General features: G+C 71.8%; 106 protein-coding genes and 2 tRNA genes (1 of these 108 cut by a window edge). 49 read left to right on the forward strand and 59 right to left on the reverse strand.

All coding sequences use genetic code 11. The features are described from left to right. A partial coding sequence (locus ACNTMW_RS19020; protein ID WP_426635016.1) for a hypothetical protein occupies positions 1-304 on the forward strand: 304 nt, incomplete at its 5' end. A gap of 5 nt (positions 305-309) precedes the next feature. After that, positions 310-648, forward strand: coding sequence for a hypothetical protein (locus tag ACNTMW_RS19025; protein ID WP_426635017.1), 339 nt, complete (start codon positions 310-312; stop codon positions 646-648). A gap of 147 nt (positions 649-795) precedes the next feature. Here ACNTMW_RS19025 and ACNTMW_RS19030 read toward each other — a convergent pair whose 3' ends face one another. The 4 genes from ACNTMW_RS19030 to ACNTMW_RS19045 are packed head-to-tail and all read right to left on the reverse strand — an operon-like array spanning position 796 to position 4,086. Continuing rightward, positions 796-1,575: an ABC transporter ATP-binding protein gene (locus ACNTMW_RS19030; RefSeq protein ID WP_426635018.1), complete on the reverse strand. Its 780-nt coding sequence runs from the start codon at positions 1,573-1,575 to the stop codon at positions 796-798. A gap of 14 nt (positions 1,576-1,589) precedes the next feature. Next, positions 1,590-2,360 carry an ABC transporter permease gene (locus ACNTMW_RS19035; RefSeq protein ID WP_426635019.1) on the reverse strand — a complete coding sequence of 257 codons (771 nt, stop codon included), beginning with the start codon at positions 2,358-2,360 and terminating at the stop codon, positions 1,590-1,592. Next, entirely contained in the window at positions 2,357-3,103 is a 747-nt protein-coding gene (locus ACNTMW_RS19040; protein ID WP_426635020.1) for an ABC transporter permease, read from the reverse strand. The genes ACNTMW_RS19035 and ACNTMW_RS19040 overlap by 4 nt, the downstream gene beginning before the upstream one ends. A gap of 17 nt (positions 3,104-3,120) precedes the next feature. Beyond that, on the reverse strand, positions 3,121-4,086 hold the full coding sequence (locus ACNTMW_RS19045) for an ABC transporter substrate-binding protein (RefSeq protein WP_426635021.1): 966 nt from the start codon (positions 4,084-4,086) through the stop codon (positions 3,121-3,123). A 315-nt stretch (positions 4,087-4,401) separates the two neighbouring features. On the opposite strand from ACNTMW_RS19045, the gene ACNTMW_RS19050 reads away from it, so the two are divergent. Then, complete coding sequence (locus ACNTMW_RS19050) at positions 4,402-5,268, forward strand: IclR family transcriptional regulator domain-containing protein (RefSeq protein ID WP_426635022.1); 867 nt, start codon at positions 4,402-4,404, stop codon at positions 5,266-5,268. Between the two features lie 116 nt (positions 5,269-5,384). Here the strand turns inward: ACNTMW_RS19050 and ACNTMW_RS19055 are convergent, their stop codons facing one another. The 4 genes from ACNTMW_RS19055 to ACNTMW_RS19070 form a co-directional block, all read right to left on the reverse strand. Then, entirely contained in the window at positions 5,385-6,170 is a 786-nt protein-coding gene (locus ACNTMW_RS19055) for an alpha/beta hydrolase (RefSeq protein WP_426635023.1), read from the reverse strand. Positions 6,171-6,174: 4 nt separating this feature from the next. Further along, positions 6,175-7,578, reverse strand: a complete 1,404-nt coding sequence (locus ACNTMW_RS19060; protein ID WP_426635024.1) for a hemolysin family protein — start codon at positions 7,576-7,578, stop codon at positions 6,175-6,177. A gap of 131 nt (positions 7,579-7,709) precedes the next feature. Beyond that, entirely contained in the window at positions 7,710-8,183 is a 474-nt protein-coding gene (locus tag ACNTMW_RS19065) for a large conductance mechanosensitive channel protein MscL (RefSeq protein ID WP_426635025.1), read from the reverse strand. Positions 8,184-8,635: 452 nt separating this feature from the next. Then, positions 8,636-9,022, reverse strand: a complete 387-nt coding sequence (locus ACNTMW_RS19070; protein ID WP_426635026.1) for a hypothetical protein — start codon at positions 9,020-9,022, stop codon at positions 8,636-8,638. Between the two features lie 98 nt (positions 9,023-9,120). On the opposite strand from ACNTMW_RS19070, the gene ACNTMW_RS19075 reads away from it, so the two are divergent. Then, positions 9,121-9,672, forward strand: coding sequence for a hypothetical protein (locus ACNTMW_RS19075; RefSeq protein WP_426635027.1), 552 nt, complete (start codon positions 9,121-9,123; stop codon positions 9,670-9,672). Positions 9,673-9,712: 40 nt separating this feature from the next. Here the strand turns inward: ACNTMW_RS19075 and ACNTMW_RS19080 are convergent, their stop codons facing one another. Continuing rightward, the gene (locus tag ACNTMW_RS19080; RefSeq protein WP_426635028.1) at positions 9,713-10,069 is read right to left on the reverse strand and encodes a nuclear transport factor 2 family protein; all 357 of its coding nucleotides are present in this window, start codon (positions 10,067-10,069) and stop codon (positions 9,713-9,715) included. 97 nt (positions 10,070-10,166) lie between these two features. On the opposite strand from ACNTMW_RS19080, the gene ACNTMW_RS19085 reads away from it, so the two are divergent. Beyond that, a complete protein-coding gene (locus ACNTMW_RS19085; RefSeq protein WP_426635029.1) occupies positions 10,167-10,745 on the forward strand; it encodes a TetR/AcrR family transcriptional regulator in 579 nt (192 codons plus the stop codon). A gap of 96 nt (positions 10,746-10,841) precedes the next feature. Here the strand turns inward: ACNTMW_RS19085 and leuE are convergent, their stop codons facing one another. From leuE to ACNTMW_RS19125, 8 genes are all read right to left on the reverse strand, one after another. Then, positions 10,842-11,543, reverse strand: coding sequence for a leucine efflux protein LeuE (gene leuE / locus ACNTMW_RS19090; RefSeq protein ID WP_426635030.1), 702 nt, complete (start codon positions 11,541-11,543; stop codon positions 10,842-10,844). A 171-nt stretch (positions 11,544-11,714) separates the two neighbouring features. Next, the gene (locus tag ACNTMW_RS19095; RefSeq protein WP_426635031.1) at positions 11,715-12,647 is read right to left on the reverse strand and encodes a DMT family transporter; all 933 of its coding nucleotides are present in this window, start codon (positions 12,645-12,647) and stop codon (positions 11,715-11,717) included. Positions 12,648-12,872: 225 nt separating this feature from the next. Next, positions 12,873-13,241: a response regulator gene (locus ACNTMW_RS19100; RefSeq protein WP_426635032.1), complete on the reverse strand. Its 369-nt coding sequence runs from the start codon at positions 13,239-13,241 to the stop codon at positions 12,873-12,875. 182 nt (positions 13,242-13,423) lie between these two features. Then, positions 13,424-14,161 carry a hypothetical protein gene (locus ACNTMW_RS19105; protein ID WP_426635033.1) on the reverse strand — a complete coding sequence of 246 codons (738 nt, stop codon included), beginning with the start codon at positions 14,159-14,161 and terminating at the stop codon, positions 13,424-13,426. After that, positions 14,158-15,006: an RNA polymerase sigma factor gene (locus ACNTMW_RS19110; RefSeq protein WP_426635034.1), complete on the reverse strand. Its 849-nt coding sequence runs from the start codon at positions 15,004-15,006 to the stop codon at positions 14,158-14,160. Before ACNTMW_RS19110 ends, ACNTMW_RS19105 begins: the two co-directional genes overlap by 4 nt. Positions 15,007-15,191: 185 nt before the next feature. Continuing rightward, the gene (locus ACNTMW_RS19115) at positions 15,192-15,497 is read right to left on the reverse strand and encodes a hypothetical protein (RefSeq protein WP_426635035.1); all 306 of its coding nucleotides are present in this window, start codon (positions 15,495-15,497) and stop codon (positions 15,192-15,194) included. Positions 15,498-15,678: 181 nt separating this feature from the next. Beyond that, entirely contained in the window at positions 15,679-16,719 is a 1,041-nt protein-coding gene (locus ACNTMW_RS19120) for a PfkB family carbohydrate kinase (RefSeq protein ID WP_426635036.1), read from the reverse strand. Next, on the reverse strand, positions 16,716-17,843 hold the full coding sequence (locus tag ACNTMW_RS19125) for an ADP-ribosylglycohydrolase family protein (RefSeq protein ID WP_426635037.1): 1,128 nt from the start codon (positions 17,841-17,843) through the stop codon (positions 16,716-16,718). Before ACNTMW_RS19125 ends, ACNTMW_RS19120 begins: the two co-directional genes overlap by 4 nt. 141 nt (positions 17,844-17,984) lie before the next feature. Here ACNTMW_RS19125 and ACNTMW_RS19130 point away from each other — a divergent pair, with 141 nt between their 5' ends. Together ACNTMW_RS19130 and ACNTMW_RS19135 are read left to right on the forward strand one after the other, a co-directional pair. After that, positions 17,985-18,908 (forward strand): purine-nucleoside phosphorylase, encoded by a 924-nt coding sequence (locus ACNTMW_RS19130; RefSeq protein ID WP_426635038.1) that lies wholly within the window; start codon positions 17,985-17,987, stop codon positions 18,906-18,908. After that, the gene (locus tag ACNTMW_RS19135; protein ID WP_426635039.1) at positions 18,905-20,398 is read left to right on the forward strand and encodes a purine-cytosine permease family protein; all 1,494 of its coding nucleotides are present in this window, start codon (positions 18,905-18,907) and stop codon (positions 20,396-20,398) included. The genes ACNTMW_RS19130 and ACNTMW_RS19135 overlap by 4 nt, the downstream gene beginning before the upstream one ends. A 499-nt stretch (positions 20,399-20,897) precedes the next feature. On the opposite strand, the gene paaI is transcribed toward ACNTMW_RS19135, so the two are convergent. Next, positions 20,898-21,269, reverse strand: a complete 372-nt coding sequence (gene paaI / locus ACNTMW_RS19140; RefSeq protein ID WP_426635185.1) for a hydroxyphenylacetyl-CoA thioesterase PaaI — start codon at positions 21,267-21,269, stop codon at positions 20,898-20,900. Positions 21,270-22,030: 761 nt separating this feature from the next. Between paaI and ACNTMW_RS19145 the strand changes: the two genes are divergently transcribed. The 6 genes from ACNTMW_RS19145 (at position 22,031) to ACNTMW_RS19170 (ending at position 29,970) form a co-directional block, all read left to right on the forward strand. After that, positions 22,031-22,348: a DUF4253 domain-containing protein gene (locus ACNTMW_RS19145; RefSeq protein WP_426635040.1), complete on the forward strand. Its 318-nt coding sequence runs from the start codon at positions 22,031-22,033 to the stop codon at positions 22,346-22,348. A 62-nt stretch (positions 22,349-22,410) separates the two neighbouring features. Beyond that, positions 22,411-24,447: a prolyl oligopeptidase family serine peptidase gene (locus ACNTMW_RS19150; protein ID WP_426635041.1), complete on the forward strand. Its 2,037-nt coding sequence runs from the start codon at positions 22,411-22,413 to the stop codon at positions 24,445-24,447. 241 nt (positions 24,448-24,688) lie between these two features. Then, complete coding sequence (locus ACNTMW_RS19155; protein WP_426635042.1) at positions 24,689-26,575, forward strand: ABC transporter ATP-binding protein; 1,887 nt, start codon at positions 24,689-24,691, stop codon at positions 26,573-26,575. 109 nt (positions 26,576-26,684) lie between these two features. Beyond that, positions 26,685-27,398 (forward strand): cadmium resistance transporter, encoded by a 714-nt coding sequence (locus ACNTMW_RS19160; protein ID WP_426635043.1) that lies wholly within the window; start codon positions 26,685-26,687, stop codon positions 27,396-27,398. A gap of 79 nt (positions 27,399-27,477) precedes the next feature. After that, positions 27,478-28,767: a saccharopine dehydrogenase family protein gene (locus ACNTMW_RS19165; RefSeq protein ID WP_426635044.1), complete on the forward strand. Its 1,290-nt coding sequence runs from the start codon at positions 27,478-27,480 to the stop codon at positions 28,765-28,767. Between the two features lie 159 nt (positions 28,768-28,926). Next, complete coding sequence (locus ACNTMW_RS19170; RefSeq protein WP_426635045.1) at positions 28,927-29,970, forward strand: phosphatidylinositol-specific phospholipase C domain-containing protein; 1,044 nt, start codon at positions 28,927-28,929, stop codon at positions 29,968-29,970. Between the two features lie 363 nt (positions 29,971-30,333). Here the strand turns inward: ACNTMW_RS19170 and ACNTMW_RS19175 are convergent, their stop codons facing one another. Next, positions 30,334-31,755, reverse strand: coding sequence for an HNH endonuclease signature motif containing protein (locus ACNTMW_RS19175; RefSeq protein ID WP_426635046.1), 1,422 nt, complete (start codon positions 31,753-31,755; stop codon positions 30,334-30,336). A gap of 218 nt (positions 31,756-31,973) precedes the next feature. Here ACNTMW_RS19175 and ACNTMW_RS19180 point away from each other — a divergent pair, with 218 nt between their 5' ends. After that, positions 31,974-32,336: a DUF4440 domain-containing protein gene (locus tag ACNTMW_RS19180; RefSeq protein WP_426635047.1), complete on the forward strand. Its 363-nt coding sequence runs from the start codon at positions 31,974-31,976 to the stop codon at positions 32,334-32,336. A 164-nt stretch (positions 32,337-32,500) separates the two neighbouring features. Continuing rightward, entirely contained in the window at positions 32,501-32,644 is a 144-nt protein-coding gene (locus ACNTMW_RS19185; protein WP_426635048.1) for a hypothetical protein, read from the forward strand. A 35-nt stretch (positions 32,645-32,679) separates the two neighbouring features. Here ACNTMW_RS19185 and ACNTMW_RS19190 read toward each other — a convergent pair whose 3' ends face one another. After that, positions 32,680-33,666, reverse strand: a complete 987-nt coding sequence (locus tag ACNTMW_RS19190; RefSeq protein ID WP_426635049.1) for a phosphotriesterase family protein — start codon at positions 33,664-33,666, stop codon at positions 32,680-32,682. 54 nt (positions 33,667-33,720) lie between these two features. After that, entirely contained in the window at positions 33,721-35,259 is a 1,539-nt protein-coding gene (locus ACNTMW_RS19195; RefSeq protein ID WP_426635050.1) for a long-chain-fatty-acid--CoA ligase, read from the reverse strand. Between the two features lie 343 nt (positions 35,260-35,602). On the opposite strand from ACNTMW_RS19195, the gene ACNTMW_RS19200 reads away from it, so the two are divergent. Continuing rightward, positions 35,603-36,163 carry an STAS domain-containing protein gene (locus ACNTMW_RS19200; protein WP_426635051.1) on the forward strand — a complete coding sequence of 187 codons (561 nt, stop codon included), beginning with the start codon at positions 35,603-35,605 and terminating at the stop codon, positions 36,161-36,163. Here ACNTMW_RS19200 and ACNTMW_RS19205 read toward each other — a convergent pair. Further along, the gene (locus tag ACNTMW_RS19205) at positions 36,137-36,640 is read right to left on the reverse strand and encodes a response regulator (protein ID WP_426635052.1); all 504 of its coding nucleotides are present in this window, start codon (positions 36,638-36,640) and stop codon (positions 36,137-36,139) included. The genes ACNTMW_RS19200 and ACNTMW_RS19205 overlap by 27 nt on opposite strands. A 240-nt stretch (positions 36,641-36,880) precedes the next feature. Between ACNTMW_RS19205 and ACNTMW_RS19210 the strand changes: the two genes are divergently transcribed. Beyond that, positions 36,881-37,351: a hypothetical protein gene (locus ACNTMW_RS19210; protein WP_426635053.1), complete on the forward strand. Its 471-nt coding sequence runs from the start codon at positions 36,881-36,883 to the stop codon at positions 37,349-37,351. Positions 37,352-37,486: 135 nt separating this feature from the next. On the opposite strand, the gene ACNTMW_RS19215 is transcribed toward ACNTMW_RS19210, so the two are convergent. Continuing rightward, positions 37,487-38,419 carry a LysR family transcriptional regulator gene (locus tag ACNTMW_RS19215; protein WP_426635186.1) on the reverse strand — a complete coding sequence of 311 codons (933 nt, stop codon included), beginning with the start codon at positions 38,417-38,419 and terminating at the stop codon, positions 37,487-37,489. 72 nt (positions 38,420-38,491) lie between these two features. On the opposite strand from ACNTMW_RS19215, the gene ACNTMW_RS19220 reads away from it, so the two are divergent. Genes ACNTMW_RS19220 through ACNTMW_RS19230 form a run of 3 tightly spaced genes read left to right on the forward strand, consistent with a single transcriptional unit; the run spans position 38,492 to position 41,872 of the window. After that, positions 38,492-39,190 (forward strand): succinate dehydrogenase cytochrome b subunit, encoded by a 699-nt coding sequence (locus ACNTMW_RS19220; protein WP_426635054.1) that lies wholly within the window; start codon positions 38,492-38,494, stop codon positions 39,188-39,190. Between the two features lies 1 nt (position 39,191). After that, positions 39,192-41,129, forward strand: a complete 1,938-nt coding sequence (locus ACNTMW_RS19225; protein WP_426635055.1) for a fumarate reductase/succinate dehydrogenase flavoprotein subunit — start codon at positions 39,192-39,194, stop codon at positions 41,127-41,129. Beyond that, positions 41,126-41,872 carry a succinate dehydrogenase/fumarate reductase iron-sulfur subunit gene (locus ACNTMW_RS19230; RefSeq protein WP_426635056.1) on the forward strand — a complete coding sequence of 249 codons (747 nt, stop codon included), beginning with the start codon at positions 41,126-41,128 and terminating at the stop codon, positions 41,870-41,872. Before ACNTMW_RS19225 ends, ACNTMW_RS19230 begins: the two co-directional genes overlap by 4 nt. 128 nt (positions 41,873-42,000) lie before the next feature. Here the strand turns inward: ACNTMW_RS19230 and ACNTMW_RS19235 are convergent, their stop codons facing one another. Continuing rightward, positions 42,001-42,207 (reverse strand): hypothetical protein, encoded by a 207-nt coding sequence (locus ACNTMW_RS19235; protein ID WP_426635057.1) that lies wholly within the window; start codon positions 42,205-42,207, stop codon positions 42,001-42,003. Between the two features lie 47 nt (positions 42,208-42,254). Continuing rightward, positions 42,255-43,322, reverse strand: a complete 1,068-nt coding sequence (locus tag ACNTMW_RS19240) for a hypothetical protein (protein WP_426635058.1) — start codon at positions 43,320-43,322, stop codon at positions 42,255-42,257. A 423-nt stretch (positions 43,323-43,745) separates the two neighbouring features. Here ACNTMW_RS19240 and ACNTMW_RS19245 point away from each other — a divergent pair, with 423 nt between their 5' ends. The 3 genes from ACNTMW_RS19245 (at position 43,746) to ACNTMW_RS19255 (ending at position 47,207) form a co-directional block, all read left to right on the forward strand. Further along, on the forward strand, positions 43,746-44,444 hold the full coding sequence (locus ACNTMW_RS19245; protein ID WP_426635059.1) for a response regulator transcription factor: 699 nt from the start codon (positions 43,746-43,748) through the stop codon (positions 44,442-44,444). Beyond that, on the forward strand, positions 44,441-45,787 hold the full coding sequence (locus ACNTMW_RS19250; RefSeq protein WP_426635060.1) for a HAMP domain-containing sensor histidine kinase: 1,347 nt from the start codon (positions 44,441-44,443) through the stop codon (positions 45,785-45,787). The genes ACNTMW_RS19245 and ACNTMW_RS19250 overlap by 4 nt, the downstream gene beginning before the upstream one ends. 157 nt (positions 45,788-45,944) lie before the next feature. Further along, complete coding sequence (locus tag ACNTMW_RS19255) at positions 45,945-47,207, forward strand: D-alanyl-D-alanine carboxypeptidase family protein (RefSeq protein WP_426635061.1); 1,263 nt, start codon at positions 45,945-45,947, stop codon at positions 47,205-47,207. Positions 47,208-47,227: 20 nt separating this feature from the next. On the opposite strand, the gene ACNTMW_RS19260 is transcribed toward ACNTMW_RS19255, so the two are convergent. From ACNTMW_RS19260 to ACNTMW_RS19290, 7 genes are all read right to left on the reverse strand, one after another. Beyond that, positions 47,228-48,472 (reverse strand): DUF1501 domain-containing protein, encoded by a 1,245-nt coding sequence (locus ACNTMW_RS19260; RefSeq protein WP_426635062.1) that lies wholly within the window; start codon positions 48,470-48,472, stop codon positions 47,228-47,230. Positions 48,473-48,483: 11 nt separating this feature from the next. Next, positions 48,484-49,800, reverse strand: a complete 1,317-nt coding sequence (locus tag ACNTMW_RS19265) for a DUF1800 domain-containing protein (protein ID WP_426635063.1) — start codon at positions 49,798-49,800, stop codon at positions 48,484-48,486. 71 nt (positions 49,801-49,871) lie between these two features. After that, complete coding sequence (locus tag ACNTMW_RS19270; protein WP_426635064.1) at positions 49,872-50,471, reverse strand: hypothetical protein; 600 nt, start codon at positions 50,469-50,471, stop codon at positions 49,872-49,874. A 33-nt stretch (positions 50,472-50,504) separates the two neighbouring features. Continuing rightward, positions 50,505-51,437 carry a carbohydrate ABC transporter permease gene (locus ACNTMW_RS19275; protein ID WP_426635187.1) on the reverse strand — a complete coding sequence of 311 codons (933 nt, stop codon included), beginning with the start codon at positions 51,435-51,437 and terminating at the stop codon, positions 50,505-50,507. Positions 51,438-51,529: 92 nt separating this feature from the next. Beyond that, on the reverse strand, positions 51,530-52,438 hold the full coding sequence (locus ACNTMW_RS19280; RefSeq protein ID WP_426635065.1) for a carbohydrate ABC transporter permease: 909 nt from the start codon (positions 52,436-52,438) through the stop codon (positions 51,530-51,532). Between the two features lie 17 nt (positions 52,439-52,455). Continuing rightward, entirely contained in the window at positions 52,456-53,880 is a 1,425-nt protein-coding gene (gene ngcE / locus ACNTMW_RS19285) for an N-acetylglucosamine/diacetylchitobiose ABC transporter substrate-binding protein (RefSeq protein WP_426635066.1), read from the reverse strand. A gap of 68 nt (positions 53,881-53,948) precedes the next feature. Beyond that, entirely contained in the window at positions 53,949-55,772 is a 1,824-nt protein-coding gene (locus tag ACNTMW_RS19290) for a serine hydrolase domain-containing protein (RefSeq protein ID WP_426635067.1), read from the reverse strand. Between the two features lie 127 nt (positions 55,773-55,899). Here ACNTMW_RS19290 and ACNTMW_RS19295 point away from each other — a divergent pair, with 127 nt between their 5' ends. From ACNTMW_RS19295 to murQ, 3 genes are read left to right on the forward strand one after another with little or no spacing between them, the layout of a single operon-like run. After that, on the forward strand, positions 55,900-57,204 hold the full coding sequence (locus tag ACNTMW_RS19295; RefSeq protein WP_426635068.1) for an exo-beta-N-acetylmuramidase NamZ family protein: 1,305 nt from the start codon (positions 55,900-55,902) through the stop codon (positions 57,202-57,204). Positions 57,205-57,236: 32 nt separating this feature from the next. After that, a complete protein-coding gene (locus ACNTMW_RS19300) occupies positions 57,237-58,166 on the forward strand; it encodes a MurR/RpiR family transcriptional regulator (RefSeq protein ID WP_426635069.1) in 930 nt (309 codons plus the stop codon). Positions 58,167-58,183: 17 nt separating this feature from the next. Then, positions 58,184-59,086 (forward strand): N-acetylmuramic acid 6-phosphate etherase, encoded by a 903-nt coding sequence (gene murQ, locus ACNTMW_RS19305; RefSeq protein WP_426635070.1) that lies wholly within the window; start codon positions 58,184-58,186, stop codon positions 59,084-59,086. Positions 59,087-59,221: 135 nt separating this feature from the next. Here the strand turns inward: murQ and ACNTMW_RS19310 are convergent, their stop codons facing one another. The 7 genes from ACNTMW_RS19310 to ACNTMW_RS19340 form a co-directional block, all read right to left on the reverse strand. Further along, positions 59,222-60,181: a VldE C-terminal domain-containing protein gene (locus tag ACNTMW_RS19310; protein ID WP_426635188.1), complete on the reverse strand. Its 960-nt coding sequence runs from the start codon at positions 60,179-60,181 to the stop codon at positions 59,222-59,224. Positions 60,182-60,519: 338 nt separating this feature from the next. Beyond that, the gene (locus tag ACNTMW_RS19315) at positions 60,520-61,866 is read right to left on the reverse strand and encodes an MFS transporter (protein ID WP_426635071.1); all 1,347 of its coding nucleotides are present in this window, start codon (positions 61,864-61,866) and stop codon (positions 60,520-60,522) included. 362 nt (positions 61,867-62,228) lie between these two features. Beyond that, positions 62,229-63,395 carry an RtcB family protein gene (locus ACNTMW_RS19320; RefSeq protein ID WP_426635072.1) on the reverse strand — a complete coding sequence of 389 codons (1,167 nt, stop codon included), beginning with the start codon at positions 63,393-63,395 and terminating at the stop codon, positions 62,229-62,231. Between the two features lie 61 nt (positions 63,396-63,456). Beyond that, positions 63,457-63,540, reverse strand: a tRNA-Tyr gene (locus tag ACNTMW_RS19325). 25 nt (positions 63,541-63,565) lie between these two features. Further along, positions 63,566-63,638 (reverse strand) — tRNA-Arg (locus ACNTMW_RS19330). Between the two features lie 400 nt (positions 63,639-64,038). Further along, on the reverse strand, positions 64,039-64,434 hold the full coding sequence (locus tag ACNTMW_RS19335; protein WP_426635073.1) for an HIT family protein: 396 nt from the start codon (positions 64,432-64,434) through the stop codon (positions 64,039-64,041). 341 nt (positions 64,435-64,775) lie between these two features. Continuing rightward, positions 64,776-65,627: an NAD-dependent protein deacetylase gene (locus ACNTMW_RS19340; protein ID WP_426635189.1), complete on the reverse strand. Its 852-nt coding sequence runs from the start codon at positions 65,625-65,627 to the stop codon at positions 64,776-64,778. 240 nt (positions 65,628-65,867) lie between these two features. Here ACNTMW_RS19340 and ACNTMW_RS19345 point away from each other — a divergent pair, with 240 nt between their 5' ends. After that, positions 65,868-66,656 carry a sulfite exporter TauE/SafE family protein gene (locus tag ACNTMW_RS19345; RefSeq protein ID WP_426635074.1) on the forward strand — a complete coding sequence of 263 codons (789 nt, stop codon included), beginning with the start codon at positions 65,868-65,870 and terminating at the stop codon, positions 66,654-66,656. A 45-nt stretch (positions 66,657-66,701) separates the two neighbouring features. Here the strand turns inward: ACNTMW_RS19345 and ACNTMW_RS19350 are convergent, their stop codons facing one another. Then, on the reverse strand, positions 66,702-66,920 hold the full coding sequence (locus tag ACNTMW_RS19350) for a hypothetical protein (RefSeq protein ID WP_426635075.1): 219 nt from the start codon (positions 66,918-66,920) through the stop codon (positions 66,702-66,704). A 98-nt stretch (positions 66,921-67,018) separates the two neighbouring features. Then, positions 67,019-67,759 (reverse strand): MerR family transcriptional regulator, encoded by a 741-nt coding sequence (locus ACNTMW_RS19355; protein ID WP_426635076.1) that lies wholly within the window; start codon positions 67,757-67,759, stop codon positions 67,019-67,021. A 182-nt stretch (positions 67,760-67,941) separates the two neighbouring features. On the opposite strand from ACNTMW_RS19355, the gene ACNTMW_RS19360 reads away from it, so the two are divergent. The 9 genes from ACNTMW_RS19360 (at position 67,942) to ACNTMW_RS19400 (ending at position 79,782) form a co-directional block, all read left to right on the forward strand. Further along, positions 67,942-69,771, forward strand: coding sequence for an N-acyl-D-amino-acid deacylase family protein (locus ACNTMW_RS19360; protein ID WP_426635077.1), 1,830 nt, complete (start codon positions 67,942-67,944; stop codon positions 69,769-69,771). 55 nt (positions 69,772-69,826) lie between these two features. Next, entirely contained in the window at positions 69,827-70,105 is a 279-nt protein-coding gene (locus tag ACNTMW_RS19365) for a hypothetical protein (RefSeq protein ID WP_426635078.1), read from the forward strand. Between the two features lie 798 nt (positions 70,106-70,903). Beyond that, positions 70,904-71,887 (forward strand): glycosyltransferase family 2 protein, encoded by a 984-nt coding sequence (locus tag ACNTMW_RS19370; protein ID WP_426635079.1) that lies wholly within the window; start codon positions 70,904-70,906, stop codon positions 71,885-71,887. Positions 71,888-71,894: 7 nt separating this feature from the next. After that, positions 71,895-72,872: a glycosyltransferase family 2 protein gene (locus ACNTMW_RS19375; RefSeq protein WP_426635080.1), complete on the forward strand. Its 978-nt coding sequence runs from the start codon at positions 71,895-71,897 to the stop codon at positions 72,870-72,872. Further along, positions 72,869-74,347, forward strand: coding sequence for a glycosyltransferase family 2 protein (locus tag ACNTMW_RS19380; protein ID WP_426635081.1), 1,479 nt, complete (start codon positions 72,869-72,871; stop codon positions 74,345-74,347). The genes ACNTMW_RS19375 and ACNTMW_RS19380 overlap by 4 nt, the downstream gene beginning before the upstream one ends. After that, positions 74,344-76,491, forward strand: a complete 2,148-nt coding sequence (locus tag ACNTMW_RS19385; RefSeq protein ID WP_426635082.1) for a hypothetical protein — start codon at positions 74,344-74,346, stop codon at positions 76,489-76,491. Before ACNTMW_RS19380 ends, ACNTMW_RS19385 begins: the two co-directional genes overlap by 4 nt. After that, a complete protein-coding gene (locus tag ACNTMW_RS19390; protein ID WP_426635083.1) occupies positions 76,488-77,303 on the forward strand; it encodes a DUF1616 domain-containing protein in 816 nt (271 codons plus the stop codon). The genes ACNTMW_RS19385 and ACNTMW_RS19390 overlap by 4 nt, the downstream gene beginning before the upstream one ends. Continuing rightward, positions 77,300-78,850 (forward strand): lipopolysaccharide biosynthesis protein, encoded by a 1,551-nt coding sequence (locus tag ACNTMW_RS19395; protein ID WP_426635084.1) that lies wholly within the window; start codon positions 77,300-77,302, stop codon positions 78,848-78,850. The genes ACNTMW_RS19390 and ACNTMW_RS19395 overlap by 4 nt, the downstream gene beginning before the upstream one ends. Next, positions 78,847-79,782, forward strand: coding sequence for a glycosyltransferase (locus tag ACNTMW_RS19400; RefSeq protein ID WP_426635085.1), 936 nt, complete (start codon positions 78,847-78,849; stop codon positions 79,780-79,782). Before ACNTMW_RS19395 ends, ACNTMW_RS19400 begins: the two co-directional genes overlap by 4 nt. 27 nt (positions 79,783-79,809) lie before the next feature. Here the strand turns inward: ACNTMW_RS19400 and ACNTMW_RS19405 are convergent, their stop codons facing one another. The 3 genes from ACNTMW_RS19405 to ACNTMW_RS19415 are packed head-to-tail and all read right to left on the reverse strand — an operon-like array spanning position 79,810 to position 83,044. After that, positions 79,810-81,138 (reverse strand): hypothetical protein, encoded by a 1,329-nt coding sequence (locus ACNTMW_RS19405; protein ID WP_426635086.1) that lies wholly within the window; start codon positions 81,136-81,138, stop codon positions 79,810-79,812. Continuing rightward, complete coding sequence (locus tag ACNTMW_RS19410; RefSeq protein WP_426635087.1) at positions 81,135-82,184, reverse strand: glycoside hydrolase family 26 protein; 1,050 nt, start codon at positions 82,182-82,184, stop codon at positions 81,135-81,137. The genes ACNTMW_RS19405 and ACNTMW_RS19410 overlap by 4 nt, the downstream gene beginning before the upstream one ends. A 41-nt stretch (positions 82,185-82,225) precedes the next feature. Next, on the reverse strand, positions 82,226-83,044 hold the full coding sequence (locus ACNTMW_RS19415) for a polysaccharide deacetylase family protein (protein ID WP_426635088.1): 819 nt from the start codon (positions 83,042-83,044) through the stop codon (positions 82,226-82,228). 397 nt (positions 83,045-83,441) lie between these two features. Between ACNTMW_RS19415 and dpgA the strand changes: the two genes are divergently transcribed. Both dpgA and dpgB read left to right on the forward strand, forming a co-directional pair. Further along, complete coding sequence (dpgA, locus tag ACNTMW_RS19420) at positions 83,442-84,545, forward strand: 3,5-dihydroxyphenylacetyl-CoA synthase DpgA (RefSeq protein WP_426635089.1); 1,104 nt, start codon at positions 83,442-83,444, stop codon at positions 84,543-84,545. 29 nt (positions 84,546-84,574) lie between these two features. Beyond that, positions 84,575-85,312, forward strand: a complete 738-nt coding sequence (dpgB, locus tag ACNTMW_RS19425; RefSeq protein ID WP_426635090.1) for an enoyl-CoA-hydratase DpgB — start codon at positions 84,575-84,577, stop codon at positions 85,310-85,312. Here the strand turns inward: dpgB and ACNTMW_RS19430 are convergent. Further along, positions 85,302-86,828 carry a cellulase family glycosylhydrolase gene (locus tag ACNTMW_RS19430; protein WP_426635091.1) on the reverse strand — a complete coding sequence of 509 codons (1,527 nt, stop codon included), beginning with the start codon at positions 86,826-86,828 and terminating at the stop codon, positions 85,302-85,304. The genes dpgB and ACNTMW_RS19430 overlap by 11 nt on opposite strands. 118 nt (positions 86,829-86,946) lie before the next feature. Then, positions 86,947-87,738, reverse strand: a complete 792-nt coding sequence (locus tag ACNTMW_RS19435) for a LamG domain-containing protein (protein ID WP_426635092.1) — start codon at positions 87,736-87,738, stop codon at positions 86,947-86,949. A gap of 316 nt (positions 87,739-88,054) precedes the next feature. Between ACNTMW_RS19435 and ACNTMW_RS19440 the strand changes: the two genes are divergently transcribed. Beyond that, positions 88,055-88,825: a hypothetical protein gene (locus ACNTMW_RS19440; RefSeq protein ID WP_426635093.1), complete on the forward strand. Its 771-nt coding sequence runs from the start codon at positions 88,055-88,057 to the stop codon at positions 88,823-88,825. 413 nt (positions 88,826-89,238) lie between these two features. Here the strand turns inward: ACNTMW_RS19440 and ACNTMW_RS19445 are convergent, their stop codons facing one another. Both ACNTMW_RS19445 and ACNTMW_RS19450 read right to left on the reverse strand, forming a co-directional pair. Next, on the reverse strand, positions 89,239-89,574 hold the full coding sequence (locus ACNTMW_RS19445) for a hypothetical protein (RefSeq protein WP_426635094.1): 336 nt from the start codon (positions 89,572-89,574) through the stop codon (positions 89,239-89,241). Between the two features lie 969 nt (positions 89,575-90,543). Beyond that, the gene (locus tag ACNTMW_RS19450) at positions 90,544-91,290 is read right to left on the reverse strand and encodes an alpha/beta hydrolase (RefSeq protein ID WP_426635095.1); all 747 of its coding nucleotides are present in this window, start codon (positions 91,288-91,290) and stop codon (positions 90,544-90,546) included. Between the two features lie 106 nt (positions 91,291-91,396). Between ACNTMW_RS19450 and ACNTMW_RS19455 the strand changes: the two genes are divergently transcribed. The 3 genes from ACNTMW_RS19455 to ACNTMW_RS19465 all read left to right on the forward strand — a co-directional run bounded on the left by ACNTMW_RS19455 (position 91,397) and on the right by ACNTMW_RS19465 (position 93,309). Then, the gene (locus ACNTMW_RS19455) at positions 91,397-91,972 is read left to right on the forward strand and encodes an NUDIX hydrolase (RefSeq protein ID WP_426635096.1); all 576 of its coding nucleotides are present in this window, start codon (positions 91,397-91,399) and stop codon (positions 91,970-91,972) included. Between the two features lie 169 nt (positions 91,973-92,141). Continuing rightward, positions 92,142-92,651 (forward strand): SigE family RNA polymerase sigma factor, encoded by a 510-nt coding sequence (locus tag ACNTMW_RS19460; protein WP_426635098.1) that lies wholly within the window; start codon positions 92,142-92,144, stop codon positions 92,649-92,651. Continuing rightward, the gene (locus ACNTMW_RS19465) at positions 92,632-93,309 is read left to right on the forward strand and encodes a permease-like cell division protein FtsX (protein WP_426635100.1); all 678 of its coding nucleotides are present in this window, start codon (positions 92,632-92,634) and stop codon (positions 93,307-93,309) included. The genes ACNTMW_RS19460 and ACNTMW_RS19465 overlap by 20 nt, the downstream gene beginning before the upstream one ends. On the opposite strand, the gene ACNTMW_RS19470 is transcribed toward ACNTMW_RS19465, so the two are convergent. The 3 genes from ACNTMW_RS19470 to ACNTMW_RS19480 form a co-directional block, all read right to left on the reverse strand. Beyond that, positions 93,284-94,372, reverse strand: a complete 1,089-nt coding sequence (locus ACNTMW_RS19470; protein WP_426635101.1) for a LacI family DNA-binding transcriptional regulator — start codon at positions 94,370-94,372, stop codon at positions 93,284-93,286. The two genes, ACNTMW_RS19465 and ACNTMW_RS19470, sit on opposite strands and share 26 nt — an antisense overlap. Before the next feature lie 41 nt (positions 94,373-94,413). Next, positions 94,414-94,623, reverse strand: coding sequence for a hypothetical protein (locus ACNTMW_RS19475; RefSeq protein WP_426635102.1), 210 nt, complete (start codon positions 94,621-94,623; stop codon positions 94,414-94,416). Positions 94,624-94,901: 278 nt separating this feature from the next. After that, on the reverse strand, positions 94,902-97,094 hold the full coding sequence (locus tag ACNTMW_RS19480; RefSeq protein WP_426635103.1) for an MMPL family transporter: 2,193 nt from the start codon (positions 97,092-97,094) through the stop codon (positions 94,902-94,904). Between the two features lie 689 nt (positions 97,095-97,783). On the opposite strand from ACNTMW_RS19480, the gene ACNTMW_RS19485 reads away from it, so the two are divergent. The 4 genes from ACNTMW_RS19485 (at position 97,784) to ACNTMW_RS19500 (ending at position 101,599) form a co-directional block, all read left to right on the forward strand. Next, positions 97,784-98,380, forward strand: coding sequence for a hypothetical protein (locus ACNTMW_RS19485; RefSeq protein WP_426635104.1), 597 nt, complete (start codon positions 97,784-97,786; stop codon positions 98,378-98,380). 530 nt (positions 98,381-98,910) lie between these two features. Beyond that, complete coding sequence (locus tag ACNTMW_RS19490) at positions 98,911-99,522, forward strand: response regulator transcription factor (protein WP_426635106.1); 612 nt, start codon at positions 98,911-98,913, stop codon at positions 99,520-99,522. 500 nt (positions 99,523-100,022) lie between these two features. Then, the gene (locus ACNTMW_RS19495; protein ID WP_426635190.1) at positions 100,023-101,480 is read left to right on the forward strand and encodes an OFA family MFS transporter; all 1,458 of its coding nucleotides are present in this window, start codon (positions 100,023-100,025) and stop codon (positions 101,478-101,480) included. After that, on the forward strand, positions 101,477-101,599 hold the full coding sequence (locus tag ACNTMW_RS19500) for an MFS transporter small subunit (RefSeq protein WP_426635107.1): 123 nt from the start codon (positions 101,477-101,479) through the stop codon (positions 101,597-101,599). The genes ACNTMW_RS19495 and ACNTMW_RS19500 overlap by 4 nt, the downstream gene beginning before the upstream one ends. Before the next feature lie 102 nt (positions 101,600-101,701). Here ACNTMW_RS19500 and ACNTMW_RS19505 read toward each other — a convergent pair whose 3' ends face one another. Then, positions 101,702-102,397, reverse strand: coding sequence for a GntR family transcriptional regulator (locus ACNTMW_RS19505; RefSeq protein ID WP_426635108.1), 696 nt, complete (start codon positions 102,395-102,397; stop codon positions 101,702-101,704). Positions 102,398-102,885: 488 nt separating this feature from the next. Between ACNTMW_RS19505 and ACNTMW_RS19510 the strand changes: the two genes are divergently transcribed. The 3 genes from ACNTMW_RS19510 (at position 102,886) to ACNTMW_RS19520 (ending at position 106,578) form a co-directional block, all read left to right on the forward strand. Continuing rightward, on the forward strand, positions 102,886-104,208 hold the full coding sequence (locus tag ACNTMW_RS19510) for an MFS transporter (RefSeq protein WP_426635109.1): 1,323 nt from the start codon (positions 102,886-102,888) through the stop codon (positions 104,206-104,208). Between the two features lie 176 nt (positions 104,209-104,384). Next, positions 104,385-105,176, forward strand: coding sequence for a LamB/YcsF family protein (locus tag ACNTMW_RS19515; RefSeq protein WP_426635191.1), 792 nt, complete (start codon positions 104,385-104,387; stop codon positions 105,174-105,176). A gap of 190 nt (positions 105,177-105,366) precedes the next feature. Then, positions 105,367-106,578 (forward strand): amidohydrolase, encoded by a 1,212-nt coding sequence (locus tag ACNTMW_RS19520; protein WP_426635110.1) that lies wholly within the window; start codon positions 105,367-105,369, stop codon positions 106,576-106,578. 79 nt (positions 106,579-106,657) lie between these two features. Here ACNTMW_RS19520 and ACNTMW_RS19525 read toward each other — a convergent pair whose 3' ends face one another. The 7 genes from ACNTMW_RS19525 to ACNTMW_RS19555 all read right to left on the reverse strand — a co-directional run. Beyond that, positions 106,658-107,002, reverse strand: a complete 345-nt coding sequence (locus ACNTMW_RS19525) for a DUF3817 domain-containing protein (RefSeq protein WP_426635111.1) — start codon at positions 107,000-107,002, stop codon at positions 106,658-106,660. A 214-nt stretch (positions 107,003-107,216) separates the two neighbouring features. Beyond that, the gene (locus ACNTMW_RS19530; RefSeq protein ID WP_426635112.1) at positions 107,217-107,885 is read right to left on the reverse strand and encodes a DivIVA domain-containing protein; all 669 of its coding nucleotides are present in this window, start codon (positions 107,883-107,885) and stop codon (positions 107,217-107,219) included. Next, the gene (locus tag ACNTMW_RS19535; protein ID WP_426635113.1) at positions 107,882-109,051 is read right to left on the reverse strand and encodes a globin domain-containing protein; all 1,170 of its coding nucleotides are present in this window, start codon (positions 109,049-109,051) and stop codon (positions 107,882-107,884) included. Before ACNTMW_RS19535 ends, ACNTMW_RS19530 begins: the two co-directional genes overlap by 4 nt. After that, positions 109,051-109,473, reverse strand: coding sequence for a group I truncated hemoglobin (locus tag ACNTMW_RS19540; protein WP_426635114.1), 423 nt, complete (start codon positions 109,471-109,473; stop codon positions 109,051-109,053). The genes ACNTMW_RS19535 and ACNTMW_RS19540 overlap by 1 nt, the downstream gene beginning before the upstream one ends. A gap of 555 nt (positions 109,474-110,028) precedes the next feature. Continuing rightward, positions 110,029-112,434, reverse strand: coding sequence for a transketolase-like TK C-terminal-containing protein (locus ACNTMW_RS19545; protein WP_426635115.1), 2,406 nt, complete (start codon positions 112,432-112,434; stop codon positions 110,029-110,031). 87 nt (positions 112,435-112,521) lie between these two features. Next, positions 112,522-113,565: a 1-aminocyclopropane-1-carboxylate deaminase gene (locus ACNTMW_RS19550; protein WP_426635116.1), complete on the reverse strand. Its 1,044-nt coding sequence runs from the start codon at positions 113,563-113,565 to the stop codon at positions 112,522-112,524. Positions 113,566-113,610: 45 nt separating this feature from the next. Next, positions 113,611-113,734, reverse strand: the 3' portion of a protein-coding gene (locus ACNTMW_RS19555; RefSeq protein ID WP_426635117.1) for a GntR family transcriptional regulator. 521 nt of this gene lie beyond the right edge of the window; the window shows 124 of its 645 coding nt (coding positions 522-645); the start codon falls outside the window, past its right edge; its stop codon occupies positions 113,611-113,613.

The following is a 113,734-nucleotide window of genomic DNA, read 5'->3' on the forward strand; positions in this document are numbered from 1 at the left end:
GGGTCATCGCGTACTCCGTCCTCTGGGTGTTCTTGGTCGTTCACACAGAGACTCACGCGATGACCCTCTTCATGTCTGCGATACGCCGAAGTGGATCAGCTTCTACACCACTCGGTGGGACGCAACCCAGCCGTCGTCCGTCGACGGCTTCTGCCAGCAGTGCGGCCGTACCAACCAGCTCTACCCGTGCCCGCCGTCGCGACTGGCGCTCCAGGGCCTGGCGTACGCCTGCGGCGTGCCGGCCGACGCGGGCGGCTGGGCGGAGTACCTGCGCCGCCGGCACCGGCAGACCGGCCGGTGGTGACACCGATGGGCGTGTACCGGTCGCAGGTCGTCGCGTTCGCGCAGTACGCCGCCGCGCAGGTCGCCTACCACCGCCAGATCCTCGCGCTGCACGAGATCGACGGCACCGGCTGCTGCCGGCAGTGCGGCCGGGTCTGGCCCTGCGACCACACGCGCCATAGCCGACAGATGGTCGGTCACTTCGGACAGTGGGCGCCCGACGACAATGCTGAGCAACCGACGCGTGATCCCGCTCTGGTGCGGCCGTACACCGCCCCGGCCGCCCCCGGCCGCCCCGGCCGGTTGACCGGCGCGGGCTGCCGACCGGCGCTGGCCGCGGCTCCCGGCGCTCCAAGATCCGCATAATGTCGCACGTATTGCTGTTATCTGGCGACCTGAGGCAGCAAAGATTGCGACATTGCGCGGATCTTGGGGGCCGTGCGCGGCGACATTGCGCGGATCTTGGGGGCCGTGCGCGGCGACATTGCGCGGATCTGGGGGCGGCGGGGGCGCTCAGCTCGCGGCGGCGTCCCGCTTCGCCTTCTGGATCTGGGCGTACACGTGGCCGCGTAGCTCCACGAACCGGGGGTCGGACCGGGTGGTGAGCTGGTCGCGCTCGTCGGGCAGGTCGATGACCAGGTCGTCGGCTACCCGGGTCGGCGCCGCGCTGAGCATCAGTACCCGCTGGCCCAGGTAGACCGCCTCGTCGATGTCGTGGGTGACGAACAGCAGCGTGACGCCCAGCCGCTTCCACACCGACCGCACCAGGTCCTCCAGGTCGGCGCGGGTCTGCGCGTCGACGGCGGCGAACGGTTCGTCCATCAGGAGCACGCGGGGCTCGTACGCGATGGCCCGCGCGATCGCCGCCCGCTGCTGCATGCCGCCGGAGAGCTGCCACGGGTACGCGTGGTGCGCGTCGGCGAGCCCGACCGCGGCGAGCGCCTCGGTCACCAGCTCCCGCCGGCGCGCCTTGGTCAGTCCCTTCTGCTTCAGCGGCAGCTCGATGTTGTCGGCCACCCGCAGCCAGGGGAACAGGCTGCGCCCGTACTCCTGGAACACCACGGCCATGCCCGGCGGCGGCCCGGTGACCGGCGTGCCGTCGACGTGTACCGACCCGGAGGTCGGCGTCAGCAGGCCGGCGATGGACCGCAGCAGCGTGGTCTTCCCGCAGCCGGACGGGCCGACCAGGCAGGCGAACTCGCCCTCGGCGAGCGTGAAGGTGAGGTCGCCGACCGCCTCGACCCGGCGGCCGTGACCCTCGTACACCTTCCTGAGGTGCTGGACGTCCAGCATGAGCGTCTCCTTCTTCACAGGCTGTGGGTGGCGCGCTGGCGGTGGTACCAGGCCAGGACGCGCCGCTCGACGAGCCGGAACGTCCACGACAGCACCAGCCCGAGCAGGCCCAGGAGCAGCACGCCGCTCCACATCTCCGGGATCTGGAAGCCGCGCTGGAACTGCACCACCGTGAAGCCCAGGCCGCTGCTGGCCGCGAACATCTCGCTGATGACCATGAGGATGATGCCGATCGACAGTGCCTGCCGCGCGCCGGTCATGATCTGCGGACTCGCCGAGCGCAGCACGAGCTGGCGCAGCCGGGTCGCGCCGGTGATCCGGTACGTCGCGCAGGTGTCCCGCAGCACCGGGTCCACGGCACGCACGCCCTCGACCGTGTTGAGCAGGATCGGCCACACGCAACCCGACACGATGACGAGGATCTTCAGGCTGTTGCCGAAGGTGAACAGCATGATGATCGGTACCAGCACCGGCGGCGGGATGGCGCGCAGGAACTCCAGCAGCGGCTCGATGGCGGCTCGCAGCGCCGGCGACAGTCCGATCAGGACGCCCAGCGCCACCCCGAGGATCAGCGCCAGCGCGTAGCCGGTGACGAGCCGCCCCACGCTGGGCAGGACGTCGTCGACCAGCCGCGGGCCGATCCAGGTGTCGACGAACGCCGCCAGGATCTTCTGCAACGGCGGACGGTAGAAGTCGACGCTGCCGGCGCTGGCGAACCACCAGGCGGCGACGAGCGCGGCGGGCAGGGCGAGCGCCAGTACCGCGCGTTTGACGAGGGCGGTCATGCCGCCACCTCCCCCCGGACGGACGGGTGCCAGGACAGGACCCGTCGCTCGGCGGTACGGGTGAGCAGGTTCGCCGCCACCCCGACCACACCGGTCACCACGACCAGCGCGTACATGTCGGTGACGGCGTTGCCGGACTGGGCCAGGGCGATCTCCTTGCCCAGGCCGGGCGTGCCGATGACGAGCTCGCCGGTGATCGTGAGGACCAGCGCCACCGACGCGGCGAGCCGGAAACCGGTCACCACGTACGGCAGGGCGGTCGGCCACAGCACCGACCGGATCCGGGCCCAGCGCCCGAACCGGTAGCTGCGGGCGGTGTCCCAGGCCACCGGGTCCACGTCGGCGACGCCCTGCATCACCTGCACGAACGCCTGCCAGAACGACGCGTACACGACGAGCAGCAGGGTGCTGGACCGGCCGGTGCCGTACAGCAGCACCGCGAGCGGGATCAGCGCGACCGACGGGATCGGTCGCAGGAACTCCACGGTCGACGCCGTGGCCGCCCGCAGTACCGGTACCGAGCCGATCACGACGCCGGTGACGATCGCGGCGGCCATCGCGATCGCCAACCCGAGCAGCCAGGTGACGACGGTGTCACCGAGCGCCCCCCAGAACGCCGGCCGGGACAGCTGCCCGACCAGCGCCGCCAGGATCTCACTCGTGGGCGGCAGGTACGTCGCCGACACCGGTCCGATTCGCGGCACGGCCTCCAGGAGCAGGGCGAACCCCAGGAGGCCGGTCACGGGAAGGAGACGACGTATCACGGCAGGAGCGTGTCCAACGCCGGCGCCTTGTCCAGCAGCTTGTCGCCGACGGCCAGGTCGGTCAGGGTCTGCACCGAGGCCTTGTTGATCTCCGCCGGGAACGTCGGCAGCGCGATCTTCGCGGCCAGCTCGGGCTTGATGCTCGTGTACGTGGTGATGACCCGACGCACCTCGTCCGGGTTGGCGTCGGCGTAGGCCAGCGACTCCTTCATCGCCTCCTGGAACTTGCCGACGAGGTCCTTCTGGCCGGTGGCCACCTGCTCGGTGGTGAAGTAGCTGGCGATGGTGAGGTTCGGGGCCGCGTCGACGTAGTTGGAGGCGACGAGGCGGGCACCCTGCTCGATCGCGGTGGTCAGGAACGGCTCGACCACCCAGGCGGCGTCGACGCGGCCGGCCTGGAGCGCGGCGGGCATGTCGGGGAAGGCCAACTCGGTGAACTTGATGTCGGCCGGGTTGCCGCCGGCCTTGCGGACCGAGGCACGGACCGTGGTGTCGCCGATGTTCTTGAGGGTGTTGACCGAGACGGTCCTGCCGGAGAGGTCGGCGGCGGTCTTGATCGGGCTGTCGCCCTTCACCACGACGCCGGCGAAGTCCTTGCCGGCCACGCCGGTGGAGGCCACGCCGTTGCTGACCATCTTGACCGGCAGTCCGCGCGACTTGGCGAGCACCAGCGAGGTGATGTTGCTGAAGCCGAACGTGTACTGGCCGCTCATCACGGCGGGCACGATCGCGGCGCCACCCTGGCTGGTCTCCAGGGTGAGGTCGATGCCCCGCTTGCTGAAGAAGCCCTTCTCCTTGCCGAGGTAGATCGGGGCGACATCGACGATGGCGATGACGCCGACCTTGACCTTGGCGGGCTGCCCCGGCGCGGCGGACTGCGGGGCGGGGGAGGAATTGCCGCCGCACGCCGACGTGGCCGCCAAGGCCAGCACGGCGAGCAGGGCGGGGAAGACCTTTCGCATCGGAACTCCATCCCGAGTGGGCGGTCGGACGGGTCGTTCGTATAGCGCACGTTACGTTCGCAGAACGTACGACGTGGCCCTCGTCACGTCAATGTCACACGTCGATTCGTGGCCATTCCGCGACTGGAATCCCTGCAGATACGCGGATAGCGCCCACTGGAGGAACGTTGACCGCATGGTGACGTGGGTCGTACTGTCCGCTAGTAGAACTTTCGTTCTCTAAGCGAACACCGTCGCTACGCGAACCCCGTCTCTACGCGAACACCGTCTCTACGCGAACACCGTCTCTCAGTGAACCCGGCCGGAGTTGATGACATGACCCAGGTGGAGCGTCCGCGTACCCGACGCGACCCGGGTTCCTCCGGCGAGGGGCGAGCCGAGGACACCGAACCCGCGAACGACCGGATCACCCGCGGGCCGGACTTCGTCCAGTCGCTGGAGCGCGGCCTGGCGGTCATCCGGGCGTTCGACGCCGACCATCCCGAGCTGACCCTCAGCGAGGTCGCCGCGGCCACCGCCGTGACCCGGGCCGCGGCCCGCCGCTTCCTGCTCACCCTCGTGGGCCTGGGCTACGTGCGCGCCGACGGCCGCCGGTACTCACTGACCCCCCGCGTGCTCGAACTGGGGTACGCGTACCTGTCGAGCCTGTCGCTGCCCGAGGTGGCCGAGCCGCACCTGGAAGCGCTGGTCGCCGAGGTCAACGAGTCCTCGTCGATCTCGGTCCTGGACGGCGACGACGTCGTGTACGTCGCGCGCATCCCGACCTCACGGATCATGACGGTCGCGATCAACGTCGGCACCCGGTTCCCCGCCTACGCCACGTCGATGGGGCGTGTCCTGCTGGCCGGCCTGCCCGACGACGACCTCGACGCGTACCTGGCGAAGGTCGAGCCCGGCCGGCTGACCTCCCACACGGTCGGCTCCATATCGGCGCTGCGCGCCGAGATCCTGCGCGCCCGCGGCCAGGGGTGGGCCATCGTGGACCAGGAGCTGGAGGAGGGGTTACGCGCGGTCGCGGCGCCGGTACGCGACCGTCGCGGCCGCACCATCGCCGCGATCAACATCTCCGCCTCGGCGGGACGGTGGACGCCGGAGCGTATCCGCCGGGACCTCGTCCCGCCACTCGTGGCCACCGCCGCCCGCATCGAGGCCGACCTGCCGAGCGAGCGACGGCGCGGGTGACGACCCGCCGGACCTGACCGGACCGGGCGGGACCGTCGACGGGTCGAGCGGGCAGACGGGGCGGCGGCTCAGCCACGGATGCGGTCGGCGGCTCAGCCACGGATGCGGTCGGCGGCTCAGCCGCGGATGCGGTCGGCGAGGTCGACGACGGCGCCGACCACGGGCGCGCCGTCGAGCAGCACGGGGTCGTTGTGGTCGGCGCCCTCGACCGCGACCACCCGGAGCGGACCGCCCGCCCGGGTGGCCACCGTCCGGCTCTGCCCGGGCGGCACGACGGAGTCGGCCGTACCGTAGATCACCACCGTCGGCACGGTCACGGCGCCGATCAGGTCGGCCACCGGGTAGCGCTCGCGGAGCAGCGCGCGCACCGGCAGTACCGGGTAGTGGTGCCGGCCGACCGCGGCGAGATCCACGAACGGCGACCGCAGGACCAGCCCGGCCGGCGGATGCGCCACGGCCAGCTCGGTGACGACCGCCGCACCCAGGCTCTCGCCAAGGTAGACGATCCGGTCCGGCGTGAACCCCGCGGAGCCGACCAGGTACTCCCGCGCGGCGCGCACGTCCCGCGCGAGCCCGGACTGCGTCGGGCTTCCCGGGTTGCCGCCGTAGCCCCGGTAGTCGATCAGCAGCACCGTCAGCCCCGCGCCGGCCAGCGCCCGGGCGAGCGGCACCCGACCCAGCCGGCTACCGGCGTTGCCCGGCGCGACCAGGACGGCGACGCCCCGCCCCGGCCCGGCCGGCGCCACCAGCCAGGCGCCCAACCGCAGCCGGTCGGCCGTGTCGAGCAGCACGTCCCGCGCACCGGGAAGGACCGTCGCCGCGTCCGGTACCGGCTGCCGGTCCGGGAAGTAGGTCAACCGCCGCTGCACCCGCCCCAGGAACCCACCGATCGGGGACACCACCGCGCTACCGCTCGCCGGCGTCCGGTGCGGCGGGTGCGCGGTGCAGCCGTACCGCGGTGATGGCGCGCTCCTCGACGGCGGCGACCCGGGCCGTCCAACCGTCGAGATCGACCGCTTCTCCCGACGCGGTGGGGATGTGGCCGAGTCGGTCGAGGACGAGCCCGGCGACGGTGGTGTAGGCGCCGTTGCCGACGTCGGGGAGGACGACGCCGATGTCGGGGAGGTCGTGCAGCGGGAACCCGCCCGGTACCAGCAGGCTTCCGTCGAGCTGGCGGACCACCGACTGGATGTCCTGGTCGGTCTCGTCGTAGATCTCGCCGACGATCTCCTCGAGGACGTCCTCCAGGGTGACGATGCCGTTGGCGGCGCCGTGCTCGTCGACGACGACGGCCAGATGCTGCCGGGCGGCGCGCATCTGCCGCAGCGCGTCGACCACGGCCAGGGTGTCGGGCAGCAGCAGCGGTGGCCGGGCGTCGTCGGCGACCGTACCCGTGGCGCCGTTCCCACCGGTGGTGCTGTTGTCCCCGGTGGCGCCGTTCCCACCGGTGGTGCTGTTGTCCCCGGAGGTGCTGTTGTCCCCGGAGGTGCTGTTGCCCCCGGAGGTGCTGTTGTCGACGAGGTCGCGCAGGTGTACCACGCCGATGGTGTCGTCGAGCTCCACACCGCGTACGACGGGGGCCCGGCTGTGGCCGACGGTGGACAGGACGACCACCGCCTCGGCGGCGGGCATCCCGGCGGGCAGGCTGACCACGTCGCGGCGGGGCACCAGGATCTCCCGGAGGGTACGGTCGGCGATGTCGAAGGCCCCGGAGATGATGGTGCGCTGCTCGGTGCTGAACCCGCGACGCGACGAGACGAGGTCGCGGATCTCCTCGGCGGGTACCTCCTCGCGGGCCGTGTGCGGATCCGCACCGGCCAGCCGGACGAGCAGGTCGGTGGCCTTGGCCAGCAGCCACACCGCCGGACGGGACAGGGTCGACACTCCGTTGAGCAGGGGCGCGGCGAACAGCGCCCAGGACTCGCTGCGCTGCATGGCGATGCGCTTGGGCGCCAGTTCGCCGACGACGAGGGTGAAGAAGGTCAGCACGACGGTGACGACGAGGATGGCCACCGGGCCGGCCGCCGCGCCGAGGAAACCCAGGACCGGTACGAGGGGGCCGGCCAGCGACACCGCGGCGGTCGCCGACGCGAGGAAACCGGCCAGGGTGATGCCGATCTGGATGGTTGCCAGGTAGAGGTTGGGGTCACGGGCCAGGCGGGCGAGCGCCCGGCCCCGTTTGCCGCGGTGCTCCAGCTGGTGCACCTGGCTGTCGCGCAGCGAGATCAGGGCGATCTCGCTGCCGGAGAACAGCGCGTTCAGCAGCACCAGGATCACGACCAGCCCCAGCTGGGCCGCGTAGCCGTCCACGTCCCTCCCCGTCGGTCCGCTGGTCGGACCGCTGATGGCCGTGCTACTGATGGCCGTGCTATTGACAGCCGTGCTACCGGCAGCCGTGCTATTGACAGCCGTGCTGCTGACCTACCGGTCTTCTGGCGAACCTACCGGATGGAAGTGACCGGCTGGTCGCTGCCGCAGTACTTGCACTTGGTGGCGGCGGGCTTCAGATCGTCGGACAGGCACGCCGGGCAGGTCTTGGTGGGCGTGGGAGGCCCGAAGACCGTGATACCCCGGCGGGCCTGGACGCGCCGGTACGGCACGACGATCAGGAAGTACACCACCGCCATGAAGATGATGAAGTAGATGATCGCCGAGATGAAGGCGCCGAGGTCCAGGAACGTCCTGGTGTTGCCCGGACGGCCCAGCTGAACCCCCAGCCCGACGGAGTTGCCCCCCTGTGCGCGGGAGACCAGCGGGTTGACGATGGACGAGGTGAAGGCGTTGACCAGGTTGCTGAACGCCAGCGCGACAACCAGGCCGACGGCGGCGACGATGACGTCACCACGCATGAGGAAGTTCTTGAAGCCCTTGAGCATCGTCCCCTCCAGACGTGCGTACCGGCGACGCCCTGTCACCGGAGTTCCTGTCAGTGGCCGGGAGTCATCAACCGCTGGGCACGTGGACCCTGACGTCCCTGGGTAGCCTGCCGGGCGCCCGGGGTCTCAGCGCGGCGGGCGCCGAACGGGTCGCCTCACCGCCGCCGGTGGAGTGGTCCACCAGTACCGCGTCCGCCAGGTCGGGCGCCTCCTTCATCGCCACGAGGTCGTCGGCGGCGGGCGGCCAGCCGTGGCTGAGGGCGAGGGCTGCCCGGCACCCCGGTTCTTGGAGCAGATCCCGGTGCCGTGCCTGTCGTGATCCGACCCGTGCCCACGGCTACGACGTCCCTCCTCCCTGCCGCGCCGCGTCGAGCGGGGCGTGGCGATGGCGTGTCCGCGACCATGGTGGTCCGGCGCCATACCCGGTTGTACCGTCGCTACGCGTCGTCGGGCCGGCCAATCCGCGCCGAATGTCCGCGACGCGCGGGGAGTCACCCGCTCCCGGCGGGGCCCGGTTCCGGCTGTCCGGCCGGTTCCGGCGCCGATCGGCCCACCGGCCGTTCGGCCTGCACCCGCCGCCAGTGGTACGCGTAGAGCGGGCCGGCGATGAACAGCAACGTGCCGGAGCCGACCAGGCCCAGTACGGACTGCCGCCGCTGCGCGTCGCGGGCCACCTGCTGCCGGTGCCGCTGCTGCTCGGCGGTGAGGCCGGACGGGCTGTCCGGGAGTTCCAGCCCGAGGTACCCGGGTTCGGGGTAGAGCAGTTCGACCGCGTTGCGGACGAGGCCCACCGCGGCGAAGATCGAGATCACCAACGTGATGAGGCAGACCAGGTACAGGTACACGTTGCGCAGCGTCAGCCGATCCTGTCCGGTCATGGGTTGCTCCCTCCGACGGGCCGGTGCCGCCGGACACCGGCGTCGCCGCCATCCTCGCGCCCGCGCGCCGCGCGTGCCAGGCCGTTAGCGTCTACGACGTGGATGTGGAGGGTGTACCCGTGGCCGGTGGACCGGCCGACGGTGAGCAGGTGGCCGCGTCGCTGGCTGCCTGGATCGGCGGCATGACCTTCGTCGACCAGGGGCCGGACCAGGTTACGGCGCTACTGGTCGAGGCGGCGGCCGCGTGGGGGAGGGCGCAGGGTTGGCGGGTGTACCTGCGGGCGCCCAGCGTGCTGCCCCTTCCGCCCCCGTACGAGCACCGCCGGTCGAGCCTGGACGTGGCCTGTGCCCGGCCGACCGGCGCCCCGGTGGTGGTCGAGGTCGACCGCACCGACCGCCGCCGTACCCTCGACAAGCTCCTCGCCGAGGCCGCGGCGGGGCGGATCGCGATCTGGCTGCGGTGGGGTACCGGCCGGTTCGAGCCCCCGCCGGCCCCGGTCCGGATGGTGACCTGCCAGGTCACGCCGCGGCGCGGCCCCGCGGGTGGGGGCCGGTCGTACTCGCTGCTGCGGGAGGTCGACCGGCCGGCCCCGGCGCACACGCCCGTCGAGACCGGCCCCGACGAGCAGGGTGACCTGTTCACCGGCTGACCCCGACGATGTGGCCCTGTGCCTAACCGGCGCGCAACGCCTAACCGGCGCGCAACGCCGCAGTGTCGAACGCGACCAACGACTCCACCACGACACCGTTCCGCATCCGCATGCGATCGACGCCCTGCCACTCGGTGGCGGCACCGCCGACAGTCGCGTGCGCCCGCCAGCTGATGAACAGCAGGTCGTCGCGCTGAGCGTGGCCCGTCACCTCGAGCCTCAGGTCGGGGAAACGGTCGAGGGTTCCGGCCACCCGGTTCACCCAGGCGTCCGCCCCGCGGATCGGCTCCGCCAGCCCCGGCCAGGTCAGCACGATATCCGGGTCGGTCAGGGTGCGGATCTTCTCCGGCGTGGGGCTGGCCCATGCCGCCGTCCACCGTTCGACGAAGCCGTTCATCACCATCTCCTCGGTCAGCCAGTAACGTACTCAGGGTACGTACTTGCGGTACGCAATTTACGTACCCGTAGTATGTGGTGTCAACGGAGGGGGCGTGATGCGGCGTACGCAGGCGGAGCGGACCGAGACGACGACCTCGGGGCTCGTGGAGACGGCGGCCGGGCTGTTCGGCCGCGACGGCTACGCGGCCACCTCCATCGAGGACGTCGCCCGTGCCACCGGAGTCACCAAGGGGGCGGTGTACCACCACTTCGACGGCAAGGCCGGGCTGTTCCGGGCGGTCTTCGTACGGGAGGAGCAGCGGCTCGCGGAACGGCTGGTCGCCGCGGCGGGCGGGGCGACCGACCCGTGGACGGCCGTACGGGCCGGTTGCGCCGCGTTTCTCGACGCCTGTCTCGACCCGGCCGTGCGGCAGATCATCCTGCTGGACGGCCCGGCGGTACTCGGCTGGCAGGAGGTCCGCCGCATCGAGGACGACTACCTCGTCGCGCTGCTGCGCCGGGGACTCGAGCGGGCGGGCGGGGGGAACGTCGAGGCCCGCACCCACCTGCTGGTCGGGGCGCTCTGCGAAGCGGGCCTGCTGCTCGCCCGCGACCCGGGAGCGAAGGCCGCGCTCGGCCGGGAGGTGGGCCTGCTCATCGACGCGTACGCGACGCGCCAGCCGGATGCCGAGTGACCCGGCTGCGCGGCATCGCGGACAGCCTTACACGCACGCGGTCAGCCTCGCGGCACGCGGCCGGTCGGTAGTGGGCCGGGCCCACCGTCGGGGCCGTCAGCCGAGTGACGCGGTCGCCAACTTGACCGCGAAACCGACGAAGATCGCCGCAACCCCGGCGGTCAGGGCGCTGGACAGCGCGCGGCGGCGGCGGAACTGGACCGCCAGGTAGCTGCCGGTGAAGATCAGCGTGGTCAGGTACGCCGCGCTGACCAGTTCCACGATCGCGCCGAGCACCAGGAACGACAGCCAGGCGTGCGGGTACCCGGGCTGGACGAACTGGATGAAGAACGACACGAAGAACAGGATCGCCTTCGGGTTGAGCAGGCTGATTACCAGGGCGCGCCGGAACGGGTCGCGCTCCTCGGTCGCCGGTGCCGTGGTCGCCGGTGCCGTGGTCGCCGGTGCCTCGGTCGCCGGTGCCGTGGTCGCCGGTTGTTCGAGTTCCGGCTCCGGTCGGCGCCACCGCCGCCACGCCCCGCGCAGCATGTTCACGCCGATCCAGCACAGGTACCCGGCACCGGCGTACTTGACGACCGTGAACAGCGCCGGCTCGGCGCGCAGCAGCGAGGCGACCCCGGCGGCGGACAGCGTCATCAGTACCGCGTCGCCGATGAACACCCCGCACGCGCCGGCGTACCCGGTCCGTACCCCTCGCCTGGCCGCCACCGACAGGACGTACATCGAGTTCGGCCCCGGCAGCAGAACGATCGCCACGGTGCCGAGAAGGTACGCCCAGAGGTTGGTGATGCCCAGCATGCGCCCATGATGATCGCTCACCGGTGAACTGACCAGGGTGTCCTTGGCGACACGCCGTAGTCGACAGGGGCGTAGTCGACAGGGGCGTAGTCGACAAAGGTGTAGTAGATAGGGGCCGGAGTCGACTGGGCCGGAGTCGACTGGGCCGGATGGCGCGCCGGAGAACGGGCGCTACGTGGCCGGTGCCGCCGGGCGTGGCTGCCGGCCGGTGTGGACCAGCAGCACGATGGCGGTGAGAATGAGGGCGCCCCCGGCGAGTTGGACCGGCCCGAACGGCTCCGCGAGCAGGAGGGCCGCGAGGGCGACCGTGACGACGGGTTCGAGGGTCGACAGGGTGGCGGCCGTACTGGGGCCGAGCCTCGCCAGCCCGGCGAAGAACGTGACGATGGCCAGGACGGTGCTGACGAGCGCGATGGCGCCGACCGCCGCCCAGCCGCCGGTACCGTGCGGCAGGCGTGGCCCGCCCGCCGCCATCGGCACGGCGAGGACGACCGCCGCGGTGCCGGTGATGACCGCGGTGGACGGTATCGCACCGGCCCGCGCCGTGACCCCGGCACCGGCCACGATGTATGCGGCGTAGATGACCGCGGCCGCCACCCCCAGCAGTACCCCGAGCGCCATCCCGGAGGTCGGTCGGGTGAGCCCGCCGCTACCACCGACGGTCAGCGCGGAGCCGACGAGGGCGAGGACCAGGGCCGCCAGTTTGGTCCGCGTCAGCCGCTCGCGACCGGTGGCAGCAGCGAGCACCGTGACGAACCCCGGGTACAGGTACAGCAGCAGCGACACCAGGCCGGCGGGGGCGAGGGTCAGCGCGGTGAAGAACGTTACCGACTGTCCCACGTACCCGATTCCGCCGAGAGCGGCCAACGCCAGCAGCGTGCGTCCGCGTGGCAGCGGGAGTCCCCGGACCCGGACGACGACCAGCAGGACCGCCGCGGCGAGCGCGAACCGCAGGGTGAGCACGGTGAACACGTTGGCGCCGGAGTCGTACGCGACGCGGGCGAAGATGGCCATCGCGCCGAACGACGCGGCGGACGTCGCGATCAGGGCCGCGCCCACCCACCGCGACCGGTCCGGCGCCGGGTGGACCGCCGCGCTGGCCACTGTTGTCTCTCCGGTCGGTGTCTCTCCGGTCGGTGTCTCCGCGGTCGGGCCGCTCGTCGCCCGGGCCGGTCCATCGGCCGTTCTCTCGTCCGCTGTTGGCACCCCAGGACCCTCTCACGGTCACGAACGGCCGGGCCAGGCCGGCCGCGCACCACTGGTACCAGGCGGGCACCGGTTCCGGGTGGGTACCGGCTCTGGTGGTGCCGGTTTCAGGCGGTACCGGCCTCAGTGGGCGCCGGCGAGTGCGGCCCGGACGTGGCCGACGAGTTCCCCGGGCGAGACCGGTTTGCGCAGCAGGCCGACCACACCCGGTGCGTCCGCGGCGGTGATGGTGGCCGAACCCCCGGTCACCACGATGACCGGGATGTCCGCGACGGTGGGATCGGCCCGTAGGGCGGCGACCAGTTCCAGCCCGGTCATGCCCGCCGGCATGTCGACGTCGGTGAGCACAAGATCCGGCCGCCGGTCCCGGACCTGGGTGAATGCCGACGTGCCGTCCGGGCACGGGATGACGCTGTATCCGCGCCGGGTGAGCGTGCGCGAGTACAGCGCGCGGAGTTCGGGGTTGTCTTCGGCGATCACCACAGAGGACATCGAGGCTCCCGGGTTCGTGCGGCCTTTGAGGGTTTGGGCTGTCTGCAGGATGTGCGGTGGCTGGGGGAGGCCGTGGCCGATGACCCCTCGGAGTGCCGGTCCGCGGTTCATCGGTCCGCAGTTCATCGGCGCGCGGTTCATCGGTCCGCGGTTCATCGGCGCGCGGTTCATCGGCGCGCGGTTCACCTGCTGCGGGTGGGGCTCGGCTGGGCCGCGCTGCCCTCACGCGGCCGTTCGCGGGTCCGTTCCCGGATCCGGTCGCGTGGGTCGTCGCTGAGGCTCGGGGTCGGCGTGGCCAACGCAGCCTGGCAGAACCGGTCGACCAGTTCCCGGCCGCCGGCGGCGGCCAGCAGGCCCGAGAAGGCCGGGGTGTCGAGTGCCTTGCCCCGTTCGGCCTTGTTTCCGGCATGGTAGGCCCGGCACAGGCCGAGCAGCGCCGGCGTCGGCACCTTCGCGGAGGGACTGGCGGAAGCCTGGACGCTCCGGGCCGCCTTCGGGCTGCTGTGGCCGGTGGCCCCGGCCGGCCGGGTGACCGACGGGGAAGCGGCGGCCAGCCCCGCCCTGCCGACCGGAGCTGGAGGTGCGAGCGGGTTGGGCAGCGTGCCGGTACCGGCTGCCAGGGCGACTCCGCCAGCGGTCGTCACCGCGAGGGCGGCGACCACCTTGACGGTGAGCGCCTTCGCCACCGTCGTCCGGACCGAGGAGAACCGCCGGGGGCGGGGGATCGGCGTGCGTCGAGCCGTCCGGAAGGCGTCCAGGGTCGCCTGTTCACCGGCCAACTCGTCCGGGCGGCCGGGTACGGTGGCCGCGGTCAGCAGGGCCTGGAGCGGTGGATGGCTGTCGCGTAGGCCCATCGGCTCACCGGCGAGCAGATGCTCCGCGGTGCGGCGGTCGATGCGGCGCTGGTCATGGCTGTTCATCTCGTCCCTGTTGGCGTCGTGACCCTCTGATCTGTCACACCGTTGGTGGCCGGGATGGGCGCGGAGTCCATCACACCGCCGGCACCGGTCATCCCCACGGTGGTTGTCGCATCCCTGCCGGTCGTGATGTGCGCGCTGATTGTGGTGTTCGCGCTGGTCGTGATGTGCGCGCTGGTTGTTGTATTCGCGCCGGTTGTGGTGTTCGCGCCGGCCGCCGCCGTGCCAGCCACGCCCGCGGTGGTCGTCGCGGTCGGGACGGTCGCCCCACCGGCGGCCGCCGTGGTGACCCGGTCGAGGTGCTCGGCGAGCCGGCGCAGCCCCCGGTAGGAAGCGGTACGTATGGCACCCGCCCGCTTGCCCAGTACCTTCCCTGCCGTTTCGGCGTCGAGGCCGACGACGACCCGCAGCAGTACCGCCTCCGCCTGGTCGCGGGGCAGCGACCGGATCAACGCCAGCGCCGCGTCGGTGGAGATCGCGTCCGAGGCGCTCTGTGCGGTGTCCCAGTTGCCCGGCAGTTCCACCAGGTCCTCGATCGGTGTGCTCACCGCGGGCCGCCGGCGCCGGTGGCGCAGGTGGTCCATGGCCCGGTGCCGGCCGATCGTCGCGGCCCAGGCGCGGAACTCGTCCCGGCCGCGAAAGGCGTGCAGGTCCCGGGCGATCTGCAGCCACGTCTCGGACGCCACGTCCTCGGCGTCGTCGCCCACGAGAGCCCGCAGGTAGCGCAGCAGCCCCGGTTGGACCGCCCGGTACAGACTGCGGAACGCCTCCTCGTCACCGTCCTGCGCAGCCGAGACCAGCGGAGACAGATCCGTTGACCGCGCTGAACCTGGTTTACGTGTTGTCACCAGGACACTCCACCTCGCCATGCAGTAACGCCATGTCTTTCAAGGCGTCAGTACGGGCAAAAACGTCACAGCATGCGCGAAAACGCCTTAGCCCGGTGAATAACGCACGGTAGACGAAGCGGACGTGGTGCCGGCGATGTGACCAGTTCGCCGTCGGTCAGGGGTCGCCCGAGCGTGCCGGTCGATCAGGCGGCTACCCGGGGGCGTCGCTGCCTCATCCAGGAGTTCAGATCGGGTACCGGCGTCCGGCGGTCCTCGACGAGCGGGCGCACCGGGGCCGCCGCGGCCTGCTCCGCCCGTACCAGGCGAGCCAGGCCGGCGAGGGCCAGCCCGTCCAGTTCGTAGGCGGCGTCGTCGTCGAGACCGGCGACGAAGCGCTCCCGGTCCTGCGCCCGGGTGAGGTCGCCGTCCGTGCTCTCCCAGTCGTCCATGGCGCGAAGGACGTTACGCAGTTCCGCCACGTCCGCCAGCAGCGTGGGCTTATCGGTCATGTGTGTTTACCTCCTGCCCGGTTTAGCGCCGTACCTCCACGTTTCGTCACACCCCGTGTTCACGAACGGGTGAACGGCCCGCCGGTCCCGGTGCCGGACGACCGGCCGGGGCTCCGTCGCCGACGCTCGCCGACGCTCGCCGACGCTCGCCGACGCTCGCCGACGCGCAACGACCGGGTCGTCAGGCGCAGCTCGACCCACTGTCGTGGGGCGAGCTGCCGTCGTGGGGTGAGCTGCCGTCGTGGGGTGAGCTGCCGTCGTGGGGCGAGCTGCCGTCGTGGGGCGAGGTGTCCCCGTGCGCCACCAGCCGGTCGAGTTCGTCGCGCCGCGGCGCGGTGGCGGAGCCGGCGCGCGTCACGGCGAGAGCCGCGGCGGCGTTGGCGACGCGTACGGCCGCCCGTACCGACCCTGTCCGGTGCAGCTCGGCCAGGAACGCGCCGGTGTGGGCGTCGCCGGCACCGGTGCTGTCCACGGCGGTGACCGCCGGCGCGGGTACGTGCTCGGGTTCCGCCGCGCCGGGCGGGTACAGGGTGCAGCCGCGGGCACCTCGGCGCACCAGGAGCACGCAGCGCGGGTGCAGCCGGTCGCGCAGTACCCGGCTCGCCTCGTCGACGTCCGCCCACCCGGTGAGCAGTCGGGTCTCCCGTTCGTTGAGCGTGAGGACGTCGGTACGGTCCAGCACCGGGTCGAGTACCCGCGGCGGGATCTGGTCGGCCAGCGGGCCTGGATCGAGGACCAGCAGCGAATCGTCGAGGTCGAGGCACCAGGCGGCCACCGCCGGACCGGTGACGGGGTAGACCAGGTCGTACCCGGACAGGTACAGCGCGTCGCCGGGACGCACCGCCACGCCGGCCAGGTCGTCGGCGGTCAGCTCGGACTCGACGCCGGGGCTGGTGACGAAGGTGCGTTCGGCGTCCGGCTCCACCAGCCCGACGCAGCAGCCGGTGTCGCCCGGGGCGGTCGGCAGCAACCGCTCGACCCCCTCGGCGGCGAGTGCGGCGGCGACCAGGGTGCCGAACGGCCCGTCGCCGACCCGTCCGGCGAGCGCCGCGGGCAGCCCGAGCCGCCGCGCCGCCGCGAGTACGTTGAAGCCACCGCCGACCTGGGTCGCCGCCCCCGTGGCCAGGACGTCGCCGCCGCGTTCGGGTAGCCGGGGTACCGGCATGAGAATGTCGACGATGACGCTGCCGACGACGACCAGCCGGTACGGCGGGTGACTCACCGCGCCACCTCCGCGTGCTTCCCCTGCGAATGCCGGTGCCGCTCCCGCAGCGCGAGCAGCCGCCCGGCGAGCGCCGCGAGGTCGAGGTCGGGGTTTGCCGCGCCGAGCGCGTCCACCGCGCCGCGGGGCAGCGCGGCGTACCCGTGGCAGGTGCCGCTGATCGCGCCGACCATCGCCGCCACGGTGTCGCAGTCGCCGCCGAGGCTCGCCGCCGCCAGACACGCCTGGAAGGGGTCGTCGGGGTGGAGGGCGACGACGGCGAACGCCGCCGGTACCGCCTCCTGGGTCGCCACTCCCGTGCCGACCAGCCGGTAGATGACGTCCAGCGGGTCGTCACCGGTCCCGGTCTCCCCGCTGGCCGTGACCAGGTCACAGGCCCACTCGATACGCGCCGCGACGTCCGCGCCGGGGACGTAGTGCCCGCGCGTCGCGCCGATCCGCGCGGCGTCGATACCGCGCCGAAGTGCCTCGGCCGGTGCGGCACCGTCGATCCCGGCACTGACCGCGGCGGCGACGGCGGCGGCCCCGGCGTTCGCCACGGTGGTGTCGTGGGTGACCCGGTTGCTGTCGGCGACGGCGTCGACGAGCCGGTCGACCGGGTCCGCGGGGTAGGCGATCCCCACCGGCGCCACCCGCATCGCGGCGCCGTTGGTGTCGCCCCACCGGCCGGTCGTCCCGGCCGGGGTACCCTCGGCCAGCAGCCGCAGGGCGCGGCGGGTGGACGGGCCGAGCAGGTCCGCCGATCCCCGCTCGACCATCCGGGTCTCCCAGGACAGCAGTTCGTCGGCCAGTCGCCGCGGGTCCACCCGGCCGGTTCCCTCGACCAGCAGCCGGCCCACGATCACGGCCTGGTCGGTGTCGTCGGTGACCCGGCCGGCCGGGGTACCGCGGCTGATCTCGTTGTCGTCCGGCGCGTCGACGAACCAGGTGAGCACGCCGTACCGGGCCCGGATGGCCTCGCGTGTCAGCAGTTGGGTCGGCATGCCCAGGGCGTCGCCGAGGGCCAGGCCGGTGAGCGCGCCGAGGGCCCGGTCGTGCCGCCCGCTGACCTGCTGCCCGCTGACCTGCTGCCCGCTGTCGTGCCGGTCGTTGTCGTTCCGTCCGGTCTCGTGCTGGTCGCTCACCCGGCCCGCCCGGCGGTGGCGTGCGCCCGCGGTCGCCGGGGATCCGGGCCGCCGGCGGGGTGCTTGACCAGTACAGACATCTCCAGTACACACAAGCTGATCACGATCAGGCTGTCAAGCGGCGGTGACGAGGAGGTACCCGTGCCCGGCCCGCCCGACCCGTACCGGCTCGCCGCCGACGCCGCGGCCGCGCTCGCCGAGGCGACCGGCTGCGACCGGCACGACGCCGTCGTCGTACTGGGCAGCGGCTGGGGTGGCGCCGCCGACGCGTTCGGGGTACCGGCGGTCGAACTGCCCATGGCCGACCTGCCCGGGTTCCACCGGCCGGTGGCGGTGGGCCACCCGGGCCTCGTCCGGTCGTACGCGCTCGGCACGACCCGCCTGCTGTGCCTGCTCGGGCGTACCCACCTCTACGAGGGGCTCGGCGTCGACGCCGTGGCACATGCGGTACGCACGGCCGCGGCGGCCGGCTGCCGAACCGCGGTGCTCACCAACGCCAACGGTTCGCTGCGCCCGGAGTGGCCGCCCGGCACCGGTGTCGTCATCGGTGACCACCTGAGCCTCAGCGGTGTCTCGCCGCTGCGCGGCCCGCGTTTCGTGGACCTTTCCGACTGCTGGAGCCCGCGGCTGCGGCGTCTCGCTCGGGACGCCGACCCGGCCCTCGTCGAGGGTGTCTACGCGTTCCTGCCCGGTCCGCACTACCAGACACCGGCGGAGCCGCGGATGTTGCGCACGCTCGGCGCCGACGTCGTGGGCATGTCGACCGTGGTCGAGGCGATCGCGGCGTGCGAGGCCGGGCTGGAACTGCTCGGCCTGTCAGTGGTCACCTCGGTCGAGATCGGCGGCGGTCCGACCGACCCGGCCGAGGTCGTGGCCGTGGCGGAGGCGTCCGCCACACGGCTGGGCAGCGTGATCCGGGCCGTCCTTGAACACGGCGCCGTCCTCGAACACGGCGCCGTCCTCGAACACGGCGCCGTCCTCGAACACGGCGCCGTCCTCGAACACCGCGCCGTCCTTGAACACGGCGCCGTCCGTGAACACCGCGAAGCAGGAGGAACACCATGACCGCAGAGGCGCCGAGCGCGGGTACCCGACCGCCCCAGCCCGCAGGTGGGCCGGCGGGGCTTCCGGTTGAGATCAACGGGGTCAACGTCATCGCCGAGTCCGAGCGCAAGGGCCGCCCCCGCGACCTGTTCTGGCCGTGGTGCGCCGCGAACGTCTCCGTCCTCGGCATCAGCTACGGCTCGTTCCTGCTCGGCTTCGGCGTCTCGTTCTGGCAGGCCACGGTGGCCGGTGTGCTCGGTACCGTGGTGTCGTTCCTGCTCGTGGGGTTCGCGTCGCTGGCCGGCAAGCGGGGCTCGGCCCCCACGATGATTCTCAGCCGGGCCGCGTTCGGGGTGCGCGGCAACGCACTGCCGGCGGCCCTGAGTTACATTCTGCTCGTCGGCTGGGAGGTCGTCCTGTGCGCGCTCGCCACGCTGGCCACGGCGACCGTGTTCGGTCGGCTCGGCTGGGGCAGCGGCAACCTGACGAAGGTCGTCGCGTTCCTCGTGGTGGCCGCGATCGTCGTGCTCGCAGGGATCCTGGGCTTCGACGCGATCATGCGCGTACAGGGCGTCATCACGATCGCGACCGCCGTCCTGACAGTGGGATACGTGGCATTGACCGCCGGACACGTCTCCTGGTCGGCGGTGTCGTCGGCGCCGGGCGGGTCGGCTGAGGCGCTCGTCGGCGCCTTCATCTTCGCGATGACCGGCTTCGGGCTCGGCTGGGTGAACTCCGGCGCGGACTACTCGCGGTACCTGCCGCGCACCGCCTCCAGTCGGGGCGTGGTCGGCTGGACGACGTTCGGTGCGAGCGTGGCACCGGTGGTCCTGGTGGTCTTCGGCCTGCTGCTCGCCGCGTCCGACTCCGACCTCAACACCAAGATCGGTGCCGACCCGATCGGGGCACTCACCACGCTGCTGCCGACCTGGTACCTCGTGCCGTTCGCCCTGGTGGCCATCCTCGGCCTGATCGGCGGCGCGGTGCTCGACATCTACTCGTCGGGGCTGACGCTGCTGACCCTCGGGCTGCGCGTGCCGCGATGGGTGGCGGCCGGCGTCGACGGCGTGTTGATGATCGTTGGAACCGTCTACATTGTCTGGTACGCCGACAGTTTCCTCGGCCCGTTCCAGGGGTTCCTCATCACCCTCGGGGTACCGATCGCCGGCTGGTGCGGCGTGTTCCTCGCCGACCTGGCGCTGCGCCGGGGCGCGTACGCCGACGCCGACCTCTACCGGCCGGGCGGCCGCTACGGCGCGGTCAACCCGCTCGCGGTGAGCCTGGTCGTGGCCGCCACGGTCGTGGGCTGGGGCCTGGTGACCAACACGTTCGCCTCGTGGCTGTCCTGGCAGGGTTACCTGCTGTCGGCACTGGGTCTCGGCGGCAGGTCCGGTGCCTGGGCGTACGCCAACCTCGGTGTGGCCGCCTCGTTCGCGGTCGGGTTCGTCGGGTACCTGGCGTTCGGCCGCCGGCGGGTCCGCGCGCAGGAGAGCGCCGACCGAGCCGCATGACCGGGCCCCGGACAACCCGCTGATCCGGGCGGCACACGGACCTGGCCAGGCAGCCGATCCGGGCGGCACACGGACCTGGCCAGGCAGCCGATCCGGGCGGCACACGGACCTGGCCAGGCAGCCGATCCGGACGTCGGGCCAGCTGCCACTCGAAACGAGCGGCTGGACGGAGCCCTCGTAGATCTTGGAGAGTTTGGCACCAATATCGGTGCCAAACTCTCCAAGATCGAAACAGTTGGTTCACGACCGGGCATGTTCAGCGCCGTTCTCCGGCCTTCGATGGTCGGCAGGACAGCCTCTGCCGTTGCCACGGTCCACGGTGAGCCGCGGTCCACGGTGAGCCGCGGTCCACGGTGAGCCGCGGTCCACGGTGAGCCGCGGTCCACGGTGAGCCGCGGTCCACGGTGAGCCGCGGTCCACGGTGAGCCGCGGTCCACGGTGAGCCGCGGCCTGCTGGGGCTATGGCCTATCGGGGGCTGCGGCCTGCCGGGGCTATGGCCTACCGGGAGCGCAGTGTCCGGCTGCGGCCCCGGAACTCCGCCACGACCTCGCCGTCCCGCCGTACGGTGATGTCGTAGATACCGCTGCGGCCGTGCCGGATCCGCTCGACGGCCTCAGCGACCAGGTGGTCACCGAGCCGGACCGGCGCGAGGAAGTCGATCTCCGCCTGGGCGGCCACGGTCACCGATCCCGGGTAGTTGCAGGCGCAGGCGAACGTGCTGTCGGCGAGCAGGAACACGTACCCGCCGTGGGCGATCCCGTGACCGTTGAGCATGGTTTCGGTCACCGTCATACGCAGCACCGCCCGGCCGGGCGACAGTTCCACCGGCTCGATGCCGAGCGCGGCGGACGCCCGGTCCGCCGCCAGCATCGCCGCCGCGCCGCCGCTGTGCCCCGCGCCGTTGATGCTGTGCCCCGCGCCGTTGGCGCTGTGCCCCGCGCCGTTGGCGCTGTGCGACGCGCCGTCGGTGTGTCCCGTCGCCTCCATCGGTGCCTCCTGCCCCCGGCCCACCGCTGTCGGTGTCGCGGCGGCCCTGCGGCGCGAGGCTAACAGTGTCATGCCTACGGCAGGGTGTCCGCATCGTCATGCCGACGGCGTGGTGCCAGCATTGTCATACCGACGGCATAGCGTCCGGTCATGACCGTTGACATTGATCGGTTGATCGCGTCGCTTCCATCGGGGATGTTGCCGCACGGTCGCCTGGTAGCGCCGGAGGACGGTGGATCGCCGCGGTACTGGTTGAGCGACGGCCCGACCGAATCCACGCGGTGGGCCCGGTTGCGTTCCCACCACTCCGGTTCCGGACTGTGGCCGTTGCTGCTGAGCGGGCTGTCGGGTGATGCCGCGCGACCGTGGGCCGACGGTGAGGTATATCCGGCCCGCATGTCCTCGCCGGATCGTCACGACGCCGCGGAGGTACTGGCGAGGTGGTGGGCCGCCTGCACCGAGACCGACGAGGATGAGATCGACGAGCCCGCCGCCGACGAGTACGCCGAGCTGGTGGAGGTCACCGCCCCGTTCGGGGGCCACTGGCCCGGCCTCGCCGATGCCGGCGATTCCGAGGGCCCGTCGGGGGCTTCGCGGAGGAGTACGCCGATTTCCTCGCCGGCCGGTCGACGCGCCTCGGGCTCGTGCCCGCGGCTCGCGGCGCCGACGCGTTGACTGTCGTCGGTTGGTCCGGCCCCACCAACCACACCAACGACACGGGTGAGATCTCGGCGGTCGTACGGAGCTGGGAGGAGCGGTTCGGTGCGCAGGTCGTGGGGGTCGGGTTCGACACCCTGTACCTGAGCATCGCGGCACCGCCGACGTCGCTGAGCCACGCGCTACGGGTGGCCGCCGAGCACTTCGCCTTCTGTCCCGACCTCGTCTGGCAGGGTACCGGGACCTTGACCGCGTACGCCGAGCAGCTCGTCGGCGTGAACAACTGGTCGTTCTGGTGGGACTAGCCACCGGCCGATGACGCGGTACCGGCTACGCGAAGCTCCGGATCCGTGGCACGGTTGGTGGCGTGACCGAGACGATCAACGACGGCGACGACGCGTACCTCTGGCTGGAGGACCTCGACAGCGAGGCCGCGGCGCGGTGGGTCGGCGAGCGCAACGCCGGGACCGTGGCGGCGTTGACCGAGGATCCCGGGTTCGCGCGGCTGTGCGACGAACTGCGGGAGGTCCTCGACTCCGCCGACCGCATACCGCTGCCGAGCCTGCGCGGGGAGCACCTGTACAACCTGTGGAAGGACGCGGACCATCCCCGCGGCCTGTGGCGGCGTACCACGCTCGACGGCTACCGCCGGCCGGAGCCCGACTGGGAGATCCTCCTCGACCTCGACGCCCTGGCCGAGCGGGAGGGCGAGAGTTGGGTGTGGCAGGGCGTGGAGGTGCTGCGGCCCGGGTACGAGCGCTGCCTGATCAGTCTCTCCCGGGGCGGTTCCGACGCCAGCGTGGTGCGGGAGTTCGATCTGCGTACCCGGTCCTTCGTCCCGGACGGCTTCGCGCTGCCCGAGGCCAAGAGCAGCGTCGGCTGGATCAACGTCGATGAGATCTATGTCGGGACCGACTTCGGCCCCGGTTCGCTGACCACGTCCGGCTACCCGCGGATCGTCAAGCGGTGGCGGCGGGGCACCCCGCTGTCGGAGGCGGTGACGGTCTTCGAGGGCAGCCGGGACGACGTGGCGGTCTACGCGGAGCACGACCCGACACCGGGCTTCGCGCGCGACTTCGTCGGGCGGTGGCCGGACTTCTTCCGGGACGAACGGTACGTCCTCGCCGGCACCGGCGAGCTGACCCGCATCGAGGTACCCGACGACGCGCGGATCGACGTCCACCGCGAGTGGCTGCTGATCCGGCCGCGGTCGGAGTGGACCGTCGGTACGGTGACCTACCCGGCCGGTGCTGTCCTCGTCACCCGTCTCGACGCGTTCCTGGCCGGTGACCGTGACCTGACGCCTGTGTTCGAACCCGACCCGCACACCTCGTTGAGCTACCACGTGTGGACCCGCAACCATCTGATCCTCGCCATGCTGTCGGATGTGCGGAGCCGGATCGAGGTGCTCACCCCCGGCCCGGGCGGTTGGCGGCGGGAACCGCTCGCCGACTCCGATCCCGCGGGATTCGACCATGTCGACGTGGTGGACACCGACCCGGACAGCGGCGACGCGCACCTGCTGTCGTCGAGTGGGTTCACCCGGCCCGCCGCGCTGCGGTACGGGCGGGTCGGCGGCGACGTCGAGACGCTCAAGCGGGAACCCGGGTTCTTCGACGCGGACGGCCTGTCGGTCCGCCAGTTCTTCGCCGTGTCGGCCGACGGTACGCGGGTGCCGTACTTCGTCGTCGGGCCACCGGACCCGGCCGCCGGCCCGACGCTGCTCACCGCGTACGGCGGCTTCGAGGTTTCCTTGACCCCGAGCTATGACGGTGTGATCGGTCGTGGCTGGCTGGCCAGGGGCGGCACCTACGTGGTGGCCAACATCCGGGGCGGCGGCGAGTACGGCCCGCGCTGGCACCGGGCCGCGCTGCGGGAGAACCGGCCGCGGGCGTACGCCGACCTCGCCGCCGTCGCCACCGACCTGGAGCGGCGGGGTATCGCCACTCCGGCGAGCCTCGGCGTGCGCGGCGGCAGCAACGGTGGTCTGCTGACCGGGGTGATGCTCACCCGGTACCCGGAGCTGTTCGGGGCGATCGTCAGCGAGGTGCCGCTGCTGGACATGCGGCGTTACCACACCCTGCTGGCCGGGGCGTCCTGGATGGCCGAGTACGGCGACCCGGACTCCGAGGCCGACTGGGCGTACCTGCGGACGTTCTCGCCGTACCACAACGTGCGCGCCGGTCAGCCGTACCCACCGGTCCTGTTCGTCACCTCCACCCGTGACGACCGGGTGCACCCCGGCCATGCCCGCAAGATGGTGGCCCGGCTGCGCGAGTACGGCTACGACGTGTCGTACTACGAGAACGTCGAAGGCGGGCACGGCGCGGCGGCCGACAACGCCCAACTGGCGTTCAAGCGGGCGCTGATCCTCGAGTTCCTCTGGCAGCGGTTGAAGCGGTGACGGTCCCTCGCGCTGAAGCGGTGACGGTCCCTCGCGCTGAAGCGGTGACGGTCCCTCGCGCTGAAGCGGCGACGGTCCCTCGCGCTGAAGCGGCGACGGTCCCTCGCGCTGAAGCGGTGACGGTCCCTCGCGCTGAAGCGGTGACCGGGCGGCGACGAATATGCGTTGACCTGAACCGTGGTTGAGGTCCTACGGTCGTGCCGAGTCGCGGTGGAAGGTCCACCGGTCGGGGAGGCACACGATGGACATGGAAGTCACCGCATGGCATTCGCTGTACCACGCGATGCACGCGCAGGAGGAGCGGCGGCCGTTCTCCCGCGCGACGCTGCGCCGCATCGGCCGGTTCGCCCGGCCGCACCGCCGGGAACTGGCACTCTTTCTGCTGCTCAGTATCGTGACGGCGGTGCTGGCGGTCGCCGCGCCGGTGCTCGCCGGCCGGGTCGTCGACGGGATCGTCCACCGTGCCTCGTCCGACGTCGTCGTCGGGCTCGCCGTACTCATCGCCGTCATCGCGGTGGTGGAGGCCGGCCTGGGGATCCTCACGCGGTGGCTGTCGGCACGGATCGGCGAGGGGCTCATCCTCGACCTGCGTACGACCGTGTTCGACCACGTACAGCGCATGCCGGTCGCCTTCTTCACCCGTACCCGCACCGGGGCGCTCGTGAGCCGCCTCAACAACGACGTCATCGGCGCGCAACGGGCCTTCAGCGACACCCTCTCCGGGGTGGTCGGCAACCTGGTGACCCTCGCGCTCACGCTCGTGGTGATGGTCGGGATCTCCTGGCAGATCACCCTGCTCGCGCTGTTGATGCTGCCGCTGTTCGTGCTGCCGGCGCGGCGGATGGGTACCCGGTTGGCCCGGCTGGAACGGGAGGCCGCCAACCACAACGCGTCGATGAGTACCCAGATGACCGAGCGGTTCTCCGCTCCGGGTGCGACGCTGGTGAAGTTGTTCGGCCGGCCCGCCGAGGAGTCGGCGGAGTTCGCCGCGCGGGCCCGGCGGGTACGCGACATCGGCGTGCGTACCGCGATGGTGCAGTGGGTGTTCATCACCGCGCTGACCCTGGTGTCGGCGCTCGCGCTCGCGCTGGTCTACGGTCTCGGCGGCTTCTACGCGCTCCGCGGGCAGCTGGAGCCGGGTGCGGTCGTCTCCCTCGCGCTGCTGCTGACCCGCCTGTACGCGCCGTTGACCGCGCTCGCCAGCGCCCGGGTCGAGGTGATGAGCGCGCTGGTGAGCTTCGATCGGGTGTTCGAGATCCTCGACCTCAAGCCGCTCATCGAGGACAAGCCGCAGGCCCGGCCGGTACCCGACGGCCCGGTGTCGGTGGAGTTCGATCGCGTGCGCTTCGCCTACCCGGCGGCGGACAAGGTGTCGCTCGCGTCGCTGGAGGAGGTGGCGACCCTCGACACCCGCGGCGGCGAGCAGGTACTGCACGACGTGTCGTTCCGCGTCGAACCGGGACAGCTGGTGGCGCTGGTCGGGTCGTCGGGCGCCGGGAAGTCGACGATCGCCCAGTTGATGCCGCGACTGTACGACGCCGGGGAGGGCGCGGTCCGGCTGTCCGGCGTCGACGTACGGGACCTGAGCGCCGACTCGATCCGGGACACCCTCAAGATGGTGACCCAGGACGGGCACCTGTTCCACGAGTCGATCCGGGCCAACCTGCTGCTGGCGCGGCCGGAGGCGACCGACGACGAGCTGTGGGACGTCCTGCGCCGGGCGCGACTGGACGCCCTGGTCGCGGCGCTGCACGACGGGCTGGACACGATCGTCGGTGAGCGCGGGTACCGGCTCTCCGGCGGCGAACGCCAGCGCCTCACGATCGCGCGGATGCTGCTGGCCCGTCCCCGGGTGGTGATCCTCGACGAGGCCACCGCCCACCTCGACTCGACGTCGGAGGCGGCGGTCCAGGAGGCGCTGGGCGAGGCCCTGGCCGGGCGGACCGCCGTGGTGATCGCGCACCGGCTGTCCACCGTACGGGCCGCCGACCAGATCCTGGTCATCGAGGACGGGCGGATCGTCGAGCGCGGCACGCACGCCGACCTGCTCGCCGCCGGCGGCCGGTACGAGGAGCTGTACCGGACCCAGTTCGACCAGCGGCCGGCCACGGAGGTGGCCGCCGCATAGGCCGTCATCGCACAGGCCGTCATCGCATATTGCCGCTGCCGCTGTCCGGTCGCCGCTGTCCGGTCGCCGGCGACCGGTCGCCGGCGACCGGGCGGCGGCGTACCTGGCGATGACCGCGGCCGCACTGCACCCGGGCATCTCGGTCGGGTACGCGGTGGCCGAACCCGCGCCGGTGCTCGCCAGCGCGCCGGCGCGGACGGCCGTACCCTGGCCGATCGTGGGAGACATCCTGGGGACGGTGACCGCGGCGGTCGGCGTCTTCGCCGGTACCAACGTCGACGACGTCATCGTGTTGACCGTGCTGTTCCTGTCTTCCAGGGCCGGCGGGTCGCCGCGGCCGTGGCAGATCTGGGCCGGTCAGTACGCGGGGGTCGGCGGGCTCGTCGCGGTGTCGGCCGTCGCCGCGCTCGGGCTGGCCGCCGTGCCGGACGCCTGGATCCGCCTGCTCGGGCTCGTCCCCTTGGGCCTGGGTGTACGCGGCCTGGTCCGGGCGGTCCGCGACCGGGGTGCCGACGAGCCGGCCGGGGCGGGCGCGGCACCCGCCCCGGCCGGGGCGACCGGCCTGTGGTCGGTGGCCGGTGTGACCATGGCGAACGGTGCGGACAACCTGTCGGTGTACCCGACGGTGTTCCGCGCCGTCGGCGCGGGCGGGAGCGCGATCACGATTGCCGTGTTCGCGCTCCTCATCGCGGTGTGGTGCCTGGCCGGCTCCTGGTTGGGGTCGCACCGCGGTGTCGTCGCGATGGTGGGTCGGTACGGTCACTGGCTGGTCCCTGCGGTGTTCATCGTGATCGGCGTGGCGATCCTGCTCGGAGTCGGGTGACGGGGCTGGTCGACCGGAACCGGATGGCGGCTGATTCATCTGGGGTGGTGACGACTCCGCCGCCGGTTAATCTGAGGTGGTGACGACTTCGCCGCCGCCGCCGGGTGCCGTGCCGTCGAGCGCTGAGCGGCGGCGGGATTTCGACCTTGTCGTCTTCGGCGCCACCGGGTACACCGGAGGGCTGACGGCGGAGTATCTTGCCGCCCACGCCCCGGCCGGCATGCGGTGGGCGCTCGCGGGGCGCGACCCCGGGAAACTGGCGGCGGTACGCGACCGGCTCGGCGTCGACGTCGCCACGCTCGTGGCCGACGTGACCGACGCGGGGTCGCTGCGCGGGCTGGCGGAGTCGACGCGGGTGGTCGCCACCACGGTGGGCCCCTACATCCGGTACGGGGAGCCGCTCGTCGCGGCCTGTGCCGCGGCCGGTACGGACTATGTGGACCTGACCGGCGAGCCTGAGTTCGTCGACCTCATGTACCTGCGCCACCACGCCACCGCCGTGCGGACCGGGGCCCGGCTCGTACACGCCTGCGGCTTCGACTCCGTCCCGCACGACCTCGGGGCGCTGTTCACCGTCGAGCAACTGCCGCCCGGCCGCCCGATCAGGCTGCGGGGCTACGTCACCGCGGGCGGTGTCCTGTCCGGCGGTACGGTCGAGTCCGCGGTGACCGCCTTCGCGCGGTTCCGCCGGGCTGCCGCGGTACACCGGGCGGCCGAGGAGTCCCGAGCCGCTGAGGAGTCCAGGGCGGCTGAGGAGTTCCGAGCCGCCGAGGAGTCCCGGGCGGCTGAGGAGTCCAGGGCGGCTGAGGGGCACCGGGATCGGCGCCGGGATCGGCGCCGGGTCCGGGCCGTCGCCGGTCGTCCCGGCCACGCCCGGGACGTCGACGCCTGGGTACTTCCGTTGCCGACCATCGACCCGCAGGTCGTGACCCGCTCCGCGCGGACGCTCGACCGCTACGGCCCCGACTTCTCCTACAGCCACTTCATGGCGGTACGCAGCCCGCTGACCGTGGCGGGCGTCGGTGCCGCCGTCGCCGGGGCGTTCGCGCTCGCCCAGGTGCCGGCCACCCGTGCGGTGCTGCTCCGGCTACGTCCGGCCGGCACCGGCCCGACGGCGGCGCAGCGGGCGAAGGGGTGGTTCCGGGTACGGTTCGTCGGCGACAGCGGCGACCGGCGGGTCGTCACCGAGGTCCGTGGGGGAGACCCGGGGTACGGCGAGACCGCGAAGATGCTGGCCGAGTCGGCGCTCTGCCTCGCGTACGATCCGCTGCCACCCACGGCCGGGCAGGTGACGACGGCCGTGGCGATGGGCGATGCGCTCCGGGCACGCCTGGAACGGGCCGGCATCTCCTTCCGGGTCATCAACTAATCCCGGGGCCGGCGTCACGGAACACCTGGTGAGCCGGGGGTCGACCGGCGGGTGGGGCGCAGCCCGGTGAGTGGGGTTCAACCCGGGCACCCTCAACCTTCACCCACACCTCATCGATAGGGGTAGTTCCATGCGTAGGTGGTTGACTACGGTCCTCGCATGCGGACGCGAACGTTCCTCACCATTTCCGGGGTGGCCGCCACGCTCGTGGCGGTCACCCTTGTGGCCACCACACCGGTGGGCGCAGCCGCCGGTACCGCCCGTGTGGCGGACGACCCGCGCCAGTCGCACACGACCACGGTCGGCGTGCACAACGCCTACCAGAAGACGACGTTCCCGTACTTCGCCGACGCGCTCGACTCCGGCGCGGGCCTGGTCGAACTGGATGTGTGGACCGATTCGTGGACCCGCGGTTGGCGGGTCAACCACGAACTGATCGGCCAGAGCAACAACTGCACGTACGGCGGTCTGCGCACCGGCAGCCGCGACGGTGGCCTCACCGAGTGCCTGGCCAACCTGCGACTCTGGCACGACGCGCACCCGGGACACCGGCCGGTCATCGTCAAGGTCGAGTTCAAGAACGGCTTCGACAGCCGGGTGGGTCTGGGGCCGGCCGACTTCGACCGGCTGGTCGCGGCGCGGCTCGGTGACGCGGTCTACCGCCCGGCCGACCTGTTGGGCGGCTATCGGACCCTCGACGAGGCGGCTCTCGCCGACAACTGGGCGACCAGGTCGCGGTTGGCCGGCCGGTTCCTGTTCGAGATCATTCCCGGTACCTTCGAGCGCGGTAACCCGTTCGACCATCTGTGGACCGACACGGAGTACGCGTCGTACCTGCGGGATCTCGCGGCGGCGGGCCGGATCGGGGCGGCACAGGCGTTTCCGGCGGTGCTGGACGCGGCCGCCGGGGACCCACGCACCCGTTACCCGGACGAGTCGATCCGCCCGTGGTTCGTGTTCTTCGACGGCTCGGCCTCGGCCTACGTGGGTGGTGGCATCGACCCGGCCTGGTACGACAACCGGCACTACCACCTGGTGATGACCGACGCGGCCGGCGTGGCGCCGCCGATCGACGCGACCCGCCCGAGCGAGGCCGAGGCGGCCGCCCGGGTGGCCCAGTTGGCGAAGGCGCACGCGAGTACGGTCACCGCCGACTGGTCCGCCCTGCCGCAGGTGCTGGCCACGGTGGCGCCACGCGGCTAGATACGGCCGTTCGAACGGTCCCCGGGGGTCAGGACCAGCCCGGTCCTGGCGCCCGGGGCTGTCCCGGTCCTGGCGCCCGGGGCTATCCCGGTCCTGGGCGTCGGGCTATCCCGGCCCTGGAGTGTCCCCAGGGATCAGGCCGGCCGGGCGCCCCGGGTCCAACGTGGTCTGGGATACCGGCGTGGTCTGGGATACCGGCGTGGTCTGGGATACCGGCGTGGTCTGGGATACCGGCGTGGTCTGGTATGCCGGCGTGGTCTGGGGAACGGGGACCAACCCGGTGTCGATGGTGTTCCCGGGCATGCCGTTACTCCGCGGACCTGCCGGTGTGGAGCGTCCGACGATCGCTGCCTGTTGCTCGGTCTACTCGCGGTGGTGGTAGTGGTTGCGGCGGGGGTGGCGGGTGGGGTCGAGGTAGGCGGGTGGCAGGAACTCGGGCCGTCCGTCGGTGGGGTTGATCCGGACCTGCCAGTCGCTGTGGTGGACCAGTCGATGGTGGTGGCCGCACAACAGGACGGCGTTGTGCAGGCTGGTGGTGCCGCCGTCGGCCCAGTGAGTGAGGTGGTGGCCGTCGCACCAGCGGGGTGGCCGGTCGCAGCCGGGGAAGGCGCAGCCCTTGTCGCGCAGGATGAGCGCGCGGCGCAGCGGGCCGGTGAACAGCCGGCGTTCCCGGCCGAGGTCGAGGATCTGGCCGGGGCCGTTGAGGACGGCGGGCAGGATGCCGGCGTCGCAGGCGAGGCGGCGGGCCGCGGCGGGGCTGAGCGGGCTGCCGTCGTCGAGGGTGGCGGCGGCGACGCCGTCGCGTAGGGCGGTGTAGCCGATGGTGACCACCACCTGGGGGCGGTCGCCGCCGTTGTCGGGGAGTGCGGTGCAGGCGGTCGCGAGCCGGCAGACCTCGACCAGCGCGTCGGCGCGCCGCTGCCCCGGCGTGCGCCGCCCACCGTCACCACCATGTCGGCGGCCGGGGCCGGGACCGTCACGGCCGGTGTCGTCCGGGTCACCGAGACCGGCGACGCTGTCGCGGTCGGTGCTGTCGCGGTCGGTGCCGGGCTGGTCGGTGCGGTGGCGGTCGGTGCGGTGGCGGTCGGTGCGGTGGCGGTCGGCGCGGGGCGCGCACAGCGGATCCAGTGCCGCCCGCACGATCGCCGCGGCCTCGCGGTCCAGCCAGCCGGTCAGCCGGACCCGACCCTCGCCGGGCACGTCGACCAGCCGCACCTCCCGTCCCCGGTAGGCGCGCTCCTCGGCCCGTTGCAACGCCGCCAGGGCCTGCGCGTCGGCGGCGTCCGGGGCGACCACCTCGAATACCCGCCGCCCCAACATGCCCAACTCCCGCGGCCCGAACGTGGCGGCCTCGCTGACCAGGTGTTTCTCCGCCGCCGCGCGGTGCTCGGCCGGCAGCCCGGCCACCGCCGCCGCGATCACCTGCGCCTGCTCGACGTTGACCTCCCCCGCGGCCAGGGCCTCGGCGGCGGCCGGCACCTCACCGTCCAGCGCCGCAGCCAGCCTGACCTGCCGGTTGGCCGCGGCCGGCGACGTCCGGTACCGGCCGGCCAGCCACGCCCCGGTGCCGGACGCCCCCTGCGCGGCGGCCACCCCGCGGGCGTCGACCTCCCGCACCAGCGCCAACTGCACCGCCGCCAACCGCGCTGCCAGCGCCTGCGCTCGGTCCAACGCCGCCACCACCGCGGCGTCCGGCCAGGCCCACATCGACGCCGACCGGCACTCCCGCACCGCCCGGTCCAGCAACGCCAACGCCTCCACCACGCCCCGGACGCTACCGTCCACCCCCGACAACTTTCGAACAGGCGTTCGATGTCGTTTACCGTTGACGCGCAAGTTCGGCCATGAAGACCCAAACTTCGTAAAACAGTCTTCGGTACAGGCGCGCAACCGCGCTACGCCGACGACGCCCGGACAGCGGCAGGAGAGTGGGTGCAGTGCGTCGCCTGGCTGCGGCAGGATAACCGCTTCAGGAGTGGCTTGATCTCGAGAAGGATGACCGTGTGGTGACCGACATCCTTGAACTCCAGCGGGCCTTCGACGACGCCGAGCTGCGTGCCGACACGGATCTTCTGAGTGATCTGCTGGCTGACGACTTCCTCTCCATCGGCGAGCGGGGCTTTCAGCTTGACAAACAGCAGTGGCTTGAAAGGCATCGCGACTTCCACTACCTCTCCATCGAGACGGCCGAGGTGGACGTGCGGCGCTATGACCGAACGGCGATCGTGCGGTGCGTGCAGCACAGTCGTGCGTCTTGGCATGGCGATCTGATGACGCTGGCCGTCCGGCTGAGCCAGGTGTGGATCGAACAGCCGGACGGATGGCGGCTGGCGGGAATCCAGTTCAGTACCCTCGACTCAGGCTGATTGGGGCGATCTCACCGAGGCGTTGTGCGTGCTCCGCGACGTGGTCAATCCGGGTGGGCGGTTACTGTTCGGCGCGGAGTTCTGGGAGCGCCCCCGCCCGCTGCGGATCGAAACCTCCACCAGGAGTGAATGGGAGGAGTTCGAGTCCGCCGACGGCGGCCGACGTGGAGGAGTGGCTGCTCTCCCACGCCGACCATCCCGAGGCCGATGCGGTACGGGCCAAGCTGGACAAGCACCGCAGCATCTGGCTGCGTGGGCGCCGCGACGTCATGGGCTTCGCGTATCTGACGCTCGGACCTGTTCCCTGAGTCGGGCACCGGCCGGGCCGGACCGCCGGCGCTGATCAGTCGGTCGCGGTGCCCTCGAGGCAGCGGCGAGGTACGTCGACCAGCATCGTGGTGATCTGCTCCTCGGTGACGCCGTGCTCGCGCAGGTACGGCAGCACGTCCGCTTCGATGTGCAGGTAGTTCCACTGGGGTAGGAAGGCCATCACGTTCGGGTCGATCCAGTCGATGTAGCAGGACGCGTCCTGGGACAGCACCATCCGGTCGGCGAAGCCGCGCCGGCACATCTCCACGACTATGTCGGCGCGCGCCTCGAACGTCGTGTCCAGGTTGAGGCCGAACCGGTCCATCCCAAGGACGAACCCGGCCTCGGCGAGCTCGGTCAGGTGGTCGACGTCGGTCGTGTCACCGCTGTGCCCGAGTACGACCCGGCGCGGGTCCACCCCCTCGGAGTCGCACAACACCCGCTTGACCTCCAGTCCGGTACGGCTGCCGGGGTGGGTGTGCACGGTGATCGGCGTACCGGTCGCCAGGTGCGCCTTCGCCACCGCCCGCATCACCCGCTCCACCCCGGCCGTCAGGCCCTGGTGTTCGATGGCGCACTTGAGCATGCCGGCCTTCACGCCGGTACCGGCGATGCCGTCGACGATGTCGCCGACGAACATGTCCACCATGGGGTCCGGCAGGCCGAACGCCTCGCCGAGCCCCGGCCCACGGTGGTGGAAGAAGAATGGCACGTCGTCGTAGGTGTAGCAGCCGGTCGCCACGACGATGTTGAGTTCGGGAACCTGGTCGGCGATGCGCTGGATCCGGGGGATGTACCGGCCGAGCCCGACGACGGTCGGGTCGACGATGGTGCGTACCCCCTGCGCGGCGAGTTCACCGAGCCTGTGCGCCGCGTCCCGGACCCGGGTCTCCTCGTCGCCCCACTCACCGGGGTAGTTCTGCTGGACGTCGGCGGAGAGGACGAAGACATGTTCGTGCATGTACGTACGTCCCAGGTCAGCGCTGTCGATCTCGCCGCGCACGGTGTGGACCGGTGGCACTCGGTTCTCCTTCGAGGGCAGGGATTTTCCGGAAGGACGGGGTCGCAACGGCGGTCAGCCGCGCAGTTCCTTCTTGAGGATCTTGCCGGTGGGTCCCTTCGGGAGTTCACCGACGATGCGGACCTCGCGCGGGTACTTGTAGGCGGCGAGGCGCTCCTTCGCGTACGCGATGACGTCCTCGGCGGTCAGCGCCGCGCCGGGCTTCGCCGCGACCACGGCCATGACCTCCTCGCCGAGCTTCTCGTCCGGCCTGCCGATGACCGCGGCCTCGGCGACCGCCGGGTGCTCGTAGAGCACCTCCTCGACCTCGCGCGGGTACACGTTGAAGCCACCGCGGATGATGAGGTCCTTCTTGCGGTCGACGATGAACAGGTACCCGTCATCGTCGCGGTAGGCGAGGTCGCCGGTGTGGAACCAGCCTCCCCGGAACGCCTCGGCGGTGGCCTCGGGCTTCTTGTAGTAGCCCTTCATGATGTTGTGTCCGCGGATCACTATCTCGCCGACGTGCTCGGGACCCGGCGGCAGTTCGCGGTCGTGGTCGTCGACGACCCGTACCTCCACGCCCCAGATCGGCTTGCCGATCGACAGGACCTTGCGCTGTTCGGCATTGATGTTGAAGGTGGTGGTGCTCGCGCTCTCCGACAGCCCGTACCCTTCGAGGATCACGCAGCCGGGGAACTTCTGCTCGAACGCGCGGATCACCTCGCCGGGGATGGCCGCGCCGCCGGAGACGCCCACCCGTAGCGACGACAGGTCACGGCCGGTGATGTCGACGCTGTTCAGCGCGAAGTACATGGTGGGTACGCCGGAGAAGATGGTGCACCGGTACGTCTCGATCGCGTCGAGGACAGCCTCCGCCTCGAACCGGGGCACCAGCACCATCGTGCCGGCGAAGCGGACGGTGGTGTTGAGCACGCTGGACAGGCCGAACACGTGGAACAGCGGCAGGACGGCCACGCCGATGTCGTCGTCGCGGAAGCCGAACAGCTCGCCGGCGACCGTACAGTTCATGAACAGTTGGAAATGGGTGAGTTCGGCGCCCTTCGGCTTGCCGGTCGTGCCGCTGGTGTACAGCAGCACCGCGGTGTCGTCCGGGCTGAGCGGGACGATGTCGCGGGTGTCGGCGTCGGCGGGCAGTCCGGCACCGTACAGCTCGTCGTAGTGCCGGGTGCCGTCCGGCCGGGCGGCGCTGCCGGGCAGCGTCACCACGTACGTCGGGACCGGCGCGTCGAGCTGCGCGACACCCTTGCCGGCCTCCGCGGCGAACAGTTCGAACGTCACCAGCAGCCGCGAGTCGCTGTCGGCGAGGTGGTAGGCGACCTCCGGTGCCTTGAGGAGCGGGTTGAGCGGGACCATGACCAGGCCGGCCTTGAGGATGCCGAAGTAGGTGAACAGGAACTGCGGCACGTTGGGTAGCTGTACCGCCACCTTGTCGCCGCGCTCCAGCCCCAGCGCCAGCAGGCTGGCGGCGACCCGGCCGCTGATCTCGTCGACCTGGCGGTAGCTGAAGGTCACGCCGTTCGCGTGGCAGAGGGGCTTGTCGGGGTGCGCGGTCGCCGACTCCCGAAGCATCGTGGCCAGATTGAAGCTCATACCTACGACTCCCGAGGTGACGTGGTAGGGGTCACAGGAACATACCGGCCGGTCGGTACGGTGTGAAGACGCGCGCGCGACAAAAGGGCCGACGGGTGACCGGCGCGTCGCCGGGTCGTGAAGGCTGTCGAGGCGGGCGCATCGGCGCATACGAGGGCGCGCTTCATACCACTTTCGGCCTCTGTCGACTATAGGGCAGTCGGTTGGTATCTATACCCTAAAGTCCGAATCGCTATCGGCGTTGTCGCCTCGTTACGTCCACCGTCACCCCAGCCGAACGGCGGCCCCAGCCGCCGAAGGGTTCGGCCGGGCCATCCGAGGGGTCGGTAGGAGATACCACGAAGTGAAGGCCTTTGTCAGCGACCATTCAGGCAGCGGCGCCACGATCGTCACGCTCGCGGGGCACCTCGCCATCGACACCGCGGCGCAGATGCATGCCGTCTTCGACCGGTTGCGCGCGCGGTCCGTCGCCCGGATCGTGGTCGATCTCGGCAAGCTGACCTTCGGGGACTCCACCGGCCTGTCCGCCCTCAAGCTCGCCCACAGCTACTGCGTCGACAAGGGCGGGTACCTGAGGCTGGCCTCGCTCACCCAGACGCAGCGGCAGTTGCTCGCCGCGGTCGGCCTCGCGCAGGTCCTGCCCGCGTACCGCGACGTCGCGACGGCGTGCGCCGGTGACCTGGACGGCCTCGTCCCGGCGCCTCGCCGCGAGAGTTGGTACGCCGAGTCTCCGCGCGCCGGGTCTCTGAGCGCCGGATCTCCGAGTGCCGGGTCTCCGCAGTCGTGGCGGCGCGTCCGGTCTCCGGTCGGCCAGCCCGTCGCGGCGGCGCCCCGCCCTGCGGCGCTACGCCTGGCGAACCGGCGCTGTGCCGGGGACCTACCCGGTGTGTCCACGATGGTCTGATCCGACGTCCAGGGTGGAGTCTGAGTCCACCGTGGACCGGTGAGGTGACCGCGTGGCTGTCGGCGTGGTGGTGCGGTGGTCATGCGGACGCGGAACCCGGACGTGGTGGCGCTGGCCGTGGGCGAGGACGGCCTCGACCTGCTCGGTCAGTTCGGCGGCGGAGACGGGTCTGCGCAGCAGGCGGGCGACCGGCGGCAGATCGTTCCGGTCGATCTCTGCCCAGCCGTCGGTCAACACGATGACCGGAAGGTCCGCGACGGCAGGGTCGGCCTTGACCGCGCTGGCCAGCTCCAAGCCGCTCATGCCGGCCGGCATGGCGACGTCGGTGACGAGGAGATCCGGCTGTCCGGCCCGTACCTCCGCGAGGGCGGAGTCGGCGTCCGGGCAGGGCGTGACGCGGTACCCGGACCGCGCGAGGGTATCGGAGTAGGTCACGAGCAGCTCCGGGTCGCTTCCGGTTATCACCACACAAGCCATGAATTCTCCTGGGTCGATGGGCTGGTCCGGGGATGCTATCGGAGGATCAGCCTCCGGCGCCGTTCCCACGCGGTCGGGCGGGCGGTGGGATGGCCACGCGCCGGGTAGGTCGAACGGCCATCGGACGCCGCCGTTGGTCGTACGCCATGGCTACTTTTGTCCGTTTCTAGGCTGAGCCAGCATCCCTCCACCGGCCCGCCGTGTTGGGTGTGCAGCGATCGCGCCGAGGAGGGGACGGTTGTGAAGAACACGGTGGTGGACGACACGGTGGTGGACGACACGGTGGTGGACGACGCGGTGGTGGACGACGCGGTGGTGGACGACGCGGTGGTGGACGACGCGGTGGTGGACGACGCGGTGGTGGACGACGCGGTGGTGGACGACGCGGTGATGGACGAAGCGGCGGATGACGTGGCCATGGATGACGTGGCCATGGATGACGTGGTCGCCGGGGGCGGGGCGAACGTGCGGCCCGCCGCTACCGGATACCTTCCGATCGAGCAGGTGCTCGGCGGCCTGAAGATCGAGGCGCTCAGCGGCGGCGAGGTACCGATGGAGGCATTCACGCTGATCAAGGTGTGCCGGCCGGACGGGTCGCTCGGCTGGGCGTGGCGGGCGACGAAGGCGCCCAACCGGGAGGAGCTGCTCGGCGCGTTGCTGGTCCAGACCGACCTGCTGCGTAGCGAGCTGCTCAGCGACTGGGTCGAGTAGGAACGGATGCGGGCGGCACCGGCGCCGCCCGCATCCGTCGTACCCGTTTCAGCCGGCCGGCTTCGGATGTGCCGGGTTCGGTTGTGCCGGGTTCGGTTGTGCCGGCTTCGGCGGAGCGGCAACCCACGGCCGCCGTCAGCAGAGCAGCTCCACGCCGGACGGGGGCGCGCCGTGGTGCCTGGTCTCCCGCAGGTGGGTCAGCAGCGTCTCGCGCAGCGCCTCGGCGGCGTGGGGCAGCGGTACCTCCCGGCGGTGCGCGAGCGCGATCGTGCGCGGGATGCCCGGTGGCGCGAGGGGTGTGGCGCGCAGCGCGGGCCGGCCGGCCAGGACGATGCCGGGTACCACCGCGGCGCCCAGTCCCGCCTCGACGAGGCTGAGGACGGCGTCCATCTCGCCGCCCTCGACGGTGAACGACGGCACGAAGCCGGCGCGGCGGCACGCCTCGACGGTGGTGTCGCGCAGGTCGTAGCCGGCCCGGAACATCACCAGCGGCTGGTCGCGCAGGTCGGTGATGCGCAGGTGGCCGTCCGGCGTCGGCGGCGGGTCGGTCGAGGCGACCACCAGGCTCTCGCGTACCAGTGGCTCGGTGCGCAGCCCGGCGTCGCTGCCGTCGGTGGGCAGCACGATCAACGCGAGGTCCAGCTCGCCCTGGCGGAGGTTCGCGACCAGGTCCTGCGAGCCGCCCTCCTCGATGTACAGGTCGATCTGCGGGTAGGTGGCGTGGAACCGGCGCAGCAGCCCCGGCACGAGGGACACGCACAGGCTCGGCGTCGCGCCCAGCCGGACCCGGCCGCGTCGCAGGCCCACCAGGTTCTGGACCTCCCGGCGGGCGGCGTCGACGTCGGCGAGGATCCGGATCGCCAGCGGCAGGAGGGTCTCCCCGGCGGGCGTCAGGGCGACGTTGCCCCGGCCGCGCTCGAAGAGTGGGGCTCCGAGGTCGGCCTCGAGAGTGTGAATCTGCTTACTCAACGAGGGCTGGGTGACGCCCACCTTTTCGGCCGCTTGGGTGAAATGTCTGGTTTCTGCCACTGCGACGAAGTACCGAAGCTGCTGTAGCTGCACCCTGATAGCTTACGGCTATTGACTCGGTATGCCTCATGCATTGGACGAATCGAAGGTGCAGCTCATACCGTCGCGTTTATGGCGATCGCGACAGCGCCACGGGTGAAAGCACCGCTGCGTACCACCGTCGGACAGAAGGTCCTGATGGCGGTGACCGGCATCTTGCTGGTGCTGTTCCTCGTCGCGCACATGTTGGGCAACTTGAAGGTGTTCGTCGGTGGAACGGCGTTCGACCACTACGCGCACTGGCTCCGCGACATCGGCAGCCCGTTGCTGCCGCACAGCGGATACCTGTGGATCCAGCGCGTCGTCCTGACCTTCGCGGTCGTCGGGCACATGTGGGCCGCCACCTCGCTCGCGCTGCGCGCGCGGGCCGCCCGGCCGGTCAAGTACGCCCACCGCGGCAAGGTCCAGGGCAGCTACGCGGCGCGGACGATGCGCTGGGGCGGGGTGATCATCCTGCTCTTCGTGATCTACCACATCCTCGACCTGACCACCGGGCACCTCAACCCGGTCGCGGACAGGCAGCACCCGTACGCGAACGTCGTCGCCGACTTCGCGCCGAGCCACTGGTACGTCACGCTGTTCTACACGCTGGCGATCCTCGCGATCGGCTTCCACCTGCGCCACGGCATCTACAGCGCGCTGCGCACCCTGGGACAGCAGACCGCGCGGGGCGAGCGGCGCAACCGCGCCATCGCGCTCGGCGTCGCGGTGGTGCTCTGCGCCGGCTACCTGTCCGTGCCCTTCGCCGTACTCACGGGATTGGTGAGCTGAATTGATGCTGTACTCCGAGGGCGAGCCGATCCGGGACACCAAGGCGCCGGACGGCCCCATCGAGACCCGCTGGGAGCGGCGCCGCTTCTCCGCCAAGCTGGTCAACCCCGCCAACAAGCGGAAGATGACGGTCATCGTGGTCGGTACCGGCCTCGGTGGCGCGTCCGCCGGCGCGACCCTGGCCGAGCTGGGCTACAAGGTCAAGTCCTACTGCTTCCAGGACAGCCCGCGGCGGGCGCACTCGATCGCCGCGCAGGGCGGTATCAACGCCGCGAAGAACTACCGCAACGACGGCGACTCGGTCCACCGGCTGTTCTACGACACCGTCAAGGGCGGTGACTTCCGGGCCCGCGAGTCGAACGTGCACCGCCTCGCCGAGGTCTCGGTCAACATCATCGACCAGTGCGTGGCGCAGGGCGTACCGTTCGCGCGCGAGTACGGCGGCCTGCTCGACACCCGCTCGTTCGGTGGTACGCAGGTGTCGCGCACGTTCTACGCCCGGGGCCAGACAGGCCAGCAGTTGCTGCTCGGCGCGTACCAGGCGCTGGAGCGGCAGATCGCGGCCGGCAACGTCGAGATGCACGCCCGGCACGAGATGCTGGAGCTGATCATCGCAGACGGCCGGGCCCGCGGCATCGTGGTCCGTGACCTGATCACCGGTGAGATCACATCCGACTTCGCCGACGCCGTGGTGCTCGCCTCCGGCGGGTACGGCAACGTCTTCTTCCTGTCCACCAACGCCAAGGGCTCCAACGTCACGGCGACTTGGCGGGCGCACCGCAAGGGCGCGCTGTTCGCGAACCCCTGCTACACCCAGATCCACCCGACCTGCATCCCGCAGTCCGGCGAGCACCAGTCGAAGCTCACCCTGATGAGCGAGTCGCTGCGCAACGACGGCCGGGTGTGGGTACCGAAGAAGGCCGGCGACCACCGCGCCCCGGGGGACATCCCGGAGAGCGAGCGGGACTACTACCTCGAGCGCATCTACCCGTCGTTCGGCAACCTGGTCCCGCGGGACATCGCCTCCCGCGCCGCGAAGAACGTCTGCGACGAGGGCCGCGGCGTCGGCCCCGGTGGCCTGGGCGTGTACCTGGACTTCGCCGACGCGATCAAGCGGCTGGGCCGCCCGGCCGTCGAGGCGAAGTACGGCAACCTCTTCGAGATGTACGAGCGGATCACGGGTGAGAACCCGTACGAGGTCCCGATGCGGATCTACCCCGCCGTGCACTACACGATGGGCGGGCTGTGGGTCGACTACGACCTGCAGTCGACGATCCCGGGCCTGTTCGTGATCGGTGAGGCGAACTTCTCCGACCACGGGGCGAACCGCCTCGGCGCCTCCGCGCTGATGCAGGGCCTCGCCGACGGGTACTTCGTGCTCCCCAACACGATCGGCGACTACCTGGCCGCCGGCCCGTTCCCGAAGGTCGACGAGTCCCACCCGGCGGCGGCCGAGGCCCGCGCGCAGGTGGAGGAGCGGGTCAACCGGCTGCTGTCGATCAACGGCGACCGGACCGTCGACTCGTTCCACCGCGAGCTCGGCCGCATCATGTGGGAGTACTGCGGCATGGAGCGCACCGAGGCCGGCCTGACCAAGGCGATCGAGCTGATTCGTGGCCTGCGTGACGAGTTCTGGCAGCGGGTCAAGGTGCCCGGTGACGGCGAGGGTCTCAACCAGTCGCTCGAGCGGGCCGGCCGGGTGGCCGACTTCTTCGAGCTGGCCGAGCTGATGTGCATCGACGCGCTGCACCGCGAGGAGTCCTGCGGCGGCCACTTCCGGGCCGAGAGCCAGACCCCCGACGGCGAGGCCCAGCGCGACGACGAGCGGTTCAGCTACGTCGCCGCCTGGGAGTACACCGCCGCCGGCGAACCGCCGGTGCTGCACAAGGAAGACCTGATCTTCGAGTACGTCCACCCCACCCAGCGGAGCTACAAGTGAACCTGACCCTGCGCGTTTGGCGCCAGAAGGGCCCGCAGGACAAGGGCCGGATGGTGACCTACCAGGTGACCGACGTGTCCCCGGACATGTCCTTCCTGGAGATGCTCGACATGCTCAACGAGCGGCTGACCCTCGAGGGCGAGGAGCCGGTCGCGTTCGACCACGACTGCCGCGAGGGTATCTGCGGCATGTGCAGCATGGTCATCAACGGTACGGCCCACGGGCCGCAGAAGTTGACGACCACGTGCCAGCTGCACATGCGTCACTTCTCCGACGGCGACGTCATCGACATCGAGCCGTGGCGGGCGAAGGCCTTCCCGGTCGTCAAGGACCTCGTCGTCAACCGCGGCGCCTTCGACAAGATCATCCAGGCCGGCGGGTTCATCTCGGCGCCGACCGGTAGCGCGCCGGAGGCGCACTCGACGCCGGTGCCCAAGGCCGACGCCGACGAGGCGTTCGACGCGGCGACCTGCATCGCCTGCGGTGCCTGCGTGGCGGCGTGCCCGAACGGCTCGGGCATGCTGTTCACCGCCGCCAAGATCACCCATCTCGGCCTGGTGCCGCAGGGCCAGCCCGAGCGCAACGAGCGCGTCCTGAGCATGCTCGCCGCGCACGACGAGGCCGGTTTCGGTGGCTGCACCAACGCCGGCGAGTGCACCCAGGTGTGCCCGAAGGGCATCCCGCTGACCACCATCGGCCGGCTCAACCGCGACTTCATCAAGGCGTCGGGCGAGCGCCGGTAGGTCGGTCGCTCCACCAGGATGTCGCTCCACCAGGATGTCGCTCCACCAGGATTCGGTAAGCCAGGAGGGCGCCCCTGTTACCCGGGCAGCGGGTGACGGGGGCGCCCTCCTGGCGTCCGGTTACCGGCTCAGCGGGCCCGGCCGGCGCGATGAACCTCGTGCATCCGCTGGTCCATGAGGTTCATCGCGCTGATCAGCTCGCCGACATCCGGCCCCGGCTCGACGGGCTCGAGCGGCGGCTCGTGGCCGGGGGACAGCACCATTCCGGGGGACAGCACCATTCCGGGGGACAGCACCATTCCGGGGGACAGCACCATTCCGGGGGGCAGCACCATTCCGGCGGTGACCGCCGGCTGAGGGGCGGGCGCGGGTACCGGGGGAGTCAGCGGGACAGGACCTGCCGGGTGACGTCGGCGCAGATGCCCGCGCCGTAGGACAGGCCGCGGGAGCCGTCGTAGCGGGCCAGCACAGCGAGGACCCACTCGTCCCGGACGGCCAGGCAGGCGACGTGCCACGTGCCCTCGTCGTAGATGAGGGTCCAGCCGTTCTTGATGGCGGTGGTGGCGGCGACGTCGGCGGGGAGGGCGTCCACGATGCCGAAGCGGCCCTCGCCGCGTACCTGGCGCATCTGGGTGAGCACCCACGGCGTCCAGGTGGCGCCGGCGGCACGACCGTCGGCGACGCACTGGCCGAGGCGGGTGGCGTCGCGGGCGGTGACCTGCGTCTTGCTCCACCACCCGTCGACGACGGTGGTGTCGGTCAGGTCGCAGATGGAGATCATGCGGTCGACGACGGCGTTGCCGCCGTCGAAGCGGTAGATGTCCTCCGCGGCCTGGTCGTCACTGTCGCGGATCATGGTGGTGAGCTCGTCGAGCCGCTGCTGGCCGGGAGTGACCCCGTTGGCGGCCTGCCGGCGCAGGTAGTCCGAGGCGATCCAGATTTTGATCATCGACTCGGTACTGCTGGTGGCGTCGGTGTGGTTGGCGGAGCCGGTGATGGCGCCGGACCGGCGGTCCAGCAGCGCCCAGGACATGAACCCGTCCACGGGCACCGTGACGGAGTCCGGTCCGGGTAGCGGCGTGGGGAGGTTCACGGTGGCGCGCGGGCCGGACGACGGGCCGGTGGACGCGCCGGTCGGGGCCTGTCCGGCGGCGGTCGACGAGCGGCGCGCCGCCACCGCGGACAGTTGGTGACCGGCGACGACGACCCCGGTGGCGCCGGCCACCACGACCACCATGGCGATGGCCAGCCGGCCGAGCGCGCCCCGGCGGCGATCCGTGCGCCGCGGCTGCGGGCGGAGGCCGGGGCGGTCGGAGTAACACGGGCGGTCGGAGTACGACGGGCGGTCGGAATGCGACGGGCGGTCGGAATGCGACGGGTCGTCGGGTGCGGCGGCCGAGGAGGGTGGCGCGGCCGAGGAGGGTGGGGCGGCCGCCGAAGAGCGGTACACGGTTCCCCTGGCCGCCGACCGGGATCCCGGTCGAGCCGGTCCGGCTCCTCTCGGGTCGTACACAGGTTGTGCCTTCTTTCCTGCCGCATCAATCAGCACGGTGCCGTCCCAGGGTCACCGGACTGGATCGGAGATGCGTCAAAACAATGTTCGAGAACTGTCAGGGCCGCCCCGCGGATAGGGCCGGGCGACCGGATCGGCTGCGTGACCGGACGGCTGCGTGACCGTACCGACACGCCGGGTGCGCTTACTGACCCTTACGTGGGCTTTGCCGGCCACGACCAGCAGGTAGGCCCGCTGTGATTCGTAAGACCCCGAGCCCCGCCGGCCACGCGTGACCATCCGAGGGGCGGGCGGCGCCCGTACCGTCCCCGAACACGCCGGCGATCCGGGCGTGACGATGGCCGGGGCATGATGGGCGGCGTGACCGAGCACACCACGGGCAAGGGGCTCGTCCTCGTTGTGGAGGACGAGCGGCCCATCGCCGACCTCGTCCGGCTCTACCTGACCCGCGACGGCTTCGGCGTACACGTCGAGCATGACGGGGCGGCCGGCCTCGTCGCGGCCCGGAAGCTGCGACCTGTCGCCTGCATCCTCGACATCGCCCTGCCGGCCATGGACGGTACCGAGGTGTGCCGGCGGCTGCGCGAGGACGGCGACTGGACGCCGGTCATCTTCCTCACCGCGCGTGACGACGAGATCGACCGGATCCTCGGCCTGGAACTGGGCGCCGACGACTACGTCACCAAGCCGTTCAGCCCGCGTGAGCTGGTCGCCAGGGTCAGGGCGCTGCTGCGGCGGGCGGCCGGGCCGCCCGGCGGCGACCGGGTACGCCGGCTCGGGCCGATCACGGTCGACCCCGCCCGGCGCCTCGTCGAAGTCGCCGGTGCGCCGGTCGCACTCACGCCGACCGAGTTCGACCTGCTCGGCCACCTCGTCGCCCGCCCGGGACGGGTGTTCACCCGCGAGGAGCTGCTCGCGTCGGTCTGGGGGTACGCGGCAGCCGCCGGCACCCGTACCGTCGACGTGCACGTCGCGCAGCTGCGCGGCAAGCTCGGCGATGCCGCGGCACTGATCCACACGGTGCGCGGGGTCGGTTACACCGCCGACGACCGCCGATGATCCGTACCTTCTCCGCCCGCGCGATCCTGGTCACCTGCCTGACCGCGGTGGTATCCGTGATCGTGACCGCGGCGGTGGCGCTGCCGGTCGCGGTCGCCTCCGCCAACCGCCAGGCCAGGCAGGGGCTCGTGGAGAAAGCGACGCTCGTGGGTGAGGTGTTCGCCGCGGCGCGACCGGCCGAGCGTGAGGCGCTGCTGTCCCGGCTGCGCCAGCAGCGGATCCAGGTGTACCTGGTCCGCCGGGGCGTCGCCGACCGGCCCGGCCTGCCGCCGCGGGTCGTCCGGGCGGTCGCGGCCGGGCTGCCGGTGGACCAGCGGGTCACGATCGACGGGCGGCAGATGCTCGTCGCCGGGCGGCCCCTGGCCGCCACGGGCAACGGCGTGGTGCTGACCCGGCCGGCGGTCACCGGTACCGCCGGACTGGTCCTGGGCAACCTCTGGCTCGCGCTGGCGGCGGGCCTGGTGGCCGGCCTCGCCGCCGGTGGCCTGCTCGCGCGGTTGGTGACCAGTCCCATCCGGGACGCGGCGTTGGCGGCCGCGCGACTGCGGGCCGGCGACCGCTCGGTCCGGCTGGCTGTCCGGCCACCCACCGAGGTGGCCGACCTGGCCGAGTCGTTCAACCAGCTCGCGGCGGCCCTGGCCACCAGCGAGGGGCGGGAGCGTGACTTCCTGCTGTCGGTCTCCCATGAGCTGCGCACCCCCCTGACGACCATCCGCGGGTACGCCGAAGCCCTCGCCGACGGCGTCGTCGGCCCGGACGGTGCGCCCAGAGCCGGCCGTACCGTGCTCGACGAGGCCGACCGGCTCGACCGGCTCATCTCCGACCTGCTCGTCCTGGCCCGGCTGGAGGCGGCCGACCTGCCGGTCGAGCTGATGCCGGTCGACCTCGTCGAATTGATCGGTGCGGCGGCCGAGGCGTGGGGCGGTCGCTGCGCGGGGGTCGGCGTGGTGCTGCGTACCGAACTGCCGGACGCCCCCGTGGTGGTGCGGACCGACCCGGGGCGGATCCGGCAGGTCGTGGACGGGCTGTGCGAGAACGCGTTGCGGGTGGTACCCGCCGGTGCGCCGCTGGTGCTCGCGGTGCGGCCAGGTCCGGACGCGGGCGTCGTGGAGGTACGCGACGGCGGCCCCGGCTTCACCGACGACGACCTGGCGGTGGCGTTCGAGCGGGGTGCGCTGTACCAGCGCTACCGGGGCGCCCGCAAGGTCGGCAGCGGGCTGGGGCTGGCCCTCGCGGCCCGCCTGGTCGGCCGGCTCAGCGGCACGATCGAGGCCGGTCACGCCACCGAGGGCGGCGCCCGGTTCACCGTCGCCCTGCCGTCTGAGCACACCCTGCCGTCCTGAGCACGCCCTGCCTTCCTGAGCGTGCCCTGCCTTCCTGGGCGTGCCCTGCCCCACCGGCCGCCGCCTGATCGTCGCCCGTACCCGCGCGCCTGACCGCGCACTTGCGCGCCGGCGGTACCCTCGCCCGCGGTCATTCGTATCCGGACGAGGGGGATCCGTGTCGTTGCCGGCTGTTCCGGCGCCACCGGTGGCGCCGTCCCGCCCACGCCGCCGCCTGCTCCTGGTGGTCACTCCGTTGGTGGTCCTGCTGGCCGCGCTCGCGGTGACCGCGGGCGTCCAGCTCAACCGGCCGGCACCGGCCGGCGTGCTGCGCGTGTCGGTACCGGGCTCGCTGTCGATTCCCGGCCAGGTCACGGACGTCCCCTGGCCGGCACGGGGCCAGGCGCACCTGGGCGTCGACGGCCTCGGCACCATCGGCAGCGCCGGCGACGGGGCGTCGGTCCCGATCGGCAGCGTCGCCAAGGTGATGACCGCGTACGTGGTCCTGATCGACCACCCTCTCGACGTCGGCCAGGACGGCCCGGCGATGACCGTGACCGCCGCCGACGTGGCCGACTACCGGGCGCGGATCCCGAGTGGACAGTCGCTGGTGCCGGTGACCGCCGGTGAGCGGCTGACCGAACGGCAGGCGCTGCAGGCGCTGATGCTGCCGTCGGCCAACAACGTCGCCCAGATGCTGGCCAAGTGGGACGCCGGCGGCGCCGACGCCTTCGTGGCCAAGATGAACACCACCGCCGCCAGCCTCGGGATGGCCGGTACCCACTACACCGACCCCAGCGGCTTCGCGCCCACCACCGTCAGTACCGCCGCCGACCAGACGCGCCTCGCCGAGCAGGCGTTGAAGCTGCCGGCCTTCGCCGAGATCGTCGCGCAGCCGAGCGCGACGCTGCCGGTCGCCGGTACCGTCCGCAACTACAACAGCCTGCTCGGCGTCGACGGTGTGTTCGGCATCAAGACCGGCTCCACCGACGAGGCCGGCGGCAACCTGCTCTTCGCCGCCCACCTCACCGTGGCAGACAAGACCCTGACCGTGGTCGGCGCGGTCCTCGGCCAGCCCGGCAGGAACACCGACGAACAGCTGGCGGCCGTCAACGCGATCGTCCGCCCGCTGCTCACCGCCGCCAGGCGGCTGGTTCGGGTGTACACGGTGCTGCCCGCGGGGACCGTCGGCGAGGTCCGCACCGCGTGGGGCGAGACGGTACCGGTCCGCACCGCGTCGGACGTACAGGTCATCGGCTGGCCCGGTCTGACCGTCACGGTGACCGTGCGGCCGGAGCGGCCCGGCCCGCGGGTCACGTCCGGCCAGCAGCTCGGCGCGTTGACCGCGCACACCATCGCCGGCGACGTCACGACCGACCTGCGCGCCGACGCAACGGTCACCGGGCCCTCGCGGTGGTGGCGGCTGACCCGTACCTCCTGACGGGCCGTACCTCCCGCGGCTCAGGCCAGCAGACCGTCGATCCGGCCGGACCAGCCGTCCAGGACCTTTCCCGGGTCGGTGTCGAGGACACCGTGCAGCAGGGTCGCGTACACGTCGCGGAAGTCGGTGGTGAACTTCAGGTCGCCGTCGTCGAGGTCGGTGAGGCTGGGCTGCGCGCCGTAGCAGCCGCCGTGGACCGGCGAGCCGAGGACGAACAGGTCCGACGCGGTGCCGTGGTCGGTGCCCTGGGAGGCGTTGGCCCGTACCCGCCGGCCGAACTCCGAGTACACCGCGACGACGACCTTGCGGCCGGCGTCGGTGCGGGCCATCCGGTCGGCGAACGCGGTCAGCGCGGTGTCCAGTTCGGACAGCTTCCGCTGCTGGGCCTCCTTCTCGTCGGCATGCAGGTCGAACCCGCCCAGCGAGACCGAGTACACCCGGGTGGCCACGTCGGCCTCGACGCAGCGGGCGACCAGGTCGAGCTGGGCGGACAGGGCGCCGCGCCCGCCGGTACCGGTCGCCGCGGGCGGGTTGTCCCCGGATGTCGCGGACATCGGCGACGGCGACGGCGACGGGGTGGCCGTCACCGCGCCGACCATCCGGTCGACCTCGACCAGGTCGGCGTACGCGCGGGCGGCGCGCGCCTGCAGCGGCGGCTCGCCCGGCGCCGGTGTACCCAGGCCGGTGAGCGTGGCGGCGGCCGGCGGCCTGCCCTGGCGAGGTGACACGGCGGCGCCGGCGGTCGTCGCGCCGGCCAGCACCGGCGGGAGTACCGGCTCGAACGACACCGCGTGGCGCGGGTCGCCGCCGGTCACGTCCAGCCAGCGGCCCAGCCAGCCGGTGTTGCCCGGCCGCTCGGGCTGCCCGGTCTGCCAGATGTCCATCGACCGGAAGTGGCTGTGGTCGGGCCTGGGGTAGCCGATCCCGCGCACGATCGCCAGCCGGCCGGCGTCGTACAGCCGTTTGAAGCCCTTCATGCCGGGGTTGAGACCCAGTTCGCCGTCCAGGCGCAGGACCTCCTCGGGCCGGTACGCCAGCTCCGGCCGGGCGTCGTGGTAGGCCGGGTCGGCGTACGGGATGACGGTGTTGAGACCGTCGTTGCCGCCGTACAGCGTCACGAGTACCAGGGTCCGGGCGTCCGCCGGCCGGTCACCGGCGGTGGCGAACAGGTGCGACAGACCGTACCCGGCGGCGCCGGCGGCCAGGGCGGCCCCGCCCGCCACGCCGCTGGCGACCAGGAACCTGCGACGGGTCAGCGTGTCCATGCGGCGTCTCCTCACATCACCGTGTATTCGGGGCTCGCCAGGCCCAGGGCGATCAGCCGCCGGACGTCGCCGGCCGACCGGGCCAGCACCGCCCGGGTCCGGTCGGTGAACGCGTCCACCACCAGCAGCCGGGCCAGCGCGTCGGGGCGCTGCGCCGCGGGTACCGCGGTGAGCCGGGCGACCACGCCCGGCTCGGCCCGGGCGGCCAGCAGGTCGGCCAGGCGCAGCCGGACCCCGACCGCCGAGGTGGACAGCCAGGCCGTACCCGACGGCCAGCCGCCGACGCTCGGCGGTGCGAACGGTACCTGCCCCAACTGGTCGAGCCCCTGGAGTAGTTGGCGCTGCTGCTGGGCGGCCAGCGCGCCGGGGCGGATGCCCAGTTGGCGCATGGCGCCCACGGCCCACTCCACCGGCTGCTTGACCAGCTGACCCGGGGTGGCGGCGAACCTCGGGTCGGTCAGCAGCGCCCGCAGCAGGGCGGACACGGAGTGCCCCGGCCCGTACGCGGCGACCAGCCGGTCACGGGCGTCGTCGGGCAGCGGGTCGCCGGAGGCGTACCGCGCCCACAGTCGCGCGGCCAGGAAACCGGCGTGCGCCGGCTGGGCCAGCAGCACGTCGGCGAGGCCGTCGGCGTCCAGCGGTGCGGTCCGGCCGAGGACGGTCTTCACGCCGCTGTCGTGGCGCTTCGGGTCGAACACGGCCGTGCGCTTCGCCGGGTCGATCCGCCAGCCGGTGAGCGCCCGCGCGGCCTGCCGGACGTCGGCCTCGCCGTAGCGTCCGATGCCGAGGGTGAACAGTTCCATCAGCTCGCGCGCCAGGTTCTCGTTCGGGGCCTTCGCGGTGTTCTTCTGCCCGTCCAGCCAGAAGAGCAGCGCCGGGTCGCGCAGCATCGCCTTCAGCAGTGCCCCGAAGTCGCCTCCGCCGTACCGCTGCAGCGTCTGCTGCTGGGCGAGCATGAGCGGGGCGTCGCGAACCTTCTCCACCGAGGTGGCCCAGTGGCCGTGCCAGAAGAAGGTCAGCTTCTCGGACAGCTGGTGGTCGGCCTGCACCATCCGGTCCAGCCACCACAGGGTCACCGTGTTCGTCTGCTCGCGCTGCTGCTGACGCGCCTTCTGCCGGGCGTCGGCGTCGGCCTTCGGTCCGGGTACGGCGACCGGTTCGAGGGCGGGTACCGGCGTGCGCGCCGCCCCCGCGTCGGTGCCGGCGGGGGCGAACAGCACGGCCAGGGTGGCGTCGAGGCCGGCGCGCTCGGCGGCGTCGACGTCCTCGGCGCGGGGGCCGAAGGTGGCGCGGCGCAGCAGGTGCGCCAGCTCCGTCCGGGTAGCCATGACCGGACCCTAGCCGGTCGGTGTTCGGGTTCGGTAAATGTCTCGTCCGGGACCGGTCAGCGTGGGACGGGTCAGGGCGGCTGGGTACAGGTGTCGAACGCGACGCCGCCGAGGTCGGACAACACCCCGATCCGGTCGGTCACCTCCACCCCACCGGCCTTCACCCGGATGTCGGCCTGCACCGGGAGGGGCTGGGGGCAGGTGTCCGGCAGGTCGAACAGGAACGTGACCAGCAGGGACGTGCCCCGGCCGAGGATACCGCCGGGCGCCACGGCGGCCGGGCTGCCGCAGCTCCCGCCGGTGACCGAGGAACCGGTCGGGCGCAGGAGGCCGAGCGGCAGGACCGGCCCGACCCCGACCAGGGTCACCGGCGTCGACGTCACGTTCTCGACGGTGAACGACACCGTGAGGGTGTGCCGGCCGTCGGTGACCGGCGGGCAGACCGCACCGAGGGTGATGTATCGCTCCTGCCGGGTCGGCCGGGCTGTCGCCGACGGGGCCGGTGCCGTGGCGTCCGGTGCCGTGGCGTGCGGCTCGACGGAGCGCTGGGTGTACCAGCGGACCAGCAGCAGCGCGCCGACGGCGACGACCAGCACGGCCACCGGTACCCGCCGCGACCATCCGGGCCGCCGGTCGTGTGCCGGACCGTTGCTGATCTCATCGACGTCCATCGTCGCCACCCTTGGGGGAGCCTGCGTTGTTTCCTACTTGAGCTGGCCGGCGGTCAGGCCGGACTGGACCTGTCGGTGGAACACGACGTACGCGACCAGGACCGGGATCATCGCGATCGTCATGCCGGCGAACAGCGCGCCGTAGTCGCCCCGGTAGCCCTCGTGGATCGCCAGCGCGGTCAGGCCCTGGGCCAGTACCCACCGGTGTTCGGCGCCCTGGCCCTGCATCAGCACGATGGGCAGGACGTACTGGTTCCAGTGGCTGAGGAAGTTGAAGATGCCGACGCTGACCAGACCGGCCCGGGCCATCGGCAGCATCACCCGGAAGAACAGTCCGAAGTGGCCGCAGCCGTCGACGAGCGCCGCCTCGCTGACCGAGGTGGGCAGGGTGCGGAACACGGCGGTCAGGAAGAAGACCGTGAACGGCAGCGAGTACGCGGTGTAGACGAGCATCAGTCCGGGCAGCGTCCCGAGCAGGCCCAGGTTCTTCACCACGAAGAACAGCGGTACCAGGGCCAGGAAGACCGGGAACATCATGCCGCCGACGAACAGGTGGTACACCGCGCGGCTGCCGCGGAACGGGTACCGGGCGAGCACGTAGGCGGCCATCGAACCGAGCAGCATGGTGAGCGTCAGCGAGCCGCAGACCACGATGGCGCTGTTGACGAAGTACTCGCCGATGTGGGCGGCGTTCCAGGCCCGTACCCAGTTCTGCCACCGTAGCGCCGACGGCAGCCCCCACGGGTCGGTGAGGATCTCCTCGTCGCTCTTGAACGAGCTCACCACCGCCCACAGCAGCGGGAACGTGGTGAGCACCGCCCAGCCGAGCAGGAACAGGTGGGAGAACGCGTCGGCGACGCCCGACTCGCGGCGCGGCGGGCGGTCACCGGCGCGGCCGGTCGCCGGCGGGTCGGTGCCCGGCGGATCGGTGCCGGCCACCGGGGCGGGGTGGAGGTCGGTGCTCAACTGCATGCGGCCCTTCCGTGCTCGGCTCAGTGCTTGATGCGACTCGGCTCAGTGCTCGATGCGACTCGGCTCAGTGCTCGACGCGACTCGGCTCAGTGCTCGACGCGTTCGCGTCTGGTCAGGCGGAGGGCCAGGACCGCCACGGACAGGGTGAGGAACAGCATCGCGACGCCGATGGCCGAGGCGTAGCCGAACTTCGCCTCGCCGAACGCCGTGCTGTACAGCCGCAGCCCGATCACGTCGGAGCTGAACCCGGGGCCGCCCTCGGTGACGATCTGCACCAGGGCGAAGCCGTCGAGGGCGAGGATCGCCAGGTAAACCCAGGCCACCTGCACGGTGTCCCACAGCAGCGGCAGCGTGATCCGGACCAGCGTGGCGGACCGGCCCGCGCCGTCGAGCAGTGCCGCCTCATAGATCTCGCGCGGGATGGACTGCATGCCGGCGCCGAAGAGCACCACGTAGAAGCCGACGTTGCTCCACACCATGACGGCCAGCACGCACCAGAACGCCAGCTTCGGGTCGCCCAGCCAGGGCCGGGCGAGCGACCCCAGGCCGGCGGCCCGCAGCGCGCCGTTGATCAGCCCGCTGTTCGGCGCGTACATCTCCTTCCACAGCACGCCGATGATGGACACCGACAGCACCTGCGGGAAGAAGTAGACGATGCGGTAGACGGCCGACCCGCGCACCCCGCGCACGCCGGCCCGGTTGCGGTGCCCCCCGACGTTGAGCATCGACGCGAAGAACAGGCCCAACGCGATCGTCACCACCGGCAGGACCACCAGCAGGATGCCGTTGTTACGCAGCGCGTTGCCGACGTAGCGGTCACCCAGCAGCCGCCGGAAGTTGTCCAGCCCGACGACGTGGTACTCCGGGGACAGCCCGCCCCAGTCGGTGGCCGAGATCCCGAACGCCTGCACGTACGGCGAGAGCACGAACAGCGCGTACAGGGCCAGTGGCGGGATGAGGAAGGTGGCGATGAACAGGCGTCTGCCGTGGCGCATGGGCGTTGCCACTCCTCCTAGACGCGCTTGTACTTCTTGATGGAGCTGTCCCGCGCGATCTCGTCGGCCCCCTGCTGGCACTGCTGCACGAACTGCGCCGGGTTGATCCGTTTGGTGAACAGGTCGCCGCACGCCGCGTCGACGAGGTTGCGCTCCAGCTTGCGGTAGAAGGAGTTGTACACCCAGTTGAAGCCCTTGTCACCGGAGGCCTTGAGCGCCTTCGTCACCGACGTCAGGCCCGGCGGCAGCGTCACACCCTCCTCGGCGCCCTGCACGCAGGTGAGGCTGCTGGTCTTGCCGATGAAGTCGGCGGCGCCCTTGCGGGACAGCATGATCCGCAGGTACTCCAGGCCGCCGGCGGCGTTCCTGGCCTTGGCCGGCACCACGAACGGCTCACCGGCGGTGCCGCGCATCGCCGCGAACGGCAGCTTGTCACCCTTGGTCAGGCTCGGCGTCGGCGCGACGGTCATGCCGAAGTCGGCCGGCGTGACCGACTTCTGCTCGCTCTCCAGCCAGGAGCCGCAGGAGATGAACGCGGCCTTGCCCCGGCACCACTCGGTCTGCGACTGGATGTGGTCCATGCCCTCGGAGCCGGGCAGGATGTAGCCGTCGACGGCGAGCTGGTAGTACGCCTCGGCGGCGGCCTTGACCGCGTCGTGCTTCCAGGCGTTGGGTTCGAGGTTGTCGATGGCGACCAGCAGGTCCGGCCCGCCGAGCTTCGCCGCGGCCGACAGGATCGGCCAGCTCATGTACCGGGGGTGCTTGCCCTGGTAGGTCCAGGGCGCGATGCCGGCCGCCTTGATCTCCTTGCACAGCGCGATCATCTCGTCCCAGGTCGTCGGGTACTGCCAGCCGTGGTCGGCGAACAGCTTGCCCGAGTACCAGATGCCGTACGCGGTGTAGGTGTAGTTGAGCGCCATGGTCTTGCCGTCGTACGTGCCCGGCAGCAGCGAGCCCGGCAGCAGCGTCTGGCGGACCGTCTTCTTCGGGTCGTCCAGGCTCGGCGCGTCGAGCAGCGGTGCCAGGTCGGCAAGGGCCCCCTGCGATACCAGGCCGTTGAAGTCGATCTGGTTGCCGCCGGAGTTGTCGATGACGTCCGGCGGGCTGCCGTCGACGAAGCGCGGCTGGAGCGTCTTGGCGATCTCCTGGGTGGCCGAGTGCGTGACCTCGGCCTTCGGGTACCGCTCCCGGTACATCGCCTCGTGCGCCTTGGCGTACTCCTCGCCGAAGCCGCCGTTGAAGATGACCACTTCCAGCGGCGCGTCCGTGGCGACGCCGAGCGGGTTGGCGCTGTCCTTCGTGCCGCCGGCGCGCCTGTCGTCACCGCTGCCACCACCCATCGCGCAGGCGGACATGCAGCCGCCGGCGGCGGCGAGGGCGCCGGCGCCGGCGGCACCGCGCAGCAGTCCCCGCCGGCTCAACGGGGCATCGGTGGTCCTCATCGGTGGCATTCGGGGTTCTCCTCTGTGGACGGCGGGGGGCGTACGGAGCACGGGTAGGGGCTGGCCGGTCAGGTCGACGACGGCGCCCAGCCGTCGGCGGCGAACCGGCCCGCATCGCCGGCCTCGCCGTGGAACAGCATGCCGGCGCGGTCGCGGGCGGAGACCTGGTCGGCGTAGACGCCGCGGCCCTGGCCGCTGCCGTCGGTGGTGTAGCGCAGGCGTACGTGGGTGGTGCCGGGGGCGAGGGTGGCCGAGACCGCCCACCAGCGGCGCCCGCCGTACCCGGTGAGCGTGCCGTCGCTGTACCAGTCACCGGCCGGTGACCGCAGCCGCACGCCGACCGGCGACCAGGTGGTACCGCCGTCTGCGGAGGCCTCGACGTGGACGGCGTCGTAGCCGGGCTCGGTGTCGTACCACAGCGACAGCCGCAGCTCGCCCGCCTCGCCGGCGGCCCGGCGCAGCGGCGCGGTGAGGGTCAGCGTGCCGTTGTCGCGGTGCGCGGTCCGCCAGGCCGTCCCGCCGGCCGGCGGGCGTACCGGCATGGCGTCGGCGAGGTCGCGGGCGACCGCGCGGCGGGAGTTGTTGTTGCTTCCCCAGTTCCGGTCGGGGTGTACCCGGTTGCTGAGCAGGATCACGAACGCGTGCGACAGCGGGTCGACCACGATCGAGGTACCGGTGAAGCCGGTGTGGCCGAACGTGACCGGCGAGGCCAGCCCGTCCATGTACCAGTGCTTGTCCAGCTCGAAGCCCAGGCCGCGCCGGCTCTCCGGGTCCTCGCTCTCCAGATGGGCGTTCTGGTTGACGAGCATCGCGCGCACGGTGCTCTCGCGCAGGATCCGCCGGCCGCGGTACTCGCCGCCGCCCAGCAGCATCTGGCAGAAGATCGCCAGGTCGTCCACGGTGGAGAAGACACCGGCGTGCCCGGCGATGCCGCCGAGCGACCAGGCGTTCTCGTCGTGCACCTCGCCCCACACCATGCCGCGGCCGGCGTACGGCTCGTACTCGGTGGCGGCGATCCGGCCGCGCTTGTCGGCCGGCGGGTTGTAGCCGGTGTCCTTCATGGACAACGGGTCGGTGATGCCGGTGCGGACCGCCTCGTCGAGGCGCTGGCCGCTGACCCGGTGCACGAGTTCGCCCAGCGCGATGAGGCCGAGGTCGGAGTACACGTACTGCCGGCCGGGCGCCGCGCCGGGAATGAGTGGGGTGGCCAGCGCCTCGGCCAGCCGGGACGGCGGGTCGGGCTGGTCGCTCCACAGCGGCAGGAAGGCGGGCAGTCCACCGGTGTGGGTGAGCAGATGGCGGACGGTCACCGATTCCTTGCCGCCGGCGGCGAACTCGGGCAGGTACCGGGCCACCGGCGTGTCCAGGTCGATCCGGCCGCGCTCGACCTGCTGCATGACCACGACGGTGGTGAACAGCTTCGACACCGAGGCCAGGTCGTAGATGGTGTCCGGGCGGGCGGGGATCTGCTGGTCCGGGGGCAGTTCGACGCCGGCCCGTTCGGGCGGCGGGCCGACCGCGCTGTAGCGCACCGCCTTGCCGGCGGCGGTCCGCGCGACGACGACGCCGTCCTTGGCGGCCAGGACGGTGGCGCCGGCGTACGTGGGATGGGCGGCGTGGTCGGGCGTGGGGGACAGGTAGGCCGCGAGGTCGGTGCCGATCCGCTGGACGTACTCGGGCAGCAGGCCCGCCTCCCGCGCGGTACCGGTGCGCAGGGTGCGGTGCTGGAACCGGATGTCGGCCGGCGTGACGGTCGGCGGCGCGCCGGGCAGCGCGGCGGGGGCGCCCGGCGGCGCACCGCCCGGCCGGTCCGGTCCGGCGACCTGCGGTGCCAGCGGCGCGACGGCGGTGACCACGGTGACGGCCAGGGTGGCCCAGCGAGGGATCAACACGCACCTCCACGACTATCGATGTAAAGGATGTAGTTTTCCTTCGGCTGTTTCAAGGGGAAGGAATGTTCTTGCCACAGGGCGGACCGCCGACTAATTTGCCGGGGTAGATGGATCGGTAGGAGGAGTCGTGGATCGTCGTCGCCTGCTGGCCATCACCGGAGCGGCCGCGGTCGCCCCGACCGTCGGCGCGGTGGCCGACCAGTGCCCGGCCGGTGCAGCGGCCAAACCGGGCGGGCCGTCCGGCGACCGCGTGCGCACCGGTCTCGACCGGCTGGTCGAGACCGGCTGGGCCACACTGGCCGGCCGGCGGGTCGGGGTGATCTCCAACCCGACGGGGGTGGACCGCGGATACCGGCACCTGGTCGATCTGATGCACGCCGACGGCCGGGTGCCGGTGTCCGCGGTCTTCGGGCCCGAGCACGGCTTCCGGGGCTCCGCCCAGGCCGGCGGCAGCGAGGGTACCGGCGTCGACGCCCGTACCGGCCTGCCGGTCTACGACGCCTACGGGGCGGGCGTCGACCGGTGGGCGCAGCTGTACGCCCAGGCCGGCGTGGAGACCGTCGTGTTCGACATCCAGGACGTCGGGGCGCGCTTCTACACCTACATCTGGACCATGTACGACTCGATGGTCGCGGCGGCCCGGGCCGGCCTGCGCTACGTGGTGCTCGACCGGCCCAACCCGATCGGCGGGCGCGCCTACGGTCCGGTGATGACGCCCGCGTTCACCTCCGGCGTGGGCAAGAAGGCGATCGTCCAGCAGCACGGGATGACCGTCGGCGAGCTGTCGCGCCTGTTCAACGGCGAGTTCGTACCCGCCGACGCCGGCCGTCCGGCCGTGCTGGAGGTGGTGGCCTGCCGGGGCTGGTCGCCGGAGGAGATGGCCGGCGACACCGGCGTGCCGTGGGTCCTGCCCAGCCCGAACATGCCCACGCCCGACACCGCGCTGGTCTACCCCGGTACCGGGATGTTCGAGGGGGTCGCGACGATCACCGAGGGCCGCGGCACCACCCGGCCGTTCGAGCTGGTCGGCGGGCCCGACCTCGACCATCACTGGGCCGACCGGCTGAACGCCGCCGGCCTGCCCGGGGTCGCCTTCCGGGAGGCGTACTTCACGCCCACGTCGAGCCGGTTCGCCGGCACCCTGTGCGCGGGGGTGGAGGTGAAGGTGACCGACCGGCGGGCGTTCGACCCGATCCGCACGGGCGTGGCCATGCTCGTCGAGGCCCGGCGGTACCCGTCGTTCGCCTGGCGGGCGGACGCGTGGGACCCGGACCGCCCATACTGGATCGACAAGCTGACCGGCTCCGACCGGCTGCGGACGATGATCGACGCGGGTGCGCCGACCGGCGACGTGGTGGCCGCGTGGCGCGCCGAGCTGGCCGCCTTCGAGGCGCGGCGCCGGCCGTACCTGATCTACCGCCGCAAAGATTGACGGATGGCGGCAGCGGAAGGAAACTTTCCCACATGACCGACAACGGTGCCGACGCCGGTGCCGCGCACGGCGGCGGCCGGGCCACACCGACCACGGTGAAGGCGCGCGGCCTGTTGCCGTCGCTCTCGCCGGCCGAACAGCGCGTGGCGCGGGTGGTGATCGAGGACGCCGGCAGCGTCGCCCAGCTCACCATCACCGAGCTGGCCAAGCGCGCCCGGACGTCGGAGACGACGGTGATCCGCTTCTGCCGGACGCTCGGGTTCACCGGCTACCCGCAACTGCGCCTGACGCTGGCCGCCGAGGCCGGGCGCGTGCCGGACGACGGCTCCCCGGAGCGCGCGATGGGCAGCGACATCAGCCCGAGCGACGACCTCACCGAGGTCGTCGAGAAGATCGCCTTCGCCGACGCCCGCGCCATCGAGGACACCGCCGCCCAGCTCGACGTCGCGGTCCTGGCGCGGGTGGTGGACGCCGTGGCGGCGGCCCGGCGGGTCGACATCTACGGCGTCGGCGCCAGCGCCTTCGTCGCCCAGGACTTCCAGCAGAAGCTGCACCGCATCGGGCGGGTCGCGTACGCCTGGTCCGACCTGCACGTCGCGCTGACCAGCGCGGCGCTGCTCACCGAGCACGACGTGGCGTTCGGCATCTCGCACACCGGCGCCACGATGGACACCATCGAGGCGTTCGCGGAGGCCGGCCGGCAGGGAGCGCTGACCGTGGCGCTCACCAACTTCCCCAAGTCGCCGATCACCCGGGTCGCCGACCTGGTCCTCACCACGGCCGCCCGGGAGACCACCTTCCGCTCCGGCGCGATGGCCAGCCGGCTGGCCCAGCTGACGGTCGTCGACTGCGTGTTCGTGGGGGTGGCGCAGCGGACGTACCCGCAGACCCGCGCCGCTCTGGAAGCCACCTACGAGGCGGTGCGATCGCGTCGCGCCCGGCCCCAGCGGGAGCGCTGGTGACCGGCGGGGACGGCGACATGAGCTGGCCACCCACCGAAGCGCGCAACCCCCGCACGGTCGCCATCGACGAGTCACCGACGCTGGACGTCCTCCGGCTGCTCAACGCCGAGGACGCCACCGTACCGGGGGCGGTGGCCGCGGCGCTGCCGCAGCTGGCCGACGCCGTCGACCTCGCCGTCGACGCACTCGCGGCCGGTAACCGCCTGCACTACTTCGGCGCCGGCACCTCGGGGCGGCTGGCCGTGCTCGACGCCGCCGAACTGCGCCCGACCTTCGGGCTCGAACCCGGCCGGGTGGTCGCGCACCTCGCCGGCGGGTTGCGCGCGCTCACCAACCCGTCCGAGGACGCCGAGGACGACGCCGCCAGCGGTGCGGCCGACGGCGCCGAGGTCGACCCCGGCGATGTCGCCGTGGGGATCACCGCCAGCGGGCGGACCGTCTACGTGGCCGGCGCCCTGCGCGCCGCCCGCGCCCGCGGCGCCGGCACGGTCCTGGTCTCGGCCAACCCGGCCGCGCCGCTCGCCGCGCACGCCGACGTCCACGTCGCGGTGGACACCGGACCGGAGGCGATCACCGGCTCGACCCGGCTCAAGGCGGGCACCGCGCAGAAGCTCGTACTCAACTCACTGTCGACCGCCGTCATGATCCGGCTCGGGCGTACCTACTCCAATCTCATGACCGACATGATCGCCAGCAACCGGAAGCTGCGGGCCCGCCAGGTCCGGATGCTGGCGCAGGCGACCGGTACCGACCACGACAGCTGCGCGGACGCCCTCGCGGCGGCGGGCGGCGACCCGAAGGTGGCGCTGGTGACGCTGCTCTCGGCGGTGAGCCCCGACCAGGCGCGGCAGGCCGTCGCGGCGGCCGGCGGTGTGGTGCACAAGGCGCTGCGGGTGGTCCGGTCGGCGCGTCAGGCATAGCAGCACTTCCCAAGATCCGCGCCCCTCCGCAAGATCCGCGCCCCTCCGCAAGATCCGCGCAATGTCGCGAACATTGCTGCATCCGCCGCCCTGGAAGCAGCAATGTTCGCGACATTGTCCGATCGTGGAGCGGCGTTACTGCACCGAGAGATGGACGTGGTTGGTGTGGTCGCTCGACGGGTCGCCGTTGCCGTTGTTGTAGGCCCGCCAGCCGGTACTGGGCATCCAGATCTGTTTGAACCAGATCACGTACAGCACGCCGAGCGCCTTCGCGTTGGCGATGAACCAGGCGGCGAGGCGGTTGCCGTAATCCCGTTCGGCGCCGGTGGCGACCCCGCCGAAGCCGCCGGTCGCGGCGGCGAAGTCGCAGGCCCGGCCGCGGGGGTGTTCGCCGCCGTCCTCCTGCGGGCGGTAGCAGGACACGAAGTGGGTGAACCCGGCGGCCTTGGCCTGCTGCAGCGCGTGCAGCGTCCGGGGAGTGATGCAGCCCGAGGTCGTGGGATCGTCGACCGAGCACGACTCCGGGGCGAGGCTGCCGTCGGCCCGCCGGGGTACCGCGGTCGCGCTGGCGGCGCCGCCGGTACCGCTCACCCCGGAGGTCCGGGCGGCGGCTCCCAGGGCCTTCTCCGCCGCCTTCTTGCGCGTGTCCATCTCGGCGAGCTGGTTCTGCTGCACCTTGATCTCGTTGTCCAGGGCCGCCTGCTGGTCGCGCTGGCTCGCCTGGGTCTGGGTCAGCCGGCGCAGCCGGCTGTCGTCGACGCGGGTCTTGCTCTGCAGCGTGACGGCGCGCTGGAACAGGCCGCCGGGGGAGTCGCTGTCGAGCAGGGCGGCGACCCCGCTGACCCGCCCGCTCTTGTAGGCGGCCGCGGCCAGCGCGCCGACCTCGTCGGTGAGCCGGGCCAGTTCGGTGTCGGTGGCGCGCATCTGCTCGCCGAGCTGGGCCTGGCGCGCCTTGGAGGCATCCAGCCGGGCGGCGGCGTCGTTGTACCCGCGCGCCGCCGCGTCCAGTTGGTCGCGCAGCGAGGCGGTGCCGCCCTCGGGGCCCGGAGCGCCGGGCTCGGCGTGCACCGGACCGGCGGGCTGGACGCCCAGCATGACGGCGACGGCGAGCAGGGCGGCCACGGCGAGCCGGGCGGCTCGGGACAGCGCGGACGCGGACAGCGCCGAACGGGACAGCGCGGACGCGGACAGCGCCGAACGGGACAGCGCGGACGTGGACAGCGCCGGACGGGACAGCGCGGAACGGGCGCGGACGGCGCGGGGCGTCACGAATGGTTCCTTCCCTCAGTGCCTCTCAGCGGTGCCGCGGATCGGTGGGCGGCACGGCGGCGACCAGCCACGGCCGTCCCCCGGCGGCCCGCTGGCACTGGTCGGATCCGACCCTAGCCACCGCCGGTACGGTGCCCAAGCTATCTAATCCGCAGCTAAGGAACTCATGCCGAGCGGGTACTTCCCGTATCGACGTCGCCGCGACCCGTGTCCGTCTGGCGCTGTCCCGCCGCCACAACCCCGGTCGTCATGTCCCCGGTCGTCATGTCCCCGGTCGTCGCGTCCCCGGTCGTCGCGTCCCCGGCGGGTGCCCGGTCGTCGTGCCGCAGCAGGACCAGCACGGGCAGCAGGACCAGCGTGCCGGCCGCCGCGGCGAGTGCCGGGTAACCCCAGTTGGACAGCGCCACGGTAGACGCCAGGCTCACCGCGGCCGCAGCCGCCCATACCGCCGCGTCGACGGCGCCCTCCACCTGGGGTCGCTCCGCCGCCGGTACCTCGCGGGCCAGCCGTCCGCTGCCGCCGACGAAGGACAGGTTCCAGCCGAAGCCGAGCAGGAACAGGGCGCTGGTGCGCAGCGCTACCTGGCCGGACGGGCCGGCCGCGGCCAGGCCGGTCGCCACGGCCAGGGTGAGCAGCCCGGCCAGCATCACCGGCCGGGACCCGAAGCGGTCCAGCAACCGCCCGGTCAGCGGGGACAGCGCGAACATCCCCAGGGTGTGCGCGGACAGGGCCATGCCCACCGCGCCCAGTCGCTGGCCGTGCAGGTGCATGTGGAGCGGGGTCGCGGTCATCACGGCGACCATGACGACCTGTCCCATCGCCATGACCGTCACCGTCGACCGCGCGGCGGGGGTACGGACCAGGTCGCGTACCGCGACGCGGGGGCGGACCGGCCGTGCCGCGCCGGCCGGTACCCCCGACAGGGCGACCACGGCGATCGCGCTGGCCAGCGCCGCGAACAGGAACGGGCCGGTGAGCGCCGTCCAGCCCAGCCGGGCAGCGGCGTCGCTGGACGGCGTCAGCAGTAGCGGACCGCCCACCGCCCCGACGGTCGCCGCCCAGACCACGGTGCTGATCGCGAACCCGCGCCGCTGCGGCGGGTACAGTTCGGCCGCCGCGTACCGCGACAGCATCCCGCCGGCGTTGCCGAGCCCGAGCAGCAGCATCGCGAAGCTCAGCGCCGCGACGTGGCTGCCGCGCACGGCCGGTACCGCCAGCGCGGCGCCCACCGCCGCCGCGACGTACCCCACTGTCAGGCTCGCCCGCCGTCCGCGGCGGTTCATCACCCAGGTCAACAGGACCGCGCCGATCCCACTGCCGGCGATGCTCGCGGTGTTCGGGACGGCGCCCCACGCGACGCCGAGCCGGTCCGCCACGACGATCGTGCTGACCGGGCTGGCGGTCGCCATCGCGGCGTTCATCAGCGCCGAAGCGGCCGACAGCGCCGCCATCGCACGTCGCCGGGCCGACCGGGTACGGGCAGTGGTGGTATGCGCACTAGTGGTAGGCACACCCCCACGCTAGAAGCGACACCGACGTACCTGAATGGATGGCGACTGTCGATTCGTCACCGTTCCGGTCCGGCAACCGGGGAGGTTCGCCACGACAGCGAACGTATCCGCTGGCGGCACGGGTGGGCGAGCAGCTTCCGCGTGGCCAGCCGGCCGGTACCGTTGAGAATCACGACGTCGCGCCGGCGTACGTGGTCGGGTGCGACGAGCGGGTCCCGTGCGGGCCGCGTACCGGAGACCCGACGCCCGTCCGGCGGCGGTGCCCCCGCCGCCGGACGGGTACCGTTTCCGGTCAGCCCTCGACGTCTCGGTCAGCCCTTGACGTCTCGGTCGTCCTTGACGTCTCGGTCGCCGTTGATGGATCAGTCGCCCTTCACGTTCACGATCTGCCGCAGCGTGTGGCGGATCTCGACCAGGTCGGCGGCGTCGCGCATGATCACGTCGATCGGCTTGTACGCCTGCGGGATCTCGTCGATGAACGCGTCGGTGTCCCGGTACTCGATCCCGGCCATCGCCTCCCGCAGCTGGTCGCGGGTGAACATCCGGCGGGCGGCCGAGCGCGAGTGGTTACGACCGGCACCGTGCGGCGACGAGTTGAGCGCGAGCGCGTTGCCCTTGCCCACCACGACGTACGAGGCATCCCCCATCGAACCGGGGATCAGGCCGGGCACGCCGGCAGTGGCGTCGATGGCGCCCTTGCGGGACAGCCACACCTCCTTGCCGAAGTGCCGCTCCTGGGTGGTGTAGTTGTGGTGGCACTGCACCCGCTCCAGCTCCTCGACCGACCTGCCGTGCCACTCCGCGAAGCAGGCCACCACCCGGTCCATCATCTCGTCCCGATTGGCCAGCGCGAACTCCTGCGCCCAGCGCAGCTCGCGGATGTACGACCAGAACTCCTCGGTCTCCTCCACCAGGTAGGCCAGGTCGTTGTGGGGCAGCTGGATGTGCCAGCGCTTCATCGCCCGCTGCGCGACCTTGATGTGGTGCGTGGCGATGCGGTTGCCGACGCCCCGGGAGCCGGAGTGCAGGAACAGCCACACCGAACCCCGCTCGTCCACGGTCACCTCGATGAAGTGGTTACCCGATCCCAGCGAGCCGAGCTGCAGCTGCCAGTTGCCCGCGTACCGGGCCGGGTCGAAGCCGGCCGCCTCCGCCGCCTTCGCCAGCCGCTCCACCCGCTGCCGCGCGGTCGCGGTCAGCGTCGTGTTGTACCGGCCGGCCGACAGCGGGATCGCCCGCTCGATCGACGTCCGCAGGCCGGCCAGGTCCGGTCCCAGCTCGTCCCGGTGGTACTGGGTCCGCACGGCGGCCATGCCGCACCCGATGTCGACCCCCACCGCCGCCGGGATGATCGCGCCCAGGGTGGGGATCACCGAACCGACCGTCGCACCCTTACCCAGGTGTGCGTCGGGCATCAGCGCGACGTGCGGGTGGATGAACGGCAGCGACGCGGTCGCCTCGGCCTGCGCCAGGGCCGCCGGGTCGATGATGCTCGCCCAGTTCATCAGCCGCTTGTTGACCTGCTGCACGGTTACTCCTCGTCTGGCCGGGTGTGCACCCGGTGACCTGTCAATGACATCAGAAATCGCGTGCGGGCGGAGGGATTCGAACCCCCTGAGCAGCGGTGCACCTGGGTTACAGCCAGGCCCGACTCTCCGGCGTCGGCGCGCCCGCGTGGATGGACTGGGATGTGGGGACGTGCCCCGGGCAGGATTCGAACCTGCGGCCTCCTGGTTCGTAGCCAGGCGCTCTCTCCGCTGAGCTACCGGGGCTGGTGTCGGATCGCCGGTCGGGGCATACGAAAAAGCCGCCCGAACCCGGCGTGGGTGGGCGGCTGGCGCGCGCGACGGCGTTCGTCAGTCGATCCACCCGTGACCGCGCTCGAGATACCACGAGACGGCGGCCCGGCCGCACGGCGTGAGCCGCTGCGGTTCGAGGAAGGTTCGCCGTCGCATCGTGGTCTCCTGGATCTTGGCGTTGGTGGATCTACCGTAGGAGTGCGGGGAGCCGGCGGGCAACCGGATTAACGCGGGCGGAGCGCCGCACCGATCGAGGGCGGGGTGCCCGCCGCCGACCGGTGCGGGAGGCGGGCCGGTACCGGTTCACCCGGTCGTGTCCGGTACCGGTTCACCCGGTCGTGCTCAGCCGAGGGCGGTGACGATCCGGTCGTGTTCAGCCGAGGGCGGCGACGATGCGGTCGCGGGCCTGGTCGAGCTGTTCGGCCGGGACGTTGCTGTCGGCCTTCGTGAAGTCGAAGTCCTCCATCCCGTACGCGGGGAAGACGTGGACGTGCGCGTGGGGAATCTCGAAGCCGGCCACGATCAACCCGGCGCGCGGCGCGTCGAAGGCGCGCTTGACGGCGGCGCCGATCTTGCCGCTGACGGCCATGAGGTGGCCGAGCAGGTCCGGCTCGATCGCGGTCCAGTCGTCGATCTCCTCGCGGGGTACGACGAGGGTGTGGCCCATCGTGATGGGCGCGATCGTCAGGAAGGCGACCACCCGGTCGTCGGACCAGACGAAGCGCCCGGGAAGCTCTCCGTTGATGATCTTCGTGAACAGCGTCGGCATGGCGTGATTGTGCCGTGTGCCGGACGGCGGCGCAGCGGCCGGTCGCCCGGCCGGTGATCCACGCCGCCTGGCCGGGCGACCGGGTGGGTGCCGTTCAAACTGCGTCCGGCCCCGACCGAGCTGCCCGAACCGCGCAGCAGGTACATCCGTGACCCCTGGCGTCGCAGGCCGTCGACGACCGGCTCGTCCTCCTCGATGTCCCGCCGCACGGGAAGGTCGCCTCCGCCCTCGAGGGGTGGGACGGGGACGCCGAGACACCTGGCCCCGAGACACCTGGCGCCGCCACACCTGGCGCCGAGACACCTGGCGCCGCGACACCTGACGCTGCGGCAAGGATCGGGTCAGGTGGGTATCCCGGACGGAGTGTTGTGCCGGACCAGCTCGGGCAGCACGGTCCCCAGCCGACCGTCGACGGTGCACGTCGCGTAGGCGTCGCCCCGGGTCACACCCCGGTTCACGATCGCCACCGGAATGCCGAGCTTGGCGGCGCGCAGCACGAACCGGCGCCCCGACATCACGGTCAACGACGACCCGAGGACGAGCAGCAGCCGCGCGCTCTCCACCAGCGCGAAGCACCGCTGTACCCGCTCGGCGGGGACCGTCTCGCCGAAGAAGACCACGTCGGGCTTGAGCATCCCGCCGTCACACACCTGGCAGTCGACGATCCGGAACCGCGCGACGTCCTCGTCGGCCAGGACGACGTCGCCGTCCGGGTTCACCGCGGTGGCGGTTGCGTCGAAGTCCGGGTTGGCCTCGCGCAGGCGGCGGTCCAGCTCCTCCCGGGCGAGCCGGTCGCCGCAGGTCAGGCAGACGACCCGGTCCAGGCTGCCGTGCAGCTCGACGACGTCACGGGCACCGCCGGCCTGGTGCAGGCCGTCGACGTTCTGCGTCACGATGCCGGTGACCAGCCCGAGCCGCTGGAGGTCGGCGACGGCGCGGTGACCGGCGTTCGGGTACGCACGGGCGATCGTGCGCCACCCGACATGGCTGCGGGCCCAGTACCGGCGCCGCGCGGCCGGGTCGCCGGTGAACGTCTGGTAGGTCATCGGGGTGCCGCGCAGCAGCGTGCCGCTGGGCCCCCGGTAGTCCGGGATCCCCGACTCGGTCGACAGCCCCGCGCCGCTGAGGACCACGACCCCACCGCCGGCCACCAGCTCCGCCAGCGCGGACACCGGGTCTGTCGGCGACGGCACCGTCACCTCGACACCCGCCGTCACCTCGATACCCGGCGTCACCTCGACACCCGCCGTCACCTCGATACCCGGCGTCGCCTCGATACCCGCCGTCGTTCCGATGCCCGCTGCCGCTTCGATCACCCGTCCATGCTGCCTCACCGACACGGTCACCGGTGCCGGACCGGGACGGACGTGGCGTACGCGACGGGGCCGACGCTTCGGTGTGTACCGGGACAACGACGTAGTTACCTAGTTACCGTGACTTCCATCCATGCGGTCGTCGTACTCCTCGCCGGGCTCGTGGCGGGCACGATCAACACGGTCGTGGGGACCGGGTCGCTGATCAGTTTCCCTGCGCTGCTCGCGGTCGGTGTGCCGCCGGTCGTGGCGAACGCGTCGAACACGACCGGGCTGGTGGTGGGTGGCCTGAGCGCGACGCTGGGTTACCGGCGCGAGCTGGCCGGGCAGGCGCCGCGGCTGCGTCCGCTGGTCGCGGCGAGCCTCGCCGGCGGCGTCATCGGGGCGGTCCTGCTCCTGGTGCTGCCGGCCGCGGCGTTCGAGGCCGTCGTACCCGTCCTGGTGCTGACGGCCACGGGGCTGATGGCGGCGCAGCCCACCCTGGCCCGGTGGTTACGGGCGCGATCGGACCGGCGTGCCGCTCCGGCGCGTCGCCGGATGCCGTTGCTGCTCACCGTCCTGACCGGCCTGCTCGGCGTATACGGCGGCTACTTCGGCGCCGGGCAGGGAGTCATTCTCCTCGCGCTGCTCGCCCTCGGCATCGACGACGACCTCCAGGTCGTGAACGCGCTGAAGAACGCCGCTGTCACCGCGGCGAACCTCGCCGCCGCGCTCGTCTTCCTCACCGTCGGGCACCTGAACCGGGCGGTCGGGCACCTGGACTGGGGGGTCGTCGCGCTCATCGGCGCCGGCGCGGCCGTCGGCGGGCAGCTCGGTGCCCGTATCGGCCGCCGGCTGCCCAGCGGGGTTCTGCGCGGGCTCGTGGTCGCCCTGGGGCTGGTCGTCGCCGCGCACCTGGCGATGCGCTGACCGGCAATCGGGTGCCGTGGACCGGAACCGCCGGCGACCGGGACCCTAGGCCGCGTAGCGGTCGGCCGAGGGGAGAGCGGTGGGGTACGCGGCGCCGTGCACGTAGGTGACCTGCCCGGCAGACCGTCGCGGGGCGGGTGCCGCGTCGGCGCTCCCGCTGAGCTCCACGGTGACGTCCTCGCCGGCGCACGTCACGCGGACCGCGTACGCCGACATCATCTCGGCCGGGTTCATCCGGTACACCGGTGCGTCTTCGGCAGCCATGCGCCACTCATCGGCAGGGCCCGCTGCCGATTGAGATCTTCTCCGGGGACATTCGGACGAGCGGGGGACGGGTCTGCAGCCCCGCCCACCGCGATCCGTCACAGGTTGCGCTCGGCGTAGACCTTCATGGCGTCACGCACGAACGCGGCCGTACCGGCGCCGTGCCGGTCGTAGTTGGCCGCGAAACGCGGGTCGGCGACGTACATCTCGCCCAGCCCGATCACGTACTCCTTCGTCGGGTTCATCGTGACCGACAGCCACTCGACGTGGCGCCGGACAATGTCCTGCACCTCGTCGCCGTCGGCGGACCCACCGGCCAGGAACGCCCGGCCGTAGTCCTGCGCGATTTCGAGGTGCCGCTGCTGGTACGCCTTCTTCTCGGCGTCGCTGAGCGAGCGCCACCACCGGTCACCCTTCTCGTAGGCCGCCCGGCCCCAGCGCTCGGTCACCTCCTGCTCGTACCTGGTGTGGTCGAACCCGTCGAACACTTCCTCCGCCATCAGTTGCTCACCTCCTTCCGTCTTCCGCAGGGTCGTCCTCACCGACTCGATCTGGCGTCCGATGCGTTCCCGCTCGGACTCCAGCAACCGCAGGTGGGTCCGCAGGGCCGCGACCGTGTCCCGCTGACCGTCGAGTACCTCGGCGATGGCGGGCAGGCCGAGCCCCAGTTCCCGCAACAGCAGGATTCGCTGGAGCCGGACCAGGCCGTCCTGGTCGTAGTAGCGGTACCCGTTGGTGCCGACCCGGCTCGGTTGAAGCAGCCCGGTCCGGTCGTAGTGGCGCAGCGTCCGGCTGGTGGTGCCGGCCAGGCGCGCGATCTCCTGGATCGACCACTCCACCGCCGCTTCCCCTTCCTGACGTCGTCTCCCCGACGTCGCTGTGTCCTTGCTGGCGCCGTCTCCTGCTGCCGCCGTCTTCCTGAGCCGTCGATACGACCAGGTTAGAAGTTGACGCAGCGTCAATGTCAACCGTCGGCTTCCGGTAGCTGTCCGGGTGCTGCCAGCGGCCGTAGGATCCGGTCATGGGGGACCCGGACCACCCGGTCCGCGCCACGGATGTGCCCGCGGCCCGCGGAGCGCGCTGGCCCGCGGCCCGCGGAGGGCGCTGGCCCCTGGTCGGCGGAGCGCGCTGGCTCCTGGTCCGCGGAGCGCGCCGGCTCCTGGTCCGCGGAGCGCGCCGGCTCCTGGTCCGCGGAGCGGACGTGCTCGACGGCACCGGGGCGCCGGCCCGCCGGGCGGACATCCTGGTGCGGCACGATGTGATCGAGGCGGTCCTGGAACCCGGCGACGCTTCTCCGGCTCGCCCGACCGAACGGACCGGGGCGGCCGGTCCGCCCAGCGGGGTGGCCGAGCGGGTCCTCGCGGCGGGCGGCCTGATCCTCGAGGCTGCCGGCCGTATCGTCGCGCCCGGCTTCATCGACGTCCATTCGCACGCCGACAACGCTCCGTTCCTGGACGCCGACGACACCTCCAAGATCCTCCAAGGGGTCACCACCGAGGTCGTCGGCAACTGCGGGTTCAGTCTCGCGCCCCGGCTGCCCGTGACCGCCCCGGCCACCGAGGAGTTCAGTCGGCGGCTCTTCCCGCCCGTACCGTGGTCGTGGGGCAGGTTCGGGGAGTTGCTCGCGGCCACCGACGCCGCCGGATACGTCACCAACTACGCGCCACTCGTCGGTCACCACGCACTGCGGGCGGCCGTCCTGGGGCTGGCCGGGTCCGCCCCGAACGCCGACCAGCTTGCGGCGATGGGCCGGCTGCTCGACGAGGCGGTCGACGCGGGCGCGTGCGGGCTGTCCACGGGGCTGATCTACCCACCGGGCCGGTACGCCCGCACCGCCGAACTGGTCGCGCTGGCCCGCCGGCTGCCATCGGGCCGGCCGTACGTCACGCACCTGCGAAGCGAAGGCCGGCAACTGCTGGCCAGCCTCGCCGAAGCGGTACACATCGGGGAACGGGCGGGGTGCCCGGTGCAGGTCTCACACCTCAAGGCGTCCGGCCGGCCGGCCTGGGGACGGATGCCCGAGGCGATCGCCCTGCTCGACGCCGCCCGGGCGCGTGGCGTACCGGTCCGCCACGACGTGTACCCGTACACCGCCGGCAGCACGACGCTCACGGTGGCCCTGCCGCCGTGGTTCGCCACCGGAAGCGACGCGGACGTCCTGCGCCGCCTGGTCGACCGGCGCGCGCTCGAGCGGCTGCGCGCCGACCTCGAGCGCGCCGACCCTCAGTACACCGACCCTCAGTACACCGACCCGGGGTGGGACAACCACGTCCGGGACGCCGGCTGGGACGGCGTCGTCATCGCGTCGACGGCCAGCCACCGGTACGAGGGGTTGTCGCTGGCGCAGGTGGCGGCGGAGTCCGGCGGCGACCCGTTCGACGCACTCGTCGAGGTGCTGTGCGCCGAGGAGCTGAAGGTGAGCGTGATCCTGCACTCGATGCGGGAGGAGGATCTGGTCGTCGCGCTCACCCATCCGGAGACGATGATCGGCTCGGACGGGTTGCCGCCGGGGCTCGGCGGTCGGCCGCACCCGCGCATGTACGGGACGTTCCCGCGCATTCTCGCCCGGTACGTGCGGGACCGGGGCGACCTCGACCTCGCCGACGCGGTACGCAAGATGACCTCGCTGCCGGCGCGTACCTTCGGCCTGGCCGACCGTGGGATCGTGGCCCCGGGCATGGCCGCTGACCTGGTCGCCTTCGATCCGCGGACGGTCGCCGACCGGGCCGACTACCGCGTGTCGACGCGCCCGCCGGGCGGTGTCGACTGGGTGGTGTGCAACGGTGAACTGGTCGTGCGTGACGGCGTCTACCTTGGACGGAGGGCTGGGCGCCGGTTGCGGTCATCCTGACCCGGACGCGCCCCGGCGGGCGGCGAGACGGCCAACCCGGTCGGCGGCGCGGCAGGTGGCCCGGGTCGGCGCGCTGGTCGCCCGGTCGGCGGCGCGGCAGGTGGCCCGGGTCGGCGCGCTGGTCGCCCGGTCGGCGGCGCGGCAGGTGGCCCGGGTCGGCGCGCTGGTCGCCCGGTCGGCGGCGCGGCAGGTGGCCCGGGTCGGCACGCTGGTCGCCCGGTCGGCGGCGCGGCAGGTGGCCCGGGTCGGCACGCTGGTCGCCCGGTCGGCGGCGGCCCCACGCCGGGGATCCGGCGGCCGGTTGGCGCGCCCGGGGCCGGCCGACAGGGTATAACGGAGCCGGAGACAGTACTCTGCGTGTTCGTCTCGGTCGAATTTGTCGATCATTCATGTATCACTGCGAGTAATTTGGCGATAACGGCTTGCTGTATTTGCTGCTCTGAATGGGCGTTGGTGCCCGCCGGTGGCCGTGGTTAATGCGGTAGGACCGGAGGGGCTTGATTACTTCGCGTTTATTGAACGTTGCTTTGTGTATATAGCCTGGCGCATCGCGAAAAGGGTCGCTTCCGATGGGTTCATCGGTGAGTGGCGTCGACCGCGTGTCTGTCGACCGCGTAACTGTCGGCCGCGGTCCGGCGGGCCTACTCCGGCGGGTCCGCTCCGGCGGAGGTCCGGGGCGTGGGTGGAGCGGGGCGGAATGATGACCGTGCGGTGGCGGATCTCGGGGAAGTTGTTTCCATGAAGAGCGGTATAGGTGCCTAATTCTCATTATTCACTTACGGACATTGTGTTACTCGTTGCCCGATTAGGACGATATGTCCCGTCAATTCGACCCCTAGTGATATATCTCACGTCGCACTTGGAGACGGGTCCCCTGTTCTTGTGCGAATTGCGTACCTAGGCTCCTGGTGCCCGCTCGAGGGAGGTATTGTCGGCGGGCATTTTGCGCTGGGCGAAAGGGGATGGCGACCGCGTGTAACGGGCGGTCGGAAGGTGGCCGGATCGATGGCCGAATCGTCTATTGCGGTGATTCCGCGATTGGTGCCAACGTCGCATTCTGCGGTGATCGACCGTTCGGGTTGTGGGAGCTGCTGGCGTGCTCCCTTGGGGTGACAGCTGGAGGGTTTGGCTGATGAATCGTGCGTTCGGCACGGGTGTTGAGTCCACGTACGAAGGCCGATCCCCAACCGTCAGTGTCATCGTCCCCGCCCTGAACGAGGAGCAGAACCTCCCGTACGTGTTCGAGCGGCTACCGAAGGGCATCTCCGAGGTGGTCCTGGTCGACGGCGGCTCCGTCGACCGGACCGTCGAGGTGGCCCGCGAACTGCACCCGGCGCTCAAGGTGGTGCACCAGACCCGCACCGGCAAGGGCAACGCGCTGGCCTGTGGTTTCGCCGCGAGTACCGGCGACATCCTGGTGATGATCGATGCCGACGGGTCGACCGATCCGGCGGAGATCCCACGCTTCATCGATGCCCTGCTGGCCGGTGCCGACTACGCCAAGGGCTCCCGGTTCCGTCCGGGCGGCGGCAGCCACGACATCACCCGGCTGCGGCGGCTGGGCAACTACGGACTCAACGGCATCGTGAACCTGCTGTTCGGCACCCGGTTCACCGACCTGTGCTACGGCTACAACGCCTTCTGGCGCAGCGCTGTGCCGCACCTCGATCTGCCCTCAGTGGACCTGCCCCCGGCGAGCGACGGGCAGAAGCTCTGGGGCGACGGGTTCGAGATCGAGACGTTGATAACCGTCCGGGCGGCCCGGCACAAGCTGCGCATCCAGGAGGTGGCGAGCGTCGAGTTCCCGCGCCTGCACGGTGTCAGCAACCTCAACGCGGTCAGCGACGGCATCCGGGTGTTGCGCACGATCATCCGGGAGTTCCGGCGCGAGAAGCCCGGACCTGCCACGCTCAGGCCGGCTGGCGAAGCCGCCGCGCCCGCCCACGCCGCGGAGCGTCCCGTGGCTCCCGAGCCTGAGGTTCCCTCGGCTCCGGTGGCTGAGTTCCCGGTGGCTGAGCGGCCCGTCGCCGCCCTTCCGCCGCTGACGATCCCGGCTCAGAGCCGGGCTGCGACACGGTCACGTCGTGGTGTCCACGCCGTGACCGCTGAGGAGTAGCCGCACCATGAACGACCCGGCGGTCAGCGTCGTCATCCCCTGCCACACCGAACAGCGCTGGCCACAGCTTGTCAACGCGGTCGAGTCGGTGTTCGCGCAGCGGCCCCGGCCGGTGGAGGTCGTGGTCGCCGTCGACCACAACGAGGCGCTGTACGAGCGGGCCCGCCGTGAACTGTCGGGCGTGACCGTACTGGCCAACCGGTTCCAGCGCGGAGTGTCCGGCAACCGCAACACCGGCGTGCTGCACACCTCCACCGAGATCGTGGCGCTGCTCGACGACGACGCCCACGCCCATCCCGGCTGGCTCGCCGGGCTCGTGGCGCCGTTCGCCGATCCGGCCGTGGTCGGTACCGGCGGGGCGATCTCGCCAGCCTGGGAGCGGCCACGGCCGGCGTGGTTCCCCGACGAGTTCCTGTGGGCGGTGGGCGGGTCGTACACGGGCATGCCCACCGAGGTCGCGCCGGTGCGCAACGTGTGGTCGGCCAGCATGGCCGTCCGCCGTGACGTGTTCGATCTGGTCGACGGCTTCCGGGTCGGGTTCGGCAAGGTCGGCGACCGCAGCCGGCCGGAGGACACCGACCTGTGCATCCGGATGAGCAGCGCCAGCGGCGGGCACTGGATGTACGTGCCGCACGCGCGGATCGACCACCCGGTACCCGCCGAGCGCACCCGGTTCCGGTTCTTCCTGCACCGCTGCTACCAGGAAGGTCGCGGCAAGGTGGAGATGGCGCGGCTCAACACCGGCCGGGAGAGCCTGGACTCCGAACGCGGCTACCTCACCCGTACCCTGCCCCGGGCCGTCGGCCGTGGACTGGCCGACGCCGTACGCGGCCGGGGCGCCGCCAACGCGGCGAGGGCCGGGGTGGTCGTGGCCGGCGTCGCCGCGGCCGCCGTGGGCGGCGCGGTCGAACTGGTACGCGGGCAGCAGCGCCCCGCCCGGGTCCGGCCCGCCACGGCGCCGGTGGGCGCGGGAGCCGGCGAATGACCGGCCGGGCCCCGGTGACCGGCGACCGCACCGACGGCGCCGGCGCCCCGGAACCTGGCGCCGACCGGCGGGTGCCCGCGCTGGTGCGCGAGGTGGAGGTCAGCCGGCCGTTACCGACGTTCGCCGCGTACGACCCGGACGGCCGCCGGGTGGAGCGGGTCTGGCTGCTGGTACGCGTGTTCGACGAACCGATCGGATCGGTCACGGTCGACGTGCCCGACACCGGGTTGGCCCCGGCCGACATCGCCGCCGCGGTGGAGGCCGCCCACGGCCCGGCCGTCCGGGCCCGGTTGACCGCCGCCGGGGTGGCGGTCGGCGACGCTCTTCCCGTCGGCGGAGTACCGGTCGCCGGGGTGCCGGCGTTCCTCGCCCGGCGCGCGGAGGTACTGCGCGACGCGCCACCCGTCACGGTCGTGGTCTGCACCCGTGAACGCCCCGAGCCGCTGGCCCGCTGCCTGGACAGCCTGCTCGCCCAGGAGTACCCGCGGCTGCGGGTCCTCGTCGTCGACAACGCCCCGGTCACCGACGCGACCGAGCGGGTCGTCAAGGAGGCCGCGAACCGCGGCCCGGTGGAGTATCTCGTGGCCCCGCTGCCCGGCCTGTCGCACGCCCGTAACGCGGCGGTCGCGGCTGCCGGCGGTGAGATCCTGGCCTGGATCGACGACGACGAGGTCGCCGACCCGCACTGGCTCGCCGAGGTGGCCCGGGCGCTGGCCGACCATCCCGAGGCGGACGTGGTGTCCGGGGTGATCGTGCCGGCGGAGTTGGAGACCCGCGTCCAGGTGTGGTTCGAGCAGTTCGGCGGGCACAGCAAGGGGCGTGGCTTCACCCCGGCCGTCTTCTCGCCGGCCACCGCCCACCTGCAGAGCCCGCTGTACCCGCTGCCGCCGTTCGGCACCGGTGCGAACATGACGTTCCGGCCCGGCGTGATCGAGCGTATCGGCGGCTTCGATCCGGCGCTCGGTGCGGGTACCCCGGCCATGGGCTCGGAGGACACTCTCGCGTTCACCCGGGTCCTGCTGGGCGGCGGCACGATCGTGTACCAGCCGACGGCGGTGACCTGGCACTACCACCGGCGTGACCTCGACGGGCTGCGCCGCCAGATGGTCGGGTACGGCGCCGGTCTGACCGCCGCGTACCTGAGCCTGGTGCTGGCCGACCCGAAGGTGCTGGTACCGCTGCTGCGCCTGGTCCCCACGGCGCTGCGCGACCTCACCGCCGACGACAGCCTGCGCTCGGCGGGCCTGGAGGCGGACTTCCCGCGCGAGTTGATGGGCGCCAACCGGCGCGGCATGCTGACCGGTCCGTTCCGGTACCTCCAGGGTCGGGTGCGTAACCGTCGACTGCGTAACCGTCAACCGCATGACCGTCAACCGCATGACCGTCAACCGCATGACCGTCAACCGCGTGACCGCCAACCGCGTCCCGGTCGTTCCGACGACCGGCGGCCGGGCGCGGGGCCGGACAGGTCGTGACCGCCCCGCAGCCCGGGCGGCCCGACGACCGAGCGCCCCGGGAGCCGGCCGAGACGATCGCCTTCAGGCCCACCGGCCCGGCCGCGCCCGTCCCGCGCGGCGATGAGACCGCCGTCATCCCGCGTCCACGCGGTGACGAGACCGCCGTCATCCCGCGTCCACGCGGTGACGAGACCGCCGTCATCCCGCGGCCCCGGAGCGACCAGACCGTCGTCATCCCGAAGGTGGCGGTGCCGCCCCGGCGGGTACGGGCGGCCCTGGCGCGGATCCCTCGTCCCCGGCAGCCGGAGCAGGTCCGCAGGCGGGCCCACGCGCGGCGCCCCCCGCGAATCGTCACGCTCCCGGTGCTCGGACTGGCACCGCAACTGCTCGCGCTGTCGGCCGCCGGCGTGGTGCTGGTGGCCTTCGCGTACGCCGGGGCCCGCGCCGGACTGGGCTGGGCCGGTGCGTTCTACTGGGCCGGCCAGGTGGTCGTCTACACCCCGGTGGTGTACCGCCTGCTGTCGCCCCGGCTGACCGGCGTGGCCGAGTCGTTCCTTCTCGTCATGGGCCTTGCCGTCAACCAGTACATGCTCAAGTGGATGTACAGCCCGGACCAGTTCCGGTTCCCCGACGAACTGCAGCACTGGCTGTCCACCACGCTCGTGGTGGAGACCGGCCGGCTGTTCGAGCCCAACAGCGCGCTGCCGGTTGCCGCGCACTTCCCCGGACTGGAGGAGATGGGCTCCGCCGTGGTCTCGCTGACCGGCCTGTCGGTGACCGACGCCGGCCTGCTCGTCGCCGGGGTCCTGCGCCTGGTGTTCGTCGGCGCGCTGTTCATGATGGTCCGCGCGGGCGGCGGCTCCCCGTCGCTGGCCGGCGCCACCTGCGTCATCTACGCGACGGCCCTGCACTACCTGTTCTTCAACGCCATGTACCTCTACCAGACCGCGGCGCTGCCGTTCTTGATGCTGGCGATCTGGGCCACCCGCGGCTGGCGCCGGCGGGAGCCGGGCTTCGTGCCGTACGCGGTCGTCGGCGTGGTGTCGGTCGTGATCGTCGCCGTCTCACACCACATCACGGCGATGGTGATGGTCGGTACGCTCGCGCTGCTGGCCGGCTGCGACCTGGTCTTCCCGGGTCGCCACCCGCGCCGCAGCACGGTGGTCCTCGCCGGTACGGCGGCCGCGGTCGTGGCGGCCTGGATCCTGCTGGTCGCCACCGAGGTCCTCGGCTACCTCAGCGCGCCGGTGCAGTCGATGTTCGCGGCGCTGACGCAGATCTTCGCGGGCAGCGGCTCGAAGACGTCGGTCGCGCCCGGCAACCCGCTGTGGCAGCTCGCGATCCAGGCACTGGCCCTGCTCAGCCTGCTGGTGCTGCTGGCGCGCGCCTGCTGGGTGGCGGTCCGGAAACGGGAGCGCGACGCCTGGCAGTGGGCGGTCCTGGTCGGCTCGGTCGCGTTCTTCGCCACCAGCGGCCTGCGGTTCATGGGCGCCCAGGGGCCGGAGCTGGCCGGTCGGGCGTCCACCTTCACGTACGTCCCGATGTCGATGCTCGCGGCCGCGACCATCGTGGAGTGGCGCCGCAGCCTGCGGCCGCGGGCCTGGCCGGAGGCGCTGCGCCGGTGGACGGTGGACACGCGGTGGGTGCAGCCGGCGCCGCTGGGCGCGGCGATGGCGACGCTGCTGATGCTGGCCGCCCGGGCCGGTGGCTGGCCGGCGTACTGGGGGCAGCTGCCCGGCCCGTACCTGGTGTCGGGGTTCGAGCGCTCCGTCGACGGCGAGAACGTGACGGCCGCCTGGTGGACCGGTGAGGCGCTGGGCTGGCACAACCGGTTCGCGACCGACCTCACCGGACTGACGCTGGTGTCGACGTACGGCCGCCAGGACCCGGTGGGCGAGGCGGCGCAGCTGTACTACGATCCCGTCTGGGGCCTACGTGACCAGCAGATACTTCAATCTTTGCAGATCGGGTACCTGTGGGTCGACGTGCGGATGGCACGGCAACTTCCCGCGTCCGGCAACTACTTCCTCGTCGATCCCCAGGCGCAGCAGCACACGACCCCGCTACCCGTGGACAAACTGGACAAGTTCGACCACATCCCGGAGGTCAGCCGGGTCTACGACAGCGGAAACATCCGGCTATACGACGTGAGGGGCGCATGAGACCAGCCGCACTCCACCGCTACGGCGCGCCCTCGGTCGCCGCCGCCGGGGCGGTGGTCGCGGCGGCGGCGACCTGGGTACCCACGGCGGTCGTCCGGGTACCCGCGGGGCTGCTCCTGGCGTTCGTCCTGCCGGGGCTGGCCCTGACCGCCGCGCTGTTCCCCGACCGCGTCCTGTCCGCGGTGGAACGCATCGTGCTGCCGGTGGCCCTCAGCCTCGCGGTGCTCGTCGTCGGCGGCCTCGCCATGTTCGCGGTCGGCATCCCGCTGGGGCACGCCGCCTGGACCGGGCTCTCGAGCCTGACCACGGTCGCGGCCGCCGTCGCCGCGGTGCTGCGCCGCCGCCCCGCGGACGGTACGTCGGCCACCGAGACCGCCGTGTTCGGGCAGGTGCTGATCGTCGAGCGGGAGAAGCTGACGGTCGACGCGGCGGCATGGCGACTCGCCCCGCTCGCCGTCGCCGTCCTGGCGGTCCTGGGCGCCGGGGTGCTCGCGGTGCGCAGCGCGCAGACCGCGGGTAGTCCGTTCACCGGGCTGTCGATGGTGCCGGCGGCGGTCGACACCGGCCAACCCACGCCGGCCCAGCGGACGGTGCGGCTGTCGGTGCGGTGCGAGGAGGGCGCGGCGACGGCGTACACGGTCCGCGTCGGCGGCGACAGCGGGTTCGCCCGGACGTTCACGTTCGCCCTGCGGGCCGGTGCGACCTGGTCGGAGACGATGGAGGTGCCGTCGACCGGCACGGTCACCGCGGACCTGTTCATCAACGGCGGCGGTACGCCGTACCGCAGCGTGCACCTGGCCGGTAAGGGATGACGTTCTACCAGAGCGGCAGCGCCACCGGCTCGGAGGACCCGCTCCTGCAGGCCCTGCGCTGGCGCACCGTGTACGAGAGCGCCAGCGCGGCCACTCCGCGCAACCGCCTGAAGCGGGCCGTCCGCCGCAACGGTGACCTGCTCAGCAACTCCGGTTCGCTGATGGCCACCAGCGTCCTCACCTCGGCGCTCGGCTTCGCGTACTGGTGGGTCGCGGCCCGGCTGTTCCCGGCCGACGCGGTCGGTTCGGTCTCCGCCGCCGTGTCCGCGATGACGCTGGTCGGCACGCTCGGCATGTTCGGCATGGGTACGCTGCTCATCTCGGAGCTGCCCCGGATGGCGGCGCGGCGGTGGAACCTCATCAGCACCTGTCTGCTGGTCTCCGGCACGGTCGCCGCGGTCGGCGGCATCGTCTACGAGATCCTGGCCTACTTCCTCAACCCCGGGCTGCGCAGTTCGCTGGGCTCGCCGGTGGCGGCCGTCCTGCTGCTGGTGGGCATGTCCGTCAACGCGGCGACGCTGGTGCTCGACGAGGGCCTCGTCGGGCTGCTGCGGGGCCGGTTGCAGTTGATGCGCAACGCGTACTTCGCGGTCGGCAAGCTGGTCCTGCTGGTCGTGCTCGCGGTGCTGCCGGTCACCGTGACCGGCACCCACATCCTCGCCACCTGGGTCGCGGGCATCTTCCTGTCCGTGGGGCTGCTCGCGCTGTCGCTGCGCACCCGGGGCCGCCGGGCGTCGGTGCGCCCGGACCTGTCGCTGCTGCGTGGTCTGGGCCGGCACGCCCTCGACCACAACCTGCTCAACCTGGCGCTGTTCCTGCCGCGCACGATGCTGCCGTTGGTCGTGACGGCGGTCCTGTCGACCAGCGCCACCGCGGCCTTCTACACCGCCTGGATGGTGCTGTCGGTGCTCGCGATGATCCCCGGCAACGTGGCCACCACCCTGTTCGCGGTCGCCAGCGGCGACGGTGTGGCGCTGCGCGGGAAGATGCGGATGGCGCTGCTGGTGTCGCTGGGCATCGGCATGCCGGTCTCGCTCATGGTCGCCCTCCTGGCCCGGCCCATCATGATGACGTTCGGCGAGCGGTACGCCGCGACCGCCTCCACCGCCCTGTCCGTCCTCGCGTTGACGTTCGTGGCGACGGTCGTCCGGCAGCTGTTCGTGGCGGTGTCCCGGTTGCAGGGCCGGGCCCGCCAGGCCAGCGTCTACGCGCTGCTCGCCGGCGCCGGCGAACTCGTCGCCGCGTGGTACGGTGCGTCGCACGGCGGGCTGACCAACCTGGCCCTGTGGGTCGGGGGAGTCTTCATGCTGGAGGGTGTGGTCATGGCGCCCGCGGTCCTCCGCGCGGCGCTCGGCACACCACGGTCGACCGCGTCACCGACACCCGCGTCGCCGGCAGCCCCGCCACGTCACGTACCGCCGCCCGTATCGCCGCCGCCCGTATACCCGCCGGCGGTACCGACGCGGCAGCGGACGGCCCTCAGCGAGGCGCCGACGATCCAGTTCCGGCTCGACGACGGGTACACCAGGCAGGGGAAGCCCCGATGACCCTGCCGTCCGTGTCGGTTGTCGTCCCGACCTACCGCCGGCGCGACGCTCTCGCGTCGGTCGTCCGGGCGATCGCGGCCGATCCGCACACCTCGGAGATCGTCGTGGTCGTCGACGGGTCCGACGACGGGTCGTACGAGCTGCTCAAGGAGCTCGCCGAGACCGAGCCGCGGGTGTGCCCGATCTGGCAGGAGAACAGCGGCGACGCGGCCGCCCGGCAGACCGGCGCCGAGTACGCCGGATCGGACGTCGTGCTGTTCCTCGACGACGACATCGCCGCCGGCCCCGGCCTCGCCGAGGGGCATGCCCGGGCGCACGCCCACGGCGACCGCGCCGTGGTGCTGGGCTACATGCCGGCCGCGCGGCCGGTCGCACGGCTGCCCGGTGACTTCGCCACCCTGCTGTACGCCGACGAGTACGAGCGGATGTGCGACCGGTACGAGCGGGACCCGTCGTCGGTCCTCACCCACCTGTGGATGGGGAACGTCTCGATGCGCCGCGCCGACGCGCTGCGGGTCGGGCTGGTCGGGCCGCGGCGGCTGGGTTACCACGCCGACCAGGAGTTCGGCCTGCGCTGCCGGCGGGCCGGGCTGGTCGGACGGTTCGACCGGACACTGACCGCGACCCATCTGCACCGCCGTGACCTCGCGGCCTTCACCCGGCAGGCCTGGCTGGCCGGGGCGGACCGGCGCTACCTGCTGGAGAACTACCCGGACCTGGTCGCGGCCGACGACCTGTTCGACCGGCCGGCCGCCCCGGCCCGGCTGGCCGTCGGCCTCGCCGCGGCCCCGCTGGTACACCGGGCCGCCGTGCCGGTGCTGCGCGCCGCCGTCGGGGCGGCCGGCCGGGTGCACGGCTGGCCGGTCGAGATGGCACTGGCCCGCCTGCTGCGCCAGGTCGAACTGCGCCGCGGGTACCACGGCCGGCGCTGACCGGCAGCCCCGGTCCGGGTCGAACGGTCACCCGGCGGCGTGGACGAGCGCGACCGGATCCCGGCAGATCAGGTCGACGGCGCTGGCCACGGCGGCCGGGTCGAAGGTCGAGCCGTGGAAGCTGGCGTTGAGGTAGAGCGCGCCGAACAGTTCGGAGAATGACAACGTGATCGCCTGCGGTCCACTCGTGGACGGCACGCTGATGTTGCGGCGCTCCGCGACGGGCCCGGCCCAGGGCAGGTCGGTGTACATGTCGAGCCGGCCGATGTGCGTCAGCGTCAGGTCCGGTCGCGGATCCACGGGCACGGCGTGCGGGGCGGGCGCCCCGCCGTGCGACGGCCACAGGGTCTGGCGGGCGGTGCGCAGCGCGAGCATGGCCATCGGCCGCCCGGAGGCGACCTCGCCGCCGAGCCGGGCGTGCACGGCGCGCGGATCCGTGGCGTCGGTGGCCTCCAGGTACTGGCCCCAGGAGAAGTTGCCGGCCACCTCGGCGCCTTTCGGCAGGTAGCGACGCGCGTCGAAGAGGATGACCGAGCCCGGCTGTCCGGGCGTGAGGCCGTTGTCGGCCAGCGCGACCCTCGCCGCGGCGAACAGGACCGCTGCGGCGGACACGCCCGGTGCGTGGCGGTCGCGCCAGGCCCGGATGTCGGACAGCGCGTGCCCCGACCGGACGGACACGTACCTGACGTCGGGGTGCCACGCGCGCGTGGCGCCGCCGGCGGGGGCGGCGGGGGCGGCGGGTGGCAGGCTGACCCGCAGGGCGGGTACCAGCCGGGCGGGGTGCCGGCCGAAGTGGCGGAGCATCCCGCGCACCACCGGTAGCCGGGTGGGTGCCGGGAACGGGGGCCGGGGCGGCCGCCGCTGCGCCGTGGCCCGCAGCAGTTCCGGGATCAGCCGGTTGTTCACCCCGCCGTCGCCGACGGCGTGCGAGATCTTCGCGCCGACGAAGCCGCCGCCGACGGCCAGCAGCAGCGGGCGGTCGCCGAGCGGTTCGTCGACCAGTCGGCGGGTCACCGCGTCGGCGGCGTCGCCGTGGCCGGGGTGGAGGCGGCCGGAATACCGGCCGGGATACCGGCCGGGATCATCGAGGTCGACGACGAGGTCCCGGCTGAACTCGGCGAAGTCCGGCCGCGACAGGGGACGCCACCGGGCCGCCCCCCGGTCGACCGCGCAGACCGCGGGGACGTCCGGTTGCCGGTCGTGCAGGCTCACCAGCGACTCGCGCAGCCCGTCGGCCGTGATGCCGTGGAACGGGCCGAACACCCGCAGGTTGTCGACGTCGAGCCAGACCCGGTCGCGCGCCGGCATCCGGCGCCCCCCGGCCGTGCGCGCCGGGCCGCCCGAGTCCGTGGTCATCCGGCGAACCGGGGGTTGGTGGCCAGCTTGCGGTAGGCGGCCAGAGCGGCGGGCGTGCTGTCGATGCGCCAGTTCTTGCCGTTGCCGTGGTCGTTGTCGGTGTCGAACCAGACCAGCGCGCCGATCGCGGGATGGGCGGTGACGTAGTCGGTGAGCTGGTCGATCCAGTCGGCCTTGACCGTACCGCCCTTCTCCAGCGCACCGGTCTCGGCGATCATGATGGGCTTCTTCCCGGAGTAGTTGCGCACGACCGGCCCGAACAGGTAGTCGGGGGTCTCCCGGCTGGCGAAGTACCCGGACACGGCGACCCAGTCCACGTAGGCGTCACCGGGGTAGTAGCTGGTCATGTCGTTCCACGGCGCCTCGGGATGCGAGTAGCAGTTGGGACCCCAGACCCAGGCGACGTTGGTGGCGTGGTGCGCGGCGAAGATGTCGTGGACGCGCCGCCAGGCGGTGATGAAGCCGCGCGGGTCGTTGCCGTTCTTCGCGCCGCCCCAGCTGTACCAGTTGCCGTTCATCTCCCATGCCCAGCGCAGGAAGACCGGGTGCCCGTACCTGGCCAGCGTGTCGGCGGCGCGGATGATCACGTCGTCCTCGGCGCCGCTGTTGATGGCGTGGTAGGGCATGCCGTCCCAGGAGATCAGCAGGATGCTGTCGGCGGGCAGTTCCGGCACCGTCTGCGGTAGCGGGTCGTTCCACGCGTAGTACCGGTGCACGATGCGCGGGTCGCGGCCGAGCTGCTGGCGCCGCAGCGCGGCGGCCTGCTGCTGGTCCATGCCGGCGATGTCCAGGTACGCGCCGAGCATCACCTTGTCGGGTACCGGCCGCGGCGCCTTCGTCCGCGCTGCCGACGCGTCGGGGGTGGCCGCCGCGGCCACGCCCTGCTGCGCCGTCGGCACCGCCTCGGTACGCCAGGACGCGGTGTGTTCCGCGCGGGCGCAGCCGGAGACCAGCGCGACGATCGCGATGACGAGGGCGACGCCGGCCAACGGACGTGGCGCCCGGCGGCGTCCGGTGGGTCCTCGGCTCGTCGATTGTGCAGTCACGCGCTGTCCTCGTTGATCGGCGGTTCAGATGAGCTGACGGGTCACGTGAGCTTGACGTGGAACAGGTGCCCGGCCAGCAGCCGGGTCACCCGCCAGGCCGGCTGGGCGGCCTGCTTGATCCGGGGCAGCAGTTGCGGGCCGCCGTCGGCGACCAGGCGCACGAGGTCGGCCCCGGAGTGGTCGGGGGTCGGGTGCAGCCGCGGGATCGCCAGCGGGTGGTCGGCGGAGGTGTACAGCCGACGCCCCACCTCGCACGCGTTGTCGTGGCCGGCGCGCGCGACCGCGGCGCGCACGTTCGCCCCGTGGTAGCCGTGCGGGTAGGCGAACGAGCGCACCGACCGCTGGATCTGGTCGGCGAGCCGGTCGCGGCTGTCGCGGATCTCCCGTTCGAGCTGCGCCGCCGGAAGCACGTCGAGCGGGTGGTGGAGCAGGCTGTGGCTGCCGATCTCGACGCCGGCGGCGGCCACCTCGCGCAGTTGGCCCCAGGTCAGCAGCGGGCCGAAGGCCGGCGCGTGCGGACCGAGCCAGGAGGCCGGCTCGCCGGCGTGGCCGGTCGACATGTACAGCGTGGCGGAGGCGCTCAGGTCGGACAGCACCGGCAGCGCGGCGTCCAGGAAGTCGACGTACCCGTCGTCGAAGGTCAGCGCCACGACCTTCTCGGTGCTGCCGGTGGCCCGCAGGTCGACGGCTTCGGACAGGCCGGTGAGCCGGTAGCCGGCAACCGCCAGCGCGGTCAGTTGTTCGCGCAGCCGTTCGGGTGGCACCGCGAGCGCGCGCAGGGAAGGCTCCCGTACCGACGACACGGAGTGGTACATCAGCACCGCGAGCGGGGGCTGGGCCGGTGCTGTCTGGGGTGCCACGGTCGGGGTTCCTCCGGAGGATGAGGCGGTGCGACGGCAAAAGTACCGCGCGCCACGCGGATGCGAAACCGGCCGCCGACCGTATCGTGGACCGCGGGCGGGTCCGCCGGTGGGACGTGTGACGGCAATGTCCTGAATAGGTAGTCAGTCCTTGAACGATTGATTAGCCGGTTTGCTCTGTATCGTCCGATATGGTGCGTCCAAGTTGTCCGTTTCCATCCATGTGAATGATTGCTCAAAGCCGCATCGGCAGGCGCTGCCGGCGATCGTGGTCCTGTATGGTGATGCCGCTCCGGCCAGGGTCTCCAGCTCGGACCGTACGCCGTGTGCCGGCTCGGGCCGTGTCCGCACCGCTTACCGCCGGTCCCGTACGCACGCTCACACGCGAAGGTGGCACATGATGCTTGCGAGTTCGTCGGTCGCCTCGCCGCGCATTGTCGGAGTGGGCACGGCAAACCCGAAATCGGCGTATTCGCAGGACGACATTCTCACCCGGTACGGAATCGACGACGAGCGGATCGGCTCGCTTTTCCGTAACAGTCACATCGACCAGCGTTTCCTGCACCTGCCGGATGTCGACCCGGCCGGTGGTCCGGTCGCCGAGACGCAGGGCCAACTGCTGGAGCGGCACCGGTCACAGGGGATCGAGATGGCCGGCCGGGCGCTGCGGGCCTGCCTGGCGCGCGCGGAGGCCGACGTCGACGACATCCGGTACCTGTGCTGCGTGTCCTCGACCGGCTTCCTGACCCCCGGCTTCAGCGCGCTACTCATCCGCGAGCTGGGGCTGCGCCGCGACTGCGGCCGGATGGACGTGGTCGGCATGGGCTGCAACGCCGGCCTGAACGGGCTGAACCCGGTCGCCGCGTGGGCCGCGGCCAACCCGGGCGACCTGGCGGTGATGATCTGCATCGAGGTCTGCTCGGCCGCGTACGTCTTCGACGGCACCATGCGCACCGCGGTCGTCAACAGCCTCTTCGGTGACGGCGCCGCGGCGGTCGCCGTACGGGCCGGCGGTGCGACCGGCCCGGGCGCCGCGTCCGGCCCGGCCATCGGGGACGGCAGCGCGGTGATCCTCAAGTTCGCCAGCCGGCTGATCCCGGAGGCGATCGGCGCCATGCGGTTCGACTGGGACGACACCCAGCACAAGAACAGCTTCTTCCTGGACCGCGACATTCCGTACGTGGTCGGCGCCCACGCCGAGGAGACCCTGGAGTCGTTGCTGGCCGGCACGGGCGTGCGGCGGGACGAGATCTCGCACTGGATCGCCCACTCCGGCGGCAAGAAGGTCATCGACTCGGTGAAGATCAACCTTGGCCTGACCGCGTACGACCTCCGCCACACCATCTCGGTGCTGCGCAACTACGGCAACCTCTCCAGCGGATCCTTCCTGTTCTCCTACGAACAGTTGATGGAGGAGGGGCGGGTGGCACGGGGTGACTACGGCGTCCTCATGACGATGGGTCCCGGGTCGACGATCGAGATGGCACTCGTCCAGTGGTAACGGACGGCATGATGTGGGGGAGTGGTGACGTGGCCGAGCTGTCGCGGCTGACGGACTTCTATCTTGAACTGGACGGATCGGCGGTGCTGTCGGCGTCGCTGGTGGAGCGGGTCAACGCGGTGTGCCGGCAGGTCGGCGAGGGCCGGAAGGACGCGGTCCTGCTGGTACGGGTGGCCGGCGGGCGCGACGGTGCCGAGGCGCCGGAGCGTACAGGCGTCGAGGCGGCGTGGCCCTACGACGTCGACGTCCACACCGTCAACCAGTGGGAGCGCGCGCTCCGCCGGCTCGAACGCCTACCCGCCGTGACGGTGGCCGCCGTTGACGGCACCTGCCGGGGCCCCGCGCTCGACGCCCTGCTCACCACGGATTACCGCGTCGCGACCGCCGACACCCGGCTGGGCGTGCCGACGTCCGGGCGTGGCACCTGGCCGGGGATGGCCATCCACCGCCTGGCCAACCAGGTCGGGGTGGCCAGGGCGCGGCGGCTGGCGCTGTTCGGCACCGCGCTCGACGCGGCGCACGCCGTCGAGTGGGGCCTGCTCGACGAGGTCGCCGGCGACCTCACGGCCAGGTGCCGTGACGTGATCGACCGGTTCGCCGGTACCAGCGGCAAGGAACTGTCGATCCGGCGCCAACTGCTGTTCGATGCGTCCGCGACGAGCTTCGAGGACGCGCTCGGCTCGCACCTGGCCGCCTGCGACCGGGCGATCCGGCTGGCCGGCACGGGCCCCGACGCCGCCCCCGGCCTGGTCGGCGTCAGCGGGTGAGCAGGTACTGCCGGACGGCGGCGCCGAACGGGGTCGGGGTACCCGCGTAGTCGGTGATCAGCGCCGGCCCGTCCGCGCAGTCCCAGGTGTTCCAGGTCCAGGCCAGATACCCGGCGGTGTGCGTGTCCAGCCACGGCATCAGGCTGGTGACGTAGCCGCCCGCGCAGTCGTGCTCGCCGATCTCCAGGGCGACCACCGGCACGCGGGCCGCGACGGGACCGACCTGGCGGTCCCAGCACCCGGCATCGTTGCAGGAGTTCCGGTCGTAGGAGTGCCAGGACGCCCCGAGGTTGCCGGTCGGGTCGGTGGGCCGGTGGTCCAGCCACCCGGTCAGGTCGGCGGCGTAGCTGTTGCCGGCGACCAGGATCAGGTTGGTGGCGCCGGCCCCACGTACCGCGTCGACGAGGCTCTGCATCCCGGCCGCCGGGTAGCTCAGCCCCGGACAGGCGGCGCCGCCGTGCAGCCAGCACTCCCAGGACCGGGCGCGTGACATCACCCCCAGGTCACTCGGGTACGGCTCGTTGAACAGGTCGAACACCGGGACCGGGTCGGCGCGGAAGGTGTCGGCCACGGAACCCCAGAACGCGGGCGCGTGCGCCGCGTCGGGCATCGGCTTCTGGCAGAGCGCATGGGAGTCGCGGCACTGGCTCGCCGTGCCGGTCCACCGGCCGGAGGTCCACTGCAGATCCAGCACCGGGACGATGCCGTGCGCCTTCAGGGTGGCGACGAACGACGTGACCGCCTGCCGGTAGCGGGCTCCGGAGTACCGCTCCGGAACCTGGTTGGTCGCGAGCCAGCAGTCCTCGTTGAGCGGGATCCGGACCGCCCGCACCCGCCACGACGCAATCGCGGCGATGGCGGCGTCGTCGACCGGCCCGTCCCAGAAACCGCCGCCGTGCACACACATGTACTCGCCCCCGGAGCGGTTGACACCGACCAGGGTGACCTCGTTGCCGGCGTCGTCGACGAGCCGGTTGCCCGTGACCCGCAGCCGGGGCGCGGTGCCCGGACCCGGGGCGGCCACCGGTCCGGCCTGCCGGTCGACGGTGACCGTGCACGGAACGCCGTTGAGCGCGACGCGGTCGGGTGCCTCCGGACCGGTGCTCCCCGCGCCGGCTCCGGTGCCGGCCCCGGTGCCGGTGGCGTTGAGCCCGATCGTCACGGACCCGCCCTTGGCCAGCGACCCGTCGCCGACCGCCGTCACCAGGGTGCCGGACTGCGACCAGGTGGCGTTCCAGCCGCGGGACAGTTGCTGCCCCGCCGGCAGGTCATAGGTCACGGTCCAGGTCCGCAGGCCGGCTCCGGTGTGGGTGACGGCCAGGTCGACGGTAAGACCAAAAGGCTGGGTACGGGCCACGTACCGGACCCGGCAGTCGCCGGGCGCCGGGGAGGCCGCCGTGGGCGGAGCCGGCCGGGACGTACACCCGGCCGTCGCGGTCAGGGCCAGCGTGACGCCCAGCGCGGTCGCGCGCCGGGTCGCCGAACGGGAACGTGCCGCCGCACTCGGCCATACCACCCCACGCGGACGTACCACCGGACCCCTCTCGTAGCGACGAACCATTGACCGTGGCGTCTCACCGTACGACAGGTGGGCCGGCGGCCATTGGGAGGCGGCAAAGGCACCCCGCAGCACGTTAGCGTCTGCGGGGTGTCCTTGCCTGTCGCCCGGCGGCCGCCGGAGTGGGGTGCCGAAGGTACGGCCCGCTCGCTGCCCAGGGTGTGGCGCCCGTGGCACTGGCGGCCAGGGTGCCGTTCACATAGAGCTGGGCCGTCTTCGTGGCGGCGTTGTACGTGCCGACGAGATGGGTCCAACCGGTGGTCGCACCGGTGGCGTACGCACCGGTGAAGGCGGGGTTCGCCGTGTCGCTGCCGGGCAGGGTGAAGGCCCAGCCGGGCGCGTTGCTGCGCCCGTAGGTGTACTGCAGGTAGAAGGCGCTGTTGACGGTGCCGTCCTGACCCGCCACCGTCGCGTTCCTGGTCGGTAGCGTGGACAGGTTGACCCAGGCCGAGACGCTGAAGCTGCCCGTCGTGTTGAACACCGGGTCGGTCGTGGTCAGACAGCCGGTGGTCCCGTCCAGGGTGATCACCTGACCCCGACTGGCGTCGCTGGTCCAGGTGGCGCCGCCGGTGATGTCGGCCGGCCGGTTGCCGACCGCCTCGTTGCCGCGCAGGTAGGGGTTCTTGGCATTGGAGGCCGAGGCGCCGGCGATGGTGGCAGCGGGGTCGTCGGCCCCGTCGTTGAGTCGCCAGGTGTTCTGCGGACCGAGGTACGCCGACGCCAGCGCGCCGTATCCGGCGTTGGTGAGGTTGACGTGGTCGCTGGTGGCCGCGCTCGGGTGGAGTTGGACGTGACCGTTGGCGCCGGAGACGCCGATGGCGGCATCGGAGTTGAGGTAGCACAGCGCCGGCGTCGACCAGGGACCCATGCCCAGCGGGTAGCTGCCCGACAGCCAGTCGTTGACGGCGGCGCGGTTGGCGTCGACGGCGGCGGTGCAGGGGTCGTTGACGCTGTTACCGGTACTGCCGTTGCCGGTGGCGCCGTCGCCCGCGTAGCCGTCGCAGGGCGTCAGCCCGACGGCGCGTCGCTCCGTTCACCGCACACGCGGAGGATCGGTACCACTTCAATGCGGGCGGTGCGAAGGACATCGCTTCCGTACTGCCGGACGCCGCGAACGGGCGGTTCCAGGAACTGGGGTGGGCACACGCATTCACCTCTCACGGCACCATGACCCGTACGGTGACGTGGACGCTGGGGAACGCGGCGTCTACAACGACCCAATCCCGGGTGGTCTTCCCGCGAGCGTCGTCGCGATAGGGCAGGTGGGTGTGCAGGCACGTGTGACGACCAAGGGGCTGGCGGTGTGCCTTGCCCTGACGGTGACCGCAGTGGTGGGGGCGGGGTGCGACCCCGCACCCACCCGGTCCACTTCTCCTGCACCGACCACCTCGTGGCCCCTGCACGCGCCTCCCGGGGATTTCACGGAGAAGTACGAGCGGGCGAAGAAGACCGTCCTGCCCGCGGATGCGCTCGGCACGGCCAGCCATCCTTCCCAGTCGACACCGGAGACAGTCAAGGAATTCCTGGTCGAGGCCTGCAACCTGGGAAGGCTCCCCTCGGACGGGCATACGCGGGGTGGTTACCGGCAGGTGTGGAAGTTCGACGACGGCCGGCTCGTCGACCAGTTCGCGCAGCCCTACGACATCCAGGCGGCCGACGTGGTGGCCGAGGTCAACTCGTTGATGCGCTGCGGCAGTTACCGGGTACAGGACCGTGGCCAGGCGGTCGGTGCGAACATCACCGTGGTCCGGGACGTTTCCCCGCCGGCCGATGTGCCGACCGAGGGATCGCTGTTCTTCTGCGAGGTGTCGTCGAAGTCTCGCTGTGTCGCGATCTTCTCCCGTGATGACGCGGTGACCCGGGTCGAGGCCGTTGCGACCTCGCGTGAGCAGGCTGAGCAGCTGATGCGTCAGGTGGCTCCCATGGTCGCGCAGAGGTTGGCTTCGGCCTGGTGAGGTCTGCCTGACCGGGTCCATCAAGGTGTCGAATCGGTGGCGGATCTCGGCTGTGGTCAGGGCGATCGGACCGTGGTCGAGACTGTCGCAACGCTGAAGTGGGTTCCAGGTGTCGATTGGGTGCTGGTCGCCGCAGGTGCCGATTGTCTGGTTCAACCGGTCGAAGTTCCTGATGCCCCAGTACCTGCGTCGGGAGAGGGGGCCGTGACTGTCTGGTGGGAAAGGCTCAGGGTGGGTCGATAACGCGTGGACGGTGGCCGGACGGAGCGTCGACGACGTTCATGTCCGGCTATGGCCGTCGCATCCCAACCGGTCGCGCCCTGTCGTAACCAGGCACTGTCGTAACCAGGCACTGCGGTCGCGGGTCTTTCGGTTCGTACCGTCCGTTCGGGTTTCCATCGACGATCTCCGACCTATGATGGCTCGTGGGCGGGAACCGGGTCGGATGGCAGGGTGCTGAAATCGGTGCTGTCACAGTAGACGAAGGTTTGGAGATTCAGTTGGGTACTCCTGCTCTGCAGAAGGGGGAGGCGGTTCTCAAGAGGGGAGCCGCAAATCATCGTCGGGGTCGGGAAGCGGTGGGTGGTCGGCTGTTCTTGACGAATCAGCGACTCATTTTCGTCCCGCACGGCCTCAATATCCAACAAGCTGTCCACGCGCATCCCTTGTCGGCCATTCTTGAACTCCGCGCGACAGGATTGCTGCGAAATGGCCTGGTTGTTCGGCTTGCCACGGGTGCCGAGGAGCATTTCGTGGTATTTCGGCCAGGCGTGTGGATCCAGCGGATAGCGGCCGCACGTGTGTGATCGATCTGGATCACGTCATGCAGGGTGGCTCCGAAGTCGACAGGTTAGGTGCCGCTTGTGCGCCCTTTTCCGCTCCTGAATTGATGGCGGCGGGCCAGCGGTGTGGGCGCCGCTGGTGGGAAGGGCGTTGTCCTTTCCGGGGTTGGTCGTGCTTTGTCATCTTGTATCCGTGGATGGGTGTTTGCCGGTGTGGCGTGTGCCGGTCATGACCGCGAGCAGCCGTTGCCGTTCCCACCGGACGGCATAGCGGGTCAGGTCGGCGAATCCGCTTTTGGGCCCACACGTAGGGATGCGCAGCACGCCTGGGCGAGCACGGCGAGGCTGATGTAGCGGCGCCAGCCGATGAAACTGCGGCCTTCGGAGTGGTCGATGCCCAGGCCGGTCTGGAGTTTCGCGGTCGTCGTGCTCGACCCGCCGGCGGATTTTCGCCAGCCAGGCCAGAGCCTTGCCGTGTGTCAGTGTCCACGTTGGATGGCCGCTATTTGGCCGGTTCGGGTTCGCCAGGCGGCCATTCGTCGAGCAGCCACGCATCGGGCAGAGCGCCGTCGGCGCGGGGATGTGGCGGTTGGCCGGGTGCGCCCGGATGGCCAGAAACCGCGACCGCATCGCCGCGGTCGGGTTGGCGGCGGTGGTCTTGCTGCCACACCGCCAGGCGTGGCGACGGATTCCCGGCCCGCCTGACCTTGCCTCGCTGTCCGCGTGGCTACCCCGCCGATCCGCCAGTCCGCCGGCCGATCGACGTCGAGCACCTCGGCCGGGTCGCGGGCGGGCGGCATCACGCGCGGTCAGCGCGGGCTGCCCCCCACCGCGACTGGATCGTCTTCCGGACCGAGGCGTGGTCGTACCCGTCGTGCGCGACGTGCCCGCATCACGGGACCAGGTGGTGACGTTGTCCATGGAGCAGGGAGACGGTCACTCGGTGGCGAGCACGGTGACCGCTTCCTCGGGCCCGGCGATCAGCCAGGACACCGCCACGTCGACCACCGGCCCGGGTACCTCGTGCCCGCCGTCGAACTCCTCGTAGGCGACCGGGTAGCCCATGACCTCCAGCCGCGGCACGAGCCGCCGGCTGCACACGTCGATCGGCAGCACCGCGTCCGCGACGCCGTGCGAGACGAACACTCGCGGCCGCCCGTGCACCACCAGCGGCGCGGCGAAGCCGGGGGAGAACGCGAGGACCGCGCCGAACAGGTCGCCGTTGGTCAGCCCGAGCGACAGGGCGTACGACGCGCCGTCGGAGAAGCCGCCGACCACGACATGGTCCACCGGGTACGCGTCGAAGATCTCCTCCAGCAGCCGGTCGATGCGGCGCACGTCCTTGCCGAAGCCGTCCACGATGACGTCCCAGGTGGCCAGCGTCGACTTCGGGGCCAGCAGCAGGAGCCGGTGCTCGTCGGCCACCGGCAGGAGCAGGTCCAGGCCGTGCCGCGGCGTGCCGCCGGCCCCGTGCAGGAGCAGCGCCAGGCGGTACGGTCCGGCGTCGACCGCGGCTGGCACGTACGCCAGCCCGAGCAGGTCGCCGGCCGGCCCCTCGAACGACAGCAGGCCGGTCCCGGCGGCGGCCGACACCGGCGGGTACGGGCGGGCGGCCAGCCGCCCGTGCTGGGAGTTCTCCTCGATCTGCGGGTGGGCCGGCGCCGGCTCGCTCACGATGGGCATCGGCTTTCCCGCCTCCTCGTCGTCGGTCCACCGCCGGTGGCCTGTGGCCGGGTTACCCCGGTTCGGGCCGGCTAAGCCGCAGATTCCTCGGTACGCTCGTCGGCTGATGACAACACCCGTCGCACCCCACGCCTCCGGGCCGCTCGCCGAGGCCCTCGCCGACTACGTACCCCGCGGCGCCACCGAGGCGGCCGATCTCGCCCGCGTCTGCGCGCTGCTGGCCACCGCCGACCCGTGGCCACGGTCGACCCCGCTGCACGTCACCGCGTCGGCGCCGATCGTGCACCCGCCCACCCGCCGGGTGCTGCTGCGCTGGCACGCGCGCCAGCAGGCGTGGTTGCAGGTCGGCGGGCACGCCGACCCGGGCGAGGTCGACCCCCTCGCCGTCGCGCTCCGCGAGGGGCGTGAGGAGACCGGCCTCGACGATCTCGTACCGTGGCCCGACGCCACCATCGTGCACGTCGTGGTCGTCCCGGTCACCGCCTCGGCACGCGAACCCGCCCACGAGCACGCCGACGTGCGGTACCTGCTCGCCACCGATCGCCCCGACGCCGTGGTGCCGGAGGATCCGGCCGCCCAGTTGCGGTGGCTCACCGTAGCGGAGGCGTACGCACTGACCGCCGAGCCGAGCGTGCACGAGCTGCTGGCCCGGGTCGACCGGCTGTTCGCCGCCGCCGCATAACCGGCAGGAGCGCCGCGGCCGGGAGGAGCACCCGGCCGCTCTTTCCGGCGCCGCTCCGCCCACTCCGTCCGGCACCGCTCCGTCCGGCACGCCCGCTTCTGCCGTCGGTGTAACCGTCGCTGCCGTCGCGCTGTGTATAGATGTGACGGCCTGGCGAGGGATGGTGCGGATGGACGAGACCGATGATTTCGACGCCTTTTACCTGGCGAGCGCTCGGCGGGTGATCCACCACGTCTACGCGGCGTGCGGTGATCTGGCCGAGGCGCAGGACGCGGTGCAGGAGGCGTACGCCCGGGCCTGGCAGAAGTGGTCGACGCTGGCCGACTACGACGACCCCGAGGGGTGGGTGCGTACCGTCGCCTGGCGGCTGACCGCGAACCGGTGGCGCAGCGTACGCCGCTGGTTCGCGGTTCGGGCCCGGTTGGGTCAGCCGCAGCCCGTACCCGGTCCCACGCCCGACCGGGTGGCCCTGGTAACGGCGCTGCGTCGGCTCCCCGAGGCGCAGCGGCGGGTCGTCGTTCTGCACCACCTGTACGACATGCCGGTGGCCGAGGTCGCGACCAGCACCGGGATGCCGGTCGGCACGGTGAAGGTCTACCTGTCCCGGGCGCGTACCGCCCTCGCGGCGCTGCTGGGCACTGACGAAAGGGAGGACGCTGATGTCGTCGCGCATTCGTAGGGCGCTGACCGAACTGGAGCAGGACGTGGCCGGCCTCCAGTTGGCCCCGCCGGAGGCCATCCGGGCCCGCGGCCGGGCGCGGCGCCGGCGGAGGACGGTGGGCGTGACGGCCGCCGTGGCGGTGGGCGTGTCGCTCGCCGGAGCGGCCGTACTGCCGCCGTTGTTCGCGGCCGAGGGGGGACCCGGCGGACGGTTGCCACAGGTCACCGCCGGCTCCGGCCCCGGCGACCGGGCCGGACTTCCGACCGGCACCGCCGTACCCTCCGGCTGCGTGTCACCGGGGCCCTCGGGTACCTCGCCGGCGTCTTCGCCGGGGCGGCTCGGCCCGTCGGCCACGCCGAGCAGCGGCACGGCCGGTCGGAGCCGGGCGGTGCGGATCTTTCTCGCGCACGCGGTCAGCCCGGCGGAGAAGTCGGCCGTCGAAGCCACGCTGCGCGGCCTGCCCGAGGTCACCGCGATCGGCTTCCTCAGCCACGACGAGCAGTGGCGCCGCTTCGCGGCCCAGTTCTGCTTCGCGCCCGACCTCGTCGCGGCGACCAGGCCGGAGAGCCTGCCCGAGGCGTTCGACGTCACGCTGTTCTCGCCCGAGGACTATCCGCGTGTTGAGGCGGCGGTGCGCCGCCTGCCAGGGGTCAGCGAGGTGGTTCCGTCATCCTGAGCCGGCCGGTGGGTGGAGGTGCGGTGCTGTCGCGGACGATCAGCTCGGTGGGCAGGAGGATCCGTCGCACCTCGGCCGGCCTGCCGGTACGGGCGCGCACGATGGCCGCGGTGAGGGCGGCCGCCGCGGCCCGGCCCTTCTCCTCGACGTCCTGCCGCACGGTGGTCAGGGCCGGCCGGACCTGACCGGCGAGCGGGTTGTCGTCGAACCCGACGACCGACAGGTCCTCGGGTACCCGCAACCCCAGGTCGGTGGCGGCCTGGACGACGCCGTACGCGATGGCGTCGGAGAAGCAGAGGATCGCCGTCGGGCGGTCGGTGCGGTCGAGCAGCAGCCGTGCCCCGCTCCGCACCTCCTCGACGCGCGCGTCCCGCTGCCGGCTGATCATCGGCCGGATGCCCGCGGCGTGCAGGGCGTCGAACCAGCCGAGCATGCGCTGCCTCGACGGATGGCCGTCGACGAGCCGGTCCGGGTCCTCGATGACCCCATGTGGACCGTGGAGACCCGACATCATCAGCCCCACCCGGCGGTGCCCGAGGTCGACGACGTGCCGGGCGGCTGCCCGGGCGCCGTGCCGATCCGCGACGTTGACGCTCGACACGCCGTCGACCGGATCCTGGTCGACGAAGACGAGCGGGAGTCCGCGCCGCGACAGCCAGTCGACCGCCGGCGATGTCGGGTCGCACGAGTAGACCAGCGCCCCGTCGATCGCGACGTCCCGGGCGGGTATGACATCGCCGTCGCCGGAGGAGCTGAGCAGGGTGAGCGCCAGCCCGGTGGGCGTCAGCTCCTCGGCGATCGCGCCGAGGAAGCTGGTGGCCACCAGGTCGGTGAAGGCGAACCGCAGGGACTCGGTCAGGACGATCCCCACCGCCCCGGTCGTACCCCGGGCGAGGGCGCGGGCCGCGGGATCGGGCCCGACGTAGCCGAGCTCCTGTGCGGCGGCGAGGATGCGTTCGCGAAGCGCGGCGGACAGCTGGTCGGGCCGGGAGAACGCGTTCGACACCGTCATCCGGCTGACGCCGACCCGGTCGGCGATCGTCTGCAAGGTCACCCGCGGCACGACGTCACCACCGACCCTTCCGCTCGGCCATCACGGTAGCGCTAGTGGGCAGGGCAGTGCTCGACCGGCGCCGGGCCGGGCTCCGCTGGGGCGATGGCCCGAGCCGCCCGGTGCAGACCCTCCGACAGGGCCGCCCGGATCGTCCGGGTCCATCCGACGGGTTCGCTGTCGGACACCACCGGGGCGTCCGGTCGCGCGCTGTTGAGGTCGTGGTGCGCTTCGTTCAGCGCGATGACGAATGCGGCAGGCATTTCCACTGGAACCATCTCCCGGTCTCGCTGAGTCTGGGTCTCGCCGAATCGGGTCCTGCGGACTCTGTACCGGTACAGTACGCCGCTTCTCTATACCGGTCAAGTAACGCCTACCGATCGAGGATCGTGCGGGTGCAGCGGGCGGGTGCGGCGGGCGGGTGCGGCGGGCCGGTGCAGTGGGCGGGTGCAACGGACCGTGGGCACCTGGCGGACTTACGGCCTGCCAGATGCCCACGATCGCGAAAGGGGTGCCGGACGGAGACGCCCGACGGAGGGGATCAGCCGACCGGGGTCAACTCCCGGTGTCCGGCAACCGGCTCGGGTACCTCGACGTCGTCACCGGGGCGGCGCAGGAACCGGGGCGCCCACCAGTTGGCCTTGCCCAGCAGCGTCATCAGCGACGGCAGCACCACGGCGCGGATGATCGTCGCGTCGAGCAGGATCGCCGCCGCGAGACCCACGCCGAGCTGCTTCATCTCGATCGCGCTGAGCGTGCCGAAGATGCTGAACACGGCGACCATGACCAGCGCGGCGCTGGTGACCGTACCGGCGGAGGTGGTGATGCCGTGCGCCACCGCGAACCGGGTCGGCATGCCGTGCCGGGCCCCCTCGCGGATCCGGCTGACGACGAACACGTGGTAGTCCATCGACAGGCCGAACAGCACCACGAACAGGAACAGCGGCAGCCAGGACACGATCCCGCCGATGCTGTGGAAGCCCAGCACGTCCTCGGCCCAGGTGCCCTGGAAGACCAGCGTCAGGAGGCCGTACGCGGCTCCGGCCGACAACAGGTTCAGGCCGATGGCGGTCAGCGCGACGACGATCGAGCGGAACGTGTACGCCATCACCAGGAACGTCAGCAGCAGCACGAACCCGATGACGATCGGCAGCTTCTGCTTGATGTGCTCGGCGTAGTCGGCACTGCCGGCGACCATGCCGCCGACCGCGTACTCGGCTCCGGCCACCTTGCCGATCGTCGCCGGGACCAGGTTGCCGCGCAGTACGTCCAGCGACCGGCTGGCCTCGGTGCTGCGGCCGCCGTACGGGGTGGGCAGCTCCAGGGTGGTGATCCGGCCGTCGGCACTGGTACGGATGGCGGGTTCGTCCTCGACAGCGAACAGTGTGTCCTTCGACGCCCGACCAGCCAGGTCGGTCAGTGCCGCCTTGACCTGCGCTGCCTTGTCGGCCGGCGCCTTGACCGCGATCACGTGGGCGGTACCGGTGCTCGGGAACGCCGCGGTGAGCCGGTCGTACGCCTGCATGGCCGCCGTGGTGCGGGGCAGGTCCTCGATACCGGGAAGGTTGAGCTTCATGGTCAGCGCAGGCGCGGCCAGGGCGAGCAGCGCGACGACCGAGACAACGAGTGTGGCCAGGGGAGCGCGCAGCGCCGGGCGCAGGATCGCCGGCCACAGCTTCGGCTCGCTCCGCCGCGCGGTCAGCCGCCACAGCACCGGTACCCGCAGCTTGTCGACCCAGCGGCCCAGCTTGGCGAGGATCGCCGGGAGTACGGTCAGCGAACCGACCACCGCGACCAGGACGACCAGGATCGAGCCGATGCCCAGCGACGAGAAGATCGAGTCACGGGCCAGGAACAGGCCGGCCATCGAGATGACGACGGCGACACCGGAGACGACGACGGCGTGCCCGGACGTCTCAGCGGCCAGTTCGACCGCGTCGAGGTGCGAGCGGCCCCTGGCTCGTTCCTCGCGCTCGCGGCGCAGGTAGAACAGGGAGTAGTCGACGCCGACCGCCATGCCGATGAGCAGGATGACGCTGCTGGTGCTGTCGTTGCCGGGGATGAGATGCGAGGCCAGGTTGGACAGGCCCAGCGCGCCGACGACCGAGGTCAGCCCGAGGATCACCGGCACGCCGGCGGCGATCAGCGCCCCGAACGCGACCAGCAGGATGACCAGGGTGGCCGGCAGGCTGAGCAGCTCGGCCTTCTGGAAGTCCTCGCCGATGGTGTCGTTGAGCGCCTTGTTGATGGACGGGCCGCCGGTCTGCTCCACCCGTACGCCCTGGTGGGCCCGCTGCACCTCGGCCGTGACCTGGCGCAGCGGCTCGACCCGGTCGGACGCCGTCTTCGGGTCGCCGGCCATCGTGACGACCACGAGCAGCGCCTGGCCGTTGTGTGCCGGCACCGGGTCGTCCACCTTGGTCACATCCGACCGGCTCCGCATCCGCCCGATCGTGTCGTCAGCGGCCGCCTTCGCCGCCGCCATGTCGAGCGAACCGGAGCGTGCCGTGATCAACACGTTCTCCGTCGCCGGGTTGGGGAAGTGCGCCTCGTCGACGATCGTGCTGGCGCGGCCGGACTCGCCGACCACTCCGTCGGTGGTGCTCTCCTTGAAACCGGCGACGCTGCCCAGGGCGTAACACGCGGCGACAAATAAGATCCATAACGTCATTGCGCGCCAGGGATGGGTGGCGCTCCAACGCGCGACCCGTACCGTCGTGGGCTTCTTGGACACGGCGGGATTCCTTCCGGGGAATTCGCTAAGACCTCAAGGACGGTATGGGACACCGTCGTCATCCGGCATCCGGGAGAAGCCCGGCCCGTACCCGGTAAGTGATCACGGGGTCGGTCAGGGCAGACTCAGGGAAGAACCCTGAGGGCACCGTGCGGGTACCGGGGACGCGCGGCCGGCCGGTGCCGTTCGGTATGCGGCGGGCCGGTGCGGTCTGGTACACGATGAACCGGAGCGGTCTGGTACACGATGAACCGGCGTGCGAATTGCGGGACGCGCCGGTCGCGAAATTCTTTCCGGTTGGCGGCGCCTGATGTGTATCAGCATTGATTTCTTATCGGAGCGGCCGGAGGGTTAACCTGCTTGCGTCTATTTGCGGGGAAGGATCGAACGTGACCGAGTCGTATCCGTCGCAGTCGCCGGAGTCCGGCGAAAACCCGCAACCGGAAACCGCCGGAAATCCGTTGCCGTCGGTGCGGAATCCGACGCCGCCCGCTCCGTCGGCAGTGTCTCCGAGGCCGCCCGCTCCGTCGGCAGTGTCTCCGAGGCCGCCCGCTCCGTCGGCAGTGTCTCCGAGGCCGCCCGCTCCGTCGGCAGTGTCTCCGAGGCCGCCCGCTCCGTCGGCAGTGTCCCCGAGGCCGCCCGCCGGGCCGCATGCCCTGGGTGGCCCGGTTCCGCCGGTTCCGTCACCGGTGCCGGCGCCGACAGCGAAGAAGCGCACCGCGCTCACGATCACGCTTGCCGTGCTCGGCGTTCTCGTACTGCTTGGTGGTGCCGCCGGACTGGTGGCCCTGGGGCCGATCATCCGTGAGTATCCGTCGAGCGTCGACGATCCCGCCGAGGTCGCGGGCCTGACCAGGCTCCACGACCCGGAACTGCAGCAGATCGTCGACCAGATGACCGAGGAGGTGAAGTCGAGCGTCAAAGCCGACAGTACCGTCGCGGGGTTCTACGCGCCGGCCGGTGACCGTCAGCAACTGGTCATGCTGGTCGCCGGTACGAAGCTCGCTCTCGCCCCGGCCAAGGAGCTCGATGCGGCGTTGCGGGGGGTGTCCAAGGGCTCCGGTACGCCGTTGTCGGACGTCCGTGCCGTGCCGGCCGGTCCGCTCGGCGGGACGACGAGGTGTGGCTCCGTCACCTTGGCCGCGGCCGGTACGGCGGTGCCGGTGGCCGTCTGCGCGTGGGCTGACCACGGCAGTCTGGGTCTGGTGTTCTTCTTCAACCGTACGATCGAGGACGCGGAGGGCCGGTTCCGTGCCGTCCGCGAGGGTGTACTGCACCGCGGTTGATCCGCCGCCCGCGCCGGTGCGCGTCGCCGTGCCGTCGTCGCCGTGCCGTCGTCTCCGTGCCCTGCCATCCTGTCCGCGTCCGAAATGTGCTGTCGCTCCGGGTGCTGGCTGTGCCGGTATGCCCGAGTTCGGGCGACTCTGGCGCTGCCTTCGGTCCCGCCCGGTCACTGTGACGACGTTCCGCGCCGTTCAGGTGGCGGAACGGCCGTCATCGGAGAAATGAAATTCCGGAATACCCTTGCGTACTGCGAAGTAATGAGCTAGCGCGACCCCGGACCTGCCGCCGGGTTCCGCATTGATTCCTGAAAATTGTCTAGTTCACGCCAAAGCATGTAAATGCCTGGCCATTCATATCGCGTATCTGTTGGTAATCCGTGTGTCGCTATGGCGCCCTCCGGGCACATGGCAGATATTGGGGAGGATCAGCATCACCGCCGTTGCGCTACCTGACGTCGGGCGGCCGTCGCCACCAGGTATGGCTGCGTGGACGGGGGTCCGGAGCCTGACACCGACTGAAGACAGGGGGAGGGTTGATCCAAATCCTGCTCGGACAGGAAGCACGGGTGTGGCGCCAGGCGCTCGCCGCCGTGTTGACCAGGGAGAACGACCTGGAGGTGGTAGGGGAGCTGGACCAGACCGACGACGTGCCGGTCATGGCGGCGCGAAGACGGCCGGACGCGGTGGTGCTCGATCATGCGCTGCCCGGATCGCTCACCGTTCCTGACGTGTGCGAGAAGCTCGGCGCCTCCGCGCCGAGCTGTTCCGTCCTGGTCCTGTTGGACCGGCGCGGCGGCGCGCTGAGCGGCATCCTCGCCCGGTGGGCGCCGCGGGTCGGCATCCTCACCACCGACGCGACCCCGCGGCAGCTTGTCGACAGTGTCCGTCAGCTGATACGGGGTGAGCCGGTCCTCGACGCCAAGGCGGCGGTGGCAGCGCTGAAGGCCCGCGAGAACCCGCTGACCGAGCGCGAACGGGAGGTGCTCCGGCTGGCCGCCGACGGTGCGCCGGCGAAAGAGATCGCGACCGAGCTCTTCCTGACCACCGGCACCGTCCGCAACTACCTCTCCCGGGTCATCGCGAAGACCGGCGCGCGTACCAGGATCGAGGCGATCCGGATCGCGCAGGAGCGGGGGTGGACCTGATCACTGGAGGTCACCAGCGCCGGCCGGCCCAGCGCCCGAACGGTTCCCGGTGTGTTGGTGAGCCGACCAGCGGGGCGCGTTGGTGAGCCGACCAGCGGGGCGCGTTGGTGAGCCGACCAGCGGGGCGCGTTGGTGAGCCGACCAGCGGGGCGTAGTGGTCACCGGTGGCGGCACCGACGCCGTCCCGGACGGGGGTGCGGTGGGCGTGCGGCGCCGAACCCGTTCAGCGGGCGATGACGACCAGGGTGCCACCCCGCCCGGCGAACGGCAGAGTCGAGCCGGTCCGCTCGGTGTGGTGACGGCCCGGCCGAGCCGCTCGGCTCAGCTCAGTGACCGTCCGGCGCTCCGGCGACCCATCGGCGGCTGTGACTGCCGCCGGTGGGCACTACGGTCGGGCGAAAGAAGGCGCAAACAGGGCATTAGGGAGCGCCACGGACGGGAACCACCACGTCGTGCCCGCCGCCCACGGTGCCCGGGACGAAACGAGGTGCACCGTGCGGCTGCCATCAGCGCTGGACCATCGACACACGATCGCCCCACCGGGCTACAGCCGCTGGCTGATCCCGCCCGCGGCGCTGTCGGTGCACCTGTGCATCGGCCAGGCGTACGCGACGAGCGTCTACAAGAACTCGCTGCTGGCGCACTTCCACGCCAGCCAGACCGCGATCGGGATCATCTTCAGTATCGCGATCGTGATGCTCGGCCTGTCGGCGGCCTTCGGGGGAACCTGGGTCGAGGCCAACGGCCCGCGCAAGGCCATGTTCGTGTCGGCCTGCTTCTGGGCGGCGGGTTTCGGGGTCGGCGCCATCGGCATCGCCACCAGGCAGCTGTGGTTGCTCTACTTCGGGTACGGCTTCCTCGGCGGAATCGGGTTGGGCATCGGGTACATCTCGCCGGTGTCGACGTTGATGAAATGGTTCCCGGACCGTCCCGGCCTGGCGACCGGGCTGGCCATCATGGGCTTCGGCGGTGGCGCGCTCGTCGCAAGTCCGCTGTCGCGGCAGTTGCTCACCTTCTACGATCCCGCGTACGACCCGGCCGACGCTGGATCGGTCGCGTCCGGCAGCGCACTGGTCTGGCTGTTCGTGACGCTGGGCGTCGGCTACTTCATCATCATGATGTTCGGCGTGTTCAACGTCCGGGTCCCGGCACCGGGCTGGCGCCCCGCCGGGTACGACCCGACAGCGGTCGCGGCCCAACCCCTGGTCACCACGGCCGACGTCTCCGCCGCGAACGCCCTGCGCAGCCGCTCGTTCTGGCTGCTGTGGATCGTGCTGTTCTGCAACGTCACCGCCGGGATCGGCATCCTCGAGCAGGCCAGCCCGATGATCCAGGACTTCTTCCGTACCGAGGGGGTCTCGACCGTGTCGGTGGCGGCCGCGGGCGGCTTCGTCGGGCTGCTGTCACTGTTCAACATGGCCGGCCGGTTCGCCTGGTCGACCACGTCGGACCTCACCGGCCGCAAGCCCGTCTACCTGCTCTACCTCGGTGGTGGAATGGTGCTGTACACGCTGCTCGCGTCCGTGGGGCACGTCGCGACGGCGCTGTTCGTCGCGCTCGCCGGGCTGATCCTGTCGTTCTACGGCGGCGGCTTCGCGACCATCCCGGCGTACCTGCGCGACCTGTTCGGTACCTACCAGGTCGGCGCGATCCACGGCCGCCTGCTCACCGCGTGGTCGGCGGCCGGTGTCGCGGGTCCATTGATCATCAATGGCTTCCTGGACGCGCAGGGCAAGCCCGGCACGCTCACCTGGACGGCGTACCGGCCGGCGCTGTTCACCATGGTCGGCGTCCTGGCTGTCGGATTCGTAGCCAACCTGCTGGTCCGGCCGGTGCCCGAGCACCTGCACCACCAACCGGCGCCGGCAACCGTCGGCACCCCCGGCGCGGACACCGCCGGCACGGATACCCCCGGCACGGACATCCCCGTCGCTTCCGAGAAAGGTACGTCGCGATGAGTGACCCATCGGGTGACCGGTCGGCCCGGCTCTGGCTGTCCTGGCTGTTGGTCGTGGTGCTGCTCGGGTACGGAGTGGCGCAGACCGCCGTAACCGCAGCCAAGCTTTTCTCTGGCTGAACCGTACTCTGGCTGAGCTGCTCTGGGTGAGCTGCTCTCCGGCTGAGCGGGGCTGATCACGGCCGGCCCGGTCAGCCCCGCTCCCGGTGCGGCGCGGCGGGTTCATGACCCGGTCAGGGCCGCCAGGATCTGGTGTTCGGCATCGCGCAGGTAGTTGTCGAGTTCGCGGCAGGCCTCATCGACCGCACCGGTGGTGATCAGTTCGGTCATCCGCCGGTTGCGCGCGACGTACGGCTCGTGCAGCGTCCGGGCAGAGTCGATGACCGCGAACGCCAACCGCAGTTCGGCGAAGAGTTGGTCGAACAGGCGGGTCACCCGGCTGCTGCCGCAGGCGTCGACCAGCGCCCGGTGGAAGGCGATGTCGGCCGTACCCACCGACGCCCAGTCCTCGGCGGCCGCGGCCGCCTCCGCCTCACGCACGATGCCGTCGAGTGCCCGGATCGCGTCACCTCGGCCGGCGCTGGCCCGCAGCCCGAGCGGCTCGAGCAGCCGCCGGGTCCGGTAGATGTCCGAGACGTCGTCGGCGGTCACCTCGCGCACGAATACGCCGCGGTGCAGGGCGTGCTCCACCAGCCCCTCTCGGGAGAGCGCGCGGAACGCCTCCCGGACGGTGTTGCGGGACACGCCGAGCGCGGCGGCGACGGCTTCCTCGCGCAGTTGTGCACCCGGGTGGATCCGACCCTCGGTGATGTGCCGGCGGATGGCGTCGGCGGCCTGCTCCGACGTGCTGGACCGCGCGTGCAGCGCCTCGAGGCCGGCCAGCGCGTCTGCCGAGGAGTGCGCGGCTGCTGATCTCACGGTGCCACCTCTCGTCGCCGCTGGTGCGAGCCCTCCGGGCTGGTCCGCTGACGAGGCGGGGGTTGCCGACGAGACGGAGCTGATGCGGGTCAGTCGACGGGCCGGATCCCGTTGGCGATGCCGGGTCCGTTGATGGTGCCGGATTTTCTGATGATGCATAGCGTACCGGATGTAGGGATCGACCCCTTGCCGGATTGTTGAACAATTCCTACTCTCGGGAGTACGCGACGGCTCCCGCCGCCTCCAGCCTCCGGTGGGCATCCACCCGTCAGCCCCCGGCGCCCGCAGCACCTCGGGGTCCTGCAGCACCTCGGGGTCCTGCAGCACCTCGATTCGCGCCATCTCGATACCGCACCACCTCGGTCCCATGCACCACCTCGGTCCCACGCACCACATTGGCCCCTCGCCCCGCCTCGGCCCGCCACCACATCGATGTCGTGGCGACCAGCCGGTACGAGTTTGTCCCTGCGGCCGGAAGGACCAACGCGATGAACCGCATCTCCGCCCACGCCGGCTCGCTGAAGCGGGTCGTCGTCGCCAGCCTCGTCGGCACCTCCCTGGAGTGGTACGACTTCTTCCTGTACGGATCGGCCGCGGCGCTGGTCTTCAACAAGCTGTTCTTTCCCACCTTCGAGCCCCTGGTCGGCACCCTGCTCGCCTTCACCACGTACGCGGTCGGCTTCGTGGCGCGCCCGATCGGCGGCGCGGTCGCCGGCCACTACGGAGACCGGCTCGGCCGCAAGAACGTGCTGGTCGCGACGCTGTTGCTGATGGGCGCCGCGACATTCGGAGTCGGCGTGCTCCCGACGTACGATTCGGTCGGGGTGACCGCCCCGATCGCCCTGGTCACGCTGCGGTTCCTGCAGGGGCTTGGACTCGGCGGTGAGTGGGGCGGGGCGGTGCTCATGTCGCTGGAGCACGGGCCCGCCGATCGCCGGGGTCTCGCCGCCAGTTGGCCGCAGGTCGGCGTTCCGATGGGGAACCTGCTGGCGTCGGCCGTGCTGTGGCTGATGAGCTGGCTGCTCTCCGACGGCGCCTTCCTGTCGTGGGGTTGGCGGGTGCCGTTCCTGCTGTCGGGCGCCCTGATCGCGGTGGGCCTGTGGATCCGGCTGGGTATCGCCGAGTCACCCCTGTTCACCGAGATCGACCGGGCCGGCGTGAAGGCCCGGCTGCCGATCGTCGACGTCTTCCGCCAGCATCCCCGGGAACTGCTGGTGGCCGTCGGTGCCCGGATCGGCACCGACGTCGCCTTCTACACGTTCTCGCTGTTCATCCTGGCGTACGTGACCGGGACGCTGGGCCTGCCGCGGAGCACGGCGCTCACCGCGGTGCTCGTCGGCTCCGCCTGCCAGCTCGTCCTGATCCCGCTGTTCGGTGCGTTGTCGGACCGGCTCGGCCGGCGGCCGGTGTATCTCGCCGGCGCGATCGGCGCGGCGCTGTGGGTCTTCGCGTTCTTCGCGCTGCTCGACGCCCGCTCGTTCCCGGCGATCCTGCTCGCCGCCGTGGTGGCACTGGCCTGCCACGCCGCCATGTACGGGCCGCAGGCCGCGTTCGTCGCCGAGTTGTTCAGTACCCGGCTGCGCTACAGCGGGGCGTCGCTCGGGTACCAGATCGCCGGGGTCCTCGGTGGGGCGCTCGCGCCGATCATCTCGCTCGCGCTCCTGCGCGGGTACCACACACCGCTCGCGGTATCCCTGTACGTGGTCGCGGCACTGCTCGTCACCGTCGTGGCCCTCGCGTTCGCGCCCGAGACCCGTGGCGCGGACCTGCACTCCGTCGACCAACTGCGCGAAACGGTGGTCCGGTCATGACCAACCCGGCTTTCAACGGCTCAGCCTTCAACGGCTCGGCTTTCAACGGCTCGGCCTTCAACGGCTCGGCCTTCAACGGCGTCGCCTTCGACGTCGCGGCGTACCGCGGCTGGTCTCTCGACGAATCCGTCACGGGCAATGCGGTTACCGGTACCTCGGCCAGGAATACTTCAGTCATGAACAGCGCAGCAGCCGTCAACCCGCCCGTCGTCGACCTCAACAGCGACCTGGGCGAGGGCTTCGGCGCCTGGACGCTCGGCGACGACGACGTCCTGCTGGAGATCGTCACCAGCGCCAACGTGGCCTGCGGATTCCACGCCGGAGACCCGTCGATCATGCGCCGGGTCTGCTCCCGGGCGGTCGAGCGGGGCGTGGCCATCGGTGCCCAGGTCGGGTACCGGGACCTGGCCGGGTTCGGTCGCCGGGCGATCGCCGTCGACCCGGCCGAACTCACCGACGAGGTGCTCTATCAGCTCGGCGCGCTCGACGGTATCGCGGGCGCCGAGGGCGGCCGGGTGTCGTACCTCAAGCCGCACGGCGCGCTGTACAACACGATCGCCACCGACCACGAGCAGGCCGCGGCGGTGGTGGACGCGGTACGCCGGTACGACCCCACGATGCCCGTCCTCGGTCTGCCGGGCTCGGTGTTCCTGCGGCTGGCCGCCGAGGCGGGGTTGACCACGATCGGCGAGGCGTTCGCCGACCGGGCGTACACACCGACCGGCCTGCTGGTGCCCCGGCGGGCCCCCGGCTCCGTCCTGCACGACGCCGACGTCATCGCCGAACGGTGCGTCCAGATGGTCACCACCGGTACGGTCCCGGCGGTGGACGGTACGTCGGTATCGGTCGCGGCCCGGTCCATCTGCGTGCACGGTGACACGCCCGGTGCGGTGGCCATCGCGCGGCGGGTCCGGGAACGGCTCGTCAAGGCCGGCGTCGCGATCCGGCGCTTCATCGGGGAGGACTGAAGCTCCCGGTGGATCGCCGGGGTCAGGCTCCCGGCGGATCGCCGGGGCTCCGCGGAGCGGGGGACCCACTGCGGGGCATCGAACCGTCCGAGGCATGATCGCTTCAGGTGCCAGGGCGGCCGGGTAGGCTGGTCAATCCGGAATGGTCACAACAGAAGGCCGCCCCACGACGCGGAAGAGGGGTGCGCACATGGGTTCGACAGGTCCCGTCGCGATCGTCGGGGGACGGGTGGTCCCGATCGAGGGCGACCCGATCGAGCGGGGTGTCGTTGTGATCGAGGACGGCCGGATCTCGGCGGTCGGTGGTCCCGACCTGACCGTCCCGGAAGGCGCGACCACCGTGTCCGCCGAGGGCGCCTGGGTGCTGCCCGGCTTCCTCGACGCGCACGCCCACGTCGGCGTCGCGGAGGAGGCCGAGGGGTGGGCCGGTCAGGACACCAACGAGATGACCGACCCCAACACGGCGCACGTGCGTGCAATCGACGCGATCAACCCGGCCGACCTCGGATTCCGGGACGCGATCAGCGGGGGCGTGCTGGCCGTCAACGTCAACCCGGGCTCGGGCAACCCGATCGGCGGCCAGACCGTCGCGCTCAAGTGCTGGGGGCGCACCGTCGATGAGATGGTGCTGCGCCACCCGAGTGGCCTGAAGTCGGCGCTGGGGGAGAACCCCAAGCGGGTGTACGGCGACCGCAAGCAGATGCCGTCCACCCGGCTGGGCACCGCGGCCGTGATCCGGGAAGCGTTCACCCAGGCGCGCAACTACATGACCCGCTGGGAGAACCAGGAGCCGGGCAAGCAGCCCGACCGGGATCTCAAGATGGAGGCGCTCGCGATGGTGCTGCGCCGCGAGATCCCGTGGCGGCAGCACTCCCACCGTGCCGACGACATCGCCACCGCCATGCGCATCGCCGAGGAGTTCGGCTACGAACTCGTCATCGACCACGGTACGGAGGCACACCTGATCGCGGATCTCATCGCCGCGGCCGGTATCCCGGTGATCATCGGCCCGCTGTTCACCACCCGGTCCAAGGTCGAACTGCGCAACCGGTCGCTGGCCAACCCGGGCCGGCTCGCCGCCGCCGGCATCACCATCGCGATCACCACAGATCACCCTGTGGTTCCGATCCACTTCCTGATCCACCAGGCGACGCTGGCGGTCAAGGAGGGCCTCGACCCGCAGACCGCGCTGCGGGCGGTGACGATCAACCCGGCGCGCATCGCCGGCGTGGCTGACCGGCTGGGCTCGATCGAGCCGGGTAAGGACGCCGACCTGTGCATCTGGTCGGGGGACCCGCTGGACGTGATGAGCCGCGTCGAGCGGGCCTACATCGCCGGCGCCGAGATCTACCGGTACGACCCGCAGCGCCGGGAGGGTGTGTTCACCGAGCCGGGAACCTGAGATCCGAGCGGGTGGCCGGTCAACGGGCAGCCGGTCAACGGGCGCTCGGTCAACGGGCGCTCGGTCAGCGGGCGCTCGGTCAGCGGGCGGACGAGCCCACCGGCGCGGGCGCCGCGGCGGCGGGCTCCGGAGCGGTCCGCCGCCGGGCCGCCCAGCGTTCGAAGATGACGCTGGCGAACGGCGGCACCGCGGCTGCCGCGCCCGTGGCGAGCCGGAGCGGACGCCACCGTTCCTGCCGGGCCAGCATGAGCAGCGTGCCGAGGTACGCGAGGAACAGCATGCCGTGGATCGGGCCGAACAGCTTCACGCCGACCGGGTTGTGCACCACCACGTACTTGAAGAACATGCCGATCAGAAGCCCCAGCCAGGAGAACGCCTCCGCGACGGCGACGGTACGGAAAGCGCGGGCGGGCGTACGGAACACGGGATCCTCCAGGTGACGGGGCCGGCGAGAAAGCGTACCCGCCACGCGCGGTAGCCCGCCCGCTCCGCCCGTTTCGCCCCTGCCCGCTCCGCCGCTCGCCCGACGCGCCGGACGCTGCACTGGTAGGAGTATCGCCGGCCGGCGTACAACCGGCCGGCGGTACTCCTACCGCTTCGATCTGGGCGGCTCGCCGTTTCGACCTGGCGGCCTGCCGTTATGCCAGGTGCGACCCGCCGCGGCCGACGCCGGCCTCCTCCGGAACCATGACCAGCTTGCCCAGTTCGTTGGCGAAGGCCTCGGCGATCGCCCGCATCTGGGCGCTCGCGCCGTCCATCTGGGTGGTGGCGCCGGAGAGCGCGGCGAGGATGCTGCGGCCCAGTGCCACCAGCCGCTCGGCCTGCTCGCGGTCGGCGTTGTAGTCGGTACCGGCACGGGCCCGGTACGCGTGGGCGGCCCGGTCGGCTTCCTGCCGGGCCCGGCCCACGATCGCCTCGGCCTGGGCGCGGGCGTCGTACTGCATCGCGCGGGCGTGTGCCTGGGCATCCGCGATCAGCCGGTCGGCGTGGGCCTGCGCCCGGGCCAGGACGGTGACCGCGTCACTGGACAACTCCCTCGCCCGGGCGGTGTCCGGGTCCAGGCCCTCGTTGCGGTAGTAGTTCTTCAGTCGATAGATCTCGTTCTGGGCCTCGGCGTAGGCGGCGGTCCACCGTTCGACCTCACCGGCCACCCGGCCGAGGAACAGATCGACCTCGTCCGGTCGGTAACCCCGGCGGCCCAACGGGGTCTCCCGGAACGACCGCCGACGGATCTGCTCGGCGGACAGCGGGATCCAAGCACGGCTCTCGCCGTGCGTGTTGTCGCCGTTGCCGGTATACCCGGTCATCGGGCTGATACCTCCTCAAGCGCGGTGACCGCCGTGGCGGTCGTGGGCCGGTAGGGATCGTCGGTGTAGTCCTCGCGTCTGATCCGCTCGGCGGGAATGCCGGCGGCGAGCAGCCGTTCGCAGGTCGCGCCCACCATCTCCGCCGACCCGCACACGTACACGTCGCGGTCGTTCCAACGACCCCGGCGCAATGCCACGTCCACGACGAGGCCCTGCTCACCGCCGTGCCAGGGGTCGTTGGACAGCGCCGGTACCACCGTCAGCCACGCCGCGCTCGCGGACATGGCCTCCAGGGCCGGGAGATCGTACAGGTCGGGCTGGGTGCGGGCGCCCACGAACAGCGCCACGTGCCGCCGCCCGCCGCCCGCCGCGATCTGGTCGACCAGCGCCTTCATCGGGGCCAGGCCGGTGCCTCCGGCGATGAGCAGCAGATCGCGGTTGGAGCCGGGCTGGAGGGTGAGCCGCTGGCCCACCGGCGCGCCCAGCTTCACCTTGTCGCCGGGCTGCAGGCCGTACACCATCGCGGTGGAGACCTGCCCACCCGGCACGGCCTTGACGTGGAACTCGATCAGGCCGTCCGGGCGGGGCACGTTGGCGGGGGAGTAGTAGCGCCACAGTCGGGGCCGGTCGGGGATCTCGATCGCGCAGGACTGCCCGGCCACGTACGGGTAGGCGAGTTCGGGCTGCAGTCGCAGCACCGCGACGTCGAACCCGCGCTGTTCGTGCTCGACCACCGACGCGGTCCAGTACGGCGGCAGTGACGCGGCCGCCTGTTCGGCCGCCTTCACCATCACCCCGGAGACCAGTTCGTAGGCGGCGGTCCAGTCGGCGGCCAGTTCGGGCGTCCATTCCTCGCGCAGGAAGTACGCGAGGGTGGCCAGCAGCGCCTCCCCGACGTGCGGGTAGTGCTCGGGCGCCACGTCGAACCGCCGGTGGTCGCGCCCCAGCCCCTCCACGAACGGCACGGCAGCCTCAACGTTGTCCACATTGGATACAATGACGCCGAGTGCGTTCACGAGACGGTCGCGCTGGGCGGACATCGACATCGGGAACATTGACCGCAGCTCGGGGTGCGCGGTGAACAGTATGGCGTAGAAGTAGCTGGGTACCGCGTCGCCGTGGCGTGCCACGAGCGCCCAGCTGCGCTGGAGTGCGGCGGAGTCCATCAGCCGACCCGGCCCGCCGGTTCGCGGATCGCACCGGAGGTGGCGACGACCTGGCTCCTGGACGCGGACAGCACCTCCCCGACCGCGTCCACGACGTCGTGCGGGGCGTGGGCGATCAGCAGCGCGGCCGTCAGGTAGTCGCCGACGAGTGCGTAGTGCTCCGTGGTGATGTGCAGCGATGCGTGCGCCTGGCGGAGGTCGCGCCCCGTGTACGCCTTGGGGCCGCCCAGCACCTGCGACAGCAGGGCGGCCATGTGTCGCTTCTGCCCTGTGAGATCGACGCCGTCAAAGTACGGCCGGAGCCGCTCGTCCTCGGTGATCAGGACGTAGAGCCGGTCGACGACGGACCGTACCGTGTCGGCGCCACCGATGCGTTCGTACATCGACCGGGCCGTGACCACCACGTCCGTAGCCGCGTTCATGTCTGTACCGTTCCTTCCCTCGGTGGTGGGGCACCGGGGCGGGTCGCGTTCCCGTCCCTGGCTGGAGAGCCGGCCGTTCGTGACTGTCGCCAGCTGCCATGGCGCCCGGTGGGCCAGGCGGAGCATGTGCGTGACGTGTGGCGTGCGCCGTCGTGTGGCACCGCCTGCATCAATTCCCATCGCACCGTAGCGGCCTGGCGACGCACGAGGGACCCCTTCGTGCGTAGAACTCAAAAATTAACAATGCCCCAGCCCCTTGAGGTGCGACATAAACGGCCAGTCGCCGTAATCGGGCGGCCGGGTCGCACAAATGCGCATGCGATGTGGATTGAAGCGCATTGGCCAGCGACAAAGCGAAATGGCGGAAACTTCCGTTCGTCCACTCTAGACACAAGCGGAAATTGCGGGGAAGGATGGCGTTTTCCGGCTCGTCCCGGCCCCGGCGCCGGGGCCGGGACGAGCCGGGTCGATCAGGTCAGCGGATCGATCACGCCAGCGGTCCGGTCAGGACGGCGGTCCGTTCAGGACAGCCGACCGATCAGGACAGCCGACCGATCAGGACAGTGACAGTGCGGCGAGCGCCGCGTTGACGATGCTTCCCGGCACCAGGTCGTGTAGTTCGTACAGTTCGTGCACGCTGCCGGACTGGCCGAACTGGTCGACGCCGAGCGGTACGCACGGCACCCCGAGTGCCGAGCCCAGCCACGCCATGGCGTGCGAGGCGGCGTCGTGGACGGTGACGATGGGCGCCCGGTCGGCGAACGCGGTACGCAGCGCGCCGGGGATGCTCGGCGCGGTGGCCGTCCGGATACCCTGGCGCAGGGTGCGCTGCCAGGCGCTGTAGAGCCGGTCGAGGGACGTCACGTCGACGACGTGCGCGGCGATCCCCTCCTCGGCCAGTTCGCCCGCCGCGGTGATGACCTCCGGAAGTACCGCGCCGGACGCCGCCAGGTACACCACGGGCGCGCCGGCCTGCTTCAGTTCCGGCCGCGCGTGGTGGGCGTCGACCAGCCGGTACGCTCCGGCGAGCACCTGGCGGCGCAGGACGGCGTCGCCGACGCGGGCCCGGGCCGCCTCGAACGGCGCCTGGTCGAGCGGGCGGGTGGTCAGCCGGAAGTAGTACGCGCCGTCCTCGGCCGGTACCGCGGTCGCGGTGGCCGCCGGGCCGGCGGCGATGCGGCCCAGCGCGTCGCAGAGCAGCCAGTCCAGGGCGGTGGCGTAAGCCGGTTCGACGAACGTCACGCCGGGCAGTTCCAGGCCGACCGACGCGGTGATCGTCGACTGGTGGGCGCCGCCCTCCGGGGCAAGGGTGACGCCCGACGGGGTGCCGGCGACGACGAACCGCGACGCCGAGTACGTGCCGTACAGGAACGCGTCGAGGCCGCGCAGCACGAACGGGTCGTACACGGTGCCCACCGGCAGCAGCGGCTGGCCGGACAGGTCCCAGGACAGTCCCAGCTGGCCCAGCAGTCCGAACAGGTTCATCTCCGAGATGCCCAGCTCGATGTGCTGGCCGGTCGGTCCCTCGGCCCAGCGCAGCATCCGGTCGGCGTGCCACGACCGGCGCTCGGTCGGTGCGAACACGCCGGTCTTGTTGATGAAGCCGGCGAGGTTGGTCGAGGTGGCGACGTCCGGCGCGGTGGTCACCAGGTACGGCGCGACCTGCTCGTCGCGGGCCAGGTCGACCAGGACCCGGCCGAACACCTCCTGGGTGGACACCGGCTTGGCGGCGCGGACGTTCGTGCTCTCCGGTACCGAGATCGCCAGCGCCTGCCCGCGCGGGGGCCGGGCCAGCGCCTCCCGGCGCGTGTTGGCCCAGATGCCGGCCGGCGCCGCCGGGTCGAGCCGGTCCCACTCGGTGTCGCGGTCGAGGCCGGACTCCGTGCGCAGCGCGTCGATCTGCGCGGGCGTCAGCAGCGCCGAGTGGTTGCGCGGGTTACCGGCGATGGGCAGGCCCCACCCCTTGACGGTGTACGCGAACACCACGCTCGGCCGGTCGGTGACCGCGTCGCACCGCGCGTACGCGTCGAGCATCGCGGCCAGGTCGTGCCCGCCCAGGTCGGTCACCAGCGGGCCCAGTTCGGCGTCGGGGACGTCCGCCACGAACGCCTCGACCTCGGCCGGGGCGCCGTCCAGGAACCGCTTGCGCAGCGCCTCGCCGGTCAGCCCGAACAGTGACTGGTACTGCTCGTTGGGCATCGCGTCGATCCAGGCGCGCAGGTGGTCGCCCCCGGGCCGGGCGTACGCCGCCTGCAGCAGCCGGCCGTACTTGACCTCGACCACGTGCCAGCCGGCAGCCTCGAACTGCCCGCGCCACTGGGCGATGCGTACCCCCGGCACGACCCGGTCCAGCGACTGTCGGTTGAAGTCGACCAGCCACATCACGTTGCCCAGCCCGGTCGTTGCCGGGTCGGCGACCGCCTCCCAGATGTTGCCCTCGTCGAGTTCGGCGTCGCCGAGCAGGGCGATGAACCGCGACCGCGGCCGCTCACCGAAGTGCGCGTCGACGTAGCGGCGGGTCACCGCGGCGAACAGCGGCGCCGCCGCGCCCAGCCCCACCGATCCGGTCGAGAAGTCCACCTCGTCGGGGTCCTTGGTCCGCGACGGGTACGACTGCAGCCCACCGCGGGCCCGCAGCCGCGGCAGGTACGACCGGTCCAGGTTGCCCAGCAGGTACTGGATGGCGTGGAACACCGGTGACGCGTGCGGCTTGACCGACACCCGGTCGTCGGCGTCCAGGTGCGCGAACCACAGCGCGGTCATCGCGGTCACCAGCGAGGCGCTGGAGGCCTGGTGGCCACCGACCTTCACGCCGTCGCCGGTGGCGCGGTCGTGGTTGGCGGCGTCCACGATCCGGGTGGAGAGCCACAGCACCCGCCGCTGGATCTGGTCGAGCACGTCAAGGTCGGTGACGGCGAGGTCGGTGACGGCGAGGTCGGGGGCGTGAGCGTCGTCGGTCACGGCGGTCCTTCCGGGGCTGGTCAGTGGGTCAGCCGACCGGTCTGGCCGGCTGACCGGTCTGGTCAGTGCCTCCGCTGACCGGTCTGATCAGCGGAACAGCGCACTGTAACCGTTGAGGGCGGGCTGGCCACCGAGGTGGGCGTACAGCACGTTCGACGACCGCTCGATCTCGCCGCGGGCGACGAGGTCCACCAGCCCGGCCATCGACTTTCCCTCGTACACCGGGTCGGTGATCATGCCCTCCAGCCGCGCGGCCAGCCGCATCGCCTCCAGGGTCTGCTCGTCGGGGATGCCGTACACCCCGGCGTGGTAGCGCTCGTCCAATTCCACCTCGTCGGGGCGCAGGTCCCGGTCGAGGCCGAGCAGCCCCGCGGTCGCTCTCGCGATCCGGGTGATCTGGGCGTGGGTCTCGGCCGGTTTCGCCGAGGCGTCGATGCCGATCACCCGCCGGGGGCGGCCACCCGGTCGCGCCTGCGGACCCCAGCCGGCCTCGAGTTCCGCCGCGAAGCCCGCGACCATCCCGGCCTGGGTGCTGCCGGTGACCGAGCAGACCACGACGGTGTCGAAGAAGACGCCCAGTTCGCGCTCCTGCTGGGCGACCTCGCGGGCCCAGTTGGCGAAACCGAGGCCGCCGAGCGGGTGGTCGGACGCGCCGGCCGGGATCGGGTACGGCTTCCCGCCGCGCTCCTCGATCTCGGCGAGGGTGGCCTCCCAGCTCTCCTTGAACCCGATACCGAACTCGGCCTGCACCAGCCGTACGTCAGCCCCCATGAGCCTGCTGAGCAGGATGTTGCCGACCCGGTCGTAGACCGCGTCCGGCCAGTCCACCCATGACTCCTGGACCAGTACGCAGCTCAGGCCGAGCCGGGCCGCCACCGCCGCGACGGCGCGGGTGTGGTTGGACTGCACACCGCCGATCGACACCAGCGTGTCGCACCCTTTGGCCAGGGCGTCGGCGGCCAGGTACTCCAACTTGCGGACCTTGTTGCCGCCGAAGGCGAGTCCGGAGTTGCAGTCCTCGCGCTTGGCCCACAGCCGCGCCCCGCCGAGGTGCGCGGTGAGGCGGTCCAGCGGGTGGACCGGCGACGGCCCGAACAGCAGTGGTTGGCGGGCGTGGTCGGACAGGGTCATGGTGTGCTCCGTTCAGTCGTGCGACCGCGGCGAGGGGGGAGAGACCTACGGCTGGGCCGTGAATGCGGCCTCGATGAGCCGTTCCAGCGAGGCCCAGTTGGCGTGCACCAGCCGGGCCGCCCGGTCCTGATCGCCGTCCGCGCAGGCCTGCGCGAGCTGTTCGTGTACG

This window comes from Planosporangium spinosum (assembly GCF_049999945.1).
Classification (GTDB): Bacteria; Actinomycetota; Actinomycetes; order Mycobacteriales; family Micromonosporaceae; genus Planosporangium; species Planosporangium spinosum.

Bases quoted from the DNA above. Each gene is read 5' to 3' on its own strand.
- ACNTMW_RS19030 (WP_426635018.1), bottom strand. From the start codon at position 1,575: ATGCTGGACGTCCAGCACCTCAGGAAGGTGTACGAGGGTCACGGCCGC.
- ACNTMW_RS19360 (WP_426635077.1), top strand. From the start codon at position 67,942: ATGGGGGACCCGGACCACCCGGTCCGCGCCACGGATGTGCCCGCGGCC.
- ACNTMW_RS19370 (WP_426635079.1), top strand. From the start codon at position 70,904: ATGAATCGTGCGTTCGGCACGGGTGTTGAGTCCACGTACGAAGGCCGA.
- dpgA (WP_426635089.1), top strand. From the start codon at position 83,442: ATGATGCTTGCGAGTTCGTCGGTCGCCTCGCCGCGCATTGTCGGAGTG.
- ACNTMW_RS19400 (WP_426635085.1), top strand. From the start codon at position 78,847: ATGACCCTGCCGTCCGTGTCGGTTGTCGTCCCGACCTACCGCCGGCGC.
- ACNTMW_RS19460 (WP_426635098.1), top strand. From the start codon at position 92,142: ATGGACGAGACCGATGATTTCGACGCCTTTTACCTGGCGAGCGCTCGG.
- murQ (WP_426635070.1), top strand. From the start codon at position 58,184: ATGAGCTGGCCACCCACCGAAGCGCGCAACCCCCGCACGGTCGCCATC.
- ACNTMW_RS19310 (WP_426635188.1), bottom strand. From the start codon at position 60,181: ATGCTGGGCGTCCAGCCCGCCGGTCCGGTGCACGCCGAGCCCGGCGCT.
- ACNTMW_RS19350 (WP_426635075.1), bottom strand. From the start codon at position 66,920: ATGGCTGCCGAAGACGCACCGGTGTACCGGATGAACCCGGCCGAGATG.
- ngcE (WP_426635066.1), bottom strand. From the start codon at position 53,880: ATGAGGACCACCGATGCCCCGTTGAGCCGGCGGGGACTGCTGCGCGGT.
- ACNTMW_RS19465 (WP_426635100.1), top strand. From the start codon at position 92,632: ATGTCGTCGCGCATTCGTAGGGCGCTGACCGAACTGGAGCAGGACGTG.
- ACNTMW_RS19235 (WP_426635057.1), bottom strand. From the start codon at position 42,207: ATGGTGCTGCCCCCCGGAATGGTGCTGTCCCCCGGAATGGTGCTGTCC.
- ACNTMW_RS19390 (WP_426635083.1), top strand. From the start codon at position 76,488: ATGAGACCAGCCGCACTCCACCGCTACGGCGCGCCCTCGGTCGCCGCC.
- ACNTMW_RS19300 (WP_426635069.1), top strand. From the start codon at position 57,237: ATGACCGACAACGGTGCCGACGCCGGTGCCGCGCACGGCGGCGGCCGG.
- ACNTMW_RS19135 (WP_426635039.1), top strand. From the start codon at position 18,905: ATGACCGCAGAGGCGCCGAGCGCGGGTACCCGACCGCCCCAGCCCGCA.
- ACNTMW_RS19270 (WP_426635064.1), bottom strand. From the start codon at position 50,471: ATGGACGTCGATGAGATCAGCAACGGTCCGGCACACGACCGGCGGCCC.
- ACNTMW_RS19335 (WP_426635073.1), bottom strand. From the start codon at position 64,434: ATGCCGACGCTGTTCACGAAGATCATCAACGGAGAGCTTCCCGGGCGC.
- ACNTMW_RS19520 (WP_426635110.1), top strand. From the start codon at position 105,367: ATGGGTTCGACAGGTCCCGTCGCGATCGTCGGGGGACGGGTGGTCCCG.
- ACNTMW_RS19280 (WP_426635065.1), bottom strand. From the start codon at position 52,438: ATGCGCCACGGCAGACGCCTGTTCATCGCCACCTTCCTCATCCCGCCA.
- ACNTMW_RS19220 (WP_426635054.1), top strand. From the start codon at position 38,492: ATGGCGATCGCGACAGCGCCACGGGTGAAAGCACCGCTGCGTACCACC.
- ACNTMW_RS19070 (WP_426635026.1), bottom strand. From the start codon at position 9,022: ATGACCGGACAGGATCGGCTGACGCTGCGCAACGTGTACCTGTACCTG.
- ACNTMW_RS19550 (WP_426635116.1), bottom strand. From the start codon at position 113,565: ATGACCCTGTCCGACCACGCCCGCCAACCACTGCTGTTCGGGCCGTCG.
- ACNTMW_RS19100 (WP_426635032.1), bottom strand. From the start codon at position 13,241: ATGTCCTCTGTGGTGATCGCCGAAGACAACCCCGAACTCCGCGCGCTG.
- ACNTMW_RS19080 (WP_426635028.1), bottom strand. From the start codon at position 10,069: ATGAACGGCTTCGTCGAACGGTGGACGGCGGCATGGGCCAGCCCCACG.
- ACNTMW_RS19375 (WP_426635080.1), top strand. From the start codon at position 71,895: ATGAACGACCCGGCGGTCAGCGTCGTCATCCCCTGCCACACCGAACAG.
- ACNTMW_RS19050 (WP_426635022.1), top strand. From the start codon at position 4,402: ATGACCCAGGTGGAGCGTCCGCGTACCCGACGCGACCCGGGTTCCTCC.
- ACNTMW_RS19045 (WP_426635021.1), bottom strand. From the start codon at position 4,086: ATGCGAAAGGTCTTCCCCGCCCTGCTCGCCGTGCTGGCCTTGGCGGCC.
- ACNTMW_RS19250 (WP_426635060.1), top strand. From the start codon at position 44,441: ATGATCCGTACCTTCTCCGCCCGCGCGATCCTGGTCACCTGCCTGACC.
- ACNTMW_RS19025 (WP_426635017.1), top strand. From the start codon at position 310: ATGGGCGTGTACCGGTCGCAGGTCGTCGCGTTCGCGCAGTACGCCGCC.
- ACNTMW_RS19435 (WP_426635092.1), bottom strand. From the start codon at position 87,738: ATGGGTCCCTGGTCGACGCCGGCGCTGTGCTACCTCAACTCCGATGCC.
- ACNTMW_RS19395 (WP_426635084.1), top strand. From the start codon at position 77,300: ATGACGTTCTACCAGAGCGGCAGCGCCACCGGCTCGGAGGACCCGCTC.
- ACNTMW_RS19085 (WP_426635029.1), top strand. From the start codon at position 10,167: ATGCGGCGTACGCAGGCGGAGCGGACCGAGACGACGACCTCGGGGCTC.
- paaI (WP_426635185.1), bottom strand. From the start codon at position 21,269: ATGCTGGCGGCGGACCGGGCGTCCGCCGCGCTCGGCATCGAGCCGGTG.
- ACNTMW_RS19380 (WP_426635081.1), top strand. From the start codon at position 72,869: ATGACCGGCCGGGCCCCGGTGACCGGCGACCGCACCGACGGCGCCGGC.
- ACNTMW_RS19540 (WP_426635114.1), bottom strand. From the start codon at position 109,473: ATGAACGCGGCTACGGACGTGGTGGTCACGGCCCGGTCGATGTACGAA.
- ACNTMW_RS19035 (WP_426635019.1), bottom strand. From the start codon at position 2,360: ATGACCGCCCTCGTCAAACGCGCGGTACTGGCGCTCGCCCTGCCCGCC.
- ACNTMW_RS19450 (WP_426635095.1), bottom strand. From the start codon at position 91,290: ATGCCCATCGTGAGCGAGCCGGCGCCGGCCCACCCGCAGATCGAGGAG.
- ACNTMW_RS19160 (WP_426635043.1), top strand. From the start codon at position 26,685: ATGACCGCGGCCGCACTGCACCCGGGCATCTCGGTCGGGTACGCGGTG.
- ACNTMW_RS19535 (WP_426635113.1), bottom strand. From the start codon at position 109,051: ATGGACTCCGCCGCACTCCAGCGCAGCTGGGCGCTCGTGGCACGCCAC.
- ACNTMW_RS19155 (WP_426635042.1), top strand. From the start codon at position 24,689: ATGGACATGGAAGTCACCGCATGGCATTCGCTGTACCACGCGATGCAC.
- ACNTMW_RS19170 (WP_426635045.1), top strand. From the start codon at position 28,927: ATGCGGACGCGAACGTTCCTCACCATTTCCGGGGTGGCCGCCACGCTC.
- ACNTMW_RS19105 (WP_426635033.1), bottom strand. From the start codon at position 14,161: ATGAACAGCCATGACCAGCGCCGCATCGACCGCCGCACCGCGGAGCAT.
- ACNTMW_RS19445 (WP_426635094.1), bottom strand. From the start codon at position 89,574: ATGCTCCTCGGCACCCGTGGCAAGCCGAACAACCAGGCCATTTCGCAG.
- ACNTMW_RS19515 (WP_426635191.1), top strand. From the start codon at position 104,385: ATGAACAGCGCAGCAGCCGTCAACCCGCCCGTCGTCGACCTCAACAGC.
- ACNTMW_RS19530 (WP_426635112.1), bottom strand. From the start codon at position 107,885: ATGACCGGGTATACCGGCAACGGCGACAACACGCACGGCGAGAGCCGT.
- ACNTMW_RS19260 (WP_426635062.1), bottom strand. From the start codon at position 48,472: ATGGACACGCTGACCCGTCGCAGGTTCCTGGTCGCCAGCGGCGTGGCG.
- ACNTMW_RS19405 (WP_426635086.1), bottom strand. From the start codon at position 81,138: ATGACCACGGACTCGGGCGGCCCGGCGCGCACGGCCGGGGGGCGCCGG.
- ACNTMW_RS19195 (WP_426635050.1), bottom strand. From the start codon at position 35,259: ATGAGCTTCAATCTGGCCACGATGCTTCGGGAGTCGGCGACCGCGCAC.
- ACNTMW_RS19455 (WP_426635096.1), top strand. From the start codon at position 91,397: ATGACAACACCCGTCGCACCCCACGCCTCCGGGCCGCTCGCCGAGGCC.
- ACNTMW_RS19475 (WP_426635102.1), bottom strand. From the start codon at position 94,623: ATGCCTGCCGCATTCGTCATCGCGCTGAACGAAGCGCACCACGACCTC.
- ACNTMW_RS19510 (WP_426635109.1), top strand. From the start codon at position 102,886: ATGAACCGCATCTCCGCCCACGCCGGCTCGCTGAAGCGGGTCGTCGTC.
- leuE (WP_426635030.1), bottom strand. From the start codon at position 11,543: ATGCTGGGCATCACCAACCTCTGGGCGTACCTTCTCGGCACCGTGGCG.
- ACNTMW_RS19265 (WP_426635063.1), bottom strand. From the start codon at position 49,800: ATGGCTACCCGGACGGAGCTGGCGCACCTGCTGCGCCGCGCCACCTTC.
- ACNTMW_RS19205 (WP_426635052.1), bottom strand. From the start codon at position 36,640: ATGGCTTGTGTGGTGATAACCGGAAGCGACCCGGAGCTGCTCGTGACC.
- ACNTMW_RS19500 (WP_426635107.1), top strand. From the start codon at position 101,477: ATGAGTGACCCATCGGGTGACCGGTCGGCCCGGCTCTGGCTGTCCTGG.
- ACNTMW_RS19115 (WP_426635035.1), bottom strand. From the start codon at position 15,497: ATGACCGATAAGCCCACGCTGCTGGCGGACGTGGCGGAACTGCGTAAC.